The sequence below is a fragment of the Corallococcus macrosporus genome (genome assembly GCF_017302985.1).
Classification (GTDB): domain Bacteria; phylum Myxococcota; class Myxococcia; order Myxococcales; family Myxococcaceae; genus Corallococcus; species Corallococcus macrosporus_A.
In genome coordinates, this window is sequence record NZ_JAFIMU010000003.1 from 55745 (window position 1) to 171087 (window position 115343).

Here is a 115343-nt window from a genome sequence, read left to right on the forward strand (position 1 = left end):
GGCCTCCCCCAATGCCCGCTGGAGCGTGGCCTTCCACGTGTCCGCGTCCGTCCGCCAGCCCAGCGTGACGCCGTTGCCGCCGAACTCGTTGACGGGCTTGAGCACCAGGTGTTCGCGGTGCTCCGCGATCCAGGGCACCAGGTCCACGCTCGCGCCGTCGCGCGACGTGTGCTCCTCGCGCACCAGGCGCGTCCACGGCAGGTGCCGCTGGAGGAGCGTGCCGCGCTCCGCGTCGAAGGCGCCCTCGTCCGCCATGCGGCTCATGACCGCGAAGAGCGCCTTGGTGCGCAGGATGACCGAGCGGAACAGCCCGTTGAGGAACTGCGCCGCGCCGTCGGTGAGCGCGCGGGTGACCGGGTGGTCCGGGCCACAGCCGACCACGAAGCCCCCGAAGCCCACGGACGAGATGTACGTGACGACGTCCACCGGGAAGTCCCCCACGCGCAGCACGCCGCCCGCGTATGTCCAGTCGTCCTCGGACGTGACGATGCGCTGGCGCACGCCGTGCGCCTCCAGGTACTGCTGGTACGCCACCTCCTCGTCGGCGTCGTCCGGGCTGGCCGGACCGAACAGGGCCAACGTGGGCAGCCCCGAGCGGCCCCCCCTCGCCTGGAGCGCGCCGAGCGACCTCATCAGGTTGGGCGCGGTCGCCGGACGGGTGACCTCGTAGCGGCGGCCGAACGCCTCCATCACCGGCGCCACGTCGAAGGCCTGGCCCAGGTGGTGGGAGTTGATGGGGCCCCCAGGGTCGGGGTTGAACTCGATGAAGCGGATGACCCCGTCCGGCCCCAGGAAGCCATCCAGCCGACCCACGACGGCCTGGCCCGGGCGCAGGCCGTCCACCGGCACCAGCAGCTCCTCCCACCCCTGCGGCGCGAGTGACGCCAGGAAGGCCGGGTCCCGGGCTGCCCGGGCCGCCAGCTCCTCCAGCGTCTGGTACACCGCGAACGCGCCCCGGCGGATCTCCAGGTGCTGCTCTGGCGTCACGAAGAACGGCCGCAGCACGCGGTGGAGCCCCCGGCCGCCGTAGGTGATGCTGTTCTCCCGGGCGGTGCGCTCGAGCAGCTCGTGGGTGCGGCGCGCCAGGTCGCCCTGCTGGAGCAGATCGTCATGGAAGGCGATGGCGTCGGACAGGACGGTGGAGGACATGGCGCGACTTCCTTTCAGGGGCCCTGGGGGCCGGGGTTGGAGTTGCCGCCGTCGGTGACGTAGCGCCACTGGCCATCCGCCTGCCGGCGCCACACGGTGAGGTACTTCAAGAAGTCCTTCTTCGGCTGACCCTGCGCGTCCTTGCCCGTCCAGATGGCGCGGCCCACCGTGTACGCCAGGTCCCCGGACGCCGCCGCGTCGCCCAGCACCGGCTCCCAGCGCAGGTCGAGCTGCTCCAGCGTGAACGGCGCGTAGGCCCTGGCGATGGCGTCGTGGCCGTACAGGCCCGCGTCGCCCATCAGCATCACCGCGTCTTGCGCCGCCCAGGCCGTGAACGCCTGGCCCATGCCCTCCCGCACGGACCGCGCGGAGAAGGCGCGGTCCGCCGCCTTCGCCTCCTCCAGCACCGCGTCCTTCGACAGCGTGCGCGCCGCGGCCCCGGGCTCCGTGTTCGCTGGCGAGAAGCCCGCGGGCGGCATCATGGGCGCCGTGGCGGCGTTGCGCACCATGGCGGCCACGCGCCACTGGCCATCCGCCTGCTGCCTCCACACGCAGATGTAGCGTCCCACCGCCTTCCGCGTCGCCCCGTCCACGTCCACCGTCGCGGTGCCCACCGAATAGCCCAGCGTCCCGTCCGCGCTCACGTCCCAGCGCACCGGCTCCCACCGCGGCGTGCCGCCCTGCTCCAGCGGGTGCGCGGCCAGCCACGTCTGGATGGCCTGCCTTCCCCTCAGCGCGTACGCACCCTCCACCAGCATCACCGCGTCCTCCGCCAGGAAGTCCGCGAAGCCAGCCTCCGCGCTCGCGTCCGACATCGCCTGCTCCGCCTGCCGCAGCCCCGCACGCGCGTCCGACGCCGTGACCGGCGCACCCGCGAACATCCGGTTCATGGCTTCATTCCCTTTCCAGTCATGAAGACTCTGTGAATCACGTTCTGTGTGACTACCTTGATTCGCTCTGGGATACACGCAATCGTGACTCATTCATGAATCTCTACGACGCGCAGACTGTCGACTCGTGCACCTGGCCGGACACGCCCGAGGGCCAGAGGGCCCGGGACTTCATCGTGCCGCTGGTGAAACACGGCAGCACGGCGTACGTCACCGACCGGACCACCTTCCAGGTGCTGGCGCTGGACGCGCTGCGCCTGCCGCTGGCCGTCAACGACACGGAGTACGAGAACTCCGCGCTGCACTCCACCTTCTCTCGCTACATCACGCTGCAGATGACGGGGGTGACGGCGGAGGCGTTCGGCGCGGCGCGCGCGGCGGTGATGCGCGGCGCCATGCACTCGGTGGGGGCGCTGCTCAAGGCGGCGGGCATCAACAAGGTGGTGCTGGTGGACCACTGGCTGGTGCTGCGCAACGTCCACTCGCAGCCCACCGGTGAGCAGGTGGACCGCATCACCGCGTTCCTGGCGGAGCGGTTCCCACACCACGCCATCGTCTTCTGCGCGCTCAACCCGGCCGGTTACGCGCCGCTGCTCAACACGCTGGTGGAGCGGGGTTACGGGCTGCTCTACGCGGCGCACACGCGCATGACGCTGCCCCTGCAGGAGGTCAGCAAGCAGGTGCGGGAGAACCGGCGGCGCGACGCGCGGCTGCTGGAGGCGTCCGGCTACCGCGTGGTGGACGGGCGCGAGGTGCCGGACTGCGAGCCCCGGCTGGAGGAGCTCTACCGCGCGCTCAACGGCGGCAAGTACCACACCAACCTCCAGTTCACCCAGGAGTGGTACCGCTGGACGCTGCGCCAGGGACTGCTCACCTACAAGCTGGCGGTGAAGGACGGGCGGGTGGATGGCTTCTATGCCCACCACGTCAGCCAGGGCGTCCTCTTCTCCCCGCTGTTCGGCTACGACCTGGCGCTGCCGCAGGAGCTGGGGCTGTACCGGGGGCTGGTGTTCCAGCTCATGAACGACGCGCTGGACGTGGGCCTCACCATCGAGCTGGGGCCGGGCGCGGATCCGTTCAAGAGCATGCGCGGCTCCGTGCCGGTGCCCCGCTGGAGCGCCGTCTACACGCAGCACCTGGCCGGCCCGCGACGGCTCGCCTGGCGCGCGCTCCAGCGCTACGCCAACGACGCCGTGCGGCCGCCCACGATGGCCATGCTGCGCAAGGTGGACGGCGACGCGGTGGTGGGCTTCGGACCGCCCCACACGCCCCTGGCCTCGCCCCTGGGGCAGACGCCGCTGGAGGCGGCGCTCAAGGTGCGCGAGCAGCTGGACGCGCTGGAGGCGGCGCTCGACGCGGCGGCGAGGCTCGCTGGCGATGCGCGCCTCCAGGCCCTGGCCCCGCTGTCGCAGACGCTGCACAACTGGCCCCAGCCCATGTCGCGCGTGGTCGCGCTGCGCGAGCGGCTGACGAAGCTGGAGCAGGAGGCTCGCCGCAAGCCCGCCCGGCCCGCCGAGCCCCAGGGCCCCACCCCGGCGGAGCACGCACAGCAACTGCTGGCGTCCGCCACGCGCTGGGGCGACACCGCGCTGGTCGCCGCGCACCTGGGCGAAGCGCCCGCGCCGCACCTCAAGGCGCTGGTGGAGGCCCTGCGGGGCGCGGCCGGCAGCGTGGGCGTGGTGCTCACCGCCACGCGCGGCGACAAGGTGGTGCTGGTGACGGCCGCGAGCGCGGCGCTGCGCGGCCTGGGCCTGGACGCGGGGCAGCTCATGGCGGCGGCGGCGCCGTGCGTGGACGGCAAGGGGGGCGGCTCGCCGGAGGTGGCCTGGGGCGGGGGCGCGCGCACGGACGGTGTGGACGCGGCGCTGGACGCGGCGCGCAGCCGCGTGCGCACGCACCTGGGCGTCGAGGCCTGAGCCGACCATGATCCTCTACGACGCGACGACCCTCCACACGGCTCCCTTCCCCGACACGGCGGAAGGGCGCGGCCTGAGGAGCTTCCTCGTCCCGCTGGTCCAGCACGGCCCCGGGCCGTGGTTCGAGGACCGCGCGCGGATGTTCGTGCTGGGGCTGGACGACCTGCTCATCCCGCTGGCCGTCACCGACGGCACCTTCGGCAACTCGGTGCTGCATTCGGTGTATGAGCGCTTCATCGGCAGCCAGCGCAAGGCCATCCGGACCGGGAACTGGAAGCCCCTGGCCGGCTTCGCCGCCAGCAGCGCGCTCTGGGGCGTGGGCGCGGTGATGAAGACGCTGCGCCTGGACAAGGCCGTCCAGGTGGACTGCTGGCCCAGCCTGCGCAACGCGGGCGCGAACCTCACGGAGGACCAGGCGCGGCGGCTGACGGAGTTCCTCACCACGCGCTTCCCGGACCACGCCCCCTACTTCCTCGCGGTGAACCCCGTCACGCACGCGGCCCTGCTCAACCACCTCAAAGCGCAGGGCTACGACTTCGCGTACATGACGCACACGCGGATGATGCTCCCCTTCGAGCCGGAGCTGGAGCGGCGCGTCCGGGAGAACCGGCGGCGCGACGCGCGGCTGCTGGAGCCGTCCGGCTACCGCCTGGTGGACGCCCGGGAGCTCTCCGGCTGCGCGCCCCGGCTGGCGGAGCTGTACCGGCGGCTGCACCGCGAGAAGTACGCCACCAACCCGCCCATCAGCGTCACGTACATGGAGGAGATGCTGGCGGGCTCGCTGCAGGACGTGCGCGCGCTGGTGAAGGACGGCCGCGTGGACATGTTCTACGCCACGGTCGTGGTGAACGGCGTCATGTACTCGCCCGTCTCCGGCTACGACACGTCGCTGCCGCAGGAGGTGGGCCTGTACCGGTTGATCAACAACCTGCTGATGCGCGACGCGCAGGCGCGGGGCGTGATGCTGGAGACCGGCGGCGGCGCGGATCCCTTCAAGACGCTGCGCGGGGACCGGCCGGTGCCGCGCTACAACGCGGTGTACCTGCGCCACCTGCCGTCCTGGCGACATACCCCGTGGCGGCTGGCGATGAAGGTGGGCAACGAGCAGCTGCTGCCCTTCAGCCGCAAGCGCCTGCACGCCGTGGATGGCGAGGCGAACGTCGTGGGCTTCGACCGCGTCCCGGAGGTCTTCGCGCCCACCTTCCCCACGCCCCAGGAGGCCACGGCGCGGCAGGAGCAGGCGCTGGCGGAGCTGGAGCAGGACCTGGCGCGGACGGAGGCCCTGGGCGGCAACGAGCGCGTGCGGCACCTGGGCGCGCTGCACAAGCGCCTGGAGGATGAGCAGCTGCCGCCCGCGCGGGTCGCCCCCCTGCTGGAGCGCTGGGAGCACCTGTCGCACGGGCCCCAGGCCGACAAGAAGGAGAAGCGCAAGGCGCAGCGGGCCGTGCGCGCGGAGCTGGCGCGGCGCCTGCTGGAGACCGCGACCACCGTGGGGGACACCACCGTCGTGTGTCACCACCTGGGGGACGGGCTGGACTTCCAGCCACGCACCCTGGCGGAGCAGCTGCGCAAGGGGACCGGCTCCATCGCGGTGGCGCTGACGTCCACGCGGGAGGGCACCCTGGAGCTGGTGACCGCGCTGGCGCCGCCGCTGGTGGAGCGCGGCCTGGAAGCACGGCGGCTGCTGGAACAGATGGTCCCCCCGGGAGTTGCCAGTGGGGAAGGGGGGGCGGAGCTGGCCTGGACGGAGGCGGTCGTCCCCGCTGACGACGTGAGCGCGGTCCTGGAGCGGGCCCGCGCGGTCCTTCACACCCGGCTGTCCATTCCGACGTAGCCACAGTCCTTTCACGACAGCAGCGAGCCCCCTTGTGCGACCGGCATCCCCGGCGCCTGTAGCGAGGTGCGTTTCCATGGCGATGACCCCGGAAGAGAAGCGCGCGAAGCTGGCCCGACTGCTGGCGGAAAAGGCCGGGGTGGCTCGCAAGGCCCCCGCGTCCTTCTCCCAGGAGCGGATGTGGTTCCTGGAGCAGTGGAGCCCCGGCAGCGCGCTCTTCAACATGCCCGCGGTGGTGCGCCTCACGGGCGCGCTGGATCCGGACGCGCTCGGGCGGGGCCTCCAGGTCCTGGTGGAGCGCCATGAGACCCTGCGCACGACGCTGCGCGAGAGGGAAGGGCAGCCCGTCCAGGTCATCGCCCCGTCGCTCGTGCTGAAGCTGGAGCGCGAGGACCTGCGCGGTGTGCCGGAGGCGGAGCGCGAAGCGCACGCGTGGAGGGCCGTCACCCGCGACGCCCAGCGCCCCTTCGTCCTGTCCGAGGGACCGTTGGCGCGCGCCACGCTCTACGCGCTGGCGGAAGAGGAGCACCTGCTGCTGCTCAACCTCCACCACGCCATCGCGGACGGCTGGTCCATGGGCGTGCTGGTGCGCGAACTGGCGGCCGTCTACGCCGCGGCCCGGGCGGGCACGAGCGCCAGGCTGGAGGCGCTGCCCCTGCAGTACGCGGACTTCGCGGCGTGGCAGCGCGCGACGCTCAAGGGCGAGGCGCTGGAGTCCCAGCTGTCCTGGTGGCGCGGAAAGCTGGACCCTGAAGCGCGCCTGGAGCTGCCGGCGGACAAGGCGCGGCCGGCGACGCTGGGCTCGGCGGGAGCGCGGCAGTTCCTCACGCTGCCGCGGGAGCTCACCCAGACGCTGCGGGACTTCAGCCAGCGCCACGGCACCACGCTCTTCGTGGTGTGGGTGTCCGCGTTCCTGTCGCTGGTGTACCGCTACACGGGGCAGGAGGACGTGGCGCTGGGCACGCTGGTGTCGGGCCGGGACCGCGCGGAGCTGGAGGGGCTCGTCGGCCTGTTCATCAACACCCTGGTGCTGCGCACGCCGCTGTCCGGCCGGCTGCGCTTCCGCGAGCTGATGGCCCGGGTGGGCGACACGGTCTCGGAGGCCCAGGCGCACCAGGGCGTCCCGTTCGAGAAGCTGGTGGAGGCGCTCAAGCCCGAGCGCAGCTCCAGCCACCTGCCGCTGTTCCAGGTGATGGTCATCCACCAGAACGCGCCCGGCGCGGTGCTCCAGCAGGAGGGCCTCACGCTGGAGGTGCTGCCTGTCACCACCGACACGACGAAGCACGACCTCACCCTCTACGCCACGGAGCTGCCCCAGGGCCTGCGCCTGTCCGCTGAATACAGCACCGACCTGTTCGAGGCGCCCACCGTGGCACGACTGCTCGCGCACCTGCGCACGGTGCTGGTGGGCGCGCTGGCCGCGCCGGACACCGCCCTGCGCGACCTGCCCCTGCTCTCCGAGGCGGAGCGCCGTCAGCTCCTGGTGGACTGGCACGGCGCGCGGCAGGTGTTGCCGGAGCCGGAGGATCTGGCGTCGCTGATCGAGGCGCAGGTGGCGCGCACCCCGGACCGGGTGGCGCTCGCGTTCGGGGACGCCACGCTCACCTACGCGCAGCTGGATGCGCGGGCCAACCAGTTGGCGCACCGGCTGCGGGAGTGCGGCGTGGGGCCGGAGTCGCGCGTGGGCGTGTGCCTGGAGCGCTCGCTGGAGCTGGTGGTGTCACTGCTGGCGGTGCTCAAGGCGGGCGGGGCCTACGTGCCCTTCGACCCGGGCTACCCGGCGCAGCGCCTGACGTGGATGTTTCAGGACGCGCGCCCCACGGTGCTGCTGGCGCAGGAGCACCTGGTGCCCGGGCTGCCGCCCCACGGGGCGCGCGTGGTGTGCGTGGACGCAGAGGCGGAAGCGCTGTCGCAGCTGCCCACGCATGCGCCCGCGCGCCAGCCGCTGTCGGACGCGCTCGCGTACATCATCTTCACCTCCGGCAGCACGGGCCGGCCCAAGGGCGCGATGAACGCGCACCGGGGCGTGTGCAACCGCCTGCGCTGGATGCAGACGGAGTACCGCCTGGACGCGGATGACGTGGTGCTCCAGAAGACGCCGTTCAGCTTCGACGTGTCGGTGTGGGAGTTCTTCTGGCCGTTGATGACGGGCGCGCGGCTGGTGGTCGCCCGGCCCGGCGGCCACCAGGAGCCCGCGTACCTCGCGCGGCTCATCCGCGAGGCGGGCGTCACCACACTGCACTTCGTGCCGTCCATGCTCCAGGTGTTCCTGGAGGAACCGGAGGCGCGCGGCTGCGCGTCGCTGCGCCGGGTGGTGTGCAGCGGCGAAGCGCTGCCCCTGGAGCTCAAGGAGCGCTGTCTCCAGGTGCTGCCGCACGCGGGCCTGCACAACCTCTACGGCCCCACGGAGGCGGCCGTGGACGTGACCTATTTCGCGTGCACGCCCGGCGACGGCCGGCGCTCGGTGCCCATTGGCCGGGCGGTGGCGAACACGTCCATCCTCATCCTGGATCCGGTGTTCCAGCCGGTGCCGGTGGGCGTGGCCGGGGAGCTGTACATCGGCGGCGTGCAGGTGGGGCGCGGCTACCAGTCCCGGCCGGACCTCACCGCGGAGCGCTTCGTCCCGGATCCGTTCAGCGCCCTGCCTGGCGCGCGGCTGTACCGCACGGGGGACGTGGCGCGCTGGCTGCCGGACGGAGAGGTGGAGTACCTGAGCCGCGCCGACTTCCAGGTGAAGGTGCGCGGCCTGCGCATCGAACTGGGGGAGATAGAAACCGCGCTGGAGCAGCACCCCACCGTGCGCCAGGCGGTGGTGCTGGCCCGCGAGGACGTACCCGGCGACAAGCGGCTGGTGGCCTACGTGGCGGGCCGGGCCGGGCAGACGCTGGACGTGGACGGGCTCAAGGCGTCGCTCCAGGCGAGGCTGCCGGAGTACATGGTGCCCACGGCCTTCGTGGTGCTGGACGCGCTGCCGCTCAGCCCCAACGGCAAGGTGGACCGCAAGGCGCTGCCTGCGCCCACGCTGGAGCGCGCGGCGCAGGAAGCGCGCGTCCCGCCCCAGACGCCCACGGAGGAGGTCATCGCCGCGCTGTTCGGAGAGCTGCTGGGGGTCGCGGACGTGGGCGCGCGGGACGACCTGTTCCGGCTGGGCGGCAACTCGCTGCTGGCCACGCGCGTGCTCGCGCGGCTGCGCGTGCGCTTCGGCGTGGAGCTGTCGCTGCGAGTCCTCTTCCAGCACCCCACCGTGCGGCAGCTCGCGCGGTGCGTGGATGACGCGCGCGCGGGCACCGTGGCCCCGGTGGAGCGCGCCGCCCCGGCCCGGGAGCGCCACCCGGTGCTCCCTCTCACCGAGGACACCGCGCCAGAGGACACCGGCGGCCTGCCCGCGCTCGCGCCCGCGGCGCCCGTCCTCTCCGCCGAGGAGCGGCACCGCGTGCTGGTGACCTGGAACGACACCGCGAAGGACTTCCCTCGCGACGCGTGCCTGCACCACCTGGTGGAGGCCCAGGCGCGGCGCACGCCGGACGCGGTGGCGGTGGTCGCCGGTCCGGTGCGGCTCACCTACCGCGAGCTGGAGCAGCGCGCCGGGCGTCTGGCGCGGCGGCTGCGGGCCCTGGGCGTGGGCCCGGAGGTCCGCGTGGGCCTGTGTGTGGAGCGCAACGCCGACATGGTCGTGGGCATGCTGGGCATCCTCAAGGCGGGTGGGGCGTACGTGCCGCTCGACCCCACGTACCCGCGGGAGCGGCTGGCCTTCCTGCTGGAGGACGCACGCGGCCCCGCGCTCGTGGCGCACGCGCACCTGGTGCCCGCGCTGCCCGCGCACACCTGCCAGGTGGTGTGCCTGGAGGACGACGCGGAGGCGCCAGGCCAGGCGTCTCCGGACGCGTCGCTCACTCAAGCGCCCCTGCCGGAGAACCTGGCCTACCTCATCTACACGTCGGGCAGCACCGGGCGGCCCAAGGGCGTGGCCATCCCGCACCGCGCGGCGGTGGCCTTCCTCACCTGGGTGCACGGCCTGTACTCCGCGGAGGAGCTCCAGGGCGTGCTCGCGTGCACGTCGCTCAACTTCGACCTCTCCGTCTTCGAGGTCTTCGCCCCGCTCACCCGGGGAGGCCGCGTCATCCTCGCGCGCAACGCGCTGCACCTGGCGGAGCTGCCCCAGGCGTCGGAGGTGACGCTCGTCAACACCGTGCCCTCGGCCATGGCGCAGCTGTTGCGGCTGGGCGCGCTGCCGCCCTCGGTGCGCACCATCAACCTGGCGGGCGAGGCGCTGCCCGCGTCGCTCGCGCGACAGGTGTTCGACACGCCCACGGTGCAGCGGCTCTACAACCTCTATGGCCCGTCGGAGGACACCACGTACTCCACCTTCGCGCGCGTGCGGCCGGGCGAGGTGCCGCCCATCGGCCGGCCACTGTCCAACACCCGCGCCTACGTGCTGGACGCGGACCTGCGGCCGGTGCCCGTGGGCCAGCCCGGGGCGCTGTACCTCGCGGGCGAAGGCCAGTCGCGCGGCTACCTCCACCGGCCGGACCTGACCGCGGAGCGCTTCCTGCCGGAGCCCTTCGGTCCGCCGGGCTCGCGCATGTACAAGACGGGGGACCGTGTGCGCTACCGCCCCGACGGCACGCTGGAGTACCTGGGCCGCGACGACTTCCAGGTGAAGGTGCGCGGCTTCCGCATCGAACTGGGCGAGGTGGAGGCCGCCGTGCAGGCCGTCCCCGGCGTGCGCGAAGCCGTGGTGCTGGCGCGCGAGGACGTGCCCGGCGACAAGCGGCTGGTGGCCTACGTCGTCGCCCGGGACGGGCAGACGCTGGACGCGGCGGCGCTCAAGGACGGGCTGCGCCGCACGCTGCCGGAGTACATGGTGCCCACGTCCTTCGTGGTGCTGGACGCGCTGCCGCTCAACCCCAACGGCAAGGTGGACCGCAAGGCACTGCCCGTCCCCGTCCTGGAGCGCGCGAGCCCCCGTCCCTACGAAGCCCCCCAGACGCCCACGCAGCAGCTGCTCGCGGGCCTCTGGCGGCAGGTGCTGGGCGTGGAGCGTGTGGGCCTCACCGACCACTTCTTCGAGCTGGGGGGCCACTCGCTGCTCGCGACGCAGGTGGTGTCGCGGCTGCGCGCGTCGCTGCGCGTAGAGCTGCCGCTGGAGGCCTTCTTCCACGCGCCCACGCTCCAGGCGCTCGCCGCGCGGGTGGACGCCGCGCGCGAAGCAGGGGACGCCTCTCCCGCCGTGCCGCCGCTGCTGCCGATGCCGCGGACGGGAAGGCTGCCGCTGTCCTTCGCGCAGCAGCGGCTGTGGCTGCTGGACCGGCTGGAGCCCGGAAGCAGCGCGTACACCATCCTCGCGGCGCTGCGCCTCACCGGGCCGCTGCACACCCGGGCGCTGGTGAGGAGCTTCCACGCGCTGCACCAGCGCCATGAGAGCCTGCGCACCGTGTTCCGCGAGGACGCGCAGGGCCCGCTGCAGGTCATCCTGCCGGAGCTGCCACCGGCGCTGGGCTTCGTGGACCTGGGCGGCGTGCCGGAGGCGGAGCGGGATCGCGAGGCGCTGGCGCTCGCGGCGGCCCAGGCGGAGGTGCCCTTCGACCTGGCCCGGGGTCCGCTGGTGCGCGGCCTGCTCGTGCGGCTGGGAGCGCGGCACCACCTGCTCGTGGTGACGCTGCACCACATCATCTCCGACGGCTGGTCCTCCGCCGTGCTCACCCGGGAGTTGTCGTCCCTCTACGAGGCCTTCAGCACGGATCAGCCGCCCGTGCTGGCCGCGCTCCCGCTCCAGTACGTGGACTACACGCTCTGGCAGCGGGCGTGGCTGACGGAGGACGTCCTCGCGTCGCAGCTGGCGTACTGGCGCCGCCAGCTCGCGGGTGCGCCCGCCGCGCTGGAGCTGCCCACCGACCACCCGCGCCCCGACGTGCAGACCTTCAGGGGAGGGCGCGTGCCGGTGCGACTGGGCCTGCCGCTGTCGGAGTCGGTAAAGGCGCTGGGCCACCGCGAGGGCGTCACGCCCTTCATGGTGCTGCTCGCCGGCCTCCAGGCGCTCCTGTCGCGGCTGAGCGGCCAGGCGGAGGTGGTGGTGGGCTCGCCCATCGCGGGCCGTCCGGCGCCGGAGCTGGAGGACATGCTCGGGTGCTTCGTGAACACGCTGGCCCTGCGCACGCGCGTGGACGCGGCCGAGGGCTTCCGCGCGCTGCTCGCCCGCGTGCGCGACGTGACGCTGGGTGCCTACGCGCACCAGGACGCCCCATTCGACCGCGTGGTGGAGGCGGTGCGTCCGGCGCGCGAGCCGGGTCGCTCTCCGCTGTTCCAGGTGCTCTTCGTGCTGGAGAACGCGCCCGTGTCCCAGCCCATGGGGCCCGGACTGTCCCTGGGCTTCGTGGACGTGGAGCGCCAGTCCGCCAAGTTCGACCTGACGCTGGCCCTGTGGGAGGAGCCGGAGACCGGCCTCACCGGAGTACTGGAGTACAACCGCGACCTCTTCGACCCGGGCACCGCCACGCGCTGGGCCGGCCAGCTGCGAGCCCTGCTGGAGCAGGCGGTCCTCACGCCGGACGCGCCGCTGTCCCGTCTGAAGCCGGGCATCGCCCCCGCGGAGCTGCTGGTGCCCCTTCAACCGAAGGGGACGCGCCCGCCGTTCTTCTGCGTGCACGCCATTGGCGGCACGGTGTGGGGCTACGCGGAGCTGGCGCGGCAGCTGGGCGAGGACCAGCCCTTCCACGGCCTCCAGGCGCCGGGCCTGGAGAGCGGACAGCCGACAGTGGACTCACTGGAGGACCTGGCCGCGCTCTACGTGGAGGCGATGCGCACGGTGCGGCCCCACGGTCCCTACCGCCTGGGCGGCTGGTCCATGGGCGCCCTCATCGCCTTCGAGATGGCGCGCCAACTGCTGCGCCAGGGCGAGCAGGTGGAGCGGCTGGTCTTCATCGAGCCCAGCCCGACGTCGTATGCGCGGGGCCAGCGCGTGGACGACCCCACGACGCAGGGCCAGCTCTTCACGGTGAACCTGGCGCACACCACCGGCCTGCCGGAGACGCTACCCCCGGACGTGCCGCCAGGAGACTCCCACCGCCTGCTGCACTACCTGCTGGAGGCCGGACAGCGCACGGGCGTGTTCGGCGCGGAGGTAGGGCTCGCGTGGCTCCAGCGGCGCCAGCGCGTCTTCAACGCCTGCCTCGCCGCGCTCTCCGGCCACGTCCTCGAGCCGCTCGGGGTGCCGGTGTGGCTGCTGCGCGGCACCGAGGCCAACGTGGACGAGGGCAGCGACCGCACCCGGGGCTGGGCCGCGCTCACCCCGGACCCGCGCGTGGTGGACGTGCCGGGCACCCACTACTCCGTGCTCCAGTCGCCGCAGGTGGAGGTCCTGGGCCGGGCCCTGGCCCGCGTGCTGGAGTCACCCCCGGAGGCGTCCTCCAGCCCCACGGAGGCCGGCACGGAGCGCCCCCCCACGGCGGGCCCGCGCCCCTGAGGCGCTCAGGGCCCGGAGGACCGGGCCTGCGCTGAGCGCATGGAAGCTCAAGCCGTCACAGCCAGCCCAGAGATCCAGGCACCTGCGACGCCCCTCCTGGGAAAGCGGCTGGGCTGGGCAGACGTGTGTCTGCTGGAGATGAAAGACTTATGCGCCGGCTCTGCATTCAGCCACGCTAAATCGCTGGGAGACCGTGGACTTCTCCTACTTCATTGGCGTGCGTCACTGCGGCGGCGAGTTGAGCACCATCATCCTGAAGCCACGGGACAGGAGATCGACGTGGCGAGCCTGGGTGGGCAGTGTCCTGTCCTCCACCGCAACGGCATCGAGTTCCTGGACCCATTGCCGCACTCGGCTGCGCGGCCAGTTCGTCTGAAGCCCGAGCCTCCCGAGGTGGCCGTGAAGGCCACCTGGGTGCTGGTCGCACTCTGCCTCACGTCATGATGGATTGACTCCCGTCCACATACATCGATGCGCCTGCGAGCCACGTGGAGTTGAGGCGATATCAGGGGCCGTTTGGGCCGGAGGGAGGCTGGGTGCGACCTGTGAACTTTGATCCAGCCCACCCCATAGCGCCTGCAACGAAGAGCCCAAGGGTAAGGGCTGATTGCTGGTCGATGACCTTCTGCTGAATGGCGAAGACGCCGCCCGCGATCAGCAGCACCAACGCTGCGGTCCATGCAATCATTAGCCGACCGACCATTTTGTCGCGAGCGGTGTAGAAGGCCCAGGAAAGCTGCTGGTTCGCCATGGCTCGTTCGTGAGCGTTTTTCTCGCGGAGGGTATCAAGATCGGGCTGTGCACCCATGAGCTTGGCTCGTGCATCGAAGAAAGTCTTTGCGATTGGCATGACAGTCTCTGCGAGTTGCTGCATCGCCATCATGGCGGCAACCATGTCCGGCGGAATGCCGACGCCTTCGTCCGGTATTCCGCCGCTGCTCCCGGGCTCGGGCGGGAGGATTTCAGTCTGAGGAGTGGCTTGTGCTTCCGGGGGCGGAGTGTTGCTGGTTGTCATGGCTGTGGAGAGACAAGTGGAAGATGTGGGGCCTGTCCCATGGATACAATCGCTGCACTTTGCTGTAGGTGGCAAGACGGCAGATGCGTCGGTACCTGCAGGGTATAGGTAGGCCGCGCTTCCCCTCTCGCGAAGTAGCGCCGCCGGGCGGACTCCATGAAGAAATTGACCAAGGACCTGGGCTCAGCCAGGCAGAAATTGCGCACGACCAACACGCCGATGGTGCTCCGTCGCATCAGAAACGACGGGTATTCCAGGAATTCATATCCAGCTAGGCGACAGGGGCATCAGAGGCAGGCGTGACCCCCACCGGAGTGGGATGGAGCCGCTCGGCCTCATGGCGCTAGGAATGTACTCGTGGGGAGTTGGTGTGCCTCATTCGCAAGGCAGGGAGCGAGATGACCCGATTGACTGGAATGCTGGTTGCTGTGGTCCTGATGCAGGGTTGCTTCAACCCGGTGGTCGATGAGCCCCGTGTGCAAGATGAATTGAGCGAAGACTCGCTGGGAATCGGGGTGGGTGGCTGCTGCAAGTACTGTGGCTCGGACAGTCAGCCCTGCGGGGACTCCTGCATCGCGCTCGACAAGACCTGCCACAAGGGGCTTGGCTGCGCCTGTTGAGCTGTCGCGAGGCCTGCAAAGAGAGACATGGGGCTGCTGCTGCTCATCACCGGTGCAGCATTCCTGCGACGCTCGCGGCACCAGCACCGTGACGTGAGCGTTCCTCCAGCCGGGCGAGTACGGCCTGGACGGACGCAATCTCCGAGCGGCTACTCCCGGTTGCTCAGGTACTGCGCCATCTAGACCTTGGCCTGCGCCAGCAGGCCCTTCTCCACGTCCAGCCAGCCCGCAGCCTGGCGCATGACGTCCAGCACCTCGCCCTCCACTGCTCCCTCAAGCAGGCGCGGAGGCAAGGCTGGAGGAGGAGAGTCCCGCCTCTGCCGTGACGGTGGAGGAGCCGAGGAAGGAGCGCACACCCCGCTTGGACTGGGCCGAGCTGCTGAGAAGGACGGTCGCCCTGGATGTCCTCGCGTGATTGAGCTGGGCTGGGCATGCGTGTGTCTGACGGAGATGAAAGGCTGCTGCGCGGGCCCGGCGTGCGACTCATCGGCTTCCCGTCAGCGTCCCTCAGCTCCCGCGCTACTCCCACCCGCTATGCCTAAGAGGGCTCCAGTCCTTCCCATACTCCCTGGGTGGACGCGATCTCCGGCACGCTGCGGCTGAGCGCGCCGCTGCTGCTGCTCTGCCTGGGGGCGCTGCAGGTGATGGAAGGGCGGATGCGCCTAGACACGATGTTGAGCCTGAACGCGCTGGCTGCGGCCCTGCTGACACCCTTGGCGAACGTGGTCACCACGATGGGATAGCTGCAGCTGATGGGCAGCTACATCAAGCGAATCGACGATGTGCTGGAGACCCCGGTGGAGTGGGACGGAGTGCAGCCGGAGTCAGGCGTGAGCTGCAGGGGCGGATCGAGATGGAGCGCGTCTCGTTCCGGTTTACAGCACCTACCGAAAGTCAGCGCTGGGCTGGCCGTTGGCAGGGGGCGTCCTCAGCTTGAGGGACATGGTCCGTGAACTCGTCCCCGACGCCTTCTGGCAGCGCGTGGCACCGCTGCTGCCTCCGCCTCGGCCCAAGAAGAAGATGGGCCGCCCTCGTGCGGACGACCGGGCGGCGCTGGAGGCCATCGTCTTCGTGCTGAGGAGCGGCATCCCTTGGGAGATGCTGCCTCGCAAGCAGTTCGGCCTGTCGGGCATGACAGCCTGGCGCAGGTTGGAGGAATGGACCCGGGCCGGCGTGTGGGAACAGCTTCAGGCGCGGCTGCTGGATGAGCTGGGACTGCGCGGCAAGGTGGACTTCTCGCGAGTCTCCATCGACTCCTCGTCCGTGCGGGCGTCAAAAAGGGGGCCCTCACGGGCCCAAGCCCGACGGATAGAGCGAAGGCGGGTAGCAAGCATCATCTTCTCGTAGACGCCCAGGGACTGCCGCTCACCGAGTCCGTGACGGCCGCCAACGTCCACGACACGCACGAGTTCTTCCCGCTCATCGACTCCGTGCCCGCGGTGAGGATGCCTTCGGGACAGCGAAGACTGCGCCCCACCAAGCTGCACGCCGACAAAGCCTATGCCTCCAGGAAGAACCGGCAGGGGCTGCGCCTGCGAGGCATCGTCGCTCGCATCGCGCGTCCAGGCGTCGAGTCCAAGGAGCGACTGGGGCGCTATCGATGGGTCGTGGAACGCACGCTGGCTTGGAAGAACCAGTTGCGCCGTCTCCGTGTCCGCGACGAGCGCAGGGACGACGTGCACTTTGGGCTCCTCGTCCTCGGTTGCTGCGTCATGCTCCTACGACGCCTCTGTCCTGGCATTTGTTAGGAGCTGTTAGGACCCGCGCCGAGTGCAATCTCGGTCATGAATGCAGCAGATCAAGGGACGAGCACCGTCGCGAACCGAGCAGCGAGCGCTCCGGTGTTCTCAGAATCTCCGAAGCGCATGCAGTTGATAGAGTCACACACGGGCGACTGTGTATCAATAGCCCATTTCTCCTCGGAGTACCGCACCACCAGATCCGAGCAGCCTGGGTAGGCCGTCGGGAGTTCGTTGACACTTGTTGGCAGCACGATCATGTATCTCGCCCAGGCATCGAAAATGGCAAAGACCACTTGATACCACTGACTCCGCGAGTCAATCTGCGCCAGCGGCATCTGGCAGTCCGGACATTCGACGCGAAGCGCATTCCAGGCAATCCCGGCGGCGTAGAATTCGGCACCGGCCTCCGTGGCCTGCCCCGCCCATGATTCGATGATGTTCAGGATGACTTTTTCCCGGTGTGCACTGCCGCGGGGAATCCGGTTGAAGAGCAGCTCCTGCACCAGAGCCACCTCCGCAGCGTACGCCGTGAAGGCCTTTTTCTTATCATTCGAATTGAGGGCGGCTCCCTTGAATGGGCCATTGACGTCTTTCACCAGCCAATCCCCATATGTCCTTCCCCACGAGCCCGGAGCGTTGCATCTCAGATCGAGTTGAGCGTCGGCCTCCGAACTCATCTGGATGAGTTCGGACCTAACGGCTTCGCAGAGTTGTGGCTTGCGCAGCAGCGTCTTAATGCGCTCGGAATTGTAGAGCCGCAACAGCTCCTGGGGGGAACAAGGCTTGTTGTTGCATGCGACGTTCGCAAGGCTGGCGCCGAACTTGAGCCATTCGCACCGGAACGACATCAATAAGCCGTTGGCAACGTGCTTCACCATCTCCCGGAACCGCTGGCGCTGCTCGGGCTGAAGAGAAGGCTTCGCTGGCGGCACATAGGGGGCCTCACAGGTTAGAGGTACGTCGATAGGGGCGAGCTGGAAGATCGAGACCGGAGAGCGATCCTCAAAGCCAGTACTCGCTATGAGATTCGACAGAGAAGTGCCCGTGATGGCCTGCGAGGTTTCTTCTCGGTGCAAGACAACACCGACCACCACGTCGGTACCTGGGATCACGATGGGGGCACCGCTATGGCCTGGATCCGGGTACTGGGCGGTCAGATCATAGAGGTTTCGTTGTGCCCCTATGAAATGGAGCGCGAACTCGTCGTCGATGCTCGTGTCTCCCGCTGTATATTTCTGATGGTGCGGATTGGCATAAGGGGTGCGGTGCTGAAGAGCACACTTCGGATAGCCACTAACGCTCGCTTTCCAGACACAATCCTCGCGAAACTGGGTGCTGATTCGGAGCGCAGCCCGTGGAGGTGGCGCCCCGTCATCCAACCGGATGATGACGAGATCCTCCAGCTTGCTCTCCCAAACGGGTTGCTGGGTCGCGGGCCCTATCCAGGTCTCTCCCGTGGCGGTCCGATAGGAGAGTTGTTTCGGGTACCTAGCGCAGTCAAGAGTTTGCAGCGTGCCGGTGGCCCGCCACACATGGCGAGCGGTCATGAACAGGCGCTGAGTCACATCGATGAAGAACCCGGTCCCCGAGCAGCCACACTCCGCGTTCCCGACATTGGCGTAGCGGATATGCACGAGCGCTTGGTTCACGTCGACCTGGGCCGACGCCACTGGCGGGAGCAGCCCGAGGACGAGCCCCACAATGCGCCCCATCCACGGAGTCATTGGGCAGCTCCGTTCGAGGTCCGAGACGGAGCCGAGAACGCAGCCTTGACCACGGGCTTGAGTTCGTTGAGCAGGGCTTGGCACGCTTGAATTTCGCTGCAGGAGTGCCAGGCCGGTCCTGTCTGGTCCTTCTCGTCACCATTGGTGAACCATCGCACGGTCGATTCGGGTGGCTTCAGCTTCTTGTACTTCGATGCCAGGGTGAAGCGATACTTGAGGAGTCCTAGCGCCCAGGTAGGATTCCATCCAGCTCCCACGTTCTGCCGCTTCCACGTCCGATTCTGAACCGGCAGGTCCTGCCGCATCGTCCGAACCGAGGAGAGACAACTCGCGGACTTAATCTCGTCTCCCACCACCTTTAGGTAGGCTTCCGTCGTGCTGACCGCGAGGTCAAAGTTCACGGGCCGGTTGTCCGGACTGTCCTTCTCGACATAGGCATTAAAGGCATGCTCACAGTTCGTCCGCCCTTTGTGGGGAGCGAGATCCTGGATTGGGTGGAGTGAGTAGCCGATCCAATAGTAGAACGCATTCACGTCACCCGCATCGCAGGCCGCTTTGGCGCGGGCAAGCTGCTTGCCGACCCAGCCGAAGAACCTCTGCTGCCAGCAGTTCGGTTGTCCTGGCTCCGCGCAAGGTGTGTTGCGCGCGGTGCCCTCCTCGTCACACCCGGCCTGCGCGTGCGCTTCTGGCAGTTCCCAAGCATAGAAGTCTCCGTCCTGGGAGGCATCCGCCATCAGCTCATGGACGTAGCTTGGAAACGTCCCTCGGGGGACGATGAGGGCCTTTTTGAATTCCTCGCCGTTGGGATCCAGCAGGCGCGTCACGCGCTGAAGGGCCTGGTGCGTGGCGCCGTAGTGGCCTTCGCGGGAGTGCTTGTCAGCCTTGACCCGCAGGAGTGGACCTGAGCGAAGCCGAACCTCCTTCTTCATCGGAAACTTCTCCGCGTCCGCAGTCTTGATGATGACCTCGTGCCAGTCATCGGGTTCGTCACGCTCGGCCAGGAACTCATAGCCGGCGTTCTTGAGGTCGCTGGTGGAAAGACTGCGGATCTCTTCGTCCGGTCCAAGGCGCTTGAGGACATCGTACTGCTCAAGCTTCTGCTCGAACGCAGACGCGTCGAGGGTCTTGTTCTCACAGATGAAGGCGAGGAACTCGTCTTCGACAAGACGGATCCACTTCTGGGCCACAATGGCTCTTCGCGTCGCACACTCTTGATCCAGCTCCGCCTTCTCTGCGTCGCTCTGAGGTGACTCCGTCTGGGTTGAGGTAACCACAGAGGCATCGAGCGTGGATGGCGTGCCTGCATCTTGTGCTTCTGCACCCACTACAGGCCAGCACAAGAGCTGCACGAGGGTGAGGGTGAGGGCATTACTTGAGCGTAAGCTCATATTTCCTCGGGTCCATCTGTGATTATGGAGAATGCTGTCGCGCACAGTAGGACTGCGCGTGAAATTACTCAAGGGTCATGCGCTTCCGTTTGATCCCCATATTATAGCCTGTCTTCTTCGGTTTCATGGCTTTTCCTGGAGAGCTGATGGTGACCTTTCGCTCTCCTGGGCTCCGGTGACACCTGCTCACCAGACATCAGCCGATCAGACGTCTGGCGCAAGGCAAGGCCACCCGTGGATTTACGCGCTCGTCCTCGTGCGGTGAGCGTCACCTGTGCTGAGCCAACGGTTGTGGTACGCGCGGCTCTTCCTGTTCACGCCGTGATCCTTTCAGAGGAGCCTCGCTCAAGCGTGGGGGGCTCCGGGGCTGGAGTAGAAGAGCCTCGCCCTTGCCGCGACGGTGGAGGAGCCGAGGAAGGAGCGCACACTCCGTTTGGACTGGGCCAGGCTGCTGAAAAGGACGTTCGCCCCGGATGAGTTCGCCTCCTTGAGCTGGGCAGGCGTGTGTCTGCTGGAGATGAAAGGCTTTTGCGCTGGCTCGGCGCGCGGCTGATGCGCTCCTCGTCAGTGTCCCGCACCTCCCGTTCTGCTCCCGCCCGCTACGCCCAAGAGAGCTTCTGTCCTTCCTTTGCTCCTCTTGCTGGAGTGATCGCTCGAACGCATGCTGAAAATGGCGGAAACGCGAGCGCCAGAATGCGAGGGAAAACCAATGGCGACATCACTCTACGCCCTCAGCGTGCCCACCTTCCTGCAGACCGTCAGGGCCGTCTCAGGCTTTCTCGACCGCGCGGCCAGGCACTGCGCTGAGACGGGTGCTGATTCCAACGACTTCGTGAATGCGCGCCTTTTCGATGACATGGCGCCCTTCCACTTTCAGGTCGAAGCCACATGGCACCATTCCGTGTGGGGAGTGGAAGCTCTCAAGACCGGCGTGTTCGCACCGCCGGCCCTGGTCGGACCGGTCCCTTTCGCTGACCTGCGGGCGATGATGAGCAAAGCGGAAGTGGCGCTGGAGGCGTTCACGCCCGACGAGATCAACCGATGCGCGGGCAAGGAGCTGGACCTTCAGATCGGTCCGCGGAGGCTCGCCTTCACGTCGGAGACGTTCATCCTCTCGTTCTCCCTGCCGAACTTCCATTTCCACGCCGTCACTGCCTACGACATCCTCCGCTCGCGCGGTGTACCGATCGGCAAGCGTGATTACGAAGGCCGCCTGCGCACCCGATCCGCCTGAGCCTTCAGAGTGTTGTGACCGGCTCGCAGCGCGCACTCGAAGTGCCGTTGCGTGACATCTCTCCGCGTGCTAGACACTGAACCATATGGTTCAGTATGCAAGTGCCGGCCTTGATGCCTCGTTCGCCGCGCTCTCCGACGCCACCCGACGCGGTGTGCTGGAGCAGCTCGGGCGTGCGGAGGCGTCGATCACGGACCTCGCCGAGAAGTTCAACATGACCCTCACGGGCATGAAGAAGCACGTCGGTGTCCTGGAGCGGGCCGGGCTCGTGATCACGGAGAAGGTCGGGCGTGTGCGGACCTGCAAGATCGGCCCGCGCCGACTGGAGGAAGAGATGGCCTGGCTCGAGAGCTACCGCCAGCTCTGGGACGCACGCTTCGACGAGTTGGACAAGGTTGTCGAGGAATTGAAACACAAGGAACAGGTCGATGGACGCAAGAACAGAGAGTGAGCGCACACCCATGAAGAACCGCACGATCGTGGAACGGAAGTCCGAGCGTGAGACCGTCGTCACGCGAACCGTCAATGCTCCGGCACGCATCGTGTTCGAGGCGTGGACGAAGCCCGAGCTGTTCAAGAAGTGGTGGGTTCCGAAGTCGATGGGAATGACCCTGGCTTCCTGCGAGATGGATGTCCGTATCGGGGGCAAATACCGTCTGGTGTTCGCTCAGGGGATGGCGTTCTTCGGGACGTACACCGAAGTGACACCGCACTCGCGCCTCGTCTGGACCAATGAGGAAGGCGGTGACAATTCGTCCGTCACCACCGTGACCTTCGAGGAAAAAGAGGGCAAGACGCTGCTGGTCGTGAGCGAGCTCTACGCCTCGAAGGAAGCGCTCGACGCTGCCGGCGGCGCGGCGGAGGCGCTGGTCGAGACGTTCGAGCAGCTGGATGAGCTTCTCGTCACCCTGGCGCGAGCGTAGGACGGGCGTGAAGTCCTCGTTCCCGCGGTTGGCCACTCACCGCTGGAATGAGCAATGAGGGCAAAGAAAAGCCCAGCAACCCTTTAGGATTGCCGGGCTTCTCGGAAGCAAGGCCGAGGGAATCGAACCCTCGTCCTACTCGAACACGCCGATGCCCGGGTCGTTGCCGCCGGCTTTCGAGGGCTTCGTGGGCCGGGGCGGCGGGGCGGTGCGCACCGGGTCCAGGCGCACGTTCACGTGCTGTTCCGCCGTGTCCGCGAGCCGGCTGTAGTCCAGCCGCTTCTCCTGGTCCTGGTGTCCCGCGAGCTTGAAGCGCAGCACGGAGGCCTTCTCACGCGGGAGCATCAGCTTCGTGGGCGTGGTGCCGATCTGCGCCTCGCCGTCGAAGATGGCCGCGCCAGACGGCGTGGAGGTGAACTCCACCGTTACGTCCTGCGGCAGCGCCGCCGGAGGAGGCGTCGCCGCCGGCTCCTGCACCCGCGAGGGCGGGGCTTCCACGGGTGCCCTCGGAGGAGGCGTCATCCCCACGGGGGCCGGAGGCGTCTCATTGCCACCTCCGCGCGCCATCACCACCGCCACGCCCGCTCCAATCAACAACAGCGGCACGCCGATGAGCGCGGCCTTCATGCCCGCGGACATGCCCTTGGGCGGCGGCGGAAGCTCCGGCTCCACCTGGCGGGGCGCGGACGGACGGGCCCGCTGCGCCGCGGGCGCCGGGCTGTGCGCGTTGCCCGTCGCACGCGGAGCCTGCGCTCCGGCCGGCGTGGTCCCCCGGGGCGGCGGGGCCAGGCCCATGCGGGAGCCCGTCTTGCCCGCGGCCGGTGCACGGCCCGCGCGGCTTCCGGAACCCAGCCGGCTCCCCGAGCCCGCTCGGCTTCCCGAGCCCGCTCCCGGACGGCTGCGGCTGCCCGTGCCTCGCTCGGTGCCCGCCGTGCCTCCCGTGGGGTGCGCGTCCAGCTCCTCCGCGGACAGGCCCTCCACCGCGTCCAGCAGCGCGTCGATGAACTCCTGCGCGTTCTGGTACCGGTCCTCCTTCTCCGGCGCGAGCGCCTTGGCGAAGAAGGCGTCCAGCTCCGGGGGCACCGGCGCGCCCTGGCGCTTGCTGTTCACCGGGGGCACGGGCTGCGTCAGCGACGCCGTCAGCGCCTTGCGCACCGTGTTCGCGCCGTACGGCGAGCTGCCCGTGAGGCAGAAGTACAGCACGCCCGCCATCGAGTAGAGGTCGGAGCGCTGGTCCACGGACTCGCCGCCGGCCTGCTCGGGCGGCATGTACTGCGGGGTGCCCAGCACCTGGCCCGTGGAGGTGAGCTGCTCCTCCTCGTCCTGCTCCAGCGCCTTCACCAGACCGAAGTCCAGCACCTTGACGAAGTCCTTCCCGTCGAGCGCCTGGACCATGATGTTGTGCGGCTTCAGGTCGCGGTGGACGCAACCCTCCTCATGCGCGTGCGCCAGCCCCAGCGTGGCCTGCTCCAGCAGGTTCACCGCGCGGCGCAGCGTCATGGGCCCTTCGCGCTTCACCAGCTCCTTGAGGCTCTCCCCCTTGAGGAGCTCCATCACGTAGTAGCAGGTGCCGTCCGCGGCCCGGCCGAAGTCGAAGATGGTGATGACGTTCGGGTGCCGCAGCCGGCTGGCGATCTCCGCCTCGCGGCGGAAGCGCTCGAAGAACTGGGGCGCCGCGGCGAGCGACGGGTTGAGCGTCTTCACGGCCACCGGGCGCTGCACCGACGTCTGCGTGGCGCGGAACACCATGCCCATGCCGCCCTGACCCAGGACGCTCTCGATCTTGTATCGGCCGTCCAGCACCTGGCCCAGGAGCTGGAGACTCTGCGCCGCGCACAGGTGATCTTGACCTTCGGTACTACCGCAGTGGGGGCAGGGGGCGGCCATGGGTGCCGGGAGTATAGGCAAGCCCCGCCTTCCGCCCAACCGGGGAGATGTGCTCCCTGGGCAGTCAAGCAGGCATCAGAACCGTTCCCGTGGGGCTTGCCGGCTGTTATCTCCCCCCTCCGCCATGAGCCTCGTCATCGCCCAGGACATCAGCCTCGCCTACGGAAAGAAGGTCCTCTTCGACGAGGACAATTTCACCCTCGGTCCCAGGGACCGGGTGGGCCTGGTGGGGGCCAACGGGACGGGCAAGTCGTCCCTGATGAAGATCATCGCCGGGGTGAGCCAGCCGGACGGGGGCACCGTCCAGTACAGCCGCCGGGCCCGGGCGGGCTACCTGCCCCAGGAGATCGCCGGCCTGCCGGAGGGGACGGTGGTGGAGGCCGTCATGAGCACCGTGCCTGGCCGGGACTCGCTGGAGTCGCGCCTCAAGGACACGGAAGGAGCGCTCGCGGCCAGCACGGACGAGGAGGAGCAGTTGGAGCTGGCGCAGACGCTGGCGGACCTCCACGCGGAGCTGGACGACTTCGAGAACCGCTACGGCCGCCACCACGCCGAGCGCATCCTCAAGGGCCTGGGCTTCAAGGACGCGGACCTGTCCAAGCCCACCCAGGCGCTCTCCGGCGGCTGGCGCATGCGCGCGGCGCTGGCGGGCCTGCTGCTCCAGGACCCGGACCTGCTGCTGCTGGACGAGCCCACGAACCACCTGGACGTGCCCACGCTCGCGTGGTTCGACGGGTTTTTGCGCCGCTCCAACAAGGCGATGGTGCTCATCTCCCACGACCGCGACTTCCTCAACCGGCAGATCAACCGGGTGGTGTCGCTGGAGATGGAGGGCGTGCGCGAGTACGCCGGCAACTACGAGGACTACAAGCGCCAGCGCGCGGAGGAGATGGTGCTCCTGCAGGCCCGGGCGGAGAAGGTGGAGCAGCGCCGCGCGGAGCTGCAGGGCTTCATCGACCGGTTCGGCGCGAAGGCCACCAAGGCGAAGCAGGCGCAGAGCCGCGCGAAGATGCTGGCCAAGCTGGAGAAGGTCCAGGTCCTGGAAGAGCGCCAGACGATGAAGTTCCGCTTCCCGGAAGTGGAGCGCTCGGGCCGCGACGTGGTGTTGATGGAGGGCATCACCAAGCGCTACGGCGCGCTCACCGTCTACGACGGGCTGAACGCGCGGCTGGAGCGGGGCCAGCGCATCGCCGTGGTGGGCGCGAACGGCGCGGGCAAGACGACGCTGCTCAAGATGGTCGCGGGCGAGCTGGCGCCGGACACGGGCAAGGTGTCCCTGGGGCACAACGTGGTGGTGGGCTATTACGCGCAGCACCACGCGGACAAGCTGGACCGCCACAACACCATCATCGAAGAGGTGCGGCCCCTGGCGGCGGACAAGCCGGAGAGCTACGTGCGCGGCGTGCTGGGCGCGTTCCTCTTCAGCGGCGACGACGTGGACAAGCCCATCGGCGTGCTGAGCGGTGGCGAGCGCGCGCGCGTGGCCCTGGCGAAGCTGCTGCTCATCCCGTCCAACTTCCTCCTGATGGACGAGCCGACGAACCACCTGGACCTGGACTCGTCGGAGATGCTGATTGAAGCGCTGAAGCTGTACGGCGGCACGCTGCTGTTCGTGAGCCACAACCGCAGCTTCATCAACAACCTGTGCACGCACGTCTGGGAGGTGGCGGACGGCAAGCTCACGTCGCACCCGGGCAACCTGGACGAATACCTCTACCACCAGGAGCAGCTGCGCCTGGCGGCGGAGGGCGCGGACACGGGCGCGTCGAACGGGAAGGGCGGGGCGGCGGGCTCGGGCCCGGTGTCGGAGAAGGAGCGCAAGCGCCTGGAGGCGGAGGCGCGCCAGCGTCGCTCCGTGGTGGAGGGCCCCATCAAGAAGGAGATCGCGAAGCTGGAGGAGCGCATCGCGAAGGTGGAGGCCGAGCAGAAGGACCGCGAGGGGCAGCTCGCGGATCCGGTGCTCTACAACGACTTCGCCCGGGCGAAGCCGCTGATGGATGCGCACCGCGCGGGCAAGGAGGAGCTGGAGGACCTCTATGCCCGCTGGGAGGCCGCGCAGGAGAAGCTGGCGGCGGCGCAGGCCTGATCAGCTGATCTCCGTGTAGCCGGCGTGCGGGTGGTCCGACGCGCCGCCGGTGTCCACCTGGGCGCTGTTCTGGGTGTTCACGCCGGCGGTGGTCCACACCTGGTCGAAGTCCTCGATTTCGTCCGGGTCGCCGCTCGTGCCGCCCACGGCGCGCTGCAGGCCGTACTGGCCGAAGATTTCCTGCACCTCCGTGGTGGAGGTGTTGAGGTCGCCCATCACCACGACGTCTCGCGCGGGTGGGCCCTTGGCCTCGGCGGCGGCGATCTGCGCGATGTACGCGAGCTGCGCGTCACGCAGGTCCTTGTTGTCCTCCCCCGCGGCGACGTGGACGTTGATGATGGTGCGCTCCTGGCCGTCCGGTCCCTTGACGCGGGTGACGAGCGCGGCGCGCGGCTCCGACGCGCCGTCGTGGCGGAGGACCTCGTTGTTGACGTGCAGCTGGTTGCGCTCCTCGGGCGTCAGCTGGCCGTCCGCGAGGGCGGCGAGCCTGTCCGCGGAGGCGGCGCCAGGTCCCCCGACGCGGGTGGGCAGCGCGACGGTATAGGCCTCGGTGAGCTGATCCGGATCCGCGACGTAGGTGGCGTTGCCGTAGGTGGCATCCGCGCCCGTGTCCTCCTTGATTCCGCCCTCCTGGTCATCGCCGGAGAAGGCCTCGCCCGTGACGAGCGTGCCCCCGGGCGTCTGGTAGAGGGTGGTGCCGTCCACGCCCTCTCGGATGGCGGTCTCGGGCGCATCCGCGTAGATGTCCACGGGCTTGGGGCTGTTCTTCCCCTGGAAGATGGCGAAGTCCCGGTCGACGCCAGCGACGATGGCGAGCGCGGTGTTCTGGTCGCCGCTGCGCTTGACGTTCACGTCCACTTCCTGGAACGCGACGACGGTGGCGCCGGAGTCCTTGATGAGCTGGGCCTGGGCCTTGCGGTTGGTCTTCTCGTTGTACTCGTCGCCCGCGCCTGTGGCGGTGTTGAGGGTGAGGATGGCCGTGCCCGTCTTCTTCGTCGGCAGGTCCTCCGCCTGCTGGGGCTTGTCGTAGCCGGTGTGGATGGCCCGGGGGTTGAGCTCGGGCATCGGGCTCTTGCGCGCAGGGCCTGACGGGGTGAACGAGTCCTGCTGCCGGAGGTGCGCGGGCGGAGGCTTGAGGGCGGCCGGGGCCTTCGGGGTCACCTCCGGGCGGGGAGCGGGCTTGGGCGTGACGCGGGCGCGGAAGGCGTCGCGGGCGGCGGGGCTCCAGAGGCTCATGGGATGGCTCCGTGATCAGGTCGGGGACAGCGGGTTGCCGACGAGTACGCAGCCCTCCGGAAAGCGGTTACAGGGCATTTACTGGACGTCGAAGACCTTCCGGACCGGCGCGCCGTCGCGTTCGATTTGCAGCTCGATGCGCCGGGAGTCTCGCAGCGTGTGGAAGGCCTCCAGCGCCTTGTCGGGGCTGTCCAGGTCCAGGCCGTTGATGCGCTGGAGCACGTCTCCATTGCGCAGCCCCAACCGTGCGTAGAACGACCCTTCACGGATGGAGAACAGCTTGAAGCCCACGGGACGGCCGTCGCGGAAGGAGGGGACGACGCGCGCCTGCATCATCAGGTCATCCAGGTGCGTGAGGGCCTCGGTGAGGTCCTCGCGGGGCACCGTGTAGCTGTCCGCGGCCGTCTCACGGATGCCCCGGCCCAGCACGGCGCCCGGATGAACGTTCACCGGAACGGGGGCCACGCTGCCTGAGCCGTCTATGTATTCGAGCCGGCCGTCCACCAGCAGGAGGATGCGCTCCCGCTCGATGGCGAAGACGCGGGCGCCCTGGATGGTGTCACTGAGCATCAGGCTGCGCGCGCTGCCGGCCGGAAGCTCATGGATGGAGGCCATGGACCACTGGGGATCCTGCGACACCAGCGTGCCCAGAAGCCGGATGCCCAAGGTGCTGCGGCGCAGGTCCGGCGGATGATCCGGATCCACCCTCACGCCCGTGACGAACGAAAGACCGGTCAACTGTGCCAGCCGCGCTTCATCCAGCGGTGGCGCGGGAGAGGCAGCTAACCGTGCCGCCGGTTCGGGGAGAACATCGGGTACTGGCGTCAGGAGGCCGCCGAGTCCCTGATTCACGATGAGCGCAGCCGTCGATGCGCATGAGACGACAAGCAAGATAAACAGACCCCGAAGGGCACTTCGCATCCCAAGAACCACCGAAGCCTCCCAGCTTTGGAACCAAGCAGAACCAGAGCAAGGTTGGGGCCAGCCTCTGGTTCAGAGGTAAGGCAACGAAGGACGCGGTCAGCTTGAGTCTGAGTGTCAGTCCTGAATGACCCGGTCGTGACTCACCGTCATGACACGATGTCGCTCTCACTGAGGACGGGCAGTCGTCCCCGAGTGGCTGGACAGGGCAGGGGCCTTGAGCTGCAATCGCGCTCGTTCGCTGTCCCGGAGACCTCATGTTCTTTGGCCGTTCGGAAGCTCCTTCCTTCATTCCTCCCACCAAGATCTCAGGGGCCGTCCAGGACCTGATCGAGGGAGCCCAGAAGGAGCTGGTGCTGGTAACGCCATACTTCAAGCCTTGGAATCATCTGCAGAACGCAATCTGCGGCCGGTTGAAGGCCCGCGTTCCCGTCTCACTGATCATCCGGGCGGATGAAGTGAACAAGACTGCTTCCCATCTCCAGCCATTCGCCGCAGATGGGGCGCAGCTCCTCTGTGTGGAGCGCCTGCATGCGAAGCTCTACATGAGTGAGAAGTGCGCCATCCTTACCTCCATGAACCTCGTGGAGACCTCCGCACTCAATAGCTGGGAGAGCGCGATACAGATCTCCGCAAGCGATTCGCCGACGCTCTACAAGCAGTTCACGGAGCAAGTGCAGGCCCTCCGTCAACACTCGGCCAGGATTTCACTGACGGGCGCGCCCAGTGGGGCCGCCGCGCCTCCGCCACAGGCCACTCCCAAGGCTGAAGTCAATTTGATCCAGTACTTCGGCATCCGGAAGACTGATCTCAAACCCGAGATGATCGAGGCCCGCCGCTCTCATCCGCGCGCCTACGAGTCCTGGACCGATGAAGAGGAGGAAGCAGTGAAGGAGCTCGCGAACCGGCAGATGAATGCCGAAACAATCGCTCGGCTCTTGGGGCGACAGCCCAGCTCCATTGAGCGGAAGCTGAAGGACCTGGGCTGGTTCTGAGCGCTACTTGAAGATCTTTGACAACAGCCACACGACGGCGGACTCCGCGGCGCTGTTGTTCAGGTGCCGGGCGCGGCGGCCATACGTTTCGCTGGGCTGGGCCTTGGTCAGTTCGTCCGTGTAGGGCGTGGAGCCTTCCGGGGCGCAGCTTCCGCAGTACAGGTGCTCTTCCCAGACGAAGCCGTAGCGCGCGTCCATCCGCCGGCCACACGTCACGCAGGCCGGCTCGTCTCCGATGCGCACCTTGGGCAATAGGCTCAGGCTTCGCCGGTCGTCGTATTCGTGCTCGAAGTCAGCGGCGGGGGACGGCTCCGGGCGGGGTTCCGGCTCCGCGGCCTTCCGGAGCCGGGCCAGTTCCTCCGCGTCCAGCGCCACGCCCCGGCACTTGCAGCAGACATCCACCGCCACGTCCCGCAGCTCCACCACGGACAGCGGCGCGGTGCCACACGTGGGGCAGGTGGGTGCCTGACGCCCGCAGGACGGACAGCCCGGGACGTACTGGAGCGACGCCTCACAGCCCTTGCACTGCCCGGGCTTGCCCTTCGCCTGCTCGAACACGGCCGTCAGCGTGGGCGCGCCGACGACCTTCGCCAGCATCTCCTCCTCGAACCAGGCCGCCCCGCACGCACCGCACTCGTCGCGCACCAGCCCCCGGGCATAGGTGCTGCGCATCGTCGTCTGGCAGAAGGGGCACGCCTGCATGGCATCCGCAGCCTACCGGGTCTTTCCCGGAAACGGGATGCCGCGCCCCTCACCCCGCGCGGCGGCGCTTCTCCTTCTTCGGCTTGGGCTCCGGCGCCTTCGGGACGGGCGTGGGTTCGCGCAGCTCCTCCGGGACGGGCAGGGCGGGCTGCGAGGGGCGGGTGGGGGGCGCGGGCGTGCCCTCCGGCAGCGCGCCCTCCACCGGCTCGGAGGGGAGCGCCGGCAGGCGGATGATGAACACGGTGCCTTCGCCCACCTTGCTCTGCACGCTGATGCCGCCGCCGTGGTTCTTCACGATGCGCTGGCAGATGGCGAGCCCCAGGCCCGTGCCCTTCTGCTTCGTCGTGAAGAAGGGCACGAAGATGTGCGGCTGCTGATCCGCCGGGATGCCCGGGCCGGTGTCGGAGACGCGCACCTCCACGAACTCACCGGGCGCGCTGCGGAAGTCCGCGAAGCGCTCCGGCTTCTCCGTGCGCACGGTGATGCGGCCCGGCTGCGCCCCCAGCGCCTGCACCGCGTTCTGCACCAGGTTGATGAGCACCTGCTTGAGCTGCTCCGCGTCGCCCTCCGCGCGCGGCAGGCGCAGGTCCAGCTCCACCGCCAGCTCCACCGAGGCCGGCATGTCGTTCTGGATGAGCCGCATCGTGCGCGTCACCACCTCGTTGAGGTCGGTGGGCCCGAAGTTCTGCTTCAGGGGCCGGGAGTAGTCGAGGAACGCCGTCACCACGCCGTTGAGCCGGTTCACCTCCTCGACGATGACGTCCAGGAACTCGCCGTCCTCACCCGGCAGCCGCTTGGGGTCCAGGCACTGCGCCGCGCCCTTGATGGCGCCCAGCGGGTTGCGGATTTCGTGCGCCAGGCCCGCCGCCATCTCACCCAGCGCCGCCAGGCGGTCGCGCTCGCGGATCTTCTCGTACAGCTTGGAGTTCTCCAGCACCGTCGCCATCCGCTCGGAGACCTCCAGGATGAGGGCGATTTCATCCGACGCGTACGCCTCCGGCACCCGTTCGTCCCACAGGTTCAGGAAGCCGATGACGCGGTCGTTGCCCATCAGCGGCACGCAGATGCCCGCCTTCATCTGGAGCAGCGCGGCGCGCGTGTCGTTGAGCCGCTTCAATTCGTCGCGGAAGCGCTTGCCCTCCACCGCCTGCACGCGCATGACGGAGATGCGCCGCTCGATGTTCTCCAGCAGCACTGCCTTCTGCCCGCTGGCCACCGCGAACAGCACGCCGCGCGCGGCGGCCGTGTCCAGCAGCGCCACCGGCAGCGGCCCGCGCGAGTCCAGCAGCCGGTACCCGGGCCGGTCCTCCGCCATCAGGTACACCGACGCGTGCGTCACGCGCCCCGTCTCGTGCAGCGCGTCCAGCACCAGGCGCGCCAGCTCGGAGATTTCGATGACAGACGCCATGCGCACGCGCAGGGAACCCAGCGTGCCCAGCAGGGCGAAGCGCTCGCGGAAGAAGATGCGCACCACCATCTCCTCCACCTTGGTGCGCAGCGGATCCAACAGGATGAGGATGACGAACGCGGCCACCACCGTGTTGAAGACGAACAGCGACGTGTTCTCGTCCACCCACGCGGTGAGCACCGTGAACACCGAGGCCAGGATGATGGCCAGCACCGTCTGCGAGGCGATCTTCCCCAGGAGCTCGTGCAGGTCCATCAGCCGCAGCCGCAGGAGCGTCTGCGCGAGGAAGAACAGGTAGAGCGTCGCGAAGACCGGCCCCAGCGTGGGGAACGGGATGTCGTTGCGCGACAGGAAATCCAGCCCGTTGAACAGCACCGCCGCGCCCGCGCCAATGGCCAGGTACGCCAGCCGGAACTGCTCGATGCGCGACTCCGTCGTGCGCACCCGGTGCACCAGCAGGGACACGGAAGTGAACAGTGTGCCCAGCACCCAGGCGCCCATCGCCATCCGCGCCCATGGTTTGTCCGCCAACGGTGTAACGGCGACGGTCAGCCCCAGCACGCCGGACAGGAGGGCGAGCCGCCGGCCGACCTGGTGGGCGCCCTTGCCGACCCCCAGGAACTCAAGGAAGAAGGCGACCGCCGCCCCGGGTACCAGGGAGACGGAGAACACCGTCGCCCCGAGTGCGATGCGCGACACCCAGCGGTAGTCCTGGGCGGGGAAGATGCTGTGGAAGAAGAGACTGAGGTAGTACCCGGCCACCGTCAGCGTGAAGACGGAGTAGAGCGTCAGGACCCGGGGCCGTCCGGGCCGCAACAACATGGACACGCCCAGCGCCAGACCGATGATGGAAGCAAGCAGGGCGCTCTGGGTGCGGATATCCATGTGCAGGCGGACAGTCTAACCTCTGTCAGGGGCTGGAAATTTTCCATCCATCCCCAGTTGTCCTCGGGCGTGCCCGAGCGCATCTCCCAGGGTCCCCGAGGCCCCCGCGAATGAAAGTGTCCCTCCAGCATCTCGCCCTCCTCGCTTCCGCGGCGCTGTTGTCCGCGCAGGCTCCCGCCCCCGCTGACTCCACTCCCGCGGCCGCTCCGGCCGCCACGGCTCCGGCGCCGGCCGCGACGGCCCCTGCCGACGACGACACGGATCAGGCCCCCACGACGCGCACGGACAGCGCGCCGTCGGAGGCGCAGCTGACGCCGCCGCCGGACGCGGACAAGGCGCCGTCGCCGGTGGGCTACGTGCAGGTGTTCAACCCGGCCTTCCCGGGGCTCGTGCCGCCCACGCCGGTGGTGCACCGCGGGCGCCGCTACGGGCTGGAGGACCTGACGCCGTACTTCGCGGACGGCAAGAAGCGGGACGCGAAGGACGCGTTCGACAAGGGCCAGTACACCAAGGCGCGCACGCTGCTGGAGGGCGAGGGGGACAGCCCCGCGGTGCGCTACCTGCGCGCGCTGTCGGCGGTGCGGGCCGGGGACGACAAGGCGGCGGCGACGGAGATGGCGGCGCTGGCCAACGACTACCCGGCGCTCAAGGACCGCTGCCTCACGCACGCGGGCGTGGCGCTGGAGTCCCAGGGCCGGCTGGACGACGCGGCGGAGAGCTTCAAGCAGGTGCCGGAAGGCTCGCGCATGTACGTGGACGCGCGCCTGGGCCTGGCGCGCGTGCTGCGCAAGAAGAAGGACTACGACGGCGCCATGGCGGCGCTGACGCCGCTCACCCAGCGCATGATGACGGGCTGGGGCCGCAACGTGGGCGCGGAGGCGCTCATCGCCACGGCGGACCTCGCGGTGGAGAAGAAGGACAAGGCCGCGGAGCGGGCCGCCCTGTGGAAGCTGTGGGCCAGCCAGCCGCTGTCGCCCATCGTCAAGCAGGTGGAGAAGCGCCTCAAGGGGCAGACGCCGCCCGTGGACGCCAAGGTGGGCCGCGCGGAGGCGCTGATCGAAGCGCACCGCAACAAGCAGGGCATGGCCATCCTGGAGCCGATGCTCAAGACGCTGAAGCTGCCGGACGCGCTCGCGTGCCGCGCGCACTTCGCGTTCGGCAAGGGGCAGCGCAAGGAGCGCCAGCACACGGCCGCCATCCAGGTGCTCACGCCGGTGGTGGAGCAGTGCAAGGACCGCGACCTCCTGGCCCGCGCGCTGTACGTGCTGGGCTCGTCGCGCTCCATCGTGGATCAGCAGCACGGCCCGGACACCTACGAGCGGCTGGCGAAGGAGTTCCCGGACCACTCGTTCGCGGACGACGCGCTCTTCTACGCGGCGGACCTGTACGTGAAGACGAACCGCCCCAAGGAGGCCATGGCGCGGCTGGATGAAGTGGCCCGGCTGTACCCCAAGGGCGACTTCCTGGGCGAGGCGCTCTTCAAGGCCTTCTGGGTGGCGCGCACGTCGAAGGTGGAGGACGGAGGCTTCTCCTTCCTGGACCGCATCGAGGAGCAGTTCGCCAACGCGGACGAGTCCTACGACGTGGAGCGCGCGCGCTACTGGCGGGCGCGCACGCTGGAGGAGCGCGGCAACATCCAGGGCGCCGCGGAGCTGATGGAGAAGCTCGCGGTGGAGCACCCGGCCACGTACTACGGCCTGATGGCGCGCTCGAAGCTGGGCGAGCTGGACCCGAAGCGGCTGGAGCGCGTGTCGGCGTCCATCTTCGACGTGCCGGAGGCCGCCAGCCCCTGGCCGATGTTCGCGGGCCCCATGGGGGACGACCCCCACTTCCGCGCGGGCGTGGAGCTGTTGCGGCTGGGCTTCCCGGACTCCGTGTCGTCCGAGCTGATGCTGGTGAACCGCACCAACCAGCCGCCGGAGTCCATGCGGCTCTTGGTGATGGTGCTGTCGCAGTCCGGCGACGCGCGCTCGGCGCACGCCATCGCGCGGCTGGCGCTGCGCAAGGACCTGAGCGGCCGCATCACCGCGCAGACGCGGCCGGTGTGGGAGGTGGCCTATCCCAACGCGTTCCGCGACCTGATTGAGAAGCATACCGCGACCGCGGGCGTGGAGCCGGACCTGCTCCAGGCGCTGATGCGCGAGGAGAGCGCGTTGGATCCCAAGGCCCTGTCCTGGGCCGGCGCCATGGGCCTCACGCAGCTGATGCCGTCCACGGCGAAGGGCGTGGCGCGTGACCTCAAGGTGAAGAAGTTCACCGTGGACTCGCTGCTCCAGCCGGAGCTGAACATCCGCTTCGGCGCGCACTACCTGGGCGGCCTCATCAAGCAGTTCAAGGGCCACACGCCCTACGCGGTGGGCAGCTACAACGCGGGCTCGGGCGCGGTGAACCGCTGGCGCTCGGCCAACCCGGACCTGCCCCTGGACGCGTGGGTGGAGGAGATCCCCATCGCGGAGACGCGCGGCTACATCAAGCGCGTGCTGCGCTCCTACAACACCTACCAGCTCCTCTACGGCCGCGCGCCCAAGGTGCCGGTGATGCCTAGTGCATCGCGTTAGTGTGTAATCCTGGCTGAAACCTGAATTCGCGTATTCGTTGTGGAGGGGGAGGGGCGGGCCGTGATTTCGTCGGCCGCCATGCTCCCCCTCCGAACGAGAATCGCTCCCCTCGCGGTCGCGCTGTTCACCCTGGCGGGTCTGTGTTTCCCGGCACCCGCCGAGGCGCAGGCCTGGTCGCTGACGACAGCGCAGCGCCAGGCGTTCCTGCGCTACTACGCGCCGGTCATCTTCAAGCGCGCGAACGCGAACGACGGCAAGCACGGCTACGACTGGCTGACGAGCTTCGACTTCGACCAGGACGGGGACTTCTCCAACAACAAGCTGCACTGGAAGCAGATCAACCAGTACGTGGACGCGTCGCGCACGGGCCCCAGCGCCTTTGACAGGTGGCGCATCCGGCCGACGCTCTACACGTCACTGATTGAGTACATGGACGGGGGGAAGAACCTCGTCCTCGTGTATCACCTGTATCACGCGCTGGATAAGAACGCGGCGGGCGACTGGCAGCTCCACGACTGGGAGCGCGTCGAGCTCCAGCTTCGCAACGTGGTGGGTGACCCGGGCAGCGGGGAGTCCGTGGCGTTCGCGGTGGTGACGCAGCACAAGCGCAACGTGGTGCGCCGGCAGGGCAGCACGGACCTGAACTTCATGCAGACGGGCACGGGCAGCCACCTGCTCATCTGGCAGGCGGAGTGGTCCGACAAGCTGCTGGCGCCGCACGGGCAGGAGCTGCGCTTCGTGACGGAGCCGTACTCGTTCTTCGCGGGGCGGATGGCGTCGGGCGGGAAGGCGGAGGCGGACGTCAACAACGACGACGGGCGAAAGAAGCTGCACTACGCGTTCGTGCCGGAGGACGACGCGGCGGCGGTGGCCGCGTTCAACGCGCAGCCGGTGCGGTACGCCACGGCGGATGCGCAGGCCAGCCGCTACGACAACGGCTCGTCCGCCAACTGGCCCGCGGTGAAGCGCGTCACGTACGAGCTGCAGGACCTGGCGGACATCCTCCCCACGCACTGGGAGTTCGGCGGCTACGCGACGCACTGGCTGCCGGACTCGCCGCGCTTCTTCTACCTGGAGAGCCCGGTGGTGAACGAGGCGGGGCAGGCGGAGGTGAGCGTGGGCATGCAGCGCTTCTTCGCGAAGACGCGCGACATCGAGGGACAGGACGACCGCGAGGGCTACCCGTCGAAGGCGTGGTTCTTCGGCACGTACGAGATGAACGACAAGGCGTCCGACACCGGCGGCGGCGGTGGCTCGTTCGGCGACAAGGCCTGGGCCAGCACGGTGGTGGACTCGCGAGGCCAGACGCGCACGAGCGCCAGCGGCTACCCGGCGTCCGCGAATGCCTGGTGGTGGCAGCACGACTACTTCGCGCACTCGGGCGTGACGGACGACATCGACGGACAGGAGCAGGGCTTCTGGCTCCAGGGCGGGTGGTATCTGCCCCAGAACGGCGGCTTCGACGGACGCTGGGTGCAGCTCTTCGGCGACCGGCCAGGCAAGGAGTCTGGCGAGTACTGATTTGGTCCTGATTGCCAGCGGGTGCCAGAGCGAGAAGCGGCGCTCATGCCCCTCTGGCCATGGATGTTGGAAGCGGCTCGGGGGTGGAGTCAGGCTGGTAGGATTGCCGGGCTGTCCCACCCCCTCGTTTGCGTGAAGGAACAACACGCCATGAGCCAGCCCAGCTCCCCCAGCCCTCAACAGATAGACCTCAACCGCACCGCCGTGGAGATCGCCCCCGAGACCTTCTGGGTCGGGAAGCGCGAGCCCGGCGGCATCTTCTTCGCCAACCCGTACCTGCGCCGCTTCCGGGGCACGGACGCGCGGACGAAGAAGCCCGCGGAGTTCAACCTCCTCATCGACCCCGGGTCGAGCAGCGACTTCTCCACCATCCACACCAAGGTGGTGTCGCTGATTGGCGGGATGGACCGGCTGTCCGCGCTCTTCATCAACCACCAGGACCCGGACGTGGGGTCCTCGGCGAACATCATCTCCGCGCGCTACTCACCGCGCGCGAGCATCCTGTGCTCCGAGGACACCTGGCGGCTCATCGTCCACTTCAACCTGCCGCGCAACCGATTCATCCCGACGGAGAAGTTCACGGCCGGGCTGAGCGTGCCCACGGGGCACAAGCTGTTGCCGGTGCCGTCCCCGTTCTGCCACTTCCGCGGCGCGGTGATGCTCTACGACCCGCAGACGCGCGTGCTCTTCACCGGGGACCTCTTCGGCGGCCTCACGGACAGCAAGGCGCAGGGCCTGTGGGCGGACGAGTCCGACTGGACGGGCATCCGGGCGTTCCATCAAATCTACATGCCGGTGAACTCGGCGCTGGTGCGCGCGGTGGCGGCCATCCGCAAGCTCACGCCCGCGGTGGAGATGATTGCCCCGCAGCACGGCCGCATCATCCGCGGCAAGCTGGTGCAGCAGTTCCTGGAGCGCATGGAGCGGCTGCAGGTGGGCCTGGACATCATCGACGAGGCGCAGGACCGCACGCACCTCCAGGCGTGGAACGCGGTCATCGACCGGGTGCTGAACCTGGCGCGCGGCTATCTGGGCGACTCCGTGGAGGCCAAGCTCTCCGCGAGCGACGCGCTGGCGGACACGGCGAAGTTCAACGGCCCGCGGCTGGAGGTGGGCCGCATGGGCAAGTGGACGCTGGAGCACGTGGTGGAGGTGCTCTGCCAGGGCGAGCCCTCGGAGATTTCCGGCCCCATCATGGTGGAGGCCACCATCGCCGCCGCGGAATACAACCTGCCCACGCCGCACCTGGACATCGAAGGCGCGGGCGCGCCGGCCCCCGTCTCGCTGCTGGAGTCGTGAGAGGGGCGGGCGGGTGCATTCCAAGGACCGAGACAGCGGCGGTTTGACCTACCTGGGCCCGGAGGCGCTGAACGCGCGGCCGGGCAACGCCGTGGCCGAGGACGGCTCCGAGCCGACGCTGCCGCAGGTGCGGACGCCCGTGTCTCCGGGCGGGACGTTGATCCAGGGGGCCGTGACGCCAAGGCCTCACGCGCCCTCGAGCCAGGGCCTCGTCCCCGGCCAGGTGGTGGCGGGGCGCTACCGGGTGGAGAAGTGGCTGGGCGTGGGCGGCACGTCGGCGGTGTATCAGGCGCTGGATTTGAAACAGCACCAGCGCGTGGCGCTCAAGGTGCTGGCCGTGCCGCACGCGGACGAGGCGATGGTGACGCGCTTCCGCCAGGAGGTGGAGCACGCGCGGGCGCTGGAGCACGTGAACATCCTGCACGTCTTCGACGTGGGCTCGGATGGCGACCGGCACTACCTGACGGTGGAGCTGCTGGAGGGCCGGGACCTGCGGCAGGTGATGCTGGAAGGGCGCCCCACGCTGGCCAATGCCTTGCGGTGGCTGACGCACGCCACGGTGGCGCTGGAGCACGCGCACGCGCACGGCGTGCTGCACCGGGACGTGAAGCCGGGGAACCTTTTCATCACGCGCATGGGCGTGCTGAAGCTGATGGACTTCGGGCTCGCCAAGAGCGCGCACGTGATGGGCAACACGGCCCAGGGCGCGACGCTGGGGACGCCGGAGTACATGGCGCCGGAGCAGGTGACTGGCGCGGAGGTGTCACCGGCCACGGACCTGTATGCCCTGGGCGTGGTGGCGTACGAGCTGCTCACCGGGCAGTTGCCGTTCCGTCACGCGCAGCCCGTGCCGCTGATGCTGATGCACGTGCAGGACGCGCCGGTGCCGCCAAGGAAGCTGCGCCCGGAACTGCCGGAGGCCTTCGAGCAGGTCGTCCTCAAGCTGATGCGGAAGCGGCCGGAAGAGCGTCAAGCCAGCGCGACAGTGCTGCGCGCTGAACTGGCGAAGCTGTGGCCGCTGGCACTTCCGCGCTAACGGGAGCACTGTCGCCGCTACAACGGTGATCACGGCGGTTGAGGCGGGTAGCCGCAGTAGGCGAACCATGCCGCTGCGTCCTGTGGCCGCACGGTTGCCAGCGCCTCACGCATCGCTTCGCGGAGGGCCACGTGCGTGCGGGCGCTGATGGCCCGCATGCGCGTCTTTACCTTCAACCAGCACGACTCGATGGGGTTGAGCTCTGGGCTATAGGGCGGCAGGAAGAGAAGACTCGCATTGCGACTGCGAATGAGCTGCTCGACTGCCGGTCGGTGATGGACGCTGAGGTTATCCATGACCACCACGTCGTGAGGCTTGAGGATGGGTAGCAGCCCCTCACGGACGTAGGTTTCGAAGCGGTCGCTATTGGTAGCGCCCTCGAAGGTCAGTACCGGCCCCACTCCTTGGAGCGTCAGGTCCCCTATCATCGTGACGAGTTGACGACGGCCCAGAGGCACGTAGCCGCGAGCGCGCTGCCCTCGTCGAACACGCCCTCCTCCGCCCCAGGATTTCCTGAGACACCTTTCTGGGGGATAGCCTCCCCTCGCGAAGGAGATGTGAAGAAGCAGGACAGGACGTCGGAGCGCGGTCGGTTCTCCGCGAAGCGGAAGAAGGAGGCGGTGCTCCAGCTAATCAAGGGTGAGGAACTCGACACGCTCTCCCGGGAGTTGGGCGTCACGGCTGCGGTGCTGAGCGAGTGGCGGGAGAAGTTCCTGGCGGGGGCCGAGGCGAACCTCAAGAGGCGCGATCCGGAAGCAGCGGACGACGAGGTGCTACGACTCAAGGCCATGGTGGGCGAGCTGATGATGAAGAACGAGTTGCTGGCGGAGAAGGCCTGGCTGCTGGGGGGGCAACACCCCGGGTTTTCCCTGGAGGAAGTCGAGAGGATGAGCGCCAGCCGCTCGCCCTCCAGCGGCAAACGGTACGGGCTGGCGCTTGTGACGGCGACCTGGGGCATGCCTCGGGCCACGGTGTACCGACAGCGGGCCCGCCGTCAGTCCGAGGTGCCACCCGCGGCCAAGAGGGGCCCCAAGACGGCGCTGACAGACGCGGCGCTGCTGGAGGCCATTCGCGGCGTACTGCAGGCCTCTCCTTTCCTGGGCGAGGGGCACCGCAAGGTGTGGGCCCGGCTGCGTGTCCAGGGCGTGCGCACCTCGAAGGCCGCTGCCTGCGGCGGATGCATAAGGCGGGCCTCTTGGCACCAGGCAGGGCCCGCCGGGTACTGGGCCCGCGCCACTATGACGGCAGGAATACCACCGACAAGCCCGACGTCATGTGGGGTACCGACGCCACCTCACCCTGACAACGCAGGAGGGGCAGGCCACCGTCTTCATCGCCGTCGACCACGGCACCTCCGAGTGCGTCGGCATCCATGCCGCCAAGGTAGGCACCCGCTTCGAGGCGCTGGAGCCCATTAGCCAGGGCTTCAAAGCCCGCTTCGGCGCTTACGGCCGGGCGTGGCAACGGGGGCTGTCCATCCGCCATGACAACGGCAGCCAGTACACCTCCGACGCCTTCCAGAACGAGCTGCGCTTCCTGGGCGCCGACTCCAGCCCCTCCTTCGTCCGCAGCCCCGAGGGCAACGGCTGCGCCGAGCGCTTCATCCGCACCCTCAAGGAGCAGCTGCTCTGGGTGCACTCCTTCGCCACCGTGGAACAACTCCGGCGGGCCCTGCGGGAGTGGGCCCATCGGTACAACGAGCACTGGCTGCTGGAGCGCCACCATTTCCTCTCGCCGAGTCAGGCCCGGCGAGAGCTGCTGCAGAAGCAAGCGGCCTGATTACAACCAATCTGGTGTCTCAACAATCCGGTGCGGTACACCTGCAGCCACACACACCAAGAGTTGGCCGTGGAACTGGAGAATCAACTCGAGCAGTTTCCTCAAGAGGCGCAGCGGCTGGATTCCAGCTCGGGCTTGGTGAAGCTGTCGCATTCGCCAGCCGAAACTGTAGAATATATGCCTCCATCAACCGGGGGTTTCCTCTTGCTCTTCCCTTTGAGGGTCTCGTGGCTACTTCTCAGTAGCTCCGTAGCAGTCGTCTTGCTCGCGCTTCCAGCGCAGGCCGATGACGTCATTACGGGCCGCATGCGCGAGTGCTCCGCCGTCCTCGTTCCTGACGACCTTCGTGCGAGTCACAGCAAGGACTCCAACGTTGCCGTCTACGATGCCGCATGCGGCACGTGGTACGCGGAGCATCGCGAGACGGTGGATTCAGCAGTAGAGGCCAAGGCCATTTTCAAGGTCATCCCGGTGGGCGCAGGCGCCTCAAAGTCGAGCGCCACGCAGTCCCTCACTCGGGCGTCCTTCTGCCAGCAGAGTAACCACCAGACTACCGAGGAAACGAAGGACACTTTTTTCAGCCTCATTGTCCCGAAGGTTGCCCGGGACAACTGGCTTGAGTGCATCAAGGCCGTGTCCGCACATATTGGCAATGATGGGCCTCGGCCAGTGGCCACGGCGCTCACGACCACCAGTGGAAATGCAGCGACTCTCTCTCTTCGGTTCCTCTCCGACTTCGGTGGCGCGCGGCCGACCTTCAAGTCGCTAACAGCCACGAACTTGAACTGCAACACGAAGCTCGCCAAAGGCAAGCCCATCCCTTCGCAGCAGAGCGGGCTCGCCATTCCCTGCACGTGGGTGGACGGCGCTGCAGAGGGCGTCATCCTCGTTCATACCAGTCGCGGTGACGAGATCGTCCCCGCTAAGCGGTGGCTGCCACCAGTCGCGCGCGTCACCATTACGCCCTTCACCACTTCAACCACCGTGGACGGGGTCTTCGACACTTGCAACGACTGGTATGGCAGCACGGACATGCACAACTGGAAGAAGGATGGCAACAAAGACGGCCGATGCGATAAGGCGTCTGATGACGGCAAGTGGTGCAAGCAATCGTGGAAGTCCGTGCTCCGCCCTGCTCACGGCGGTGTCCTCTCAGGGTTTTGGTGGAACTGCCGCGGTGGCGACGGTTCGTGCGAATGGAACGACATCCCCGGCCACCAGTGGTTCCGTGACAAGGGGGACGGTAGTTGGCTTGGGGAAGTGTGGCTTGGCTCTCGCGCAGTGGAATTCGCTTTATGTGGCAAGGAGACGACCTACAAGAAGTCTCAGACGCCCGGACCTAATACGGTGCGCGACCTTCAGCGTGGGGAGTCCTTCACTGTGGATGTGCCGGAAGCAGGTTCGGCTGCTATCACAATCCTGTGGGCCAGCGATAACCGCGAAGAGCCATTCAACGCCGGGGACGCGATTCCAGGGATGACTCTGAAGACGCTTTCGGTCGGCGCACTTCAGCGCCATACGTACACCCTGAACAGATAACCGAAGAGTTCGCTCCGTCATAACGGGATAGGGCGAATTCATAGGGAGCACGTCGCGCGAGCCGCTGCGAGCCCTCCAGGAGGCCCTTATGTCCGTCCGCTTCAACCACACCATCATCCACGCGAAGGACAAGGTCGCGTCCGCGCAATTCCTCGCGGAGTTGCTCGGGCTGCCGGCGCCGCAGCCCTTCGGGCACTTCCAGGTGGTGAAGCTGACGGATGGCGCGTCGCTGGATTACATGACCACGAACGAGCCCATCCACGGCCAGCACTACGCGTTCCTGGTGACGGAGGAGGTCTTCGACTCGCTCATCGCCAAGATCCGCGACCGGAAGCTCCAGCACTGGGCGGATCCGTTCGGTCATGCGGTGAATCAGATCAACACCCATGACGGAGGCCGCGGCGTCTACTTCCAGGACCCGAGCGGCCACTACATGGAAGCCATCACCGTGCCCTACGGCGGGTGGTGAGCTTCCGGCGTCTGTGATTGTGCCCTGACACGGTTGGGTGACGGCTCTTCTCGTCGGGAGTTCGCGGAGTAGAGTCCCGGAGCATGGGCGCTGCGTCGAACCCCCCGGCAGGAAAGAACGCGCTGCTGCGTGGCCTTCCTTCCATCGAGCAACTCCTGCGGCGGCCGTCGCTGGAACCCCGGCTCGCGAACCTTCCCCATGCCCGAGCGGTCGCGGCCCTGCGGCTCGCCGTCGAACGCGTGCGCTCCCGGCTCCTCGCCGGTGACCTGCGCCCGTTCGAGGACGCGGACGTGGAGGCCGCGCTCGCGTCCCTCGCCACGCCGAACCTGCGGCCGGTGATCAACGCGACCGGCGTCGTGCTCCACACGAACCTCGGCCGTGCGCCCCTGGCGCCCGAAGCCGTGGAGCGCGTCGTCGCCGTGGCGCGTGGCTACTCCAACCTCGAATACGACCTGGACGAAGGTGAACGCGGCAGCCGCTACGCGCCGCTCATCGGGCACCTGCGCACACTCACTGGCGCGGAGGACGCCATCGTCGTCAACAACTGCGCGGGCGCCGTGCTGCTCACCCTCGCCGCGCTCGCCTCCGGGCGTGAGTGTGTCGTGTCTCGCGGCGAGCTCGTCGAGATCGGCGGCGGCTTCCGCATCCCGGACGTCATGCGCCAGTCCGGCGCGAAGCTCGTGGAGGTGGGCACCACCAACCGCACCCGCCGCGCGGACTATGCCAACGCCCTGGGCCCGGACACCGGCCTCATCGTGAAGGTGCACCGGTCCAACTTCGCGCTCGTCGGCTTCACGGAAGAGGCCTCCCTCGCGGAGCTCACCGGGCTGGGACGCTCCCGTGACGTGCCCGTGTTCCAGGACCTGGGCTCCGGCGCGCTCGTGCCGCTGTCAGGCCCTGGCCTCACACCCGAGCCCACCGTGGGCCAGGCCATCCGGGACGGCGCGGACGTCGTCGCGTTCTCCGGTGACAAGCTGCTCGGCGGACCCCAGGCAGGCGTCATCGTTGGCCGCGCGGACCTGCTCCAGCGCATCAAATCCCACCCGCTCACACGCGCGCTGCGTGTCGACAAGATGACGGTCGCGGCCCTGGAGGCGACGCTGGAGCTGTACCGGGATGGCCGCCCGGACGCCGTTCCCACCCAAAGCCTGCTCACCCAGCAGCCAGCGGTGTTGCTCGCCCGAGCGGAACGCCTGGCGGCCCTGCTCGCGGCGCGTGGCGTGGTGGGCAAGGTCATGTCCGTGGATGGACAGGTGGGTGGAGGTGCCATGCCCCTGGCCCGGTTGCCTTCCTTCGCCTGCAGCCTCACCGTAGGAGCGCCGAAAGTATTCCTGGATCGTCTGCGCGACGGCGAGGTGCCGGTTATTGGCAGGATTGCGGATGACGAGGTGGTTCTCGACGTCCGGTGTCTCTCAGAGGAGGACCTGGGGCAGGTCGCGCAGGCTGTGGCGGCCGCCCAATCGGGAAGCCAGCCATGATCAACAGCGCCGTGCTCGTTTTAAACCGGTACTACCAACCGGTTCACGTGACGTCGGTCAAACGGGCTTTTTCCCTGCTGTATCAGGGCGTCGCCAAAGCCATCGACGAGCAGTACCGCCTGTATGAGTTCGAGGACTGGGCCGCCCTCAGCGCCACCCAGGACAGCATCACCACCATCGACCGCACCATCCGCGTCCCGCGCGTGCTCGTGCTCGGCGCGTATGACCACCTGCCGCGCGCCAAGGTGCGCTTCTCGCGCCTCAACATCTACGCGCGCGACAACGACACCTGCCAGTACTGCGCGAAGCAGTTGCCCCGCAGCGAGCTCAACCTCGACCACGTCAACCCGCGCACCCAGGGTGGCAAGACGACGTGGGAGAACGTGGTGTGCTCGTGCGTGCCCTGCAACCTGAAGAAGGGCGGGCGTACGCCGGAGCAGGCCGGGATGCGCCTGCTCAAGAAGCCCGTGCGCCCGCGCTGGACGCCGCTGTTCCGCGGCGCCATCCGCAAGGTCACCTACCGCGAGTGGCTGCCGTTCCTGCACCTCGCGGACGTGTCGTACTGGAACGTCGAGCTGCTCGACGAGTGACAGCGAACGGTTCCCCGGCCGCCTGCTCCCCGAGCCTCCTGGCGACGGGGGGCGGGGACGGGGAGCCGCGTGGGACGGCCGTGAAATGGCGGGGTGTCGACTCGGGCAGTAGGACGGGCTTTGATGCGAGCCTTCGTGAAGCCCGCCCCCTTGTTTCCATCCGCTGCCGCCTCGCTTGCTGGCTCTTCGCCGCGAGCAGCCAATGACGTGTCGTCCGCGGGGCCCGCGGGCCTTGCGCGGCGTGCCCACTCGCGGCGGATCATCGCGGTGGGCGGCGGCAAGGGCGGCATCGGCAAGTCGATGGTGTCCGCGAACCTGGGCGTCGCGCTCGCGCAGGCAGGTCACAAGGTGCTGCTCGTGGACGCCGACCTGGGCGGCGCCAACCTGCACACCTGCCTGGGCGTGGGCCCTCCGGAGGCCACGCTGTCGGACTTCCTGCGGCGCGGGAAGGCCAACCTCGAAGAGGTGATGGTCTCCACCGGCGTGCCCGGGCTGTCGCTCATCGCCGGCGCGCAGGACTCGCTGGACGCGGCGAACCTCAAGTACGCGCAGAAGCAGAAGCTCTTGCGCACGCTGCTGTCGCAGACGACGGCGGACTACCTCATCCTGGACCTGGGCGCGGGCACCAGCTTCAACACGCTCGACTTCTTCCTCATCGCGGACCACGGCCTGCTCGTCGTGCTGCCGGAGCCCACGTCCGTGGAGAACGCGTACCGCTTCGTCAAGGCGGCCTTCTTCCGCAAGCTCCAGCAGACGGAAGCGCGCTACGGCATCCAGGAGCTCGTCGAGGGCGCGCTGTCCACCCGCGAGGGCGGCCTGCGGACGCTGCACGACGTCGTCGCGCAGGTGCGGCGCAAGGCCCCCTCGGACGCGGAGCGGCTGGAGCGCGAGCTGGCGGCGTTCCGCGTGCGGCTCGTCGTGAACCAGGCGCGCACGGACGCGGACGAGAAGGTGGGCGCCGCGATGGTGTCCGCGTGGAAGAAGTTCTTCGGCATCGACATGGATGACCTGGGCGCCCTGCGCTACGACGACGAGGCGTGGCGCGCGGTGCGCAAGCGCAAGCCGGTGCTCATCGAGCGGCCCGACGCGCCCGTGGCCCAGGGTCTCCAGCGCATCGCCGCGCGCCTCCTGACGCTCGACGGCCTTTCCCCCGAGTCCGCCATCCCATGAAGCCCTTCGCGCAGCAGACCTATTACGAGCTCCTGGAGGTGCCGCCCACCGCCTCCGACGCGGAGATCCGCGCGGCCCACCAGCGCCTGATGGAGTTGTATTCGCCGGATTCCATCGCGGTGTACGCGCTGGGGGACCCGGATCAGGTGGACGCGCTGCGTGAACGGATGAACGAAGCGATGGAGATGCTCACCGACGCGGACCTGCGCGTCGAGTATGACCGCTCCATCGGGCTGTCCACGGAGCGGCTCGCGAAGGCGGCCGTGACGGCGGATGCCGCGGACAAGGTGGACTCGGCCGCGCGGGTCGCGGAGGCCCTGGCCACCGCCGCCGCGGCGCTGGCGAAGGCGGCGGGCGCGGTGGACGCCGAACGGTTGGAGGCGGAGTCGCGACTGAAGGCCGCGGCGTCCGTGAGCGACACGGAAGGGGAGGCGCCCCGCGCGAGCGAGACGCCTGGAAAGAGCGAGGAGCGGATGCGGGTCGAGGAGTCGAAGCGGCAGGAGTCCTCGGGGAAGGACGCGCCAGGCGTGCCCTCCGAGCCGGTGATGGTGGGGGGCGTGGCGGTGGTGGAGGCCTTCCGTGCCTCGTTCACCCGGAGCCTGTCGTTCGTCTACGTCCCCACGGCGCCGCTGCGTGGGCAGGGCAGGGGAGCCGCCGAAGCTCCGGCGGTGGAGGCGAAGCCGTCCGCGCCGGAGGCCGAGGCGCCCAGCGCGCCCGCCCCCGTGGAGGCCGTCGTTGCCCCAGCCGAAGCGCCCGAGCCTGGGGTCAGCGCCCCCGCGTCGACGCCCGCGCAGGACGTGGCCGCGCAGGCTCCCGTGCCCTCCGCCCCGGAGCCGTCAGCCTCCGTGCAGAGCGAGACCGGAGCCACGGTGACCGCCGACGGATCCGCCCCGGCCTCGGACCGCGTGGAGGCCGCCCCGGCTCCCGCCGTCACGAGCCCGGTGGTCGCCGAGGCCGCCCCGCAGGCCCCTGCCGCCTCGAGCCCTCCGGCCTCCGAGGCCGCGCCCCAAGCCCCAGCCGTCGAGGCGTCCGCGGAGCCACCGGCCTCGCGGCCCGTCCCGGAGGCCAGCGCGGTGACATCCCCGGCCGAGCCCGGCGGATCCGTGGCCAGCGCACCGGACGCTTCCAGCGCCGCGGTGGCGACCACCCAGGGCGAGTCGGATCCGAACCCCGCCCCGGGCGCTCCGGCCCTGGACGCCAGCACCACCGCGCTGGCCCGGACCCCGGCCACCGGAGCCTCCCGCGGCGCCGTGCGGCCCCTGACGTCTCGCCCCATCGACTCGCGTCCTGCGGCGAACAGCCCCTCGGGGCCGGGCACCGTGAAGGGCCCCACGGTCCGCAAGCTCGGGGACGCGCAGGTGCTGGCGCAGGACTCCGCCATCGCGACCGCCGAGTCCGCGCTGGCCCAGGTGGCCGCCAAGGTCCGCGAGGCCCGCCCCCGGGGCGTGGACATCCCCGCCGACGCCGAGTTCAACGGGGAGCTGCTGCGCCGCGTCCGCGAGGCCCGCGGCCTGTCCATCCAGCAGCTCGCCGACCGCACCCGCATCTCCGTGCGTCACCTGGAGAACGTGGAGGCGGACCGCTACACCGCGCTGCCCACCACCGTGTACCTGCGCGGCATCCTCATGAACCTGGCCCGCGAGCTGGGCCTGGACCCCCTGCGCGTGTCCAAGAGCTACCTGGCGCTGTTCTCCGAGAAACCCGCCAAGTCGGGCCGTTGACCCGGAGGCGGCCGGGCACCCTCCCGTGCGACGGGAAAAGTTGACTCGCACGGGGTGGGTGCCTAAGTAGTGGCACGATGACGGAAGAGGAAAAGGTCAAGGCGATGCGACTCGCTCGCGCGATCGCCTCCGATATCTCGCTCTACAACGAGCAGAAGATCATCAAGGGCATCGAGCAGGACAACCTTTTCGAGGTCCTCAAGGAGGAACTGGAAGAGGGACGCGCGCTCTACAAGAGCCGCGTGAGCGCGGAGATCAGCACCCAGGCGAACTTCTTCGAGCGCGCCATCAACGACATCGTGCTGCGCTCCAAGGCGCACGTGAAGTCGAAGATCTGGTAGCGCCCTCCGCCGTGGCCTCACCCGACACGCGCGAGCACCGCGCCCTCCCCGAAGCCCGGGGCGAGCGGCTGGATGCGTACCTGGCCCGCGCGTTCCCGGACCTCACCCGCTCCCGGCTCCAGGGCCTCATCGCCGACGGCCACGTGCTGTCCGACGGCAAGCCCGGCAAGGCCGCCCAGCGGCTGCGCGGAGGGGAGCTGCTGTCGCTCCACGTCCCCGCGCCCGTCGCCGCCATTCCCCAGGCCGAAGCGCTGCCCGTGTCCGTGCTGCACGAGGACCGGGACCTCGTCGTCGTGGACAAGGCCGCCGGCATGGTGGTGCACCCGGGCGCGGGGCACGCGTCCGGCACGCTGGTCAACGCGCTCCTGCACCGCGTGAAGGACCTGGCTGGCGTGGGCGGCGAATTGCGCCCCGGCATCGTCCACCGGCTGGACAAGGACACCACCGGCTGCCTCGTCGTCGCCAAGCACGAGCAGGCCCTGGTGGCGCTCCAGAAGGCCTTCAAGACGCGCGAGGTCCAGAAGACGTACCTGGCGCTGGTGCACGGCGCGCCGCCCGCGGAAGGGCGGATTGAAACGCTCTACGGCCGCCACCCCATCCACCGCCAGAAGTTCACCGGCAAGGTGAAGGAGGGCAAGCCCGCCATCACCCTGTTCCGCGTGCGCGAGTCCTTCGACGGCGCCGCGCTGGTGGAGGTGGACCTGCTCACCGGCCGCACGCATCAGATCCGCGTCCACCTGGCCGAAGCCGGCCACCCGCTGCTCTGCGACGCGCTCTATGGCGCAGGCCGCAAGGCGAAGGGCGCGGTGGCCGAAGCGCAAGCGGTGCTGGGCCGTCAGGCGCTGCACGCGTGGCGCCTGGCCTTCGAGCACCCGCGCACCCACAAGGCGCTGGACCTGGAAGCCCCCCTCCCGGAGGACTTCACGAAGGCGCTCGAGCTGCTGCGCGCGGCCAGCGTTCCCGCGGGCCCGCCCACGAAGGCGAAGCCCGCGGTGAAGAAGGCTACAGGCCGGAAACGCTGAGCTGCTGCTGACGGCGGGAGAGGACCTTGATGGGCTGGATGGCCATCACCCGCATGAAGACGGCCAAGAGCTCCGGGTCGAACTTCTGGCGCATCTCCGTCCACATCAGCATCAGCGCCACCTCCGGGCCGTACGCGTCGCGGTAGGGCCTGCGGGAGGTGAGCGCGTCGTACGCGTCGCAGATGGCGATGATCTTCGCGTACACCCCCAGGTTCGTCTTGGGGATGATCATCTGGATGTTGCCGCGCGCGTCGCGCACCGCCGTGCCGTAGTCCGTCTTGTGCTCGAAGGTCGTCACCACGCGCAGCAGCGTGGAGCGGCTGAAGCCCTTCTCCATCAGGATGTTGCGCACGCTGATGAGCGGCGCGCGCGCCACGGTCGTCTTCTCGTCGGCGGTGAGCGCCCCGCGCTTGGTGGCCAGCTCCTCTGGCAGCGTCGTCATGCCCGCGTCGTGGAAGAGGGCGATGTAGCCCAGGTCGCGCAGCTGCGGCTTCGTGAGGCCCAGCTCCGCGCCGAAGACGATGCACATCAGCGCCACGTTCACCTGGTGGTAGACGAGGTAGTCCTCCTCGCGCTTCTGCGTCGTCATGCCCAGGAAGTGGGTGCGCTGGTCGTAGGAGATGTCCACGAAGTCCTGCACCAGGCGCAGCGCCCGCGAGGAGCCGATGGGCTTCCCCGCGCGGACGGACTCCAGGTACTTCTGCAGGAAGAACACCGCGCGGGCGTACACGGTCATCGCGTACTTCTTGCGGTCGACCTTCTGGTCGCCCGGCGTGTCCATGTCCTTGTTCAGCTTCTCCTTCAGCTTGGAGAACTTCGCCACGCGCATGTTGAGGAGCTTGCGCCCCTGCAGGCCGTCCTCCTCCGCGGCGGTGGACTGCTCCTTGCTGAAGATCCAGACGAAGTTCTTCAGCTCCTGCGTGGTGACGGGCTTCGTCAGCGTGATGCCGCCCACGTCCTTGGAGCGCAGCTCCGACAGCAGGTAGCGCTGGTTCTCGATGGAGTTCAGGTCCACCTTCACCAGCATGCCGTTGAGGTAGAACGAGTCCTTGACGCCCGTCAGCTCCAGCCGGCCTTCCTTGCCGATGATCTGGTTGATGATGTCCTGGAGCTGGTGCAGCGGCTTCTCGAAGACGGCGTTCTCCGGGTCGTACATCTTCACGGAGCGCACGAGCATGTAGAGGCCCGCGAGCATGGAGCGCGACAGGTTCTGGAGCTTCTCGTTGTGCTCGCGCCCGTACTCGCCCAGGTTCTCGTCCTGGGTCTGATTGATCTTCAGGTTGTCGGCCATGGTGTCAGCTCGCCTCTTCCGGAAGCGCCGAGTCCCCGAACAGGGCCTTGCGCGTCTGGTACATCGCCTTGCGTGCCGCGGTGAGGACTTCCAGGGGCTGCGTCTTGTCCTCCACCACGGCCTGCAACATCTTGTAGGACTGGATGGAGCCCGCGCCGCCCAGGCCGGTGATGGCCAGGAGCTTGTCCTCCATCACCCGCCGCTTGTTGAGCAGTGACGGCTTCACCGTGAGCAGCTGCTGCATCATCGACAGCGCGGCGGGCAGGTTGGTGGCCCCGATGGCGCCGTAGACGGCGGCCTTCTCGTCGGACGTCTTCTTGTCCCAGCCCGGGTCGCGCACCAGCCGCACCAGGTCCGTGAAGGCCTTCTCGCGGTCGAACTCCGGCAGGAGCTTCGCGGCCAGCATGCGCACCTGGGAGACGCTGTCGGTGAGCGCGTCGAAGATGATGCGCCGGGCCTCCGCCGTGCGGCCGCGCCCGATGATCTGCATGACCTCCAGCTTCACCACCAGGTTGGGGCTCTTCATCACCTGGCCGAACATCTTCACCCGCTCCGGGTGGTTGCTCTTCTCCAGGATGTAGACCATGTCGCGCACCGTCTGCGGCCGGTCCGACAAGAGGCGCGCCACGAAGGGCTCCGGCAGGTCGCGCGCGAACGTCGCCAGCACGTCGCCCAGGAGGACGCGGTTCTCCGGCAGCTCGATGGTCTCCAGCACGCTGAGCAGCGGCAGCACCGAGTCCACGCCCAGCGCCTGCAGATAGCGCGTCACGTCCTGCGGCTGCCGCGTGCGCGTCGTCTTCAGCGACTCGCCCATCCGCGTGAGGCGCTGCTCCTCGCCCATCTTGTGCAGGAAGTTGTTGAGCAGGCGGCCCAGGTCCTCGCCGCCCTCGCGCTGGGAGAGCGCGCGCAGCTTGAGGACGATCTGGTTCACCGTGGCGAAGTCGTCCTGGAGCAGCAGCATGTCCAACAGCTGCAGGAAGATCTCCTCCAGCAGCGCCGCGTCATCCACGCCGCCTTCCACCACCTGGAACACCGCGCCCACCAGCTTCGGGAACAGGCGCGCGTTCTCTTCCTCCGTGATTTCGCGCTGGATGCGGGCCTTCAGGTCGTCGGAAGCGTGCCGGCCGCCCACGACGAGGCCGCGGATCTGCTCCACGCCGTCCAGCTTCGCGTCCAGGTCCTCCGCGGACACGCGCGCGAAGCGCAGGAAGTCATCCGAGTTCGTCTGGAGGCGGGAGTAGAGGTAGCCCACCACCTTGTCCACCTCCACCTGGACCTCGTCCTCGGAGGCGCCCTCCATGGAGAAGCCCTCCACCACCACGTACTCCACCTGCTGCATGCCGGCGCGCCACAGCTGCGCGAGCACGTCGTCCGCGCCGCGCTCCGGCTCCGACAGCGCGATGAGCGTGAGGGTGACCAGCTCCTCCAGCGGCAGCCCCGGCCGGAAGATGAGCTGGCGGATGCCGTCGCGGAAGAACTTGTAGGGGAGCGGCGACTCTTCCGAGAAGAGCGGCTCGCCGTGCAGGATGAAGTTCTGCTGCTCCACCTTCAGCGAGAGCGGCCCGAACTTCTCCGTGTACGTGGAGATGGCCTCCAGCGCTTTGGAGAGGAACTCCGGGAAGCGCGCCTCGTTGTGGCGGTACATGCCAATCTGCTTGATGCCCTTGAGCAGGTGGAACGCGAACGTCTTCGCCAGCTCCACCTTCTCGCGAACCTCCGGCGACTGCTCCGGCTCCGCGTTCGCGTCCGTGACTTTCTGGGGCTGTGCCATGAAACCTGGAAGAATCCGGATGGGGCGGAAGGCCCCGCTGGGGGAACCCTGAGTGTACTCCTGTCTCCCGTCGGCTCCCAATCCGGGAAACGCCCAGAATCCGCTGGGTTGAAGTGACAACCGGGCAACACCGGGCGGACTGGCGGTGAATCCCGGGTGTGTTAGGCAGGGGGCCCCATTTTCCGGAGTCCCCGTCCATGAAGCGACTGGCCGCGTCCGCCCTCGTCCTGGCGTCCCTCACGGGGTGCTTCCGCATGAGCGTGCGCAGCCCGGCGCCGCGCGACGGGGCGCCGGAGTCCCAGCTGGGCGCGAGCTACGTGGCGGGGCTGACGACGTCCAACGTGGCCGCGGCGGAGTGCCGGCATGGCCTGTCTCGGGTGGACGTGTACTGGCCGTGGTGGAGCCCGTTCGTCTACGCCTTCACCTTCGGCATCGTGACGCCGCTGCGCGCGGAGTACGTCTGCGCGAAGGGGGCGGCGGACACCGGCGGCGGCGACCCGGAGGTGCCGCCGTCGGTGCCCGGGCTCTAGCCCGCCGTCAGTGCGACGGCGGCGGGGCTTCCGCGCCGCTCTTGCCCTTGAGGGCGGAGCGGAAGAGGACCGCGGTGAGGACGGCGAAGAAGGCCAGGCCCCAGACGTTGGACCACGTCGGGTGCGCCAGCTCGCTCTCGCCCACGGCGTTGAGGAAGGAGCCCACCGCGCCCTCGTGCCCGAAGAGGGCGGGCAGGTTGATGGCGCGCGTCCAGGCGCCGTCGCTGGCGATCTCCAGGAACGCGATGAGCACGCCCGCGATGGAGCCGCCCGCGATGTAGCCGGAGGACATCAGCGTGCCGGGGGAGAACTCGGACTCCGCCGTGGTGCCGCCGCGCAGCTTGTCCACGAAGTGGCGCACCATGCCGCCCACGAAGATGGGGGCGCTGCTGCTGATGGGCAGGTACACGCCCACCGCGAAGGGCAGCGAGGACACGCCGCACAGCTCCAGCATCAGCGCGATGAAGACGCCCAGCAGCACCAGGTCCCACGGCAGCCGCTGCGTGAGGATGCCGTCGATGATGAGCGCGAACAGCTGCGCCTTGGGCGCCGAGTAGCGGGTGAGCGTCTGGCCCTCGTACTCGCTGATGCGCCCGCCGATGCCCGGGTCCACCACGTACTGGATGCTGCCCTGGTCATCCACGAGGTAGCGGCCGGCGGGCACGGGCGTGTCCGCGCCGCGCACGAAGCCCTCCGTGTAGACGCGGTCCGGACCGGCGGTGACGAGCCCCGCGTCCGACAGCTTCAGCGACGGGCCGTTGGCCGGCGCCAGCGTGAGGTTGGACAGCGCCTGGGCCTCCATGGGGCGCCAGCTGCGCAGCTCCAGCGCGCCGTCCACCGGCACCACGTCCAGGCGCTCCGCCCACAGCGAGCGCTTGAGCTGCGCGGGCGTCATGCCGCGCTGGGTGAGCGCGTCCTGGGACACCGCCCAGCGGTACGTGTGCTGGGTGCGCGTGTCGGTGGACATCTCCGTCACCTTCACGCCGGGGTGCGCTTCCGGGATGACCGCGGTGGCGCCCTGGTTGAGCAGCACCAGCACCAGGCCGATGAACATGGCGCTGGTCAGCACGCCGACGAAGAGGGCGATCTGCTGCTTCTTGGGCGTGCCGCCCACGAGGAACGCCGTCTTCAAATCCTGCGCGGTGGTGCCGCCGTTGGACGCCGCGATGCCCACGATGGCCGCCGTGGTCAGCGCCATGAAGCGGTCCGGCGACGACGTCCAGCCGAACAGCAGGTACACGAGGCAGGTGACGAGCAGCGTGGCCACCACCATGCCGGAGATGGGGTTGGACGAGGAGCCGATCTCACCGGTGATGCGCGCGCTCACCGTCACGAAGAAGAAGCCGAAGATGACGATGAGGATGGCGGAGATGAAGTTCACGTGCAGCGGCGGCGCCAGCCAGATGGCCAGGATGAGCAGCGCGCTGCCCACCAGCACCACCGTGATGGGCAGGTCCTGGTCCGTGCGCAGCACCGTGGGCAGGGCGCCCTGCGTGCGCGACTGGCGCAGCGTCTCCACGCTGCGCTTGAAGGCGCCCACGATGGTGGGCAGGGAGCGGATGAGGCTGATGAGGCCGCCCGTCGCCACCGCGCCCGCGCCGATGTAGAGCACGTACGCGTTGCGGATCTGATCCGGCGACATGTCCTTGATGAGCATCCCGTTGTGCACCAGCAGCGGCGTGTCCATGCCGCTGCCGAAGAAGGAGATCATCGGGATGAGGATGAGGTAGCTGAGCACGCCGCCCGCGAAGGTGATGCCCGCGACGCGCGGCCCGATGATGTAGCCCACGCCCAACAGCTCCGGGGACACCTCCGTGGAGAGCGTCGCCGCCTTGAGCCCCTTGATGGGCGTGCCGATGGCCTCCTTGAAGAGCTTCATCCCGGAGTAGGCGAACTTGTAGACGCCACCGATGATGAAACCCAGGATGACCGTGCGCGCGTTGGTGCCGCCCTGCTCACCGACGATGAGCACGTCCGCGCTGGCGGTGCCCTCCGGGTAGGTGAGCTTGCCGTGCTCCTGGACGATGAGGCCCTGGCGCAGCGGAATCATCATCAGCACGCCCAGCACGCCGCCCAGCGCGGCGGTGAGGAACGCGTGCGTGAGGCTGATGTCGTAGCCCAGGATGAGCAGCGCGGGCAGCGCGGCCGCCACGCCGAACGCGAGCGACTCACCCGCGGAGCCCGTCGTCTGGACGATGGTGTTCTCCAGGATGCTGGAGCGCCCCAGGGCCCGGAAGATGGCGATGGAGAGCACCGCCACCGGGATGGACGCGGACACCGTGAGGCCGACCTTGATGGCCAGGTACACGGACGACGCCGCGAACACGATGCCCAGCACCGACCCGAGCACCAGGCCGCGGATCGTCAGCTCCGCGGGCGACTGCTCGGGGGGCACATAGGGTTTGTGCGGGGCGGAGCCATGCGCCTCCGCAATGGGGACGCGATCATCGACGACCGGCGGGGAACCGTGGGACAAGCAGGCACTCCTGACAGGAAATCAGGTGGCCCGTTGTAGCAGGGTCTCCGCCGGGGCGCGAAAACAGCCCCTTTCAGCCCTGGGCGGCCAGCGTCTCCGGATCCACCTCCGCCATGAGGGCGGCCAGCTCCGACTTGAGCTTGTCCTTGGCGCGGATCTCCAGCTGGCGCGCGCGCTCGCGGGAGAAGCCGAAGTGCTCGCCCAGCTCCTTGAGCGTCATGGGGCGCTCGTTCATCACGCGCTGCTCGATGATGAAGCGCTCGCGCGGATCCAGGCGCATGAGGGCGGTGCGGACGCGGTTGTTGATGAGGCCCGCCTCCTCCTTGTCCGCGAACTCGTCGTCCTGGGGCGCCGCGGCGCTCACCACGAAGTCCACGTGGCTGTTGCCGCCGTCCTCGCCCATGGGCGCGTCCAGGGACAGGTCGCGGCCGCCCATGCGCTGCTCCATCTCGCGCACCTCGCCGGGCTTCACATGGAGCTTCCGGGCAATCTCGTCCACGTTCACCACGGCCTCGCCGCTGCCCAGCTTCTCCAGCTCCCGGCGCGTGCGCGCCAGGCTGAAGAACAGCTTGCGCTGCGCCTGCGTGGTTCCAAGCTTCACCAGCGACCAGCTCTTCAGGATGTAGTTCTGGATGTACGCGCGGATCCACCACACCGCGTACGAGATGAGGCGGATGCCCTTGTCCGGGTCGAACTTCTGCACCGCCTTCATCAGGCCGATATTCCCCTCCTGGATGAGGTCCGACATCTTGATGCCGTAGGAGCGGTACTCGTAGGAGACCTTCACCACGAAGCGCAGGTTGCTGGTCACCAGCCGGTGGCCCGCGGCCAGGTCTCCCTTGATGAACCGGCGCGCCAGCTCCTGCTCCTCCTCCACCTTCAGGAGCGAGTACTGGTTGATCTCCGAGAGGTACATCGCGAGGGAGCCGGAGTTGGAAGACTGCTCGGTCGAAGCCTGCATGGATGGATTCTCCAAATCGGGCCTCCTGCCGCGGCGGAGGCGCTTGAAAGGTGCTCTGGGTTCAAGTCCTACAACTTGACGTGTCTGCCCTGAGCAACCGGGATGCCAACCGGGGTTGGATGTATTCGCGTGTGTCTCCGAGGGGTTGGAAGACGCAGAACGGCGCCACTCGTGAACGGTCTGTAACCGTTACCCGTGGCCGAGAGGAAAACCGCGGGTCTGGGAGGGGAGAAAATGCACGGCTCACGGCCCTCGAGCGCACGTCGCGATGGCTATCGCGACGGAGGTTCGCTGAAAGGCTTAATGGCGCCGCCCGCCGATGGTGACGACATTTCTCCACCTCGGCTGGGCGTTCCTGGGGAGGGCGGGCGACCGGCGACGGAAGCGGGCTTCCGTGCGGAGGGCACTTCTCTTCCGCTCAGGAGGCGCGGGCGGTAGGGCCCGCCTGTCCGGCAGGCTTCACGGCGCGGCGGGCGGCTTCCGCGTCCAGCGCGCGGCGCAAGGTGGCGAACAGGTGCTCGGCCTCTCCCTCGCGCAACGCCTGGCCGCCGAAGCGGGCCTCCAGGTAGCGGCGGGTGAGGGGCGTCAGCGCCAGCGCCAGCGGGTGGCCGTCGCGCGCCAGGCGCGTGGTCAGGTCCTCCAGCGTCTCGTGCTCGAAGCGCGGCACGTGGGCGCGCTGGAGCAGCGCGTCCACCCGGTCAAGGAAGCGCGTGGCCTCCAGCGCGGGGGCGCGGCCCGTCCAGCGGGAGATGAAGCGGCCCGCGCGCCAGACGACGAAGGCCACGATGGCGGCCGTCGCCCACGCGCGCGGCGGGGGCAGGCGGCTGGGGGCTTCCTTCTCGGGGGCCCCGGCCGGGCGGCGCGGCGGACGGACCAGGGAGCTGGCCAGCTCGAACTGGTCGCGGAAGGAGTAGTCGACGACGGAGTTGCGCCAGCGCGCCTCCACCGCTTCATAGAACGCGAGCAGCTTCTCCAGCAGCACGGAGCCCTGGCTCGTGCGGTTCGACGGCGGCGTCGCGTCCACGGTGACGAAGCCCCGCTCCGGCACGAGCACGTGCGTCCAGGCGTGCGCGTCGCCCGCGCGCACCAGGTACCCGCCGTCCACGCGCGCGCCGCCGTAGAAGCCCGTGGCGAGCCGCGCCCCGATGCCCTGCGTGCGCAGCATCAGCGTGAGCGCGGTGGCGAAGTGCTCGCAGTGCCCCGCCTTGCGCACGAAGAGGAAGTCCGCGAGCGGATCCTCCGGGACGCCTGCCTGCTCCAGCGTGTACGCGTAGTCCTTCTGCAGGAAGGCCGCGAGCTTGCGCGCCGCGGCCAGCGGCTCCTTCTCTCCCTGGAGCACCCGCGCCGCGAGCGGGCCCACGCGCGGATCCAGGTGCTCCGGCAGCGCCAGCAACTGGTCGCGCTCCGCCTGGACCAGGCCGGCGGACATGCCCGTCTTCGCGTCCGGGGGCAGGCTGTAGGCCTCGTAGGTGTACGAGGGCGCGGTGACGGTGAAGCGCACCTCGCCGCCGCCCTGGAGCTGCACGGGGGTGCTCCGGGTGCCCGTGGGGGTGTGGGCGATGGCGTTGCCCAGGCGCGAGGGCATCTCCAGGGCAATCAGCGTGCGCGCGCCGTACGCGGGCAGCAGCTCGATGCGCTGGTGCAGGAGCGTGTCGGTGGCGGGGCGCAGGGTGATCTGCCGCTCGGTCTGCTTCGCCCCGACGACGTTCGTCCACTCGATGCCGTCGAAGGTGTCGTAGGTGCGGCCCATCCAGTAGGCGTCCAGCGCGTCGCGCTCCGGATCCGGCGTGAGCGTGGCGCGCAGCACCACGCGCGGGTTGCCCTTGATGGTGCCCGCGCCGCCCAGCCGCACGGTGTTGGAGTAGCCCGCGCTGCTCACCGCGCCCAGGCCCGGCGCCGAGCGCGGCCCCACCATGGCCCAGTTGAGGCGCGGGAAGAGGACGAAGAAGGCCACCGCGCCGGCCACCGCGAACGCCAGGCCGGAAGACAGCGGCCGCATCACCGCGCGCACCGGCACGGGCTCGCCGTCCGGCACCGCCGCCTCCACCACGCCCAGCGCCAGCGCCAGGCTGGCCAGCACCCCGAAGGCGATGAGGCACAGCGCGTACGTCATGTCGCCGGACAGCGCCGCGCCGCCGGCCACCATCAACAGGCCCGTCAGGTGCGTCTGGCCCTCCGCCGCGGCGTCCGGCGTGGACAGCATCCGCTGCGCGGCGATGAGGCCCGCGAAGGAGCACGCGGCCACCACCGCGTTCATCGCGCCGGACGTCAGCTGGAGCCCCAGCAGCACCGCCGCGACCATGAGCCCCAGCGCGGACAGGCGGGCGTGGCGCGCGACGAGCCGCACGTCGCACAGCGCCAGCACCAGCGCCCCCAGGAAGATGCCCAGCGCCCACAGGGGCAGCTGCCCGGACACGGCCATGGCGCCGAAGGCGGAGCCCGCCGCCAGGTCGCGCAGGACGAGCCTCAGCCGCAGGGGGCGCTTCACGCGGCCTCCCGGGAGTCCGCCCCAGCAGTGTCCACGTCCTCGAAGCCCTCCCACGCCAGCGCCTGGAGGATGCGGCGCTCCTGCGAGGCCCCCGCCGCCGGCCGCAGCGTGCGCTCCGGCAACTGGAGGCCGACCTCGTGCCCCGCGTCCAGGAGCTGGTGCGCCTGGGCGGCGACCTCTTCACAGCGGCGCTCCAGTGCGTCGCCCGTGAGGCCCGTCTCCAGCGCGAGCTTCCACACGCGGCGCTCCTCGCGCTCGCGCTCCACCTTCAGCAGGCGTCCCGCCGTGGCGCTCTTCAGCCAGTGGATGCGGCGCGCGTCCTCGTTCGCGGCCAGCTCGCGCAGGCCCGCGACGTCACCGGTGCCGTCCAGGTGGCGCGGGCTGCCCGCCTCGCCGCGAGGCCCCTTCTCCGCGGGCCCCGGCTCCTTGCAGGCGTAGCCGCGGCGCGGGTACACGAGCAGCATCCCCTCCAGCGAGAACACGCGCGTCTTGGCGAACAGGCCCAGGGGCCACGTCGTGGTGACGCGCACGCCGGACAGGCGCACGGGGCCCCGGTGCGGCGCGGCCAGGTCCGCCCGGACGATGTGCTCCTTTCCCGCGGGCAGGTGGCCCAGCTTCCCTGCGCCGGTGAGCGGGGAGAGGTCCTCGCTGAACGTCAGCGCGAAGCCGTGGCCCGCCTTGCGCGAGACCGCCCAGCGGTAGGCGAAGGGCTCGCGCGCGAAGGCCGCGTCCGCGCCCACCCGGCGCACCGTCAGGTCGCGCAGGCAGCGCTCCGACAGCACGCCGGACACCACCACCATGCTGAGCAGCAGGCCCAGGAGCAGGTAGAGCAGGTTGTTGCCCGTGTTGAGCGCGCCCAGCCCCACGCCGAACGTCACCACCAGGTACGTGCGGCCCGTCTTCGTCACCGTCAGGGTGCGAGGCGGACGCAGCCAGGCGCGCAGCCGCGCCTTGAAGGAGGGGCGGGCGGGGGCCTTCACCGGGGCGCCGCCACCTTGCGGGCGATCTCCTCCACCAGGTGCGCCGCCTCGTCCCTCGCGGACACGCCCTGCACGGCGCTGCGCAGGAGCACGCGGTGCGCCCAGCAGGGCACCAGCATGGCGCGCACGTCGCCGGGGGTGACGAAGTCGCGTCCGTCCCACAGGGCCTGGGCCCGCGCCGCGGCCCCCAGCGCCAGCACCGCGCGCGTGGAGGCGCCGCGCTCCAGGTCGCCGTGCTCGCGCGTGGCCCGCGCCAGCCGCACCACGTATTCCGCCACCGCCGCGTCCAGCTTCAGGTCCTGGGCGAAGGCGCGCAGCGACGCCAGCTCCTCCGGCCCCGTCACCGCCTCCACCGACGGCAGCGGGGACGCCGCGCCGCGCGTGGTGAGCAGCCGCGCCTCCACGTCCGGCGCCGGGTGGCCCAAGGACAGGCGCACGAGGAAGCGATCCAGCTGCGAGTCCGGCAGCGGATAGGTGCCGGAGAAGTCCACCGGGTTCTGGGTGGCGACGACGGTGAAGGGGGAGGGCAGGGGGTGCGTCTCACCGTCCAGGGACACCTGGCCCTGCGCCATGCCCTCCAGGAGCGCGGACTGGGTGCGCGGGGGCGCGCGGTTGAGCTCGTCCGCCAGCACCAGCTGCCGGAACAGCGGCCCGGGCCGGAAGGAGAAGGTGGCCGTCTGCGCGTGGAACACCTGCGCGCCCAGGATGTCCGCCGGCAGCAGGTCCGCGGTGAACTGGATGCGGGAGAAGGACAGGGCGCACGCGCGGGCCAGGGCCTCGGCCAGCGTCGTCTTGCCCACGCCGGGCATGTCCTCCAGCAGCAGGTGCCCGCCAGCCACCACGCAGGTGACGACGCGGCGGACCTCCTCGGGCTTGCCCTGCACGGCGCGGCCAAGCTGGGCGGCGAGCCGCTCCATCACCGCGCGCGCGGAGGCAGGGGAGGGAACTGGACCGAGGACGCGAGCGGGCTGGGTCATCCTGGGCGCGGACTCTAGCCCAGGCGACCGCAAGCCGGCACCCCTCCAGGCCGCCCGTGTTCCACGCCGGATGCCCGCCTGCCTTGGAGGCGCGAGCGCATGATCCGGGGATTCACACGGCCCGGAGGGCCCTACCCGTTGCTCAGACGGACAGGATGTCCTCGGGCGTGTAGTACGCCCGGTGCGTCGTCGGCGAGGACAGCACGCCGAAGTAGCGGAACATCCGCTCGTGGTGCGTGGCCAGGCCGCGCAGCTCCACGGCGCCTTCCTTCAGGCCGTGGGTCAGCACGCCCACCGCGCTGTCCTTGAACTCACGCAGGTGCGCGAAGTCCAGGACGACCTCGCTCTGGCCCAGCGCCTGGAGCGAGTTGCGCAGCTCCTGGGCCGTGCGGCCGTCCAGCGTACCTTCCAGGCGCAGGGTGATCCGACCCGCCGCCTCCTGCTCCTGATGAATCCGAAGCCCAGTCATGTTGCGCGCTCCCGCTGAGGTGTGCACGTGTGTGCCGCCTGCGATGGTGAATGGCGGCTGACGCACGTTCCGGACCGCGTGGGGTCCGGGGGGGCCCCACGATGTCGTGGGGGTGCACAGCCGGAGCCGAACACTGCACCTTCCGGAAAGATTCGGTCAGTGGCGGGCTTGCAACTTCGGTCGGAGTGTTGGCGACCGGGCGAAGCGCGTGTCACGAAACGGTCAACCCTTGCGGTCGGTTGTCGTCTGCTCGGCACGCAGGCTGATGGCGCGCTCCTGCTGGGCCTTCAGCTTGCGGAATTCCTTCACGACCTTGGCGGGATAGCCGGCCATGAACTTCACCCGGTTCTCCTTCTTGGCCAGGATGCGCTTGGCCAGCCCGGGGCCCGCGTTGTAGGCGACGAGCGCGCCCTCCACGGAGCCGAAGCGGCTGATCAGGTCCGCCAGGTAGGCCGTGCCCAGGTTCACGTTCGTCTCGAAGTCGAAGAGGTTCGTGTGGCGGCCCAGCTTGTAGCCGGACTTCTCCGCCAGGTACTTGCCCGTGTCCGGCATCACCTGCATGAGGCCCATGGCGCCCACCCCGGACACCGCGTAGTTGTTGAACGAGGACTCGCAGCGGATCAGCGCCACCACCAGCAGCGGATCCAGGTTGTTGCGCTCCGCCTCGCGGACGATGGAGACCGCCAGCCGGCGCTGCTGCCGCTCCGGGAGCCCGGAGGCGCGCACGGCCTCGGCCACGCCCATCTGCTCCGCGCGGAGGTAGTCCGCCTCGTCCTCGTACTGCTGCAGGCGGGCCAGGGCCGCCTTGAGCTGCGCATCCTTCTCCGCGAGCTGCGCCCGCAGGGCCGCGACGTCCGGCGCTTCACCCTGGGCACCCACCGGCACCTGCACCGGGAAAGCCATCGCGTTCGTCCCCACCAGCACCACCGCCGCCGCCATCGCCACCGTCCAACCCCGCATCTCGCCCTCCCCTGGCGCCCCAACTCCCCGCGCCCGCTGACTCGCCCACACCCAGCGGCTAAGCAGGCAACGTGCCAGCGTACGTGGCGTGCGCGGGTTGCCTCACGGATCCTTAAGAGAGGGGCTGAAACAGGTCCGGCGCGGCCCACGGTGGCCGGAAAAAATGCCCGGCCTGGGAAGTTTGTTTCCCAACCTGACCCTGCAGAAAGCTCCACCTGTTGCCGCGGTGCCTCCGCGTTCCTAGCTTGCGCCCGGTCTGATTCATGGACCTTCAGTGTGGCGGGAGGCGTGGCGTGTACTGGACCATGGGCATCATCTTGATGGTGTTGTGGGTGATGGGGCTGATCACCGGTTCGACGGAGGGGCAGTGGGTGCACCTCCTCCTGGTGTTCTCGCTCATCGCGTTCGTGCTGGGCGTCGCGTCGCTGGGCCGCCGGCGGGGGATGGCGTGAACCTGCCGGAGCTGGACATGGCGTGGCTGGAGCTGCCGCGGGACAAGGCGGGCTTCGTGCGGCGCGAATGTCCCCGCTGCCAGCGCTCCTTCAAGACGCGGCCCAGCCGCCACGACGCGGGGATGCTGCAGCGGCTGCTCGCGGGCTACTTCCCCTTCGAGAACCTCCACGAGGCGTACACGGCGGAGGAGCTTCCCTCCTGGCACTGCCTCTACTGTGGCCACCGCGCGCTGCCGGACGCGTGGCTCACGCCGGATCAGTCCGCGCACGTGGAGCACATGGCGCGCGCGTGGGCCAACCACGTGAGGTACGAGCAGCTGGCGTACGTGCAGCGCACGCTGTCGCACAACCCGCGGCCCACCTTCGTGTCGGTGGCCCCGGAGCCGCTGCCCCGGCCGCTGCCTCCGGATGAAGAGGAGCTGCGCACGCTTCCCATGGTCTGCTGCGGGGAAGAGGTGCAGGCCTCGTGGGAGTGGGATCTTCCCATGGTCTGTCCGCGCTGCGGCGCGCACCACGGCGGGCTCTCCGGCCGCCAGCAGGTGCACCTGGAGTTCGTGCGCGAGTAGGGCGGATCATCCCGGAGTGGACGGGCAGGGCGCGCGGAGGGCAGGCTCCTTCGCGCGATGAAGCCGTTTCCCGCTGCCGCCCGGGTGGTGTGCCTGGCCCTGGTCCTGCTGGGGCCGGCCGCCGTCCACGCCCATGAGGTGGAGGTCGCGCCCGCGGCGGTGGAGGGCTTCGCCGGCTGGGTGGGCGAGGGCATCCGCCACATCCTGGCGGGCGCGGATCATCTCCTGTTCCTCTTCGCCGTGTTGCTCGTGGGCGGCACGTTCCGGCGGATCCTCCTGTTGGTGACGTCCTTCACGCTGGCGCACTCGCTGACGCTGGTGATCACCTCGCTGGGCTGGGTGACGCTGAGCGCGCGGGGCACGCGGTGGGCCGAGGCCGCGATTGCCGCCTCCATCCTCTACATGGCGCTGGAGAACCTGCTGCTGCGCCGGCACGGGCACCGCGCGGGGCTCACCTTCCTGTTCGGCCTGGTGCACGGGCTGGGCTTCGCGAGCGTGCTCGGCGGCTACGGGCTGGGGGCTGGCGCGGCGTCCGCGCTCGTGGGCTTCAACCTGGGCGTGGAGCTGGGGCAGGCGGCGGTGGTGGCCTTCCTGGTGCCCGTGCTGCGCATCGTCCAGCGCAGGCCCCGGTTGCACTCGAAGGTTGTGCGCCTGTCATCCATCTGCCTCGCGGGGGTGGGGCTTTATTGGATGGTTGCTCGTGCGGTCGGTTGAATTGCCCCAGCTGCGTTCCTAGCTTGCGTCTGACGAGGGTGGGGGAGGGACGCTGATGGGTGCGAGGCATACCCGGCTGGCCGCTGCACTGGCCGCCGCGTGGGAGGCGGAAGTGGTGTCAGCTCGTCGCATGACGGGGCTGGCGGAGCGCATGAACGACGCGCGGGTCCGGGCGCGGCTGATGGTGCTGGCCGCGTTCTGCCGCGCCCATGCGTCCCGGCTGCTGGCCCGGCTGGCGGCGCTGGGACGCGGGCCGCTGCCGGTGCCTCCAGAGGAAATCGATCTGGATCCGGACACGGTGCTGGAGCTGCGCCGGGAGGGGGCCTTCGCCCGCGCGTCGGCCGCGCGCTACGAGACCACCGCGGAGATGGCTCGCCAGCACGCGGACCTGTCGTCCGCGTGGGTGTGCGAACTCAACCGGACCGAGGAGCAGGACCGCGCGCGGGAGCTGCTCGCCCTGGCGGAAGGCGCCCTGGCGGCGGTGCGGCGGGGCGAGTCCCAGGCCATCGCGGCCCCCGCGGACTCCTGAGGGAGGTGACAGGGCCGGGCGCTTTTCGGACGCGCTCGGCCGGTGACAGTCCTGGCGACTTGGGCGTATGACTCCGCCCATGGCGAAGGAGAGCTACAACGATCTCATCTTCCAGCTCGGCGACCTGGCCCGGGACGTCCTCCCGGGCAAGCCGAACTGCCCCCGCTCCATGGAACGCGTCTACCGCGCCGAAGAGGTGCTGGAGGCGCGCCGGGACGAGCTGGCGGCGCTGGAAGCGGAGATGAACGACGAGGACGTGGCCTTTCAGGACTTCCTGGCGCAGCACGAGGACGAGTGCGCCGCCCAGAAGCAGATCACCGGCCGGTTCCAGAAGGCCGTGACGGCCGTGGAAGGCAAGGTGAAGGGGCTGCGCAAGACGCTGGACACGCGCCGCGCCGACCTGCGCTACGCCGTGGCGGGCCTCAAGAAGCTGGAGGCGAAGCTCGCGGACCTGGAGATGACCACCCAGGACCCCGTCAAGCTGGACACCGCCCGGCAGAATCTGAAGAAGAACCGCATCGCCCAGATGCGCCTGGCCCGCGAGGTGGAGGACTGGGAGGCCCAGCTGTCCTCCGCCCTCACGCCCGCCCCCGGTCAGCCCGGCGCGGCCGGCATCCTGGCGCACAAGCGCCTGATCGAGCTGGAGGACGCCGCCGCGGAGCAGAAGCGGGAGCACGACGCCAAGATGGCGGAGCTCGACCAGGCCATCGCCGCCAAGGAGGAGGAGATCAAGGGCGCGGAAGATTATCTGGATCAAGCCCTGTTCCTCCTCGGCGAAGAGGTGTATGCCCAGCGCATCGCGGATAAGCAGCTCGACCCCTACTACCCGCGGTTGGATGTCGCGCAGTGAGGGGGACGCCCACCCTTGGTGCTTGACGTAGGGGACGTGTTTGCTATCTTGCGCCGCTTCCTGGCGGCCGCGGGGACGCGTGTAGGCCAGTTCATTGATTTCATTGGGCTTTCAGCGCCACGGGCGCTCGCTGTGAGGACGACGTGAAGGGTCTGATTGGCAAGAAGATCGGCATGACCCAGGTGTTCAACGACGAGGGCAACCTCGTTCCGGTGACGGTCATCGACGTCAACACCTGTCTGGTGGTCGGCAAGCGCACCCCGGAGAAGGATCAGTACTCCGCGGTGACCGTGGGCTTTGGCGAAATCCGCGAGAAGATCCTGAACAAGCCGCAGCTCGGCTTCTTCAAGAAGGCCAGCGCCACGCCGCGCCGCCACCTGCGTGAGTTCCGCGTCACGGCCGAGGAGGCCGCGGGCTTCAACGTGGGCGACGCCATCAAGGCGGACATGTTCGCCAAGGGCGAGCTGGTGGACGTCACGGGCGTGACCAAGGGTCGCGGCTTCTCCGGCGTCATGCGCCGCTGGAGCTTCAAGGGTTCGCAGACCAAGACGCACGGTACGCACGAGTATCAGCGTCACCCGGGCGCCATCGGTCAGCGTAAGACGCCGGGCCGTACGTACCCGAACAAGAAGATGCCGGGTCACTACGGCGTCGAGCGCGTCACCACGCAGAACCTGACCGTGGTGGACGTGGACGTGGAGAAGGGCCTGGTGCTCGTCAAGGGCGCGGTGGCCGGCCACAACGACGGCATCGTCATCGTGCGCCCCTCCATCAAGGTGGCCATGCGCGCGCAGCACAAGGCCGCGCGCTGATTCGCAGCCGCTGACGCCGGGGCGCTTCACCGCGCCCCGCTCGACGCCCCGCTTCCGGCACCTTCGGGTCCCGGGCGGGGCGTTCGTCGTTTCCGGAGGCGCGAGGCCCCGCATCCTCCTGGAAACGTTGAGTGATGGTCGCCCTGGCGACAAAGGGCGAAAACTTTACCGACTGCCGCTGGGATCCGCTTGCGGTGAAGGGGCGCCGTGCTCACATGGCTGTCCCACGCCGGAGCCTCGCCGTCCAAGCAGACGGGTTGCCCTCCGGATCACCCAACGGCCCACCCCCGGGCCGGGCAGGAGATATGAACGCACGCACGCTTCGCGTCTTCGCCGCGCTGAGCCTCTCGCTGACGGCGCTCGGCGCCGCCGCACAGGAAGACGGCGTCCTGGACTCGGCGGTCGTCCGCAACCGGCTCTACAAGCCCGCGGGCCATCCGGAGCTGTCCCTGTCCGTGGGTCTGCCAGTGCAGACGCACCTGACGGCGCACTACTTCTTCAACGTAGGCCTGGCCTACAACCTCTTCGACACGTTCGCGCTGGAGGCGCGCGCGGGCTACGCCGCCAGCCGCCACACGGGCCTGGCGCGCTCCATCTCCGAGTCCTTCCTGGACCGCGAGGACAAGCGCGTCACGGACGAGCTGGAGGACATGTGGCGGATGAACCTGCACGGCGTCGTCGGCGCCCGGTGGGCTCCCATCTACGGGAAGATCTCCCTCGTCGCGGACATCCCGGTGCACTTCCAGACGTACCTCTGGGCGGGCGGCGGCCTCACCAACCTCAAGCGCCAGTCGGTCATCCAGTGCACCCAGGTGGTGGACCGGGCCGCGGGCGTCTGTGACAACCGCACGGACGTGACGGACCGGGGCAGCGCCACGGAGAACTACTGGGTGAAGGAGTCGCGCGTGGCGCCGGTGGTGTCCGCCGCGCTGGGCTTCCGCTTCTTCATCAAGGAGCAGCACGGCATCCGGCTGGAGCTGCGCGACTGGATCTTCAAGGACAGCTACAGCGTGAACCTGCTGCGCGACGACTGGGAGGCCGGCAAGGCCACCGGCGAGCCCGCCGGCAGCCCGGGCCTCACGCACCTGGTGCAGTTCGACCTCGGCTACACCTTCTCCTTCTGACCCCTTCCTATGCGACCCTTCCGTTCCATCGCGCTCCTCGTCGCCGCGGTGCCTGCCCTCGCGTTCGCGCAAGGCGCCGCCCCGGCGCAGCCGCCGGCCGCTCCGGGTCCGGATGCGACCGCGCCGGCCTCTCCTTCACCCGCGGAACCGCCGGAGCGCCAGCGCACCGAGCGCGCCGCGCCCGCCGTTCCCCAGACGTCTCCGGAGGCGGCGCCGGCCCGGCCGTCCGCGCCCGCCACCCCTGAAGAGGACGACACGGGCGGCACGCCGTCGTCGTCCCAGGCTCCAGAGGCGCAGGCTCCGGCGGCCACTCCTCCCGCGGACGCGCCGGTGCTGGACTCCGGTGAGGCGCCGCGCACCACGGACGCGCAGCAGCAGCGGCTGGTGAATGGCGCGCCGCTCTACAACCCGAACGTCAACGTCCACATCGTCCAGAAGAAGCGCTTCGCGGACGAGGGCAAGCACGAGCTGGTGCTGTACCCCGGCGTCGTGCAGGTGAACGGCAAGTTCACCAACCACGTGGGCACCGCGCTGCACTACGTCTACCACCTGCAGGAGAACTTCGCCCTCCAGGTGGGCGGCCAGTACAACTGGTACTCCGACGAGAGCGACTTCAACCTGGAGCTCATCGACAAGGTGCGCGAGCAGGCCCAGGCCGCGTCGTCGCTGCTGCTCCAGTGGGGCGCGCACGCGGGCGTGGAGGTGACGCCGCTCTACGGCAAGTTCGCCTTCTTCAACAACTCGCTGGCGCAGTTCAGCCTGGTGCTCAGCGGCGGCGCGGGCATCGGCAAGACGCGCCACCTCATCCGCCCGGAGGTGGCGAACGAGGTGGAGGGCCAGACGTACCAGGTGCCCGCGCGCTTCGGCGACACGGGCAACAAGTTCCTGGGTGAGGTGGGCGGCGGCTTCCGCGTGCAGTTCGGCGAGTCCTACGCCATCCGCCTGGAGGTGCGCGACCTCATCTACACCGCGCGCGTGGACAAGGTGGACGGCTGCAACCTGGCGGACTTCGAGGCGCTGGAGGCCGCGCGTGCCGCCAACCAGCCCTTCGACGGCCTCAACCTGAGCGGCAGCTGCCAGGTCTCCAAGTTCGACGGCGTGGACCCGAAGACGAAGAAGAACTACCGCGAGGACATCATCCTCGGGCGGGACCTCGTCGCCGAGCCTTCGTCGGACGTCCTCAACAACGTCAGCTTCTACGCTGGCTTCTCGGTGCTCTTCTAGCCATGTCCCGACTGCTCCGACTCCTCGTCGTCCTCGGGCCCCTCGCCGTGCCCGCCGCCGCGTTCGCCCAGCAGGACGTGGGCACCTACAACCGCGCGCTGTCCGCCTTCAACGAGGGCAAGCTCGACACCGCCGCCCCCCTCTTCGCGCAGCTTGCGGAAGGGGAGGACGCGGACCTGAAGGGCAAGGCCGAGTTCTACCTGGCGCAGACCTTCGCCAAGAAGGAGCTGCCCGTCGCGGCCTTCATCTCCTACGCGGCCATCGTCAACGCCGGCCCCAAGCACCCCTCGTACCTGAAGGCCATCGAGGGGCTGGTGGACATGCAGCAGCGGCTGGATGAGCAGAACCTCATCCCCAGCATCCTCAACCAGGCCTACACCGACGAGGTGCGCGACCAGTGGGTCACGCTGCCCAAGGAGGTCCTGGCGCGCATCAACTACCTGGTCGGCACCGCCAGCCAGCGCCGCATGCGCTTCGAGGAGTCCCGCTCGCTGCTGGAGGCCGTGCCCGCCGACAGCCGCGTCTACGCGAAGGCCCGCTACCTCCTGGGCACGGTGCTCGCCGACCCGCGCTTCCCGGGCCGTCCCGGGGAAGGGGACACGCTGGACAAGGAGGCCATCGCCGCGTTCCAGGCCGTGCTCAACACCAAGGAGCCGCAGGTGGAGCTGCCGGAGACGCGCGAGCTGGCGCTCCTGGCGCTGGGCCGCGTGCACTACCGCCGCGGTGAATACTCGGACGCGGTGAAGGCGTACGAGGGCGTGCCCCGCTACGCGCGCTTCTGGGACCAGGCCCTGTTCGAGAACGGCTTCGCCCGCTTCCAGAACGAGGACTTCGGCGGCGCGCTGGGCAGCCTCCAGGCGCTGCACGCGCCGCAGTTCGAGGGCGCCTTCCAGCCCGAGTCGTGGATCCTCAAGGCCACCGTCTATTACTACTCGTGCCTCTACGACGAGGTGAAGACGACGCTCGCCGCGTTCGACGAGCGCTACGGCCCCATGGCGAAGCAGCTGGAGCCCTTCACCGGCGACGACGTGGCGCCCATCAACGCCTTCAACATGGTGTCCTCGGAGAACCGCCGCCTGCCGCGCGCGGTGTACCTGTGGATCCGCAACAACGAGCGCATCCGCGAAGTGATGCGGACCCTGTCCCGCGTGGACCAGGAGAAGCGCGCCATCAGCGAGGGCCCTTGGCGCGGGACGCCGTTCGCCGCGCAGACCGTGGCGTCGCTCGAGGACATCCGCACCACGCTGCTCCAGGTGGGCGGCACGCTGGCGAAGAACCGCATCAAGGAGGCCGCGGACAACCTCCGCACCTTCTCCGACCAGGCGGAGATCATCCGCGTGCAGACCGCGCTGGATGAGAAGGACCTCTTCTCCGAGGGCGTGGACCAGAAGGCGCTGCTCACCCGCCAGACGCTCTACCGCCCCAAGATGCCCGGCGCGGACTACAACTACTGGCGCTTCCAGGGCGAGTTCTGGATCGACGAGATCGGCTACTACCAGTACACGCTCAAGCGGGGCTGCCCCGCCCGGCAGGAGAAGTAGCAGGGGTAGGCCCCAGGCCCACCTGACAGCCACCGGCAGCACCCCTCGAGGCCCCGCCACCGTGACATCGCGTCACGGGGACGGGGCCTTCTGGCGTGATGTTGAGTCCTGAAAGGTGGGCCGGCGTGATCGCGTACGCCGGGGCACAAGGCACGTTCCGGGCCACTTCTCAATCTGGGTACCCGCGTCTACTTTCCGTCGTCCCTCCCCACTGGGCAGAAGTTTTCCCAGGATGGCGAGGCGCGGTTCTCCAGGAGCTCGCATGAAGGTGGTTCTTCGGTTCGGTGCACTGGCGGTGGGCGTCGCGCTCGCGGCCGGTGGGGTGGGGGAGGCGGCGGAGCAGACGGCACCGCCGCGCAAGGTGGCGACGAAGAAGTCCTCTTCCGCGAAGGCCGCGGCCAGGAAGGCCGAGGCCGCGAGCAAGAAGGAGGAGGCGAAGAAGGCGGAGCTTCCGCCCGGCGTCGCCCCCCAGGACATGCGCAAGGGCCCGGCGCGGGTGAAGCCCGCCACGGCCAAGTTCGCGGACATGCCGCGCATCGCGGACTCCAAGAAGGACGCGCTGGCGGACAAGAAGCGCGACGAGGCCATTGAGGGCTTCAAGCGCCTCATCCCCAAGCTGCAGGAGACGTCCACCCAGAAGGCGGAGATGCAGTACCGCCTGTCGGAGCTCTACTGGGAGAAGTCCAAGTACCTCTACACGCTGGAGATGGAGAAGTTCCTCGCGGCGGAGAAGGCCTACGACGCCGCCGTGGCGCGCGGCGAGAAGGCCACCGCCCCGGAGCAGGACCACCGCGAGTCCGAGCGCTACCGCGCGGAGACGATGCGCATCTACGAGGCCATCCTCAGCGAGTACCCGGACTACCCGGCCCGCGACGAGGTCCTCTTCTCCCTGGGCTACAACCTCTACGAGCTCAACCGCCGCGAGGACGCGGTGGCGCGCTACGAGGAGCTGATCCGCGACTTCCCGAAGTCGCAGTTCGTCCCGGACGCGTACATCCAGCTGGGCAACCACTACTTCGAGAACAACAAGCTCGCGCCCGCCAAGGAGAACTACGAGAAGGCGCGCGACTCCGGCGTTCCGAAGATCTACGCCTACGCGACCTACAAGCTGTCCTGGTGTGACTTCAACGCGGGCGACCTGGACGCGGGCCTGAAGAAGCTCCACGAGGTGGTGGACTACGCCAGCCAGCGCGGCGAGGAGCTGGGCGACCTGCGCACGGAGGCCCTCAACGACCTCACCGTCTTCTACGTCCAGCTGGATCAGCCGAAGGAGGCGCTCGCCTACTTCAAGCAGAAGGCCCCGCCGAAGCGCCAGGGCCGGCTGCTCGCCAAGACGGCCGCGGGCCTGGTGGACGCGGGCCACTTCGACAGCGCCATCCTGGTGTACCGCACGCTCATCGACGACGCGCCCATGGGCGCGAACGCTCCCGAGTACCAGCAGGCCGTGGTGCGCGCCTTCGAAGGCCTGCGCCAGCGCCAGCAGGTCCGCAAGGAGATGAAGCGGATGGTGGACCTCTACCGCCCGGGTGGCGAGTGGTGGACCGCCAACGCGAGCAACGCGGGCGTGCTGCGCAACGCCTTCAGCGTCACCGAAGAGGCCATGCGCGTGATGGTGACCGAGTACCACCAGGAGGCGCAGAAGACGCGCCAGGTGGAGACCTACCGGCTCGCGCGCGACATCTACAAGCAGTACGTGGACGCGTTCGCCTCCAGCGACAACCCGGAGTTCGTCGCGGACTCGGCCTTCAACATCCGCTTCTTCTACGCCGAAATCCTCTGGGCCCTGGAGGAGTGGGAGGCCGCCGCCGGCGAGTACGACGCCGTCGTGGCGTTCAAGATTCCCGACCGCGACTCCGCGAAGGAGGTCTCCAACGAGACCTACCGCAAGTCCGCCGCGTACAACGCGGTGCTCGCCTACGACAAGCTCGTCAAGATTGAACGTGGCCAGCTCTCCAAGAGCGACCTGAAGGACGGCCAGAAGGTCGACGAGAAGAAGGACAAGGGCGACGTCGCCAAGCAGAAGCTGGTGAAGCGCGACGCGAAGGAGCAGGCCGAGCAGCCGCTCACGAAGTTCGAGGACCGGCTGGTCGCCGCGTGCGACACGTACAACACCCTCTTCCCGGGCAACCAGGATGAGATCGACCTGCGCTACCAGGCGGCCGTCATCCTCTACGACCGCGCGCACTTCGTGGACGCGGCCCGCCGCTTCGGGGAGATCATCGAGAAGTTCCCGGAGGAGCGCCGCTCGCGCGACGCCGCGGACCTGACCATGTACGTGCTGGAGAGCCGCGAGGAGTGGCAGGAGCTCAACACGCTCTCGCGGAAGTTCCTCGGCAACAAGAAGCTGTCCAAGCCCGGCTCGGACTTCGCCCTGCGCGTGGCCCGCGTGGTGGAGGGCAGCCAGTACAAGTACGTGGACGAGGTCGTCTACAAGAAGGAGAAGAACCCGGCGAAGGCCGCCGAGGAGTTCCTCGCCTTCGTCACGGAGTTCCCCAAGTCTGAGAACGCGGACCGCGCGCTCACCTACGCCATGGTCATCGCGCAGGAGGCGGGTGAGGTCGACAAGGGCATCACCGCCGGCGAGCGCGTCCTCAAGGAGTACCCGAACAGCAACTTCGAGCTGCAGACCCGCTACACGCTGTCCGGCCTCTACGAGAAGGTCGCCGAGTTCAAGAAGGCCGCGGCCATGTCCGAGTCCTTCGTCGCCGAGTACGACGCGGCGATGAAGGCCCGCGAGTCGCAGTCCAAGAAGGACAAGGAGAAGAAGGCCAGCGCGGTCGCGAAGAAGGACGACACGCCGGGCGCCGTGGAGGACGCGGAGTCCAAGCGCGCGCAGAAGGCCGCCGAGCGCAAGGCGCAGGTGGACGCGGCGGGTGCGTGGGTGGCGGACGCCCTCTTCAACGCGGGCGTCTGGTACGACGGCCTGGGCGAGTCCCAGAAGGCCGTCAACGCGTGGAACAACTACCTGACGCGCTTCAAGGACCGCAAGGACGTGCCCCAGGTGGCGTTCTCCATCGGCCTCGTGTGGGAGAAGGAGAAGAAGTGGGGCGACGCGGCCCGCGCCTTCGACCGCTTCGTGGAGGACTACGGCCGTGACTCGCGCACCGCCGCGGGGCAGCCGTACCTGGCGCGATACCACCAGCTGCTCGCGTACCAGAAGATGAAGGACGTGCGCGGCCAGGAGAAGGCGCAGGACGAGCTGGTGCGCGGCTGGAACAAGCTGGCGGAGGGCGTGCGCAAGGACACCGCGGTGCTCAACGCTTACGGCCACGCGCGCTTCCTGGCGCTGGAGCCCACGTGGAAGCGCTTCAGCGACATCAAGTTCACGCGCGTCTCCACCATCCGCCGCGACCTGCAGGCCAAGCAGAAGGAGATGCTGCGCGTGGAGAAGGAGTACGCGGCGGTGCTCGCCACGGGCTCCGGCGAGTGGGGCATCGCGGCGCTGACCCGCATCGGCCTCGCGTACGCGGACTTCGCCCGCAACATCATGGACTCGCCGGACCCCTCCGGGCTGGATGACGAACAGCTCAGCATGTACCGCGCGGAGCTGGAGAACCTGGCCATGCCGCTGGAGGAGAAGTCCAGCGAGGCGCTGGAGAAGGGCCTCCAGAAGGCCTACGAGCTGGGCATCTACAGCGAGTGGACGCTGGCCGCGCAGGATCAGATCAACAAGCTGCGCCCGGGCGCCTACGCCCAGGTGAAGCCGGTGACGTACCGGGGCAGCAGTGATTCGCGCATCGCCTCGGGCGTGCTGAAGGACCTCAACGGCCCCATCAGCGCCTCCGCGGAGCCCAAGCCCACCGTCGCGCCGGCGGCGCCGGAGGCCGTGCCCGCCGAGGGCGCGAAGCCCGCCGCTCCGGAAGGGACGCCGGAGGCCGCGAAGCCCGAGCCCACCGCGTCGCTCGAGGGGGTTCAGCCGTGAAGACGAACCACAGCATCGACATCAGCAGCCAGTTGAAGGGGATGGGGACGACGGGGATGAACGGCTTTCGCACCAAGCGGATGTTCCTGGCGGGGGCCTTCGCCTTCGCCTTCACCACGGCCTGCGCCACGGGGCCCCGCCCCACGCCGGTCGCGATGAACACGGTGGAGAAGCCCGCCGTCACCGTGCCCGCCGCGCCCAAGGCCGCTCCGGCGGACAAGGGTGACGCCGACGGCCAGTTCGCCCAGGCCCTGCAGGCCTACGAGGCCGGGGACCTGGACGCCGCGCGCAAGGGCTTCGAGGCGGTTGTCTCCCTGGACCCCAAGGCGCTCAACGCCCGGTTCAACCTGGGCGTCATCGCGGAGAAGCAGGGCCGCCCGGCGGACGCCCGCGCGGCGTACGAGCAGGTGCTCGCCATCGACCCGGCGCACACGCCGTCGGTGATGAACCTGGGGCTGATGCACCGGCACGAGGGCCAGCTGGACGAGGCCCTGTCGCTGTACACGAAGGCGCTCCAGACGCCGGGCCACGAGCACGACGAGCCCGTGCTCAACGCGCTGGCCGCGACGTACCGGCTGGCGGGCAAGCTGGACGAGGCGGAGGCCACCGGCCGGCGCGTGCTCGCGCGCAGCAAGGACAACCCGGAGGCGTACAAGACGCTGGCGCTGGTGGCGTACGACCGCGGCCAGTACCGCCTGGCGGAGTTGCTGGTCATCAACGCGCGCAAGGTCACGCCGGACGACCCGGCCATCTCCAACACGCTGGGGATGATCTACCTGAAGATGGACGACCGCCCGCGCGCCCTGGCCCAGTTCCAGAAGGCCGTGTCGCTGGATGACAACTTCGCGCCCGGCCACCTCAACCTGGGCGCCCTGGCGCTGAGCTACCGCGACTACGCGGGCGCGGAGAAGGCCTTCACCAAGGCCCTGTCCCTGGAGCCCGACGGCCTGGAGGGCCAGCTGTACCTGGCGTACGCGCTGGACGGCCAGAAGGGCGTGGATCCGAAGAAGGGCATGGCCGCGGGCGAGGCGTTCGAGAAGGTGCTCGCGCGCGCCGCGGACAAGCCGGAGGCGGTGTGCGGCGCGGGCTGGGCGTACGCGGCCGACCGCGTGGGCTTCGAGAAGGCCATCGCGTTCCTGGACCGCTGCAAGGAGCTGCCCGTCTCCACGGATCAGGACAAGCAGCTCATCACCGCCAAGGTGAACGGCCTGCAGAACATGCTCAAGAACCCGCCGCCCGCGCCGGCTCCGGCCGCCGCCACGGCGGAGGCGGAGGGCGAGCCCAAGAAGGACGCGGCCGCCACCGGTGGCGCGGGTTCGTCCGTGATGAACCAGCTGCCCCAGGACGCCAACGCGCCCGAGCAGGAGGCCGCTCCGGCCGAAGGCACCGAGGCGGCTCCGGAAGCGGCTCCGGCGGCTCCCGCCGCTGACGAAGCGTCTGGCAATGGACAGGTGGCGCCCGCGCCTGTTCCGGCGCCCTGAAGAAACAACAGTCGCCCTGGCGGGAAGGACGAGAACTTTCTTCCCGCCTCCAGGCCCCCAGGTGCAAGCGGCCGGGCGACTCCCTTAGAATCCAGGGACTTGGAGTTGGTGCGAGCCCTGCAATGGAAGCGCGAAGCGGGCCTGGCGGAGACATCACATGAAACGACTGCTGGCAGCGATGGTGATGGTGGGCGGACTGGGAGTGGCGGCTCCCGCCCTGGCGCAGGACAGCGGCAAGGACTCGGTGAAGATCATCCAGGAGGAGGATCGCACCGTGTACCGCAAGAAGACGGTGATTGATTTCACGGACGTCGCGGTCGAGGGCGAGCTCACGAAGCCGGAAGGCTCCTACGTGCTCAACCGCAAGAAGACGGATTTCCAGAGTCTCATCAAGGTCCGGGAGAACTTCGACCCGGAGCTTCAGAAGTCAGCGGACAATCTTTAGACGGCACAGGTGGCGTTGAACGTTTTCGGGACGGGAAGGGAAGAAGGAAGAACTTCATGGCGGCGGCGAGAAAAAACGGTTTGACGCTTCGGATCACCACCCCCGACGGCTCCATCCAGGAGACGGTTTCGGAGGCGGAGAGTGTCATCGTGGGGTCGGGCGCCCAGGCGGCGGTGAAGATTCAGGATCCGCGCGTGTCCAACCTCCACGTGATGCTGAAGGTGGACAACGATGGCTCCGTGACGGCCATCGACCTGGGCAGTGAAGGCGGCACCCAGGTGTCCGGGCAGAAGCTCATCATCCCCACGGCGCTCAAGCCCGGGGACGTGCTCACGGTGGGCACCTCGCAGGTGGAGGTGCTCTTCGGTGACGCGCCCCGGCCGGTGGCTCCGGCGGCGGCGGTGGCCCAGCCCGGCGTGTTCCAGCAGCGCCCGGTGATGCCACCCACGGCTCCGGTGCCGCCTCCGGCGGTTTCCCACGCGGCTCCGGCAGCGCACGCGGCGCCGGTGCCTCCGAACATGCGGCAGGCGCCTCCGCCTCCGCGGCCCGCGATGAACGCGGCGCCCTCGGCGAACGTGGTGGGCACGGTCAGCACGCCGCGCTCCGCTCCGGCGGGCGCGCTGGGCACCCAGGTGGCGACGAACGTGACGTCCACCCCGGTGTTCGGTCCTCCGGCGCCTCCGGTGGCGGCGCGCAAGGCCACGCCTCCCCAGGTGGCGGCGGCCCGGAAGCCGCAGCCTCCGCCGCACCTGCAGGAGCCGCTGCCCCGGGACGCGCAGCCGACGCCCGACGCGAAGGTGCTGCAGGTCTCCATGCTCTGGGGCGACCAGATGCTGGAGGTCCAGCACTTCAAGGACGGCGCGCCGGTCACCATCGGCGAGGGCGCCAAGAACACCTTCACGGTGTACTCGCCGCAGGTGGGCAAGCGCCACGTGCTCGCGGTGAGCAAGGGCGACAAGCTGGAGCTGCGCGCTCCGGCGGGCTCCGGCGTGTTCGTCACCAACAACGGCGACGTGCGCACGAAGGACGCGCTGCGCGCCGCGGGCCAGCTCAACAACGCCACGCCGGACCAGGAGCAGCTCTTCACCCTGGGCCTGCATGACCGGGCGGAGGTGTCGCTGGGCACCGTGGCGTTCGTGATGCGCTACGTGAAGCCGTCGCCGGCCATCCTGGCGACGTCGCTGGCGGATCGCGACTTCGGCTTCTTCAAGATCGCCGCCATCTGCATCCTCGCCGCCGCCGCGTTCGTCACCGCCATGGTGCTGACGCCGCACACGGAGACGAAGTCCGCGGACGACGTCTTCGAGTCCCAGCAGCGCGTGGCCAAGTTCCTCATCGCCCCGCAGAAGAAGGAGGAGGCGAAGAAGCTCCAGCTCTCCGGCGTGGAAGAGGGCGCCAAGGCCAAGGACGAAGAGGGCAAGTTCGGCAAGCAGGAGGCGAAGCAGGAGGAGGCCGCGCCCTCCAAGCCGGGCACCCCGGTGGTGGACAAGAGCAAGAAGGAGAAGGACCGCCAGGTGGTGGGCAAGGTGGGCCTCCTCGGCGCGCTCAAGGGCATGAAGGGTGGCGCGTCGGACGTGTTCGGTCCGGGCGGCATCGGCACCGGCATCAACAACTCGCTGGGCGGCCTCAAGGGCGGCGCGGCCATGGGTGACGCGCACGGCGTGGGCGGCCTGGGTTCGCGTGGTACGGGCAACGGCGGTGGCGGCACGGCGCTGGGCATCGGCGGCCTGGGCACCCAGGGCAACGGCCGGGGCACGGGCGGCTCGGGCGGCATCGACCTGGGCGGCCGTGGCAAGTCCGTCACCAAGGTCATCCCCGGCAAGACGACGGTGATTGGCGGCCTGGACAAGGACGTCATCGCCAAGGTCATCCGGCGGCACCAGAACGAGATCAAGTACTGCTACGAGTCGGAGCTGAACAAGAACCCGGCGCTGGCAGGCAAGGTCGCGGTGGCCTTCACCATCGACCCGGCGGGCGCGGTGGCGGACGCCAGCGTGTCGGAGTCCACGCTGGGCAGCACCCCGGCGGAGCAGTGCATGATCTCCCGCATCCGCCGCTGGAAGTTCCCGGAGCCCAAGGGCGGCGGCGTGGTGAACGTGACGTACCCCTGGCTGTTCTCGCCCTCGGGCGCGGACGCCGCTGAGTAGTCCGGGGCGCGATCCGTAGACTGGAAGACCGAAGTGGCGTGGACGAAACGGTCCACGCCATTTTCGTTTTTCCCCGCTGCCGTTTCGTGCCGGGCATCACTACTGTCCGTGCCGCTGCTGCCCGGAGTGCGAGGGAGCAGGAGGACAACGTGACGGGAGGAGTCGTGAGGAAGTCGCTGCTGTTGGCCGCGTTCGCGCTGGCGACGCCGGCCCTGGGAGCCACCCCGCCGGAGGGCGTCCCGTTCGAGCCGCGCCGGGGGTTCTTCACCGAGACCGACGTCGGGGTGTTCTTCACGGTGGGCGGCGAGAACAGCTACTCCAACGCGCAGTCGTACGTGCAGCTGGGCATCGGCTACGACCTGACGGAGCGGCTGTCGCTGGGCGCTCACTTCGCGTTGGGCTCGTCCGCGCAGAACTGCTTCGCGGGCTACCTGCCGGACTCCAACGTCTGCGCGCTGTCGGACAACTTCACGGTGGCCTTCGGCAACCTGACGGCCGCGTACCACGTGCAGCTGGCCCACCGCTTCTACCTGACGCCCAAGGTGACCGCGGGCTACACGCGCCTGGACCCCACGCCGGTGGATCCGGACGAGGGCGACCCGGGCCGCTCCATCAACGCCTTCAACGCGGGCCTGGGCGTGGGCGTGGAGTACGCCACGTCCTTCGACCACTTCTCCGTCGGCGCGGACCTGCTCGGGCGCTACATCATCGGGCCCAACATCATGTCCTTCGCCGTGTTCCCGCGCGTGAAGTACACGTTCTGAAGCCTTCAGCGCCGCGCCGCCTGCCGGGCGTATCCGGCGGGCGTGTGGCCCACGACGCGGCGGAAGTCGCGGATGAAGTGGGCCTGATCGAAGTAGCCCAGCTCCAGCGCCAGCCGCGCCAGCTCCGGCGGCGGTGATTCGCGCAGCCGCTCCGCGGCTTCCTGCAGCCGGTAGCGCTGGATGACCCACTTGGGGCTCACGCCCACGTAGCGGTTGAACAGCCGCTGCAGCGTGCGCAGGCCCGGGGCGTCCGGCGTGAGCAGGTCCTCCACCTTCGTCACCGCGCGGTCCTCCAGGATGCGTGTGATGAGCCCCTGCACCCGCGCCACGTTCGGATCCGGCGCGGGCCGGTGCGCCCGCAGGAAGGCTTCCGCCAGGGCGATGCGCTCCGCGTCCGCGTCGCGCGTGACGTCCGTGGCGAGGATGGCCGCCTCCAGCTCGCGCGCCGCCGGGCCCAGCAGCGGCGCCGGGGGCACGGTGCGCTGCGTGAGGGCGGACATGGGCGTGCCCACGAAGGGGAAGAAGCCCCCGGGGCGGAACTTGATGCCGAACACGCCGCCCAGCCCCTCCACCGTGATGGAGAAGCGGTCCCGGTTCACACCGCCGATGCGGGACGTGCCGTCCTGGAAGGTCCAGTGAACGGACGGGTGGGGGAGGGTCTGCTGGAGGGAGGGCGGCTGGCCGCGCAGGTCCCAGCGCACGGCCCAGAAGTGCTCGACCCAGGGGCGCAGGTCCTGCGCGGGCAGGACGCGGACGTGCACGAAGTCGCGGGGATCCGCGCGCGGATACAACAGGCCCCGAGGCTTGCCCGCGTTCGATTCCACCGGACCTGGCTTCTACCACCGCTTCGACGGACGGCGGACACGGGCCGCGACCGGGGGGCGGATTCAGCTCCCCAGGCCGTGTGCCCACCGTGGAGGGCACCCTCGCAGCCCCTTCCAGGTACGCCCATGACCCCCGTCGTCCGTTCCCGCGCTCGCGCGTGGGTGCTGATGCTGTCGTTGCTGTCCGTCCCCGCGCTGGCGCAGGGACTCCCCGGCCTGCCGCCACCCGAAGCCTGCTGGAACGCGGTGCCGGACGAGGACCATGACGGCCTGGGGGACAGCTGCGAGCTTCAGGTGGCCGCGGCCTTCATGCCCACGCTGTGGATTGCCCAGGGAGAGAAGGGCGTGGACCGCCGGGCCTACTTCGCGGCGCGACCCCTGAACTCCGCGCTGCGCACGCTGCGCATCTTCTACCTGGACGCCTACTTCGAGGACCACGGCATCCCCAGCCTGGGCATCTTCAACGTCTTCGCGCACGACGGGGACTCCGAGTTCCAGGTGCTGGACGTGCACTATGCCGACGGCCGCTGGTACCTGGACCAGGCCTTCCTGTCCGCGCACCTGGAGACGGCGTGCGACGCGTCGGGCTGGTACTCCTACGCGCAGCTCGAGTACGCGGGCGAGTTCCGGGGCGCGCCGCGCATCTACGTGGCCGTGAACAAGCACGGCGCCTACAACTCGAAGGCCACCTGCGACCGGGGCTGCTACTTCACCGACAGCTGCTCCCAGGGACGGCAGGAGGCGCTGGATCCGGTGAACCGGCTCGCGGCCCGCAACGTGGGCTCGCTGGGCGCGCCGTTGATCAACGCCGTCACCCTGAATGGCCAGACGGAGCGGCTGCTGGACGACGTGGAGTTCAAGGGCTGGGACGACCAGGCGGCCCGGAGCAACTCCACGCCCTACCGCGCGCGCCTGGCCCGCTTCGGCTTCTAGCGGCCCCGGAACGAAGAAGGGGCCGCCACCCGGTGTGTCGGGTGGCGGCCCCTGGAAGCTTCAGGCGTTCAAGGCGAAGGACTACTCCGCCTCGGCGCGCTCCTCGCGCTTGCGGTCGCGCTCGGCGCGGTAGCGCTCGCCGGAGGCCAGCGCCTTCTTGCGCATGCGGATGGACTTGGGCGTCACCTCGACGAGCTCGTCGTCGGCGATCCACTCCAGGGCCTTCTCCAGCCCCATCTCGCGCGGCGGGACGAGGATGACGTTCTCGTCGCGGCCGGCGGCGCGGATGTTGGTGAGCTTCTTCTCGCGGCAGCAGTTGACGTTGAGCTCGGACGGGTGCGCGTGCTCGCCGATGATCATGCCCTCGTACACGGTGGTGCCCGCGCCCACGAAGAGCTGACCGCGCTCCTGGATGCTGAACAGCGCGTACGGCACCGTGTCACCCAGGCGGTCGGAGACCATCGCGCCGTTGGCGCGCTTCGGGATGTAGCCGAACCACGGCTCGAAGCCGTCGAACTGGCTGCTCATGATGCCCTCACCCCGGGTAATCGTGAGGAACTCCGAGCGGAACCCGATGAGGCCGCGCGCGGGGATGCGGAACTGGAGGCGGGTGCGGCCCGAGCCCAGCTGCTGCATGTCCGTCATGCGGCCCTTGCGGGGCCCCAGGCGCTCCGTCACCACGCCCACGCTGTTCTCCGGCACGTCGCAGAAGAGCAGCTCCATGGGCTCATGGACCTGGCCGTCCACCGTCTTGGTGATGGGCTCCGGGTTGGAGGCCGTGAGCTCGTAGCCTTCGCGGCGCATGTTCTCGATGATGACCGCCAGCGCCAGTTCGCCACGGCCCACCACGCGGAACGCGTCCGGCGTCGCGGTGTCCTCCACGCGCACGGCCACGTTGCGGTAGGCCTCGCGGTACAGGCGCTCACGCAGGTTGCGGGAGGTGACGTACTTGCCCTCCTTGCCCGCCAGCGGCCCGTCGTTGACCTTGAAGATCATCATCATCGTGGGCTCGTCCACGGTGATGCGCGGCAGCGCCACGGGCTTCTCGGAGTCCGCGATGGTGTCGCCGATGGAGATCTCCTCGATGCCCGCGATGGAGACGATTTCGCCAGGGCCGGCGTCCGCGATCTCCGTGCGCTTCAGGCCGGAGAAGCCGAACAGCTTCACGACCTTGCCCTGCTGCACCTTGCCGCCCTCGCGGACGACGGACACGGGCATGTTCGGGGTGATGCGGCCCGCCTGCACGCGGCCCACCGCCAGACGGCCGACGTAGTCGTCGTAGTCCAGGTTGGCGACCAAGAGCTGCAGCGTCGTCTGCTCCGCCGGGGGAGCGGGCGGGGGCGGGATGTGCTTGATGATGGCGTCGTACAGCGGCTCCAGCGTCTTGCCCGGCACGTCCAGCGACGTGGAGGCCTGCCCCTGGCGCGCGACCGTGTAGAGGACGGGCATCTCCAGCTGCTCTTCGTTCGCCCCCAGGTCGATGTAGAGCGAGTACACCAGGTCCAGCACTTCCTTGGCCCGGGCGTCCTGACGGTCGATCTTGTTGATGACCAGCACCGTCTTCAGGCCCATGGCCAGCGCCTTGGTGAGCACGAAGCGCGTCTGGGGCAGGGGACCTTCGGCGGCGTCCACCAGCAGGATGACGCCATCGACCAGGCGCAGACCGCGCTCCACCTCGCCACCGAAGTCGGCGTGGCCCGGGGTGTCGATGATGTTGATCTGCATCCCCTTGTAGGAGACGGCAGTGTTCTTCGCGAGGATGGTGATGCCCTTCTCGCGCTCGAGGTCGTTCGAGTCCATGACCCGTTCGGCCACGTGCTCATTGGAACGGAAGGTGCCTGCCTGCCGGAGCAGGTGGTCGACGAGGGTGGTCTTGCCGTGGTCGACGTGAGCGACAATGGCGACGTTGCGGATGTTTTCGCGAGAGATCATGCGGACCAACTGACTGAAAGAAGGTGCGAGGAGAGACGCCCAGGACGGGGTTTCTCAATCCCACCGGAACCCGGAAGGCGGGGGCTTATATGCCGGGGGCTTCCCACCTGCAATGAAGGCGGGTGTCCAGCAGGCAAACAATCAGGCCCCCCGCCCGCCGGGCGCTTATCCCACCTTTGGCGGTGACCCGGCTGTTTCCACCCCCAACCGCTCTCTCAGGAAGCGCTCCACGCGCAGCTCCACGAGCCCCGGGACTTCCAGTGGGGCGGTATGGGTGCCCTCGGAAATCATCAGGAGCTCGGATGCGGGGATGCGCTCGGCCATCTTCCGGGACAGCCACCCCGGGGTGAAGCGGTCCTTTTCCCCGGCGACCACCAGGGTGGGCACGTCGACGTGCTCCAGGTGGTCCTCGGCGGTGTGGTTCGCCAGCGAGTCCAGGGTGCGCACGAACACGACGGGGTCCATGCGGGCCAGGTGGGTGAAGTAGGGCGCCAGGTCGTTGCGCGCGATGAGCTCCGGGTTCATCTCCAGGCGGATGGCCAGCTGCACCACCAGCTCCGTGGTGAGCGCCCCGTGCACGATGCGCGCGGTGTGGCGGGGGAAGCGCTCCACCGCGGACCGGAGCGTGGGGAAGATGCGCTTGAGCAGCGTGGAGTCGTGGAAGGTGTCCAGCGGCATCCCGTAGCTGCCGCACACCAGCACCAGCCCCTCCACGCGCCGGGCGTAGCGGCGGTGGAACTCCAGCGCCACCTGCACGCCCATGGAGTGGCCGAAGAGGACGGCCTTGTCCATGCCCGCCGCGTCCATCACCCGCGCCATGTCATCGCAGGTGTACGCCATGCCAATGCGCGTGCGGTCCGTGGGGACGGTGCTCTTGCCATGGCCCCGGTAGTGCCAGCGCAGCACGCGGTGGCGCCGGCCCAGGTAGGGCAGCAGGTACTTCCACGCGAAGCCGTCACAGCCCAGGCCGTCGCACAGCACCATGCCCGGGCTGCCGTCGCCCCGCACCTGATAGTAGAGGTCCGCGCCGTCGGGCACCCGCAGCGAGTCCTGGCGGAAGGAGACCGCCTGTCCATGGGGCGCGCTCACGCTTCCACCTCTTCCGCGTCCAGCCCTTCGGGGATGCCCTTGTCCAGCCCGTAGCGGGAAATCTTGAGGATGAGGTTGGAGCGGCTGATGCCCAATTCGCGCGACAGCCGGCTCTTGTTGTAGCGGGTGCGCACCAGTCCCTGTTGGATCATCTCCTTCTCCAGGGACTCCACCGCCTCGTGCAGCTTGCCGTGCGCGCGCGGGGCGATGAAGGGCCCGCCTCCGGGGACCACTGCATCGCGGATGCGGCTGGAGAGCAGCTCCGCGGGGATGGTCTCCAGCTCGCCGCCCAGCACCAGCAGCCGTTCAATCTCGTTCTCCAGCTCGCGGATGTTCCCCGGCCACGCGTACGCGCCCAGGATGCCCAGGGCCTCCGGCGCCAGACCCCGCGCGCGCTGGCCCTCGCGGTGGTGCTTGCGCAGGAAGTGGTCGATGAGGACGGGCAGGTCGTCCTTGCGCTCGCGCAGGGGCGGCAGCTGCAGGCGGATGACGTTGATGCGGTAGAAGAGGTCCTCGCGGAACTCGCCGCGCTTCACCAGTTCACCCAGGTCCTTGTGGGTGGCGGCGATGACGCGCACGTCGACCTCGCGGGACTGGGTGCCGCCCACGGGCAGGAAGGTGCCCTCCTGGAGCACGCGCAAGAGCTTCACCTGGAGGGCGGGGGACATGTCGCCCACCTCGTCCAGGAAGAAGGTGCCCGTGTCCGCGACCTCGAAGAGGCCCTTCTTGTCCTTGAGCGCGCCGGTGAAGGCGCCCCGGGTGTGGCCGAAGAGGGCGCTCTCCAGCAGGTTGTCGTTGAAGGCGGAGCAGTTCTGCACGACGAACGGCTTGTCCTTGCGCGGCCCGTTGTGGTGGATGGCGCGCGCCACCAGCTCCTTGCCCGTGCCGGACTCGCCGTTGATGAGGACGGTGGAGTCGGAGTTGGCCACCTTCTCCATCAGGCGGAACACCTCGTTCATGGCCCCGGAGCGGCCGATGATCTTCTCGAAGCGGTAGCGGTTGGACAGCTCGGAGGCCATGGACTGGATGGTCTCCTCCTTGCGCGTGAGCTCCACCTCCTGGTTGGCGATCTCCGTCACCGCGAACTCCAGCAGGTCCGACAGCTTGCTCAGCTCCGAGCCGTCCAGCACCGGCACGCGCTCCGCGGCGCCCTCCAGCTCCAGGAGCGCCCCGGGGGCGATGTCGCGCATCTTGCCCAGCAGCACCTGGCCGTCGCCGGGCGTGAGCGGCTGCCGGGCGAAGCCCTCCACGAAGAGGAAGCCCTCGTACTCGTTGCGGATGTAGAGCGGCGCGCCCACGATGGACAGGCGCAGGTGGCAGTCGTGGAACAGCGAGCGGCGCAGGTTCTTGGCGGCCTTGAACTTCTCATGGAGCACCCGCACCGACTGGGCACACCGCCGCATCCCCTCCCGCGCCCCCAGGGAGTGGCGGCAGAAGTCGTTGGGCGGCGGGATGAAATCCCCGCGCTGCCAGTCGTGCACCACCCCGTGGCGATCCGCGAACGACAGCTCCACCTGCCACCACTTGCGGATGACATCCCTCAACATGACAATGGTGTGCAGATTCTGATGCTTCTCGAAGTCCATCCCCACGGTCCTCGCCCTGTTGCGGATCAGGACAACGGATCTACGGGGTTGTCCGAAATCAATCCAGCGGCACCTGTCCGAATGACGGCGCTGTTCGCGTACCCTGGTTCCCTGTGAGCGCACCCCCACATACACACGGCAGGGCAGGGCACGGCCATTCGCACGACCATGATCATGACCACTCGCACCATGGGCACTCGCACGGCCATGGGCACGGTCATTCGCATGGCCCCAGGAAGGGCGGGCTGGCGGAGGAGCGGCGCAAGGACCGCCGCCGGCTGCTGTTCGCGCTGGGGCTGACGGCGACCATCATGGTGGCGGAGGCGGTGGGTGGCTTCCTCACCAACTCGCTGGCGCTGCTCTCCGACGCCGGGCACATGCTGACGGACGTGTCGGCCATGGTCCTGAGCCTGCTGGCGCTGTGGTTCGCCGGGCGGCCCGCGGACCTGAAGAAGACCTACGGCTACTACCGGATGGAGATTCTGAGCGCGCTCCTCAACGGGGTGCTGCTGCTGGTCATCACCATCTTCATCCTGATGGAGGCCTGGCAGCGCATGCGCACGCCGGCCGCGGTGGAGCTGGGGCCCATGGCGCTGGTGGCGGGCATCGGCCTGGTGGCGAACCTGGCGGCGCTGGGCTTCCTGCACCAGACGCACTCCATGAACGTGCGCGGCGCGTTCCTGCACGTGCTGGGGGACACGCTGTCGTCGGTGGGCGTGCTGATTGGCGCGGGCGTGATGTGGTGGACCGGCTGGTACATCGTGGACCCCATCATCTCCGTGCTCATCTCCGCCATCATCGTCGTGGGCGCGCTGCGGCTGGTGAAGGACGCGGTGGACGTGCTGCTGGAGGCGGTGCCCGCGCACGTGGACCTGGAGCAGGTGCGGGATTTGATGGCGAAGGTGCCGGGTGTGCAGGCGGTGCACGACCTGCATGTGTGGACCATCTCCAGCGGGATGTACGCGCTGTCGGCGCACCTGGTGGTGGCGGACCCCATGGTCTGCAACAACGACGACATCCTGTCCGCGGTGAAGCACGACCTCTTCGACCGCTTCGGCATCGACCACACGACCATCCAGATTGAAAGCCAGTCCTACGCCCACCTGGGCGAGGTGCACTGAGCCCGCGCTTGCGAAAGGGGCGCGGGGCGGGGATTCTCGCCGGCTCCTATGAGCGTGCTGGACAAGGTGTTGTCGCTGCGGCCGGGCAACGTGGTGGCGCGGGTGGGCCCGGGCTCCCGGGTGCCCCTGCTGGATCCGCGTGAGCTGCTGCGGGCGCTGGAGTCCAAGCCCACGGCGCTGCCGTGCCTGCCGGTGCTGGCGAAGGGCGCGCTGCCAGGCCTCCTGCGCGCGGCCCGCGCGGAGGACGCGGTGCTGGGCCTGGCGTGTCCGCACCCGCTGGCGGATCGGGGCGCGCCCGAGCGCTTCGTGCAGGCGGTGCACGCGGCCGCGCAGGAGGCCGAGCACACCCGGCCCCTGTTCCTCCAGGCCGGTCCCATCCGCGTGACGTCCACGGACGCGGACGTGCTGGACGCGCTCCAGGAAGGGCTCTTCCGCGTGGTGGACGCGGGCTTCGCGCTGGTGTCGCTGGACCTGTCCCGCCTCACGTCCTACGAGGCGGTGGAGGCGGTGAACGCGCTGGTGGGCCCGCTCAAGGAGCGCGAGCTGTCGCTGGAGGTGTCCCCGCCGCAGGAGTCCTCCGGAGGCCTGGTGGACGCGTGCGCGACGCTGCTGGAGGGGCTGTCGCAGTGGCAGGTCCCGGTGCGTTTCCTGCGCGTGGCGGACGCGCGGCTGGGGGACGGCGAGCTGGACGTGGAGCTGCTCCGGCGCGTGGTGGAGACCGCGGCCGGGAAGGGCGTGGCGGTGACGGTGGACGACGCGTCCACGGGGGCCGCGCAGGGGCTGTCCAGCTACGTGGCCGCGGGCGTGCGCAAGGTGGACCGGAATGGGCCCCTGGGGCCGCTGGCCCTGCGCGCCTGGCCTCCAGAGGTGCGCGAGCCGGTGGTGGCGCGGGCCCAGGCGGCGGGCATGCCGGCCGGGGAACTCTTGTCCGTGCTGGAGGAGGGGCTGCCGCCCCTGTCGCCCGCCGCGCGCGAGACGCTGGAGGCGCTGTCCTTCGCGGAAGGGACGGAGACGCTGGCGGCGCTGGGGGCGCACCGCTCGGCGTCGGTGGCCATGGCGTTCCTGGCGAAGCCGGACGGCGACCTGGGCTAGAAGGGCGCCCATGCGCATCGTGGCAGGCAGCGCGAAGGGCCGGGCCCTGACGGGGCCCAAGCCGTCGTCCGGACACATCCGCCCCACGGCGGACCGGGTCCGTGAAACCATCTTCAACATGCTGGGCCAGTTCCTGGACGGCCAGGCCGTGCTGGACCTGTACGCGGGCACCGGCGCGCTGGGACTGGAGGCCCTGTCGCGGGGGGCAGGGAGGCTGGTGCTGGTGGATCAGGACCGCGAGGCCCTGGCCCTGTGCCGCAAGAACACCGACGACCTGGGCTTCACCGCCCAGGTGTCCATCCTGGCGCAGCCCGTGGTGCGCGCGCTGCCGGCGCTGGGCAAGCAGGGGGAGAAGTTCGAGCTCGTCTTCGCGGATCCGCCCTACGCGGCGCGCGTGGTGGAGACGGTGCTGGACGCGGTGGTGGCCGCGGGCGTGGTGACACCGGGCGGCACGGTGGTGGTGGAGCACGACAAGCGGGAGGCGGCCCCGGACGCCCACGCCGGGCTCACCCGGGAGGACCAGCGCCGGTTCGGGGACACCCTGGTGAGCTTCTACCGGGCCCCGTGACGTGTGCTTGACCCGCCCCCTGGGCCCGCCGAGACTTCCCAGCACCCATGCCGGTTGCCATCTATCCTGGTTCGTTTGATCCGCTCACCAACGGGCACCTGAGCCTCATCCAGCGCAGCCTGAAGATGTTCGACCGGCTCATCGTCGCCATCGCGGTGAACCCGAAGAAGACGCCCCTCTTCAGCCAGGAGGAGCGCATCGAACTCATCCGCGAGGCGGTGAACGACCCCCGCGTGGAGGTGGACGCGTTCCACGGCCTGCTCGTGGACTACGTGCACCAGCGCAACGTGAGCGTCGTCATCCGCGGGCTGCGCGCGGTGTCGGACTTCGAATACGAGTTCCAGCTGGCGAACATGAACCGCAAGCTGGCGCCGGACATCGACACCGTCTTCATGATGACGGGCGAGGACTACTTCTACATCTCCTCGCAGCTCGTCCGGGAGGTCGCCACCTTCGGAGGGAACGTCGAAGGGCTCGTCCCCCCGAACGTGAACGCGGGGCTGAAGAAGAAGTTCGGCCCGAAACCGTAGGGCCCCGGAGCGGCAGCCGGGCAACGGTGTGCGCCCGTAGTGCTTGTCCGCTTCGGGAGTTCCGCGCTAGGCAGGGCGCATGAAACTCGCCCGCCGGCTGAATGCCATCAAGCCCTCCGCCACCCTGGCCCTCAACGCCCGCGCCAAGGCGCTCGCCGCCAGTGGCAAGGACGTGGTGGTGCTGGCCGCGGGTGAGCCGGACTTCGACACGCCGGAGTTCGTGAAGCAGGCGGCCATCGACGCGCTCCGCTCCGGCTTCACGAAGTACACCGCCACCGCGGGCATGCCGGAGCTGCGCGAGGCGGTCTGCCGCAAGCTGGAGAAGGACAACGGCCTCAAGTACACGCCGGATCAGGTGGTGGTGACGGCGGGCGGCAAGCAGTCGCTCTACAACTGCTTCCAGGCGCTGCTGGACGAAGGGGATGAGGTCATCATCTTCGCGCCGTACTGGGTGAGCTACCCGGACATGGTGCACCTGGCGGGCGGCACGCCGGTCATCGTCCCCACGCGCGAGGAGGACGGCTACGCGCCGGACCCCGCCGCCATCAAGAAGGCGCTCACCCCGCGCACGCGCGCCATCATCCTCAACAGCCCCGCCAACCCCACGGGCGCGGTGTACTCGCGCGCCACGCTGGAGGGCATCGCGGACGCGGTGCGCGGCCACGACTGCATGCTCGTCACCGACGACATGTACGAGAAGCTCCTGTACACGGGGCAGCCGTTCCTCAACATCGGCAACGTGGCGCCGGACCTGGTGCCCCGGCTGGTGGTGTCCAACGGCCTGTCCAAGTCCTATGCGATGACGGGCTGGCGGCTGGGCTACGCGGCGGGCCCCAAGGCGCTCATCTCCGGCATGCAGCTGGTGCAGGACCAGTCCACGTCCAACGCGTCCTCCATCACCCAGAAGGCGGCGCTGGCGGCGCTCAACGGCCCCTCGGACACCATCACCGCGATGGTGAACGAGTACCGCGAGCGCAGGGACTTGTTCGTCGCGGGGCTCAACGCCATCCCGGGCCTCCGCTGCCGGCTGCCGGAAGGGGCCTTCTACGCGATGGCGGACGTGCGTGGCCTGCTGGGCAAGACGTACAAGGGCAAGCCGCTGACGGACGCGCTCCAGCTCTCCGAGGCGCTGCTCAACGACTTCCTCGTGGCGGCGGTGCCGGGAGACCCGTTCGGCGCGCCGGGCTACATCCGCATGAGCTTCGTCACCTCGCGCGAGGTGCTCCAGAAGGGCCTGGCGCGCCTGCGGGACTTCGCCGCCGCGCTGAGCTGAGCGCCGCACGGGGCGCCGAGGCACCGTCCCGTGGCCGCGGGGCAGTCCCACGGCGGGTGAGCTGGGGGAACTCTTTCGGCTTCACTCCCCCGCCCGGAAACCTCGTCGTGGCAGTGCCGCCCCGCTAGCCCCAATGCGCTGAACGAAGAGGTCTGGGGTGTCGAACCCGCGGATCCCTTCTTCACTTCGCGTGATCTGGAAAAACGCACGCAGAGTCAAGCATCGAACGCCTCGCGCGTTTGAGGGGGACGTTTCGGGACGTGTGCCCGGAACGGCCTCACCAGACTGACTCAACCGGGAAGACTCCACATGATGATGAAGAGAAGGGGCGCGCTCTGTGCGCTGCTCCTGGCCGTGCTGTCCGCCTGTGGCTCTGAAGATGAAATGGGCCAGGTGCGTGGACACGTCACGACGGAAGCGGGGGACGCGCTGGCGGGCGTCCAGGTCCGCGTGGACGGAACGAACACCGTGGCCACGTCGAATTCGCTGGGCGAATTCACCCTGCCGGACCTGAAGCCCGGCGGGCACACGCTGGTGGCGGCCCATCCGGACTACGTCGACAGCTCGCAGCCGGTGCAGGTCCAGGCCGGAGCGACGGCGGAGGTGTCGCTCAAGCTCGTGCTCGCGCTGGGGAAGGTGACGGGGACCGTTCAGATGGAGGACTCCAGCGCTCCGGCGGGGGTCGTCGTCTCCATTGCTGGCACCGACCTCACCGCGGTGACGGACGCGCGGGGCGCCTTCACGTTCCCCTCGGTGCTCCCGGGTGCCCGGACCGTGGTGGCGCGCATGGACCACTACCAGAAGGCCTCCCGGAACCTGGTCGTGGTGCGCGACGAGAACCCCTCCGTGGACCTGGTGCTGGTCCGCGACGGAGCCCCGGAGGTCACCGTCCCCCTGCTGTCGGTGCAGGGCGGCGTCCTCACGATCACGGGCGGGCCCTTCGGGAGGGCGCGTGGCGAGAGCACGGTGACGGTGGGTGGGGTTCCGGTCGTGGAGTACGTCTCCTGGACGGACGACAAGGTGGTTGCGCGGGTGGCCGCGTCGCTCGCTTCGGGGAATCAGCCGGTGGTGGTGACGATGGGGGCGTCCTGGCGCCCGGCGGTCAGGGACTCGGTGCGCGTCCTGAGGGCCAGGACGGTGTTCGTCGAGCACTTCCGGGGCATGGGCATCCGGCCTGATGGCACCCTCGTGACGTGGGGCAGATGGGGGTCGGGCAGCGAGGCTCCCACGCAGGAGGGGGGCCTGGTGGATGTCGCGAGTTCGGCCTACTTCAGCGTCGCGGTGAAGGGAGACGGCTCGCCGGTGGTGTGGGGCAACGGAGCCTCGAACCTCCAGCCTCATGACGTGCACGACGGCGTGGCCGTGGCCTGCGCGGGCTACTCGTGCTTCGTGCTTCGGGCGGATGGGACGGTCATCCGGCTGAGCCTCAGCAAGGAGGCGGAGCTGGGTGACGCGGTTCCCCAGGGGCTGGCGGACGTGGTGGCCATCGACGGAGGCTTGACCCACATGGTCGCGGTGACGATGGACGGCCGCGTGGTGGCCTGGGGCGGCAATGAGTACACCGCGGCGACGGTCCCCGCGAACCTCACGGACGTGGCGGAGGTGGCTGCGACGGGCAATCACACCGTGGTCCTCAAGCGGGACGGCACCGTGACGGGATTCGGATCCAACCTCTCGGGTGAAGGCTCCCCGCCCTCGGACCTCTCGGAGGTCGTCTCCGTGGGAGGAGGCACGCTGCACGGCTATGCCCTCACGAAGGCAGGCCAGGTGCGCTGCTGGGGCAATGGCTACGGTACGTGCGACCTGCCCGCGGAGGCGCAGTCCCAGGTCGCGCGGGTCGTGTCCGTCAAGGACGGAGTCTGGGGCCTGGTGCTCAAGCAGGACGGCACCCTGGTCTCCTGGAAGGGAGACAACGTCCATGATGACATTCCTCCTCCCCAGGGGCTCGTCCTGGCGGTGCCGCCTCTCTAGGCGGAGCGACGTCACGGTGAAGTGAAGGAGCGGTCTGGGAGGATGAATTCCCAGGCCGCTTCGTCGTCTGGAGAGGCACCGGACGCACCGCCGAGCCCCGCCGAGGGCCAGGTGCCGAAGGACTCGCGCCGGCCGGAGCGCGCTCACCAGGAAACCCCACCCATGATGAACCTGAAGACGCGAGGCAGCGTGCTCTGCGCGCTCCTGATGGCTGTTGTGTTGTCCGCTTGCGACCCCGACGCGGATCCCTCCAAGGACCCGGGCAATCAGCAGCCCCGCCCCGGGCGCGTGACGGGCGTCGTGCTGACGGAGGAGGGCGCGCCGCTCAAGGACTTCGACGTCACGCTCCTGGAGACCGGCAAGACGGTCACCACGGACGCGCAGGGCAAGTTCACCTTCGAGTCGCTTCCGCCGGCCACCTACGGGCTCTCGGCCTCGGGGCCGGGCTACGACGGAGCCATCCAGGAGGTCGAGGTGGAGGCGGGCATGACCGTCGCCATGTCCTTCAACCTGAAGGCCACGGTCATCCGCGTGTCCGGCAGGGTCCAGCAGCAGGACGGAACGCCGGTGGGCGGCGCCTACCTTTCCATCCTGGATCAGGAGACGAAGGAGGTCCTGAAGCGCGTCACCGCGAACGCTCAGGGCGAGTTCACCGTGGACCTGGCGCCCGGCCTCTACACCCTCGAGGCGGAGCGCGATGGCTTCGAGACGTACTCGGACTACCTCATCGTGATCCAGGATCCGGATCCGGTGATCATCACCCTTCAGTCCGTGTAGGCGAAGGCGTGCCAGCTCAGGTCCGGGCTGCCACGGAAGAGGAAGATGGCCGCGTGGCCGGAGAGGTTTCCGACCGCGGCCCAGGTGTCCTTGAGCGCGCGCGGATCCAATCCCAGCCGCGCGGGCGGCTTGCCGTACTTCTTCTCCATCTCCGCGATGGGCAGCACCTCGATGTCGTAGAGCGTGACGAGGTCCGTGCGCCGCGCGCGCAGCTGCTTCACCCAGGCCTGCACCAGCTCGTCCGGGGTGTTGAAGCGCTTGTCCTCCAGCTGGAACGGGTACGACAGCTCCGCGGACGCGTTGCGCACGTCCCCCGTCAGCAGGCTCTGGAAGAGGAAGCGCGCTTCGTTGTGGATGATCGAACGGGCGATGCCTTCCGGGGTCAGGTCCTCCTCGCTGGGGCGCGAGGCCTCTCGCAGCTTGCCCAGGTCGACGGTGCCCGCGCTGGAGGGGGTGGGCGGCGTCGGTGGGCGCGCGGTGGGGGACACGGGCGTGGCGGCCGGGGCCGGGGCCGGAGTGGGCGCTGGCGTGGCCTTGCGCGGGGCCGGCGTGGGAGCCGCCGCCGGAGGCTGGGCCGGAGTCGGCGCGGCGGGGGCCGGAGTGGGCTCGGCCGGAGCCTGGGCGGGGGCCGGGGTGGGCTCGGCGGGGGCGGGCGTGGCGGCCGGAGCGGTGTCCTGGGCGAGGGCGGGCGCGGAGAGAAGGACGAGCAGGGCCAGGGGCCAGCGACGCATGGAACCTCCGGAAGGAAGCGCGGCAGCGTAGCAGAGGACGCCGGGCCGGGGTCCCCCGAGCGGGCAGGCATCGGACGGTCCCTCCGCATGGCACAACGCACCGCGTGCATGTGGGGGCGGACGTTGGTATGGGGGGCGCCCGATGCCCAAGCGTACCGATATCCGGAAGGTTCTCGTGATTGGCTCGGGCCCGATTGTCATCGGGCAGGCCGTCGAGTTCGACTACTCAGGCACCCAGGCGATCAAGGCGCTTCGGGACGAGGGCGTGGAGGTGGTGCTGCTCAACAGCAACCCCGCCACGGTGATGACGGACCCAGAGTTCGCGCACCGCACCTACATTGAACCCATCACCGTGGAGGCGGCGGAGAAAATCCTGGCCGCCGAGCGCCCGGACTCCCTCCTGCCCACCATGGGCGGGCAGACGGCGCTCAACCTGGCGAAGGCGCTGGCGGAGCGGGGCATCCTGGAGAAGTACGGGGTGCGGCTCATCGGCGCGTCGCTGGAGGCCATCAACAAGGCCGAGGACCGCCAGCTCTTCAAGGCCGCCATGCAGAAGATTGGCGTGGCGCTGCCCAAGAGCGGCTACGCCACGACGCTCTCTGACGCGATGGCGCTGGTGGAGGAGATTGGCTTCCCGGCCATCATCCGTCCCTCCTTCACGCTGGGCGGCACGGGCGGCGGCATCGCGTACAACCGCGAGGAGTTCGAGGCCATCTGCCGCTCGGGCCTCAAGGCGAGCCCCACCTCCACCATCCTCGTGGAGGAGAGCGTGCTCGGGTGGAAGGAGTACGAGCTGGAGGTGGTCCGCGACTCCGCGGACAACGTCATCATCATCTGCTCCATCGAGAACCTGGATCCGATGGGCGTGCACACCGGTGACTCCATCACCGTGGCGCCCGCGCAGACGCTGACGGACCGCGAGTACCAGCGCATGCGGCAGGCCTCGCTGGCCATCATCCGCGAGATTGGCGTCGACACGGGTGGCTCCAACATCCAGTTCGGCATCCACCCGCGCGACGGCCGCATGGTCGTCATCGAAATGAACCCGCGCGTGTCGCGCTCCAGCGCGCTGGCGTCCAAGGCGACGGGCTACCCCATCGCGAAGGTCGCCGCGAAGCTGGCGCTGGGCTACACGCTGGACGAGCTGCGCAACGACATCACCCGCGACACGCCGGCCTCCTTCGAGCCGACGCTGGACTACGTGGTGGTGAAGGTGCCGCGCTTCAACTTCGAGAAGTTCCCCAAGGCGGACCGCACGCTGACGACGAGCATGCGCTCGGTGGGCGAGGTGATGGCCATTGGCCGCACCTTCCCCGAGGCGTACATGAAGGCGCTGCGCTCCATGGAATTGGGACGCGTGGGCCTGGAGTCGCCGGAGCTGCCCACGGAGAAGGAAGAGCGGCAGAAGGTGCTGAACGAGGGGCTGCGCGTGCCCCGTCCGGAGCGCCCGTGGTTCGTGGCGCAGGCGTTCCGCGAGGGCATGACGGTGGAGCAGGTGCACGCGCTCTCCGCCATCGACCCGTGGTTCCTGCGGCACATCGAGGCGCTGGTGCACGAGGCGCAGGCGCTGGCGGACATCGGCCGGCTGGACCACCTGCCGGACGACGTCTTGCGCCAGGCGAAGTCGCACGGCTTCTCCGACAAGTACCTGGGCAACCTGATGGGCTACCCGGAGGCGGAGGTGCGGGCGCACCGGCACTCGCGCGGCATCCGTCCGGTGTTCAAGCGGGTGGACACCTGCGCCGCGGAGTTCGAGGCGTACACGCCCTACCTCTACTCCACCTACGAGGAGGAGGACGAGGCGCCCCCCACGGACCGGCAGAAGGTGCTGATCCTGGGCAGCGGTCCCATCCGCATCGGCCAGGGCATCGAGTTCGACTACGCGTGCGTGCACGCGGCCTTCGCGCTGCGCGAGGCCGGGTACGAGACGGTGATGGTCAACTGCAACCCGGAGACGGTGTCCACGGACTACGACACGTCCGACCGCCTCTACTTCGAGCCGCTGACGATTGAAGACGTGCTGGAGGTGTCCCAGCGTGAGAAGCCGGTGGGCGCCATCGTGCAGTTCGGCGGGCAGACGCCGCTGCGCCTGAGCGTGCCGCTGGAGCAGGCGGGGCTGCCGATTCTTGGCACGTCGCCGGACGCCATCGACCGCGCGGAGGACCGCGAGAAGTTCTCCAAGCTGATTGAAAAGCTGGGGCTGAAGCAGCCGGAGAACGGCGTCGCGCGCAGCCACGCGGAGGCCTTCAAGGTGGCCGAGCGCATCGGCTATCCGGTGATGGTGCGTCCGTCGTACGTGCTGGGTGGCCGGGCGATGGAGACGGTCTACGACGCGGCCAGCCTGGAGCGCTACATGCGCGAGGCAGTGAGCGCATCGCCGGAGCACCCGGTGCTGATTGACCGCTTCCTGAAGGACGCCATCGAGGTGGACCTGGACCTGGTGGCGGACCGCACGGGGCAGGTGCTGATTGGCGGCGTGCTGGAGCACATCCAGGAGGCGGGTGTGCACTCGGGTGACGCGGCGGCGACGCTGCCGCCGCACTCGCTGTCGCCGGACCTGGTGGAGCGGATGAAGGACCAGGCCATCGCGATGGCGCGCGAGCTGGGCGTGGTGGGCCTGATGAACGTGCAGTTCGCCATCCAGGGGAAGAACATCTACATCCTGGAAGTGAACCCGCGCGCCAGCCGCACGGTGCCGTTCATCTCCAAGGCCACGGGCATGCCGATGGCGAAGATCGCCGCGCTCTGCATGGTGGGCAAGACGCTGAAGGAGCTGGGCCGCACGGAGGAGCCGGAGTTCCGGCACGTGGCGGTGAAGGAGAGCGTCTTCCCGTTCGCGCGCTTCGCCGGGGTGGATGTCATTCTGGGCCCGGAGATGAAGTCCACGGGCGAGGTGATGGGCCTGGCGGAGGACTACGCGTCGGCCTTCGCGAAGAGCCAGCTGGCGGCGGGCGTGAAGCTGCCCAAGACGGGCCGGGTGTTCATCTCCGTGAAGGACGAGGACAAGCCGGCGGTGGTGGACCTGGCGCGCCGTCTGCGGTCGCTGGGCTTCAGCCTGACGGCGACGGCGGGCACGCACGACTACCTGCTGACGAAGGGCATCGAGTCGCAGCGGGTGCAGAAGGTGAAGGAGGGCCGGCCGAACATCGTCGACAAGATCGTCGACGGGGAGATCGTGCTGGTCATCAACACGACCTTCGGCAAGCAGGAGATCGCGGACAGCTTCTCCATCCGCCGTGAGTCCCTGATGCACTCGGTGCCGTACTACACGACGGTGCAGGCGGCGCGCATGGCGGTGGGAGCGCTGGAGTCACTGAAGCGTTCGGACCTCGCGGTGAAGCCGCTGCAGGCGTACCTGTACGGCGAAGGCGGCGTGCCTCCGGCACGGCGGTAGCGTCGTGAAGGTTCGCGGCCCCCGGGTGACCGGGGGCCGCGGTCATGGCTGGGGTGGCTCATCCGGGGGCTGGAGCCGGCAGCACCAGATGACACCTGAGCAGCCATCGACCCGCTTCTCTCCAGACTTGCAAGTCACGGGATGGCAGAACCTGCCATCCAGCGAAGGATTCTCCTCCCCGTCAATGACGTCCCCGGGAGAGCCGCGAGAGTCCGCTCGGCGTTTGTCCAAGGCGCAGGCGGCGACGCGCCGGCAAGACCCATCGTCAATCAACGGAGGCCAGGGCCCGTCGAGGAAGTCCTCAGGGGCGTAGCGGTCCTTGGGGAGGTCTCCGGTATACGTCAGCAGATCCGAATCGAGGGCACCGGGAGAGGCACACCGTTGCACAGGGCCCCAGGGCTTGAACTCAAGCACTTCGAACTCAGGGAAGCTGGCGCACTCTCGAAACTCACGGAGCTTGCCTGTAAATCGTCCGCGGACCCGGTACCGGCCCTGTTCCCAGACATTGCGGCGCAGCCGCTCGTTAGGCTGGTTCGCCCCCACCGGCAGGACCCGCTTGAAAGGGCCTGCGTCTGACTTTGAAAGATTCAACAGGTCCACGTCGCAGTCCGAGGTCCGCTCCGCGAAGTACTCTGGCACCACCTCTGGTGCATTGGGCGGGGTTGGCATGGACGGGGAGGGTGTGCGGTAGGAGTAGAGGCCCACAATCCCAATGGCGACCAGTGTCAGGGCTGCCAGGTACCCGCGCGACCTCATCAATCCACCTGTTCTCCGGTCTTCGAGTGGAGCAGCCGCGGGGCCGACGCCTTGACGTGTTGATACCACAGGGCTCCGGCACTGAGTGTGACCATGCCCCCGTTGGCATGGATTTTCCTGAAGTCCACCTTCTCCGAGGCACCCTCCGCGAAAACTGAGAGCGCATTGGCCCACTTTTCTGCGAAGGCCTTCGTATTGCAGCCGAAGAACTTGTGGGGATGGGTCGCCGCTTTTTGTGGGACAAAAGAGAACGCGGCAATCTTCTTGATGTCCTCGCAGCTCAGGATCGCATCGGAGTCGGGCGAGACGGCCACGTGGTCGCTGGCACGGTGATTCAGCGAGAGCCACAGGTCATCCCTGGCATGACCGTAGAACCAGACCCGGCTCACCTTGGTGCCCTTGAGCTTGTTGATGTAGTCCCAGAATCCCTGGGCCGTCGAGAGGCCCACATACTTCCAGCCGCGGTCCTTGGCGCCGGACCTGAGGTGGTCAAGATAATTCAGCTTGTGCCGGTTCTTGATCTTAAGGGTGTGCCCGTATTGGGTCGGCGCTGACGTCTGACTGGCCAGATCGCTGGTCCAACGGTCCTTGTAGGCGGGCTCAAAAATCAGCCAGTGCACGTCCTCTGTCTTTGGATCGTGCAGCGTACCTCCATTTGACCGGAGCAGCGGAGCGGTGACGAAGTTGTCCCAGCTCTGGTCATGCAGCTCCGGGTCCTTGGGATCATAGGTGGAGGGGCCACCCGAGAGAATGATGAAGGCATTCTTCACGACGTCCTCCCTCCTGGAAATGGTGACCCGTAACTCATGTGGAGTGAGAGGAAACCCATGGATCACTCTGCATGTGTCGGGGCAGGGGCTTGCCATTGTTGGCGTAATCGAGCTTGTTGTCACCGCTCGTGTAGACGACGCGTGGGTCGGACGGCAGCGTCGCATCGCCACCGAAGCCGGCGAGTGAGTCGTGAACATAGGTGTCGAAGAACGTGATGATCCCCGCGTCCTTCAAGCCCTTGCCCGTGGACTCCGCCTCAAAGGCCTCCAGTAGCGCGCGATAGTGCGGCCGCAGATTGTCTCGCCCATACGTCCGGGCAAGTTGCTGGAGCTTCAATGCATCCGCCAGGAACTGCGCGTCGTAGATGCCCGAGTTCTTCGCGAATGAGCCATCCGAGCTGGGCAGCGTGTCCAGGAGGGACTTCTTCGCGAGGTTGCGCTCTTCTTTCCATACGGGCTCGTAGGCGGCCAGCACGGTCTGGTCAGCGGTGAGCGTGCCCGCGCCGCGGGCCTTCTGGTTGAGCAAGATCTTGCGAAAGCGCCACTGGTAGTAGTGCTTCATGTGGGACAGCAGCAGGGCTCCCACCGGCTTTCCTCCCCGTCCGGCGCAGTCCATGTAGTGGCTGAAACTGCTCAGGAGGGATGCGAACGCTGACTTGCTGGAGGAGTCCTCGCCGAAATCCTTCTGCTTGAGGGGAAGGGGACTTGCCGCCTCCAGGGGAACCCCGGCCTTGATGGCCTCAAGCCGCATCCCCCTCAGGGGAATGAGGCTCAAGAACGAGCCGGCCTCGGTGCTGCGAGCCCCTTCTCCCGGGCGATAGCCGCCACCGACGTCCGAATGCGATCCCGGGTAGACCATCTCACGGCAGTTCTTCGGGTAGCGCAAGCCCTGAAGCACGCTGTCCAGAGGGAACGAGTTGCGGATTTCGTGGGCCGCCACCATGTGGACGCAGTCTTCCACCATGGCGGGGATGCGGAGGTCGTCCGCCCAGGTCATATGGCCATTCGCCAAGCCTGACGCGGGGTCCGCGCCGGGTGTACCACCCGAGGCGAAGGCGATTTCTGCAAGTGAGCTGCCGCCGCTGTTTTGACGAATCTTGAGCCCTTTTTCCAGGCTCAGCAGGTTCAATGCAATACCTCGTGCCTGCCTGACGTTGGTACTCAACGGCACGCCCACCCAAACCCCTGGCCCAGCTTCGTGCCGCCAGGGTCGCCAATCTCCTTGAAGCGCGTCCCGATACCAGGGAGGTAGTAACTGAAGACACCCGCAGAACTGGTCTCCAAGTGTGCGCGGAACAGGCGTGCGACGTTGCTGTGCTCCTCGGTGCCGAGGTCGGCGTCCAGGTTGTTGCCAGTGCCGTCGAAGAAGAACGTGACCTTGAGAGCCTGCGGCACGGTGGCTGGGACGTCCTGCGGAGCCAGGGCAGTCTTGACGCTGGGGGCACGCGCTGTGCCCTCGGTATTGACGTTGGCCAGAGAGGCCGCCTGGATCAACAGCCTGGGAGACTGCTGCTTGCCCTGCTCATGGGTCATCGCCATCACGACACCTGGCCGACTGCTCGTCCTGGACCGAGTTGCCAGTGGGCTTGCGCCTGCCCGCGTCCACCCGGTCGAGCTTCAACTTCAAGTCTGGGTAGCCTTCCGTGACTTCCGCCTCGATGTGCCCATCCGGAAAGAAGTGCACTCCGAGATGCCAGGGATTCGCGGTGCCAATCCCCTTGAGCTGGACGGCCTTCTCACACCAACGCTTCCGCTCCCGGGTCCACCGGAGGGTCAGCTCCACGGGGAACCTCGTGCCAGGCGAGAGCCCCACACAGCAGGTTCCCTTGCCGCCACCGCTGTCGATCGAACTGACCTCGAGGTCGCCTCCGCCCTGGCCGTTCACCTCGAAGCTGTCGATGGCGAGGTCGGTGTAGTTGTACCCGTAGATTTCGAGCGAGACGGGCTTCGCGAGACCCGCGGCCTCCTGCCTCCTCACGGGAGGGGCCTCCAAAGGCTTCGTCTCCGACGCGGGCTGCTTGCAAGAAGCGGCCAGCAGGAGGACTCCCAGCCACGCACTGCCGCGGAGACTCCTCACGGAGGGTCGTTCATAAACCTTGGAGATCGTCGCCATTGAGTGGGTTTACCCGGTTGTCCCTACTCCTTCTACAGCAAGGCGATCTCCACTACCCAGCCGCGCGCAACCATCGTGAAGCTGTCTTCCTTATCGTGCCTGCGTGCCTGGTTTCAATGCCACCCCTACTCCTGCAACGAGCTTCGGACTGCTTCTTCCACCTGGGCGCCGTAGTATTTTTCGGCTATCCAAGAGGCGCCGAAACCAACAATGAATCCTACGATAGTACCAGCGACGGGAACCGAACTTCCACAGATCGCTCCGGTCACTCCAGTTGCAAGCGCTGCGGCTAGCCCGCCAGTAATACTCGAAGCGGCTCCGCGAACACCAACTGCCGCGTAATCGACTGAGCTGTGTGGCTTGTCATCGAGGGCGAGAAAAGCCATATTGATAGCGCCGCCGCCAATCGCGCTGCCTGCAAAAGTGCCTGGCGCCTTGGATAGAAACCAGTTTAATTGCGAGGCGAGATTGTTGGAGGCGAGGCCGAGTGAAATTCTCCCGCCGATAGTCGAATTGACAGCGACTTCCATGCCTCCTTGCGTGAAGCCACCTGCTGCGCCAGCGGCGGCTGCCTTCGAAGCTGGAATTACGCAGTCGTATGCTGATTTGTCGCCAGGGAGATTGAAAATGCAGAGAGCACCTTCGGCAAAAACCGAGATACCGGCACCAGCCGCAGCCCCGCGCATGCCGCCAATGCCCGCAGCACGAGCAGTGCCGAGTGCACCTCCGCCATGGCGAGCCATGAGGATTTGCTCGGGAAGTATTGCTTTCTCTATCTGCGCTTCTGTCAGGCCTGGATTTGATTTTTTAATTTCGTAGCGAAATTTCTCCAGCGCGTTCAAGGCCTCTGTTGTTATTCCGTTGCTGATAATTTTCTTGGAGATGAATGCTGTTGTCGATCCAAACAGCGTCCTTGCTTTTCGTGAAGCTTCCTCGTCAACCGAGTTGATGTGGGAATTAAGAATTCGATACGTGTCTATTTTGATTCCGTTGATCCATGTTGGGTTCTGCTTTAGCGCCAAGTTGAAGATTCGTTCATAGAGCTTCCTCTTGTAGTTGGCCGGATCCTGGAGAGCGTCCTGGAGCGCTTTTACGTGGTCGTCATTGACTGCAAGGAGGCTTTTTTTGATTACCTCAATGAGTTGCTGTGGCTGCATGAATAGCGGGTAGATTTGTTTTGCAGCTTTTAACAATTTGCTTTTGTTTCCTCCGAGTATGTCGCTCAGGCCGTTCAGGTATGTGTCGAGATTGATGCTGGCGTTTGAGTTTGACGTGGCGCGTGAGCTTGTTTTTACTGAGACGAGTCGACCCCTGGGGTATTTGGAGTCAAATATAGGGCTGTTGTGTTTTTCTGAGTTGAGATTTCTTCTTGGGAGTATGCCGCCGGAGTTGGCGGATACTTCGCCGATGGTGCCTCTCCACTTGCTCTTTGATATGGTCGTGCTTCCGAGTTCCTTTGCGAATGCGTTCTGGATGGACCGAGCGAATTTTGGAGTGAACCCTATGGTATCGAGATATGTCGTCAGGGCTGTGATTTTGATTGTTGGAATTGAATGTTGAGTCAAGATGTTGATAAGTTGGCTTTCGGGGATTGTGTTTTGCGGATCCTTTTGGGCCTCGCTGGGGGGGATGCGTATGACGGTGGCCATGTCGCTGTGAAAATCAATCTTGAAGAACTCCTCTTCGGAGCGGGGTTGGCAGCTATTAAGCGGCTTGGGGCGGATGTCGTAGAGGCTTGTTTTCATGGTTTGCTTGTTGAGTCGCGTGTTGGGATGATTGAGGGCTACTTTGGGGCAGGCGCTCGTTTTTCAATCGGCGAAATCGAGATTTCAACCCCGGGTGTGCTGCAACCAGGCCCTTGGCCTGGGCGTCGTTGAGAATGGCGTTCCTCTTTGCAATGGAGAACGAGTGCTGCGTAACCAGCGATGTGGTGATTTTTCCGAACCGGGGAAGGAGCCAGGACTTTCGGTGCTTGCTGTCTCAGTGGTCATTGGCTTTCTGCTGCTTGAGGACCAAGTGCGGTGACGAGTGTCCGCGCAGGCGATGTGCTGATGGCTAATCATCTTCCGCTGGCGTCGCCCTGCCGGAACGGCCGCCCATTCCCTTGGGTTCGCTCTCCGAGAGAGGCTGACTCTTCAACGCTGGATGAAGTTCAAGTAGATTCTGGACCCACTTCTTCGCGTAGAGGTCCTGCGGAGCATCGAATTCCGATTTTCGGCGCTAGCCCCCCCCGCCAGTCAGCTTGGCTTTCCCATAGGGCGGCGCCGTCATCCGTGCCATAGGTCTTGGGATGGCCTACGTTCAGGCGGTTGCCCTTGGAGTGGACGTAGTTCGCGAGAAGGTTGCTCCAGAGGGAGATGATGGTCTCGCGGATGTCGACAAAGATCCCAGGATCCACCTCCATGAGCTTGAACAGGAGCATTGAGGAGCGCTCGACCGCTGAGGACTCCAGGTAGAAGACGGGGGTAGGGCCGCCACTGTAGGGCGTGAACTTGCCGCCCTCGACCTTGCCGCCCTGGAGACTTCCTGCGTTCCACCCAGGCATCCCCGGCTGCACGAGGCCGAAGACCCAGGACGGGCGGCCCGCGAGGAAGTGGTACGCATTGTATTGAATCAAGACGGAGAGCGCCGAAAGCGGCAGTATCGACAGGGGCTTCTCCAGGCCCTCCGAGAGGTTGCGCTTGAGCGTCTGCGCGGCGAACCCCTTGTTGGGATCCTGCCGAAGGACGTGGACCCGATCGCTGTGGAAGTCAGGCAGGTTGATGCCCAACGCTTCCAACTTGACGTCGAGCAGGAAGCGAAGCGTCCGGGTGCGCTCGAACTGCCGGGTCGACCAGACGACGCTCGCCCGGTTCTCCTGCTTGTTCTTGCCGAGCCCATTGAAGAACTTGGGAAAGTCCTTGGTGAACCCTGCCACGAGCACCGGAAGGTGCTTCTGCGGATCGCCCTGAAGCCCTGGGCCGCTGAAGTGGATCCGGGACTGATTCACGTGGAAGTTACCACTGCCCTGGCGATCTTGAGCTCCGTGAAGTCCATCATCCATCTCCTGGGTGACGCATCCGCGGTCAGCGATGAGTGTGTCCGTCTTCCATAATCCTTGGCGCTAACGAGGTGGTTTGACTGCCTTCTTGGCTTTTTGAAGGGCGTCGATGATGGACTTGAGCGCCTCCGGATCGATTGTCTCCAACAGGGCGTTTACTTTTGAAACGTTTTCTTTTGATGTTGCGCCCTTGAGATTGCCAGCGCCCTTGATGCCGTCCTGGGCTGATTTTTCGCTGCCCTTCATCGGTGCGCCGCCCGGCTTGGGTGCCTTTTCTTCCAGGGCTTTGAGTGTGAGTGCATCCACGAACCCGTTCGCGCGTAAGCCGTTCTTGCGTTGGAAACGCAGAAGCGAACCGACAAGCTTGGTGGGAGCCTTGGGGGCGTTCTTGGGGTCCAGCAGCTGCCCGACGTAGGCGGAGGCTTCGCCCTTGAAGTTGAACCTGAGGGTTGCTTCCCCCGCGCGAATGTCATTGATGGACGGCGTCTTCTTCGCGAGGGAAGGGGGGAGTTCGCGCTGGATTGCTTTCTCGAGATTGGCGTCGGGCGGCTTGGGGCGGTTGAGCCCATGGGCTGCGGCTTCAGTGCGCAGGTCGCTGCTAGAAGGCGCCTTCTTCGATAGCGAAGGGGTGAGTTCTCGCTGGACCGTCTTCTTGAGATTGGTGTCGGGCGGCTTCGGCGAGGGGGGCTTGGGCGGGCGGAAGCTCATGGGTTTCCTCTCCGAACCATTTCGTCGTGATGCGGGGGCACGCCGCTGGAGGCGGGAAGGGTACGGTGGATCCGAACCCGCTCCAGCGGTGTGCGTGGGTGCGTCAGCCTTGCGTCCGTGCCCGCCGCGCCTGACGCGCCAGCCCCAGGCCCAGAAGGAGCAACAGCGTCAGGGCCGCGCTCCCGTCCCCGCTGGTTCCACAGGCGCAGCCGCCGCCCGTGCCTCCCAGCGTTCTAGCGTTGCCCTTCAGCGTGAGCGTGGCCTCCGCCGTCGTCTCGCCTCGCAGGCGGAGCTTCAGCGTGCCCTCCGCCGGGCCTCCCACCTGGCCGCGGAAGGTGACGCCCACCGTGGTCTGCGCTCCCGGCGCCAGCTCCGCGTCCAGTGCGCTCGCGTCGATTTCGAACGCCGGGTTGGTGTTCTCCACCACGCTCAACCTCGCCGGCGACGCGGACTGGTTCGTGAGGGTCACCGTGCGCGGCGGGCTGGTCGAGCCGATGTCCACCCAGCCCAGGTCCAGCTCGAACGGCTCGATGGTCAGGAAGCTGGCCACGGACACTCCCGACAGCGCGACTAGCGCCGCGCGCTCCTGGTCCTTCGTGCCCAGGACCAGCGTTGCCTTCGCCGCGCCAATCTGCGTCGTGTCGTACTTCAAGTCGAACGTCAGCGAGTCGCCCTGCGGCAGGGCGCGGCCCTCCGCTCCCAGGACGGGAGACACCACCACGAAGTTCGTGGCCTGGGGACCCTCCACCTTGGGGGGCATCACCGTCAGCTCCTGGGTGCTGTCGTTGGTGAGTACCACCTTGGCGGTCGCCGGCTCCGACTGGCGCACAGTGCCGAAGTCCAACGAACGGTTGAGCGCGCGGAACACCGTGGAGAGCCCTCGGCCCGACAGCGACACCTGCGCGTCCGGCGACTCGATGTCGTTCGTCACCACCAGGAGGTTGGCCTTGGAGGTGACGTCCGGACGGGGGACGTATTTGACGAAGACGTCCCTCGATTCCTGGGCCGCCAGCGTGAAGGGGAGCGTGGGCGCCGAATCCAGGCTGAAGTGCGAGGGCTCGGAATTCTCCGCCGCGCCGATGATCTCCAGTCCACGCACCACCAACGGCTGGAGGGACTCGTTGGTGAGCTTCACGAAGCGGATCGCCGAGGCGGAAGACTCGGCCACCCGCGCGCCAAACTCCAGCGTGGGCGTGGACAGGCTGAGCTGGCTTGTCCGGCCGCGGCCCCCCAGTGTCACGAGCATGGCGCTCGTCTGACTGTCTTCAGAGGTGATGCGCAGGACGGCGTTGTAGCGCCGCTGGGCGTCCGGACGGAACTGAACCGACACATCCAGGCTGCCATCCGGGGGCAGTGCCATGGGCAGATTGGGCTTCTGCAGGATGAACGCTCTCGCATCCTCCGCGTCCAGCGAGATGTCCTTCACGGTGAGCGTGTTTGCTTCCGCGCCGCTCCCGGCGTCCGGAGATCCACTGGGCCCGATATGCGTCAGCCGCAGTCCGATGCCATCCGAGGTCGTGTTCACCCGGGTTCCCCCGAAGTCCAGCGCACCGTCGAAGGCCTTGCCGTCCCGGCGTGCCACCGCCAGCCTCGCCAGCGTGGCCGTTCCCTGCAGGCCGAGTTCCAGCGGAAGCTGGGAGGACGCCTCCACCCGCACCGTGGCCTTGACCGTCCGGAGTCCGCCTGTCGAACCCTGTGGGGTGAAACGCAGCTTCACCGTGGCACTGCCGTTCGCGGGCACCTTGGGAAGCGTCTCCTGCACGGAGAACTCCGGGTTTCCCGCGGGGATCGTCACGGAAATGTTTGCGTCGGTGATACCGGTGTTGTTCACCGTCACCGTCTTTTCCAGGGACGTGCCGAAGTTCACGCGTCCGAAGTCGATGGTGGAGGGCGACAGACTCACGCCACCCACTCCATCCACGACCAGCTTCACAACGGTGGAAGACGGATCCGCGTTACTGGAGATGACCAGGTTGCGCTCGATCCTGAGGAGCTGGGTAGGCTTCGCGGTGACGTAGAAGGCATGCGCCATGCCTGTCTCCACCGTGAAGGCGGGCACGACGGGACTCAGGGTGGAGGGGCACACCGCGGTCTTCTGCGTATCCACACGAATGCAGAATTGATCCGGGACGGACACGGAGTAGACCACCAGCGGAGCCTTGCCGGTGTTCGTCACCACCACCGGCTGCGGATCCCCTTCGACCGTGATGGCTTGTGGCGCGAATTCGGGTGCGCCGCCTGGCAGGGCCAACACGGGGATGGTGCCCCGGCCCGAGACCGTGATGATCTGGTCCGTGCTTTCGTTCGAGTTGCTCAGCACGTGCACGGTGCCAGTCACATCCTGCGCGGACTCGGGACGGAAGGTGACATCGAGCTGAACGGGCACATTTCGCTCAATGGTTACAGGGAACTGCTGATTGTTCTGCAGCTTGGCCGTGAAGGGACCGCTTCCCGTCGCATTGGTGATGGTCAGGGGAGCGGAGCCGATGTTCGTCAAGGTGACGGTCTGGGTGCTGGAGGTCAGCCGGGGGACGTCATTGAAGACAAGCTGATTCTTGTTCAGCTGCAGCTGCGCGACCGCGGCGACGCCTGACAGCTTGACGGTCAGCTTGGCCGTGGCTGGCGTCTTCGTAGCGAGCTCGAGGTCACCGAAGTAGTTGCCCGGGCGCTGGGGGACGAACGTGATTTCGATCCTGCGACTGCCATTCACCGGGATGGCGGAGTCGGATCCACCAATCAGGTCGATGTTGAAGGTTCCAATGCTGGTGGCCACCTCCGCCAGGTCAACCTCCACCAGCCCTGTGTTGATGATGTCCACGGGCAGCATGAGAGAACTTCCTGGCTGCGTGGCGGGGAAAACCACGGCGGCCAATGACGTGGAGAATTTGGCCTCCGCGCCAATCCCCGTCAGCTTGAAGCTGCGCTTCGTCTCGATATTGCTGAGGGTCCCCCGGTAGGTGATCTCCAGGCTGGCTTCGTACTCCTGGCCCTCGATGTTCGGACTGAAGGTCACCCGGAAGGGCTGGGGCCGCTTCGCACCCTTCTCAAGCACGGGCTCTGAACTGGTGACGTTATCCACGTAGAACGCCGTGCCGGACGGCTCGATGTGGACGTCGGTGACCTTCAGAGGCTCGGTCGCGCTGCTGCTGTTGCTTATGTTGAGGCTGAGGTTGACGTGGGTGCTCCGGTTCTGCTTGTGCCCGAAGTTGATCTCGCTCGCGGTGAAGATGGCGTTGGGGCCATTGGAGTTGCCCTTGACGACGAGCACGGGCGGCAGCCGCTGATCATTCGTGGTGTAGAAGCGCAGCCGCGCCTCCAGGTCGCCCGTGCTGGTCATTGGACGGAAGAGCACCTTCACCTTGGTTTCCCCGCCCGGTTGCAGGGTCTGGGGCGGGAAGTCGACGACCTGGAACAAGGTGGTGTCGTTCTCCGGGATGACCTTCGAAAGGAACAGCGCCTGATTGCCGCTGTTGCGCAAGGTTGCTTCCTTCGTGGACTCACCCCCGGGAGCCACGTTGGGCATCACCAGCGGGTTGGTGACCAGGGTCAGCTCCGCGGCGAACGCCTTGCCGGTGATTGCCACGGGGGGCACGGGCTGCGAGGCATCCGATTGGAGTTGGAGCGTCTTCGAATAGGTGCCCGAGGTGGTCGCGGCGAAGGTCACCGTCACCGGTGCGGTACCGCCGTTCCTCTGGACGATCAGACCGTCCGCCGGGATGCCGGAGACCGTGAAGGGGGCCAGGAGCCCGGGTGCCACGGGGAACACCTTGATGGGCCAGTTGGTGTTGTTCGAGAGGATGACCTGCTGGGGCTCGGGCTGCGCGCCGACGGTGTAGTCAGGGAAGGTCAGGGTGCTTGTGCTGACTCCCAACGAAGTCTTGCGCGCGGTGCCATGGAGGGGCACGTTGGACACGCAGGACGTCGTGGGTGACGTGCCGAAGGTGAGCACGCCATCCACGGCGCCGCTCTCATTGGCGCCGGGGTTGAAGGCAACGAAGAGCTCACGGCCCGCGGAGCCCGGTGCCAGGGTGAACGGCGTGGTGGGGCTCACGGAATAGGCACTGCTACCCGTCACCGAGGGCGTCACCGTCAGCGCGACCGTCCCCGTGTTGGTCACCGTCACCTTCTGCTGCTCACTGCCCACGTCTCCTGCCTCCTGTTCGGCGAAGGTGAACGAAAGGGGGAGGATGCCCAGGCAGGCGTTGCCCGGAGTCTTGGTGCCGGACAGCTTGAGTTCAGGTGCGGTGGGGTCGTTGCTGGTGAAGGTGAGCTTGCCGGTCGTGGCACTCGTCTGCGTCGGGCGGAACGTCAGCTGAAGGCGCTGGGTGTTTCCGGGCGCGAGGCTGAAGGGGACCGAGGTATCCACCCGGAAGGGAGAATCCAGTGGCAGCGTCATCGCGGTGACCTTGAGCAGGCTGTCCCCGCCGTTCCTGACCGTGACCTCCTGGGGCGCGCTGTCGGTGTCAAACGGCGTCTGCTCAAAGGCCACGTCGGTGCGGCTCAAGACGAGCTTCGGGCTCGACGGCGTTGTGCCTGAGAGCGCCAGGGGTTGGTCCGCGACATTGCTCTTGAAGACCAACGTGGTGGTCGCAGTCCCGGACGCGTCCGGACGGAACGTCACCTTCAGGATTCGGGTCCCGCCGGGGGCGATGTTGAAGGGGACGGATGTATTGACCCGGAAGGGGGAGCCCAGGGGCAACACCAGTTGGTTCACGGTGAGCTCACTGCCTCCCTCGTTCCGGACCGTGACCTCCTGGGGGGCGCTGTCGGTGTCCAGGGGCGTCTGCGGGAAGAGCAGCGCGGTGGGACTCAGCACGAGCTTTGGAGGGAGCACGGGGGGCGTGGCGCCAGACAGCGAGATCGCCGGGACGTCGGTGCCATTGATGGTGAAGGCGAGCGTCTGATCCCAGGTGCCGGTCTGGGTCGGGCGGAAGGTCAGCTTCAGACGTTGAGGGGTCCCGGGCGGGATGCTGAGCGGCCCTGACGTATCGACCTGGAACGGTGAGCCGACAGGCAGCTTCAACTGGGTCACTTTGAGGAGACCGCCGCCGTCATTTCGAACGAGGACCTCCTGGGCGGTGCTGTCGGTGTTCACCGGCGTTTGCTCGAAGGTCAGCGCCGTGCGGCTCAAGCCGAGCTTCGGGGGAATTTCCGTCGGCGTGCTGCCAGTCAGGGCGACGGCGGGCACGTCAGTGCCGTTGATGGTGAAGCTGAGGGAGTGGTTGACGTTGCCGGCAACCGTCGGGCGGAACGTCACCTCCAGGCGTTGGGTGTCGCCCTTCGCGAGGCTGAAGGGCCCCGCGGTGTTCACGCGGAACGGTGAGCCGGTGGGCAGCTTCACCTGGGTCACCTTGAGCAGGCCGTCGCCGTCGTTTCTAACGATGACCTCCTGGGGGAGGCTGTCGGTGTTCACCGGCGTCTGCTCGAAGGCCACCGTGTCCCGGCTCACATAGAGCTTCGCGGGGGACAGCCCCTCGCCGGTGAGCGTGACGGATGGCAGCGCTGGGCACACGGCGGAAGCATTCGTCAGCAGGAGCGAGCCCGTGAGGTTGCCCAGGTCATAGGTCAGGGGGACGAACCTCACCTCGAGCGTCGTCGCGCTGGCGGGCGGAATGGTCACCGTGGCACTGGACACGCTGAAGGGGCCGGTAGCGGTAGGCGCCATGCTGAACGCCGCATTGCCCAGGTTCGTCAGCGTGACGTTGCGCGGCGTCGACGTCCCCACTTCATGTGCGCCAAACGCGACGGACGTCTGCCCGACGACGATCAATGGGCCCGTGGCCTTGCCGTCGAGCGTCACGGTGAGCGACGGCATGAGCGGATCATCCGTGTAGAGCGTCAGTGTCCCGTGGAAGGTGGCGGGCTGGAGTGGAGAGAAGCCCACCCGCACTTTCAGCATCGTGTCCGGGCCCTCCGCGGGCCTGGCCGCAAGGGTGCAGGGGGTTTCGCAGAGCGTGTTCGTCGTGTCGTACAGGCCGACGAAGGTGAAGCCCCCGGTGATGCTCGCGTATTGGATCTTGCGTGCCGTGGCGGCGGGGTTGCGCAGATCGATTGAAACCTCCTTCGAATCGCACGCAGCCTGGCTGTTGAAGTTGATGGAGGTGGTCGACAGGATGAGCGGAGGCTCAGGATCGGCCGGTCGCAGTGCCGCGCGACGTTCCTGGACAAGCGTTTCCTTGTTGGCCGCGACAGTGGAGGGTTTCTCCGCCTCGGGACCGCAGGCGGTCAGGACGCACAGGGAGGCCGTCAGGATGAACAGGATGCGTTGCATGAGGCGACCTCAGTTCTCGGCGTGAAGGGCCGGGGCCTTGGCGGAAGAGGAGGGTGGGGGCTTCGGGGCGGCGGCGGGCGGCTCGGGCGGCTTCGCCGCGTCGTCGCCTTCCTTCGGGGCCGCGGGCTGTGTGCCCGTGCGGATGCGTCCTTCGAGCAGCTCGATGTCCAGGGAGCCGGGCGTGGGCGTGTTCACGAACTGCTGCCAGGTGCCGTCAGGGGCCGTGAAGAGGAACGACACCGCCACCGGTGCGTTCTCCGGCAGCGGCACCTTCAGCCGCTGCAGCGTTCCCGGGTAGATCAGCGCCGACAGCAGCACGTCCGCGTCCGGATGGAAGATGCGCGCGGACACCTCGCCGTAGGACTCCACGGCGAACTGCTTCGGGTCCACCTTGCGCACCAGCATGTACAGCGGCCGGCCCTGGTTCGTCCCCGAGGGGGCCTTCACGCTCAGGTGCAGCGTGCTCGGCTGACACGCGGTCAGCAGCGTCAGGAGCAACGGGATACAGCGCCTCATCGCGGCACCTCTCGGAACGGGATCCAGGGCTCACCCCTGAGCCCGAAGCGCAGGTCCATCACCCCGTCCGTGGACTGGGCGCCTCGCGCTCTCAATGACCAGCGGCGGTGCTGCGGGTCCTCCGTGGACTGCGAGGACTCCAGCAGCCGGAAACAGCTCCACGCCGAACGCGACTTCTCCAGCGACGCGTACTGCACCGACTGGTCCGCGGGGGCTCGCACCTCCAGCATCAGCGACGCGGTCTGCTGGTCCCACCACGCCAGCGGGAACTCCTGCCACGACGGACTCTGGTTGTACGCGAGGAACGTCGTCTTGCCGCACTTGAGCGAACCCAGCGTCACGAAGCTGCCCTGCGTGGGCGCCTTCGGCAGCGGCAGCGGCATCACCTGCAGCATCAGCGGCCGGGGCCTTCCCTCCGTGTCCCACAACATGCGGGCCAGCCTCGAGAGCCTCCCCAACGTGGGCAGCATTCCCTGGGGCAACGCGAGCTTCGACTGGAGCGCGCTTCTCGGCACCCACTCCGAGCCTCGCTCCTCGCACACCGGCGCCAGCACCCGCGTCACGAACTCCCAGAACGCTCCATCCTGCCGGCGCAGCACCTCCAGGTCTCCCGGGTCCACCTCCTGCAACGCGTCCGGCGTGAACGGATAGCGGCTCAGCAGCGAACGCAGGAACCGCCCGGAGGCGTCCTCCCACTGCCGCTCCAGGGTCCGCTCAATCTCCCGCTGCCCCAGGTCGCGCACCGCGAGGAAGGGCTGGCGGAAGGGCTGGCGCAGCTCTCCGATGAGCCCCTGCTGGTCCAGCCACGCGTCCACCTTGCGCAGGTAGGACGTGTCGTCCTCCAGCATCATCGAGAAGGCCAGGCGCCCCAGCGGCGTCAGCAGCTCCGGCAGCTTCGCGGCCCCTCCCGCGGGCTGGGCGCTCCCCGCGCCCGTGGCCAGGCCTCCCGTGAGCGACGCCGTCGCCTCCGCGGGCACCACGCCGGGACGGGGCACCGCGTTCAGCTCGTCCGACAGCTGGGCCAGCAGCGCACGGTAGGGGTTGAGCGCCGTGTAGTTGCCGCTCTCGTCCGGCTTCATCACCGTCGCGATGGGCTTGAAGGGCGCCACCGCGTTGCGCAGCGCTTCGTAGAAGGGCCCGTCCAGTGGCTCCAGCGACACGCCCTGCGCCACGTCGCGCAGCATGTCCACCAGCTCCGAGGACGGCTGCGTGAGTCGCGACAGCTCCTCGGGCAACAGCGCGGGAATCACCGCCTGGAAGCGGTAGCCGCCCACGCGCTGGAACAGGCGGTTGCGGTACTGGAACGCGAACTGGTTCACCTTGCGGCGCACGTGCTCCTGGCGCTGCGACACCTCCTCCACCGGCAGCCCCGCGCCCTTGATGCGCGTGGTGAACTCGTCCACCAGCGGGCGCAGCCGCGTGTCGAATTCCAGCCGGTCCGCCGCCAGGCTCGCGCCGCTCCGCGACGCCACGGCCTCCTGGCCCTCCACCACGCCAAAGGGCAGCCGCCCCGTCTTCTCGTGGTAGCGCAGCACCGCCTGGTGCAGGAGCCGCGAGCCGTCCTTGGGACGGAACTCGAAGGTGCTCTGGAGCACCGGCACCTGGAGCACCGTGGGGCCGTTGCCCGGCAGCCACAGTCCGTCGCGCACCAGCAGCTCCGCCACGCTCATCTTCTGGACGGCCTTCACGCCCAGGTAGGCCTCTTCCTCCATGCGCAGCACGTTCGTCAGCGAGTCCCGGTGGTCGTTGATCCACGCCACCGTCTTGAGCGTGGAGGGGATGCCCCGGAAGCGGCTGGTGTCCACGCGCGCCTCGGAGGCGGCCAGGAGCTCCAGGGCTCGCGGCAGGCTGCTGAAGCGCGCGCTGTCGTCCAGCAGCGCCTGGAGCCTGCGCCGCTCGTCCTGCATGGACTCCAGGTCCGCGTCCAGCCGCTCCAGCTCGCGCGGCTCCACGGCCCGGTTCGCCAGCAGGTCCTGCAGCCTTCGCAGGTGCGCCTGCCACGGCATCAGCTGCGCCTCCAGCGTGAGTGGCTCCGGGAAGGGCCAGCGCGCCCAGCTGGCCTCGGGCGTGTCCGGCGCTGACCACGGCGGGTTGCTCATGACGACGTAGTCGGCCACCAGGGACTCGTTCAGTCCCACCGCCGTCACCCACGAACGCCCTGCCTCCAGCGCCGCGGCGTCGCCCGCGGGCGCGGGCTGCTCGCCCTCCGGTACGAAGCTCCAGTTCGGACGCGTCTTCAGGCTGGACAGCACCAGCTGTCCCAGCGGCTCCTCGCGCGAGCCGTGCAGCGTGGCCAGCAGGTAGACGACCTGCTCCGGGCGGCACGTGTCCGGCTGGCGGTGGCACTTCTCCAGGGCGGGCCGGATGTGGGCCTCGCGGATGCCCCGCGCCAGGCGTTGGCGCAGGTCCTCTCGCGCGCCGGTGAAGCTGTAGCGGAGCAGCGGCCACGCGTTCATGGCCTTCCACAGCGAGTCCAGGGACTGGCCCGCGGCGACCACCGGCTCCTGCACCGCGGTCCCGGACACCTCCTGCCCCTGGTCGCGGATGCGCTGGACCATCTCCTCGAAGCGCTGCACGCGTGTGCGCGCCTGGTTCAACCTCCACGCGAAGTGCCCGTACGCGGCCAGCAGCGGCAGCGCGAACACCAGGCCCAGCAGCACCGCCCGGCGAAGGTGGGTGTGCATGTAGCGGTCGTGGACCGCTCTCGCCGTGCTGGCCTCGGCGGACACCGACAGGACGTCCGGGTCCCTCGCGTCCTTGTCCGCGGACGACAGCGACACCGTGGAGAGCTTGGGGGCGTACGCCAGCGTCTGGCCCTCCATCAGCGCCGTCACGAAGCGCGACAGCGCCTCGAAGGGCGCGTGGCCCTCCGAATAGAAGCGCTCCAGCCGCTCGAAGGACTCCACCGGCAGCGCCGTCAGGCCCAGCGCCAGGTACTGCTCCTGCGCCTTGAGCAGCGAGCCCAGCCGGGGTTCCTGGCCGGGCGGGGGCAGGGGGAAGCGCAGCGGCACGTGGTGCGCGCGCAGGAGCTTCGCGAAGTCCGCGTAGCCCTCGCGCTCATCCAGGTGGGTGAGGCACACGCGCGTCTCCAGCGCGCCCCCTCGGATCTCCGACAGCAGGTTGAGCTTGCCTCGCACCAGCTGCGCGGCCCGGCGCACCTCGTCCGGGGGCGTGTCCTGCAGCCAGCGCGCGTCCAGCACCAGCACCGCCAGCGCCTGCTGGCCACCGCCGAAGCTGTCCTTCCACAGCCGGCGCAGGGCTTCTCGCGCCTGGGGCGACTCGTCCTCCAGGAGTTGTGGCGACACCTCCTGGGCCACGACGTCCGCGCCCAGGTAGACCTGGAGCAGCGAGTCCGTGAGGAGGCTGGGCAGGAACTGCCGCGCCTGCCGCTTCCAGTCCAGGTCCAGTTCAATCAGCCGCGACTTGCCCGCGCCTGCTGGCCCCAGCACCACCACACCTGGCAGGTCCCTCACCGCCACGCGGTGGCGCAGCGGCAGCCCGGCCAGGAACTTCTCGCGCACCTTGCGCAGCCGGTTCTTCGCCAGGGGCTCCGGAGCAGCGGCTCCTCCGGCCGGCGCGCTCTTGCGCTTCGCGCGCCAGACGAGGAACAGCGGAATGCCGATGGCCAGCAGCGCCACGAGCAGCAGCGCGTAGGGCTTCCACTTCGGTGGGATGAACGCAATCAGCTTCTTGATGACATCCATGGCTCAGCGTTCCCCCCAGCCCATGACGTTCCCGGCCCGGCCCGAGCGATGCAGGGCCTCCAGGACGTCCTCCAGCGTGTCCACCGTGCCCGCGAACGACGCGCGTGCCTTCTGCTGCTCCTCTGGCGACAAGCGCGCGTCACCCGGCCCCGGCATCAGGCGGGCCAGCGTCTGGCCCAGCTCGTCCAGCAGGGGCTCCAGGCCATGGCGGCCGACCCCCAGGCGCGCGGCGACGGTCTTGCGCACCTCCTGGAGCAGGGCGGGCGCGGCGTCGAGCGCGGGAGCGGGCGCGGCGGCTTGTGGCTTCACCGGGTCACCCACCAGAGCAGGCCCTGCAGCCCCAGCACGCTCGCGGCGCTGGCGGCGTAGTAGCGGGCGGGAAAGGCGTAGAGCAGCGGCCCGGTGGATGCACCAGAGGCCGCGGGCGCGGGCGGGGGCGGAGGCGTGACGATGCGCGCCGACAGCCGCTCCTGGTACTCGCGCAGCTTCGCGGTGTGTCCCAGGTAGCGGCCTCCGAAGCCCGCCGTGATGCAGAAGTGGAGCATCTCGAAGAGCAGCGCGGGCGAACCCGGCTGGTCCAGGCGTTGATCCGCCAGCGCGTAGAAGGCCTCGCCGCCGCCGTCCTCGCCGAAGAGGCGGTACTGCAACAGCGGCCACAGCGGCTGCTCCGCGTCCACGAGCCGCAGGAGGACGCGCTCGTCCACCAAGTACGTGAAGGGCTTGAGCGCGTCCTGCACCTCCTCGTCGCGGGCGTGGGCGCCCAGGCCCGCGCGCAGCCGCTCGATGACCTCCAGGAGCTCGTCGTGAAGACGGCGCAGGCCATCGCGGCCCAGGACTCCCGCCGCGGCGGCCGAGCCGGGCGCGGCCTGTGGCAGCCACCCGTCCAGGATGGACTGGGCCTGCCGGTACTGCGTGAAGACGACCTGCCAGTGCTCGAGCTTCATCGCGCCCCCCGCTAGCCCACGTTCACCATGCCGCCCTTGAGTTCCGCCACGCCGTCCGCCTTGAGCGCCAACTTCGCCTTGGCGGTCACCTTCACCTGCGCCCCCTCCACCGCGACGTCCTTCTGTCCCTCCGCCTTGACGGAGGGCGCCTTCAGGGCCACCGCTCCGCTCTTGGCCTCCACCTTCACGTCGTCACCCTCCACGCTGAACTTCTGCGCCGCCTTCAGCGTCACGCCCTTGTCCGAGGAGACGGTCGCGTCCTTCGCCGCCTTCTGCGTCAGCTCGTCCTTCGTGGTGACGGTGAAGGCCTTGGCGCTCTCCAGCGCGAGCGTGTCGTCGCTCTTCCACGACGACGCCTTCGTGGAGGTCACCTCGATGGTCTCCGCCTTCAGCACGAAGGACTTGCAGGTCACCGTGACGCTGTCCTGCTTCTGCACGATGGTGCTGGTCGCGCTGTCACCCTTCACCTCCAGGGTGATGGCCTCGCCATCCATCTTCACCGTCTGGAGGATCTTCCCGTCCTTGTCCTCCGTGGTGAGGATGAGGCCCTTCTCCTTGTCCATGTCGATGATGCAGATGAGCTTGGGCATGCGCGCCGTTCCCCCGTCGGTCCGACGTCAGGCCCTGCGCCAGTAGAGGAGCACCTGCGCCCCTTCGAGCGCGGGCGTGGCGAAGAACGTGAGCCC

General features: G+C 68.5%; 86 protein-coding genes and 1 pseudogene (2 of these 87 running past the window's edge). 48 read left to right on the forward strand and 39 right to left on the reverse strand.

The features are described from left to right. Together JYK02_RS05020 and JYK02_RS05025 are read right to left on the reverse strand one after the other, a co-directional pair. Nucleotides 1-1149, reverse strand: partial view of a hypothetical protein gene (locus JYK02_RS05020; protein ID WP_207048741.1) — the 5' portion only. The gene continues 216 nt to the left of window position 1, outside the view; only the first 1149 of its 1365 coding nucleotides appear in the window; the start codon lies at nt 1147-1149; its stop codon lies off the left edge, out of view. A 14-nt stretch (nt 1150-1163) separates the two neighbouring features. Beyond that, nucleotides 1164-2039 (reverse strand): YybH family protein, encoded by an 876-nt coding sequence (locus tag JYK02_RS05025; protein ID WP_207048742.1) that lies wholly within the window; start codon nt 2037-2039, stop codon nt 1164-1166. A gap of 95 nt (nt 2040-2134) precedes the next feature. On the opposite strand from JYK02_RS05025, the gene JYK02_RS05030 reads away from it, so the two are divergent. The 4 genes from JYK02_RS05030 (at nt 2135) to JYK02_RS05045 (ending at nt 13695) form a co-directional block, all read left to right on the forward strand. Further along, complete coding sequence (locus JYK02_RS05030) at nt 2135-3955, forward strand: DHHA1 domain-containing protein (RefSeq protein WP_207048743.1); 1821 nt, start codon at nt 2135-2137, stop codon at nt 3953-3955. Between the two features lie 7 nt (nt 3956-3962). Further along, nucleotides 3963-5789, forward strand: coding sequence for a GNAT family N-acetyltransferase (locus tag JYK02_RS05035; protein WP_207048744.1), 1827 nt, complete (start codon nt 3963-3965; stop codon nt 5787-5789). An 82-nt stretch (nt 5790-5871) separates the two neighbouring features. After that, nucleotides 5872-13251, forward strand: coding sequence for an amino acid adenylation domain-containing protein (locus JYK02_RS05040; protein WP_431603470.1), 7380 nt, complete (start codon nt 5872-5874; stop codon nt 13249-13251). A gap of 279 nt (nt 13252-13530) precedes the next feature. Then, a complete protein-coding gene (locus JYK02_RS05045; protein ID WP_207048746.1) occupies nt 13531-13695 on the forward strand; it encodes a hypothetical protein in 165 nt (54 codons plus the stop codon). Between the two features lie 61 nt (nt 13696-13756). Here the strand turns inward: JYK02_RS05045 and JYK02_RS05050 are convergent, their stop codons facing one another. Then, nucleotides 13757-14266, reverse strand: a complete 510-nt coding sequence (locus tag JYK02_RS05050) for a hypothetical protein (RefSeq protein WP_207048747.1) — start codon at nt 14264-14266, stop codon at nt 13757-13759. Nucleotides 14267-15458: 1192 nt separating this feature from the next. Between JYK02_RS05050 and JYK02_RS05055 the strand changes: the two genes are divergently transcribed. Beyond that, nucleotides 15459-15629: a hypothetical protein gene (locus tag JYK02_RS05055; protein WP_207048748.1), complete on the forward strand. Its 171-nt coding sequence runs from the start codon at nt 15459-15461 to the stop codon at nt 15627-15629. 199 nt (nt 15630-15828) lie between these two features. Next, nucleotides 15829-16634, forward strand: a protein-coding gene (locus JYK02_RS05060) for an IS5 family transposase (RefSeq protein ID WP_207048749.1) whose coding sequence is annotated in 2 segments (ribosomal slippage) — nt 15829-16174 and nt 16174-16634 — 807 coding nt in all. Because the reading frame shifts where the segments join, the coding sequence is not laid out codon by codon here. 50 nt (nt 16635-16684) lie between these two features. Here the strand turns inward: JYK02_RS05060 and JYK02_RS05065 are convergent. Together JYK02_RS05065 and JYK02_RS05070 are read right to left on the reverse strand one after the other, a co-directional pair. Further along, a complete protein-coding gene (locus tag JYK02_RS05065) occupies nt 16685-18340 on the reverse strand; it encodes a hypothetical protein (RefSeq protein WP_207048750.1) in 1656 nt (551 codons plus the stop codon). A gap of 8 nt (nt 18341-18348) precedes the next feature. Next, nucleotides 18349-19539: a hypothetical protein gene (locus JYK02_RS05070; protein ID WP_207048751.1), complete on the reverse strand. Its 1191-nt coding sequence runs from the start codon at nt 19537-19539 to the stop codon at nt 18349-18351. A gap of 862 nt (nt 19540-20401) precedes the next feature. On the opposite strand from JYK02_RS05070, the gene JYK02_RS05075 reads away from it, so the two are divergent. The 3 genes from JYK02_RS05075 (at nt 20402) to JYK02_RS05085 (ending at nt 21897) form a co-directional block, all read left to right on the forward strand. Next, nucleotides 20402-20974, forward strand: a complete 573-nt coding sequence (locus tag JYK02_RS05075) for a DUF1993 domain-containing protein (protein WP_207048752.1) — start codon at nt 20402-20404, stop codon at nt 20972-20974. Between the two features lie 85 nt (nt 20975-21059). Further along, nucleotides 21060-21425, forward strand: a complete 366-nt coding sequence (locus tag JYK02_RS05080; protein ID WP_207048753.1) for an ArsR/SmtB family transcription factor — start codon at nt 21060-21062, stop codon at nt 21423-21425. A gap of 10 nt (nt 21426-21435) precedes the next feature. After that, a complete protein-coding gene (locus JYK02_RS05085) occupies nt 21436-21897 on the forward strand; it encodes an SRPBCC family protein (protein WP_207048754.1) in 462 nt (153 codons plus the stop codon). 135 nt (nt 21898-22032) lie between these two features. Here the strand turns inward: JYK02_RS05085 and JYK02_RS05090 are convergent, their stop codons facing one another. Further along, nucleotides 22033-23784 (reverse strand): serine/threonine protein kinase, encoded by a 1752-nt coding sequence (locus JYK02_RS05090; RefSeq protein ID WP_207048755.1) that lies wholly within the window; start codon nt 23782-23784, stop codon nt 22033-22035. A 124-nt stretch (nt 23785-23908) separates the two neighbouring features. Between JYK02_RS05090 and JYK02_RS05095 the strand changes: the two genes are divergently transcribed. Continuing rightward, entirely contained in the window at nt 23909-25870 is a 1962-nt protein-coding gene (locus tag JYK02_RS05095) for an ABC-F family ATP-binding cassette domain-containing protein (protein ID WP_207048756.1), read from the forward strand. On the opposite strand, the gene JYK02_RS05100 is transcribed toward JYK02_RS05095, so the two are convergent. Next, nucleotides 25871-27106, reverse strand: coding sequence for an endonuclease/exonuclease/phosphatase family protein (locus tag JYK02_RS05100; RefSeq protein ID WP_207048757.1), 1236 nt, complete (start codon nt 27104-27106; stop codon nt 25871-25873). A 78-nt stretch (nt 27107-27184) separates the two neighbouring features. Beyond that, entirely contained in the window at nt 27185-28027 is an 843-nt protein-coding gene (gspC, locus tag JYK02_RS05105) for a type II secretion system protein GspC (protein WP_277991271.1), read from the reverse strand. A 257-nt stretch (nt 28028-28284) separates the two neighbouring features. On the opposite strand from gspC, the gene JYK02_RS05110 reads away from it, so the two are divergent. Further along, nucleotides 28285-29022, forward strand: coding sequence for a phospholipase D-like domain-containing protein (locus tag JYK02_RS05110; RefSeq protein WP_207048759.1), 738 nt, complete (start codon nt 28285-28287; stop codon nt 29020-29022). Between the two features lie 3 nt (nt 29023-29025). Here the strand turns inward: JYK02_RS05110 and JYK02_RS05115 are convergent, their stop codons facing one another. Beyond that, nucleotides 29026-29724 carry a zf-TFIIB domain-containing protein gene (locus tag JYK02_RS05115; RefSeq protein WP_207048760.1) on the reverse strand — a complete coding sequence of 233 codons (699 nt, stop codon included), beginning with the start codon at nt 29722-29724 and terminating at the stop codon, nt 29026-29028. Between the two features lie 49 nt (nt 29725-29773). Continuing rightward, nucleotides 29774-32017 (reverse strand): GAF domain-containing sensor histidine kinase, encoded by a 2244-nt coding sequence (locus tag JYK02_RS05120; protein ID WP_207048761.1) that lies wholly within the window; start codon nt 32015-32017, stop codon nt 29774-29776. 110 nt (nt 32018-32127) lie between these two features. Between JYK02_RS05120 and JYK02_RS05125 the strand changes: the two genes are divergently transcribed. The 4 genes from JYK02_RS05125 (at nt 32128) to JYK02_RS05140 (ending at nt 38431) form a co-directional block, all read left to right on the forward strand. Continuing rightward, nucleotides 32128-34575, forward strand: a complete 2448-nt coding sequence (locus JYK02_RS05125) for a transglycosylase SLT domain-containing protein (protein WP_207048762.1) — start codon at nt 32128-32130, stop codon at nt 34573-34575. 78 nt (nt 34576-34653) lie between these two features. Next, nucleotides 34654-36096, forward strand: a complete 1443-nt coding sequence (locus tag JYK02_RS05130; RefSeq protein ID WP_242588448.1) for a hypothetical protein — start codon at nt 34654-34656, stop codon at nt 36094-36096. 150 nt (nt 36097-36246) lie between these two features. Then, the gene (locus tag JYK02_RS05135) at nt 36247-37395 is read left to right on the forward strand and encodes a hypothetical protein (protein WP_207048764.1); all 1149 of its coding nucleotides are present in this window, start codon (nt 36247-36249) and stop codon (nt 37393-37395) included. Between the two features lie 13 nt (nt 37396-37408). After that, on the forward strand, nt 37409-38431 hold the full coding sequence (locus JYK02_RS05140) for a protein kinase domain-containing protein (RefSeq protein ID WP_207048765.1): 1023 nt from the start codon (nt 37409-37411) through the stop codon (nt 38429-38431). 29 nt (nt 38432-38460) lie between these two features. Here JYK02_RS05140 and JYK02_RS05145 read toward each other — a convergent pair whose 3' ends face one another. Continuing rightward, the gene (locus tag JYK02_RS05145) at nt 38461-39060 is read right to left on the reverse strand and encodes an IS630 family transposase (protein WP_347402433.1); all 600 of its coding nucleotides are present in this window, start codon (nt 39058-39060) and stop codon (nt 38461-38463) included. On the opposite strand from JYK02_RS05145, the pseudogene JYK02_RS05150 reads away from it, so the two are divergent. The 9 genes and pseudogenes from JYK02_RS05150 to JYK02_RS05190 all read left to right on the forward strand — a co-directional run bounded on the left by JYK02_RS05150 (nt 38989) and on the right by JYK02_RS05190 (nt 48540). Continuing rightward, nucleotides 38989-40210 (forward strand): annotated as a pseudogene (locus JYK02_RS05150) (IS3 family transposase). The gene JYK02_RS05145 and the pseudogene JYK02_RS05150 overlap by 72 nt on opposite strands. 69 nt (nt 40211-40279) lie before the next feature. After that, entirely contained in the window at nt 40280-41749 is a 1470-nt protein-coding gene (locus JYK02_RS05155; protein ID WP_207048767.1) for a hypothetical protein, read from the forward strand. 88 nt (nt 41750-41837) lie between these two features. Continuing rightward, complete coding sequence (locus JYK02_RS05160) at nt 41838-42218, forward strand: VOC family protein (RefSeq protein WP_207048768.1); 381 nt, start codon at nt 41838-41840, stop codon at nt 42216-42218. An 83-nt stretch (nt 42219-42301) separates the two neighbouring features. Further along, a complete protein-coding gene (gene selA, locus JYK02_RS05165) occupies nt 42302-43696 on the forward strand; it encodes an L-seryl-tRNA(Sec) selenium transferase (RefSeq protein ID WP_207048769.1) in 1395 nt (464 codons plus the stop codon). After that, nucleotides 43693-44286, forward strand: a complete 594-nt coding sequence (locus tag JYK02_RS05170; protein WP_120526360.1) for an HNH endonuclease — start codon at nt 43693-43695, stop codon at nt 44284-44286. Before selA ends, JYK02_RS05170 begins: the two co-directional genes overlap by 4 nt. A gap of 123 nt (nt 44287-44409) precedes the next feature. Continuing rightward, nucleotides 44410-45456, forward strand: a complete 1047-nt coding sequence (locus tag JYK02_RS05175; RefSeq protein WP_242588449.1) for a P-loop NTPase — start codon at nt 44410-44412, stop codon at nt 45454-45456. Then, nucleotides 45453-47177, forward strand: a complete 1725-nt coding sequence (locus JYK02_RS05180; protein ID WP_207048770.1) for a helix-turn-helix domain-containing protein — start codon at nt 45453-45455, stop codon at nt 47175-47177. The genes JYK02_RS05175 and JYK02_RS05180 overlap by 4 nt, the downstream gene beginning before the upstream one ends. A gap of 77 nt (nt 47178-47254) precedes the next feature. Then, nucleotides 47255-47518, forward strand: coding sequence for a hypothetical protein (locus tag JYK02_RS05185; protein ID WP_120526362.1), 264 nt, complete (start codon nt 47255-47257; stop codon nt 47516-47518). An 11-nt stretch (nt 47519-47529) separates the two neighbouring features. Then, on the forward strand, nt 47530-48540 hold the full coding sequence (locus tag JYK02_RS05190) for an RluA family pseudouridine synthase (RefSeq protein ID WP_207048771.1): 1011 nt from the start codon (nt 47530-47532) through the stop codon (nt 48538-48540). Here JYK02_RS05190 and JYK02_RS05195 read toward each other — a convergent pair. Further along, on the reverse strand, nt 48521-49831 hold the full coding sequence (locus JYK02_RS05195; protein ID WP_207048772.1) for an HD-GYP domain-containing protein: 1311 nt from the start codon (nt 49829-49831) through the stop codon (nt 48521-48523). The genes JYK02_RS05190 and JYK02_RS05195 overlap by 20 nt on opposite strands. 4 nt (nt 49832-49835) lie before the next feature. Then, complete coding sequence (locus JYK02_RS05200) at nt 49836-51602, reverse strand: HEAT repeat domain-containing protein (RefSeq protein WP_207048773.1); 1767 nt, start codon at nt 51600-51602, stop codon at nt 49836-49838. A 197-nt stretch (nt 51603-51799) separates the two neighbouring features. Here JYK02_RS05200 and JYK02_RS05205 point away from each other — a divergent pair, with 197 nt between their 5' ends. After that, complete coding sequence (locus tag JYK02_RS05205; RefSeq protein ID WP_207048774.1) at nt 51800-52132, forward strand: hypothetical protein; 333 nt, start codon at nt 51800-51802, stop codon at nt 52130-52132. 7 nt (nt 52133-52139) lie between these two features. Here JYK02_RS05205 and JYK02_RS05210 read toward each other — a convergent pair whose 3' ends face one another. The 7 genes from JYK02_RS05210 to JYK02_RS05240 form a co-directional block, all read right to left on the reverse strand. Continuing rightward, nucleotides 52140-54608 carry an OPT family oligopeptide transporter gene (locus JYK02_RS05210; RefSeq protein ID WP_207048775.1) on the reverse strand — a complete coding sequence of 823 codons (2469 nt, stop codon included), beginning with the start codon at nt 54606-54608 and terminating at the stop codon, nt 52140-52142. Between the two features lie 73 nt (nt 54609-54681). Continuing rightward, complete coding sequence (locus JYK02_RS05215) at nt 54682-55569, reverse strand: RNA polymerase factor sigma-32 (RefSeq protein WP_014396039.1); 888 nt, start codon at nt 55567-55569, stop codon at nt 54682-54684. 418 nt (nt 55570-55987) lie between these two features. Then, nucleotides 55988-58057 carry a transglutaminaseTgpA domain-containing protein gene (locus JYK02_RS05220; RefSeq protein ID WP_207048776.1) on the reverse strand — a complete coding sequence of 690 codons (2070 nt, stop codon included), beginning with the start codon at nt 58055-58057 and terminating at the stop codon, nt 55988-55990. Continuing rightward, complete coding sequence (locus JYK02_RS05225; RefSeq protein ID WP_207048777.1) at nt 58054-59037, reverse strand: DUF58 domain-containing protein; 984 nt, start codon at nt 59035-59037, stop codon at nt 58054-58056. The genes JYK02_RS05220 and JYK02_RS05225 overlap by 4 nt, the downstream gene beginning before the upstream one ends. Continuing rightward, complete coding sequence (locus JYK02_RS05230; RefSeq protein WP_207048789.1) at nt 59034-60014, reverse strand: AAA family ATPase; 981 nt, start codon at nt 60012-60014, stop codon at nt 59034-59036. Before JYK02_RS05230 ends, JYK02_RS05225 begins: the two co-directional genes overlap by 4 nt. Before the next feature lie 142 nt (nt 60015-60156). After that, complete coding sequence (locus JYK02_RS05235) at nt 60157-60483, reverse strand: STAS domain-containing protein (RefSeq protein WP_207048798.1); 327 nt, start codon at nt 60481-60483, stop codon at nt 60157-60159. A gap of 222 nt (nt 60484-60705) precedes the next feature. After that, the gene (locus tag JYK02_RS05240; RefSeq protein WP_207048800.1) at nt 60706-61443 is read right to left on the reverse strand and encodes a lytic transglycosylase domain-containing protein; all 738 of its coding nucleotides are present in this window, start codon (nt 61441-61443) and stop codon (nt 60706-60708) included. 305 nt (nt 61444-61748) lie between these two features. On the opposite strand from JYK02_RS05240, the gene JYK02_RS05245 reads away from it, so the two are divergent. The 14 genes from JYK02_RS05245 (at nt 61749) to cglE (ending at nt 78014) form a co-directional block, all read left to right on the forward strand. Beyond that, on the forward strand, nt 61749-61895 hold the full coding sequence (locus JYK02_RS05245) for a lmo0937 family membrane protein (RefSeq protein WP_242588450.1): 147 nt from the start codon (nt 61749-61751) through the stop codon (nt 61893-61895). Continuing rightward, entirely contained in the window at nt 61892-62461 is a 570-nt protein-coding gene (locus tag JYK02_RS05250; RefSeq protein ID WP_347402430.1) for a hypothetical protein, read from the forward strand. Before JYK02_RS05245 ends, JYK02_RS05250 begins: the two co-directional genes overlap by 4 nt. 57 nt (nt 62462-62518) lie before the next feature. Further along, the gene (locus JYK02_RS05255; RefSeq protein WP_207048811.1) at nt 62519-63175 is read left to right on the forward strand and encodes a HupE/UreJ family protein; all 657 of its coding nucleotides are present in this window, start codon (nt 62519-62521) and stop codon (nt 63173-63175) included. 55 nt (nt 63176-63230) lie between these two features. Beyond that, nucleotides 63231-63704 (forward strand): hypothetical protein, encoded by a 474-nt coding sequence (locus JYK02_RS05260; RefSeq protein WP_207048813.1) that lies wholly within the window; start codon nt 63231-63233, stop codon nt 63702-63704. Nucleotides 63705-63783: 79 nt separating this feature from the next. Next, nucleotides 63784-64554, forward strand: a complete 771-nt coding sequence (locus tag JYK02_RS05265) for a hypothetical protein (RefSeq protein ID WP_207048815.1) — start codon at nt 63784-63786, stop codon at nt 64552-64554. Nucleotides 64555-64697: 143 nt separating this feature from the next. Then, complete coding sequence (gene rplC / locus JYK02_RS05270) at nt 64698-65366, forward strand: 50S ribosomal protein L3 (RefSeq protein WP_207048817.1); 669 nt, start codon at nt 64698-64700, stop codon at nt 65364-65366. A 305-nt stretch (nt 65367-65671) separates the two neighbouring features. Then, a complete protein-coding gene (locus JYK02_RS05275; protein ID WP_207048819.1) occupies nt 65672-66490 on the forward strand; it encodes an outer membrane beta-barrel domain-containing protein in 819 nt (272 codons plus the stop codon). A 9-nt stretch (nt 66491-66499) separates the two neighbouring features. Further along, complete coding sequence (locus tag JYK02_RS05280) at nt 66500-67714, forward strand: outer membrane beta-barrel domain-containing protein (RefSeq protein WP_207048821.1); 1215 nt, start codon at nt 66500-66502, stop codon at nt 67712-67714. 2 nt (nt 67715-67716) lie between these two features. Further along, complete coding sequence (locus JYK02_RS05285; RefSeq protein WP_207048823.1) at nt 67717-69255, forward strand: tetratricopeptide repeat protein; 1539 nt, start codon at nt 67717-67719, stop codon at nt 69253-69255. Between the two features lie 262 nt (nt 69256-69517). After that, a complete protein-coding gene (locus JYK02_RS05290) occupies nt 69518-73177 on the forward strand; it encodes a tetratricopeptide repeat protein (protein WP_207048825.1) in 3660 nt (1219 codons plus the stop codon). After that, nucleotides 73174-74658, forward strand: coding sequence for a tetratricopeptide repeat protein (locus JYK02_RS05295; protein WP_207048833.1), 1485 nt, complete (start codon nt 73174-73176; stop codon nt 74656-74658). Before JYK02_RS05290 ends, JYK02_RS05295 begins: the two co-directional genes overlap by 4 nt. Before the next feature lie 157 nt (nt 74659-74815). Then, on the forward strand, nt 74816-75103 hold the full coding sequence (locus tag JYK02_RS05300; RefSeq protein ID WP_120557118.1) for a hypothetical protein: 288 nt from the start codon (nt 74816-74818) through the stop codon (nt 75101-75103). 56 nt (nt 75104-75159) lie between these two features. Further along, nucleotides 75160-77250: a TonB family protein gene (locus JYK02_RS05305; protein ID WP_207048835.1), complete on the forward strand. Its 2091-nt coding sequence runs from the start codon at nt 75160-75162 to the stop codon at nt 77248-77250. Nucleotides 77251-77414: 164 nt separating this feature from the next. Next, nucleotides 77415-78014, forward strand: coding sequence for an adventurous gliding motility protein CglE (gene cglE, locus JYK02_RS05310; RefSeq protein WP_207048976.1), 600 nt, complete (start codon nt 77415-77417; stop codon nt 78012-78014). A 5-nt stretch (nt 78015-78019) separates the two neighbouring features. Here the strand turns inward: cglE and JYK02_RS40735 are convergent, their stop codons facing one another. Beyond that, the gene (locus tag JYK02_RS40735; RefSeq protein WP_207048837.1) at nt 78020-78838 is read right to left on the reverse strand and encodes a DUF6597 domain-containing transcriptional factor; all 819 of its coding nucleotides are present in this window, start codon (nt 78836-78838) and stop codon (nt 78020-78022) included. 126 nt (nt 78839-78964) lie between these two features. Between JYK02_RS40735 and JYK02_RS05320 the strand changes: the two genes are divergently transcribed. Then, nucleotides 78965-79771, forward strand: coding sequence for a hypothetical protein (locus JYK02_RS05320; RefSeq protein ID WP_207048839.1), 807 nt, complete (start codon nt 78965-78967; stop codon nt 79769-79771). Nucleotides 79772-79852: 81 nt separating this feature from the next. Here the strand turns inward: JYK02_RS05320 and typA are convergent, their stop codons facing one another. From typA to JYK02_RS05335, 3 genes are all read right to left on the reverse strand, one after another. Beyond that, nucleotides 79853-81703, reverse strand: coding sequence for a translational GTPase TypA (gene typA / locus JYK02_RS05325; protein ID WP_207048847.1), 1851 nt, complete (start codon nt 81701-81703; stop codon nt 79853-79855). 165 nt (nt 81704-81868) lie between these two features. Next, nucleotides 81869-82792: an alpha/beta fold hydrolase gene (locus JYK02_RS05330; RefSeq protein ID WP_207048848.1), complete on the reverse strand. Its 924-nt coding sequence runs from the start codon at nt 82790-82792 to the stop codon at nt 81869-81871. Then, nucleotides 82789-84378, reverse strand: a complete 1590-nt coding sequence (locus JYK02_RS05335; RefSeq protein ID WP_207048864.1) for a sigma 54-interacting transcriptional regulator — start codon at nt 84376-84378, stop codon at nt 82789-82791. The genes JYK02_RS05330 and JYK02_RS05335 overlap by 4 nt, the downstream gene beginning before the upstream one ends. 113 nt (nt 84379-84491) lie before the next feature. Between JYK02_RS05335 and JYK02_RS05340 the strand changes: the two genes are divergently transcribed. The 7 genes from JYK02_RS05340 (at nt 84492) to JYK02_RS05370 (ending at nt 91710) form a co-directional block, all read left to right on the forward strand. Then, nucleotides 84492-85499: a cation diffusion facilitator family transporter gene (locus tag JYK02_RS05340; RefSeq protein ID WP_207048866.1), complete on the forward strand. Its 1008-nt coding sequence runs from the start codon at nt 84492-84494 to the stop codon at nt 85497-85499. Nucleotides 85500-85547: 48 nt separating this feature from the next. Beyond that, nucleotides 85548-86591, forward strand: a complete 1044-nt coding sequence (locus JYK02_RS05345) for a hypothetical protein (RefSeq protein ID WP_207048867.1) — start codon at nt 85548-85550, stop codon at nt 86589-86591. Nucleotides 86592-86601: 10 nt separating this feature from the next. After that, nucleotides 86602-87159 (forward strand): 16S rRNA (guanine(966)-N(2))-methyltransferase RsmD, encoded by a 558-nt coding sequence (gene rsmD, locus JYK02_RS05350; RefSeq protein WP_207048880.1) that lies wholly within the window; start codon nt 86602-86604, stop codon nt 87157-87159. A 47-nt stretch (nt 87160-87206) separates the two neighbouring features. After that, entirely contained in the window at nt 87207-87689 is a 483-nt protein-coding gene (coaD, locus tag JYK02_RS05355; protein WP_120557127.1) for a pantetheine-phosphate adenylyltransferase, read from the forward strand. A gap of 79 nt (nt 87690-87768) precedes the next feature. Further along, complete coding sequence (locus tag JYK02_RS05360; RefSeq protein WP_207048883.1) at nt 87769-88962, forward strand: pyridoxal phosphate-dependent aminotransferase; 1194 nt, start codon at nt 87769-87771, stop codon at nt 88960-88962. 309 nt (nt 88963-89271) lie between these two features. Then, entirely contained in the window at nt 89272-90933 is a 1662-nt protein-coding gene (locus JYK02_RS05365) for a carboxypeptidase regulatory-like domain-containing protein (protein ID WP_207048885.1), read from the forward strand. A 162-nt stretch (nt 90934-91095) separates the two neighbouring features. Continuing rightward, nucleotides 91096-91710, forward strand: a complete 615-nt coding sequence (locus JYK02_RS05370; protein WP_207048887.1) for a carboxypeptidase-like regulatory domain-containing protein — start codon at nt 91096-91098, stop codon at nt 91708-91710. Here the strand turns inward: JYK02_RS05370 and JYK02_RS05375 are convergent. Continuing rightward, nucleotides 91698-92441 (reverse strand): hypothetical protein, encoded by a 744-nt coding sequence (locus JYK02_RS05375; RefSeq protein ID WP_207048889.1) that lies wholly within the window; start codon nt 92439-92441, stop codon nt 91698-91700. The two genes, JYK02_RS05370 and JYK02_RS05375, sit on opposite strands and share 13 nt — an antisense overlap. 142 nt (nt 92442-92583) lie before the next feature. Between JYK02_RS05375 and carB the strand changes: the two genes are divergently transcribed. Beyond that, nucleotides 92584-95835: a carbamoyl-phosphate synthase large subunit gene (carB, locus tag JYK02_RS05380; protein ID WP_207048898.1), complete on the forward strand. Its 3252-nt coding sequence runs from the start codon at nt 92584-92586 to the stop codon at nt 95833-95835. A 755-nt stretch (nt 95836-96590) separates the two neighbouring features. On the opposite strand, the gene JYK02_RS05385 is transcribed toward carB, so the two are convergent. From JYK02_RS05385 to tssK, 14 genes are all read right to left on the reverse strand, one after another. Beyond that, nucleotides 96591-97361 carry a hypothetical protein gene (locus tag JYK02_RS05385; RefSeq protein WP_207048899.1) on the reverse strand — a complete coding sequence of 257 codons (771 nt, stop codon included), beginning with the start codon at nt 97359-97361 and terminating at the stop codon, nt 96591-96593. Between the two features lie 34 nt (nt 97362-97395). After that, nucleotides 97396-98490, reverse strand: coding sequence for a phospholipase effector Tle1 domain-containing protein (locus tag JYK02_RS05390; RefSeq protein WP_207048902.1), 1095 nt, complete (start codon nt 98488-98490; stop codon nt 97396-97398). 32 nt (nt 98491-98522) lie between these two features. Continuing rightward, a complete protein-coding gene (locus JYK02_RS05395) occupies nt 98523-98900 on the reverse strand; it encodes a phospholipase effector Tle1 domain-containing protein (protein WP_207048904.1) in 378 nt (125 codons plus the stop codon). Beyond that, nucleotides 98884-99474, reverse strand: coding sequence for a DUF3304 domain-containing protein (locus JYK02_RS05400; protein WP_207048906.1), 591 nt, complete (start codon nt 99472-99474; stop codon nt 98884-98886). Before JYK02_RS05400 ends, JYK02_RS05395 begins: the two co-directional genes overlap by 17 nt. A gap of 125 nt (nt 99475-99599) precedes the next feature. Next, a complete protein-coding gene (locus JYK02_RS05405) occupies nt 99600-101219 on the reverse strand; it encodes a hypothetical protein (protein WP_207048908.1) in 1620 nt (539 codons plus the stop codon). Nucleotides 101220-101626: 407 nt separating this feature from the next. Continuing rightward, on the reverse strand, nt 101627-102517 hold the full coding sequence (locus JYK02_RS05410) for a hypothetical protein (protein ID WP_207048909.1): 891 nt from the start codon (nt 102515-102517) through the stop codon (nt 101627-101629). A gap of 60 nt (nt 102518-102577) precedes the next feature. Then, nucleotides 102578-103222: a peptidoglycan-binding domain-containing protein gene (locus JYK02_RS05415; RefSeq protein WP_207048911.1), complete on the reverse strand. Its 645-nt coding sequence runs from the start codon at nt 103220-103222 to the stop codon at nt 102578-102580. 103 nt (nt 103223-103325) lie between these two features. Next, complete coding sequence (locus JYK02_RS05420; protein ID WP_207048913.1) at nt 103326-109493, reverse strand: choice-of-anchor D domain-containing protein; 6168 nt, start codon at nt 109491-109493, stop codon at nt 103326-103328. A 9-nt stretch (nt 109494-109502) separates the two neighbouring features. After that, nucleotides 109503-110009: a hypothetical protein gene (locus JYK02_RS05425; RefSeq protein ID WP_207048916.1), complete on the reverse strand. Its 507-nt coding sequence runs from the start codon at nt 110007-110009 to the stop codon at nt 109503-109505. After that, nucleotides 110006-113713 (reverse strand): type VI secretion IcmF C-terminal domain-containing protein, encoded by a 3708-nt coding sequence (locus tag JYK02_RS05430; RefSeq protein ID WP_207048920.1) that lies wholly within the window; start codon nt 113711-113713, stop codon nt 110006-110008. The genes JYK02_RS05425 and JYK02_RS05430 overlap by 4 nt, the downstream gene beginning before the upstream one ends. A gap of 3 nt (nt 113714-113716) precedes the next feature. Beyond that, on the reverse strand, nt 113717-114022 hold the full coding sequence (locus JYK02_RS05435; protein ID WP_347402431.1) for a hypothetical protein: 306 nt from the start codon (nt 114020-114022) through the stop codon (nt 113717-113719). Then, nucleotides 114019-114657 (reverse strand): DotU family type IV/VI secretion system protein, encoded by a 639-nt coding sequence (locus JYK02_RS05440; RefSeq protein WP_207048928.1) that lies wholly within the window; start codon nt 114655-114657, stop codon nt 114019-114021. The genes JYK02_RS05435 and JYK02_RS05440 overlap by 4 nt, the downstream gene beginning before the upstream one ends. Before the next feature lie 11 nt (nt 114658-114668). Continuing rightward, nucleotides 114669-115247, reverse strand: coding sequence for a hypothetical protein (locus JYK02_RS05445; protein ID WP_207048929.1), 579 nt, complete (start codon nt 115245-115247; stop codon nt 114669-114671). A 27-nt stretch (nt 115248-115274) separates the two neighbouring features. Then, on the reverse strand, nt 115275-115343 hold the end of the coding sequence (tssK, locus tag JYK02_RS05450) for a type VI secretion system baseplate subunit TssK (protein WP_207048939.1). It continues 1185 nt past the right edge of the window; only the last 69 of its 1254 coding nucleotides appear in the window; its start codon lies beyond the right edge, outside the window; its stop codon occupies nt 115275-115277.

Bases quoted from the DNA above. Each gene is read 5' to 3' on its own strand.
- JYK02_RS05100 (WP_207048757.1), bottom strand. From the start codon at position 27,106: ATGAGCCTCTGGAGCCCCGCCGCCCGCGACGCCTTCCGCGCCCGCGTC.
- JYK02_RS05075 (WP_207048752.1), top strand. From the start codon at position 20,402: ATGCTGAAAATGGCGGAAACGCGAGCGCCAGAATGCGAGGGAAAACCA.
- selA (WP_207048769.1), top strand. From the start codon at position 42,302: ATGGGCGCTGCGTCGAACCCCCCGGCAGGAAAGAACGCGCTGCTGCGT.
- JYK02_RS05425 (WP_207048916.1), bottom strand. From the start codon at position 110,009: ATGAGGCGCTGTATCCCGTTGCTCCTGACGCTGCTGACCGCGTGTCAG.
- JYK02_RS05420 (WP_207048913.1), bottom strand. From the start codon at position 109,493: ATGCAACGCATCCTGTTCATCCTGACGGCCTCCCTGTGCGTCCTGACC.
- JYK02_RS05430 (WP_207048920.1), bottom strand. From the start codon at position 113,713: ATGGATGTCATCAAGAAGCTGATTGCGTTCATCCCACCGAAGTGGAAG.
- JYK02_RS05085 (WP_207048754.1), top strand. From the start codon at position 21,436: ATGAAGAACCGCACGATCGTGGAACGGAAGTCCGAGCGTGAGACCGTC.
- JYK02_RS05195 (WP_207048772.1), bottom strand. From the start codon at position 49,831: ATGGCCGACAACCTGAAGATCAATCAGACCCAGGACGAGAACCTGGGC.
- coaD (WP_120557127.1), top strand. From the start codon at position 87,207: ATGCCGGTTGCCATCTATCCTGGTTCGTTTGATCCGCTCACCAACGGG.
- JYK02_RS05025 (WP_207048742.1), bottom strand. From the start codon at position 2,039: ATGAACCGGATGTTCGCGGGTGCGCCGGTCACGGCGTCGGACGCGCGT.
- rsmD (WP_207048880.1), top strand. From the start codon at position 86,602: ATGCGCATCGTGGCAGGCAGCGCGAAGGGCCGGGCCCTGACGGGGCCC.
- JYK02_RS05395 (WP_207048904.1), bottom strand. From the start codon at position 98,900: ATGGCGATGACCCATGAGCAGGGCAAGCAGCAGTCTCCCAGGCTGTTG.
- JYK02_RS05305 (WP_207048835.1), top strand. From the start codon at position 75,160: ATGGCGGCGGCGAGAAAAAACGGTTTGACGCTTCGGATCACCACCCCC.
- JYK02_RS05400 (WP_207048906.1), bottom strand. From the start codon at position 99,474: ATGGCGACGATCTCCAAGGTTTATGAACGACCCTCCGTGAGGAGTCTC.
- JYK02_RS05445 (WP_207048929.1), bottom strand. From the start codon at position 115,247: ATGCCCAAGCTCATCTGCATCATCGACATGGACAAGGAGAAGGGCCTC.
- gspC (WP_277991271.1), bottom strand. From the start codon at position 28,027: ATGCGAAGTGCCCTTCGGGGTCTGTTTATCTTGCTTGTCGTCTCATGC.
- JYK02_RS05040 (WP_431603470.1), top strand. From the start codon at position 5,872: ATGACCCCGGAAGAGAAGCGCGCGAAGCTGGCCCGACTGCTGGCGGAA.
- carB (WP_207048898.1), top strand. From the start codon at position 92,584: ATGCCCAAGCGTACCGATATCCGGAAGGTTCTCGTGATTGGCTCGGGC.
- JYK02_RS05030 (WP_207048743.1), top strand. From the start codon at position 2,135: ATGAATCTCTACGACGCGCAGACTGTCGACTCGTGCACCTGGCCGGAC.
- JYK02_RS05130 (WP_242588448.1), top strand. From the start codon at position 34,654: ATGCTCCCCCTCCGAACGAGAATCGCTCCCCTCGCGGTCGCGCTGTTC.
- JYK02_RS05265 (WP_207048815.1), top strand. From the start codon at position 63,784: ATGGCGAAGGAGAGCTACAACGATCTCATCTTCCAGCTCGGCGACCTG.
- JYK02_RS05235 (WP_207048798.1), bottom strand. From the start codon at position 60,483: ATGACTGGGCTTCGGATTCATCAGGAGCAGGAGGCGGCGGGTCGGATC.
- JYK02_RS05180 (WP_207048770.1), top strand. From the start codon at position 45,453: ATGAAGCCCTTCGCGCAGCAGACCTATTACGAGCTCCTGGAGGTGCCG.
- JYK02_RS05290 (WP_207048825.1), top strand. From the start codon at position 69,518: ATGAAGGTGGTTCTTCGGTTCGGTGCACTGGCGGTGGGCGTCGCGCTC.
- JYK02_RS05280 (WP_207048821.1), top strand. From the start codon at position 66,500: ATGCGACCCTTCCGTTCCATCGCGCTCCTCGTCGCCGCGGTGCCTGCC.
- JYK02_RS05110 (WP_207048759.1), top strand. From the start codon at position 28,285: ATGTTCTTTGGCCGTTCGGAAGCTCCTTCCTTCATTCCTCCCACCAAG.
- JYK02_RS05215 (WP_014396039.1), bottom strand. From the start codon at position 55,569: ATGCAGGCTTCGACCGAGCAGTCTTCCAACTCCGGCTCCCTCGCGATG.
- JYK02_RS05410 (WP_207048909.1), bottom strand. From the start codon at position 102,517: ATGGATGATGGACTTCACGGAGCTCAAGATCGCCAGGGCAGTGGTAAC.
- JYK02_RS05335 (WP_207048864.1), bottom strand. From the start codon at position 84,378: ATGGACTTCGAGAAGCATCAGAATCTGCACACCATTGTCATGTTGAGG.
- JYK02_RS05240 (WP_207048800.1), bottom strand. From the start codon at position 61,443: ATGCGGGGTTGGACGGTGGCGATGGCGGCGGCGGTGGTGCTGGTGGGG.
- JYK02_RS05300 (WP_120557118.1), top strand. From the start codon at position 74,816: ATGAAACGACTGCTGGCAGCGATGGTGATGGTGGGCGGACTGGGAGTG.
- JYK02_RS05230 (WP_207048789.1), bottom strand. From the start codon at position 60,014: ATGACCCAGCCCGCTCGCGTCCTCGGTCCAGTTCCCTCCCCTGCCTCC.
- JYK02_RS05320 (WP_207048839.1), top strand. From the start codon at position 78,965: ATGACCCCCGTCGTCCGTTCCCGCGCTCGCGCGTGGGTGCTGATGCTG.
- JYK02_RS05255 (WP_207048811.1), top strand. From the start codon at position 62,519: ATGAAGCCGTTTCCCGCTGCCGCCCGGGTGGTGTGCCTGGCCCTGGTC.
- JYK02_RS05080 (WP_207048753.1), top strand. From the start codon at position 21,060: ATGGTTCAGTATGCAAGTGCCGGCCTTGATGCCTCGTTCGCCGCGCTC.
- JYK02_RS05175 (WP_242588449.1), top strand. From the start codon at position 44,410: ATGCGAGCCTTCGTGAAGCCCGCCCCCTTGTTTCCATCCGCTGCCGCC.
- JYK02_RS05440 (WP_207048928.1), bottom strand. From the start codon at position 114,657: ATGAAGCTCGAGCACTGGCAGGTCGTCTTCACGCAGTACCGGCAGGCC.
- JYK02_RS05205 (WP_207048774.1), top strand. From the start codon at position 51,800: ATGAAGCGACTGGCCGCGTCCGCCCTCGTCCTGGCGTCCCTCACGGGG.
- JYK02_RS05285 (WP_207048823.1), top strand. From the start codon at position 67,717: ATGTCCCGACTGCTCCGACTCCTCGTCGTCCTCGGGCCCCTCGCCGTG.
- JYK02_RS05035 (WP_207048744.1), top strand. From the start codon at position 3,963: ATGATCCTCTACGACGCGACGACCCTCCACACGGCTCCCTTCCCCGAC.
- JYK02_RS05050 (WP_207048747.1), bottom strand. From the start codon at position 14,266: ATGACAACCAGCAACACTCCGCCCCCGGAAGCACAAGCCACTCCTCAG.
- JYK02_RS05360 (WP_207048883.1), top strand. From the start codon at position 87,769: ATGAAACTCGCCCGCCGGCTGAATGCCATCAAGCCCTCCGCCACCCTG.
- JYK02_RS05090 (WP_207048755.1), bottom strand. From the start codon at position 23,784: ATGGCCGCCCCCTGCCCCCACTGCGGTAGTACCGAAGGTCAAGATCAC.
- JYK02_RS05200 (WP_207048773.1), bottom strand. From the start codon at position 51,602: ATGGCACAGCCCCAGAAAGTCACGGACGCGAACGCGGAGCCGGAGCAG.
- JYK02_RS05365 (WP_207048885.1), top strand. From the start codon at position 89,272: ATGATGATGAAGAGAAGGGGCGCGCTCTGTGCGCTGCTCCTGGCCGTG.
- typA (WP_207048847.1), bottom strand. From the start codon at position 81,703: ATGATCTCTCGCGAAAACATCCGCAACGTCGCCATTGTCGCTCACGTC.
- JYK02_RS05065 (WP_207048750.1), bottom strand. From the start codon at position 18,340: ATGGGGCGCATTGTGGGGCTCGTCCTCGGGCTGCTCCCGCCAGTGGCG.
- JYK02_RS05275 (WP_207048819.1), top strand. From the start codon at position 65,672: ATGAACGCACGCACGCTTCGCGTCTTCGCCGCGCTGAGCCTCTCGCTG.
- JYK02_RS05095 (WP_207048756.1), top strand. From the start codon at position 23,909: ATGAGCCTCGTCATCGCCCAGGACATCAGCCTCGCCTACGGAAAGAAG.
- JYK02_RS05125 (WP_207048762.1), top strand. From the start codon at position 32,128: ATGAAAGTGTCCCTCCAGCATCTCGCCCTCCTCGCTTCCGCGGCGCTG.
- JYK02_RS05260 (WP_207048813.1), top strand. From the start codon at position 63,231: ATGGGTGCGAGGCATACCCGGCTGGCCGCTGCACTGGCCGCCGCGTGG.
- JYK02_RS05170 (WP_120526360.1), top strand. From the start codon at position 43,693: ATGATCAACAGCGCCGTGCTCGTTTTAAACCGGTACTACCAACCGGTT.
- JYK02_RS05120 (WP_207048761.1), bottom strand. From the start codon at position 32,017: ATGGATATCCGCACCCAGAGCGCCCTGCTTGCTTCCATCATCGGTCTG.
- JYK02_RS05115 (WP_207048760.1), bottom strand. From the start codon at position 29,724: ATGCAGGCGTGCCCCTTCTGCCAGACGACGATGCGCAGCACCTATGCC.
- JYK02_RS05375 (WP_207048889.1), bottom strand. From the start codon at position 92,441: ATGCGTCGCTGGCCCCTGGCCCTGCTCGTCCTTCTCTCCGCGCCCGCC.
- JYK02_RS05185 (WP_120526362.1), top strand. From the start codon at position 47,255: ATGACGGAAGAGGAAAAGGTCAAGGCGATGCGACTCGCTCGCGCGATC.
- JYK02_RS05135 (WP_207048764.1), top strand. From the start codon at position 36,247: ATGAGCCAGCCCAGCTCCCCCAGCCCTCAACAGATAGACCTCAACCGC.
- JYK02_RS05370 (WP_207048887.1), top strand. From the start codon at position 91,096: ATGATGAACCTGAAGACGCGAGGCAGCGTGCTCTGCGCGCTCCTGATG.
- JYK02_RS05345 (WP_207048867.1), top strand. From the start codon at position 85,548: ATGAGCGTGCTGGACAAGGTGTTGTCGCTGCGGCCGGGCAACGTGGTG.
- JYK02_RS05415 (WP_207048911.1), bottom strand. From the start codon at position 103,222: ATGAGCTTCCGCCCGCCCAAGCCCCCCTCGCCGAAGCCGCCCGACACC.
- JYK02_RS05160 (WP_207048768.1), top strand. From the start codon at position 41,838: ATGTCCGTCCGCTTCAACCACACCATCATCCACGCGAAGGACAAGGTC.
- JYK02_RS05245 (WP_242588450.1), top strand. From the start codon at position 61,749: ATGGGCATCATCTTGATGGTGTTGTGGGTGATGGGGCTGATCACCGGT.
- JYK02_RS05405 (WP_207048908.1), bottom strand. From the start codon at position 101,219: ATGAAAACAAGCCTCTACGACATCCGCCCCAAGCCGCTTAATAGCTGC.